Origin of the sequence: Pseudomonas sp. PvP027, assembly GCF_017833005.1 — a bacterium.
Taxonomy (GTDB): domain Bacteria; phylum Pseudomonadota; class Gammaproteobacteria; order Pseudomonadales; family Pseudomonadaceae; genus Aquipseudomonas; species Aquipseudomonas congelans.
Window position 1 is genome coordinate 5,765,036 of sequence record NZ_JAFIBK010000001.1, and the last position, 115,343, is coordinate 5,880,378.

Here is a 115,343-nt window from a genome sequence, read left to right on the forward strand (position 1 = left end):
TGCTAAGCACCGGCACTACCATGAACAGTGATGCCCATGCCGAACGTACCACGGCTTGGGACACTCCGCGGTAACGACTGCCGGTGAGTGTGCTAGTGATGAAGTCCAAGTTAGCGCGTAAACGCGAGGCTTCGATCTGAAAGAAGACGCGGTGTAGCTTGAGCGCTTCGATGAATACCTTCGCCCGAGCCTGACGCCAGCCTTCGACCATCCAGGGTTCGAGTAGCTCGATCTCGCTGCCTCTGCCGATCTGACCTTGTTCGAGCCAGACCTGCAGGTGCTTGGCCTTGCCAGCCTGGGCAATGCTGCGAGCCTTGTCGATCTGCAGGGCGGCGTGGAGCACTGCTGCATTGATCTCCTGTTCGTCCTTGGCCAATTGTTGATTGAGTTCGGTGAGCCGGCCGACTAGTCGCTGCGCTTGGCGTTGGGCACTGTCGAAGGCGTCCTTGGCCAAGGTGCGAGTGCTATCGAGCAGTCGTTGCCGAGTTGCCCACGTGCGATGAGCACCCCAGAGGCTGAATAGGTTGGCGAGAAAACCCGGCTTTTTTGCAAGGTGTGCTTCAAGAGCTTGAAGTGCGCGTTGCAGTTGCTCGCGAGCGGGCGTGAGCTGGAGTGTTTCCAGCGTAGCTTGTTCTTCATCGAGACTGCTGCGTTGGGTCAGACGGACTTGGTGCTCCTTTTCCTTCTGATGTACTCGGGCTTTGGCGCTGATCACTGCCTGAATCCGTTCCAGAACGTCGCTGACTTGAGCGCGTATCGCTTGTTCGGCGTTCTTGGCGTCTTGGTATTGCTTTACGGCGGCGCGCCAGAAATTGGTTTTTTCGGCGGACGAGAGCAACTTCATTTGTGGGACTTGCTCGGACAACCATTCGCGCATGCCCTTGGGAGCTGGCTTGTCTTCCGTGTTGTTCGCTACCGACACGTCGGGCGTTGGTTCGCCGTCTTGGAGATCTTCGTCCAAGGTGCCATTGTCGAGGGTCTCTGGTTGGGAGAATGTGGATTCGTCTTTGGTCTTGGTCGTTTTGGGTGGACGCTTGCCATAGAAGAAGCGATCGACGAACTGGGTACGTTTGGCTTTGCTGCCCAATGCCGCAGAGATCATTGCCCAAGCTGGTTTGCCGCTGGTGAGCTCGCCCAGTTCGCTGAAATATTCGGCATCGGGCAGCCAAGATGGGTCAACCTTATCCTGCTGGGGCAACTCGAGCGTTACGTTCTCCACAGCACCATTGTTGGAGGAGGCTACTACCATCTCGAAGCCAAACAAGCGTGGATTGAGTTGATAGGCAAAGCGCTCGCGTCCGCCATCGTTGGCGGATTCGCGACCGTTCTGGATGAAGGCATCCGAGGCCCTATCCAGCGAGGCCAGCACGTCGGCTCGTTGGGTCACCACCGCCGCAATCAGGTCCCGGAGCAGGGTGGTCTTCCCGGTACCCGGCGGACCGTTGACGCCCATGATGCCGGTGCCGTTGCTAAGAGTCTGGAGCAGGCTGTTGACTGCCAGTTGTTGGGAGTGCACCAACCCCAAATGCCGTTCGGCAGGCCAGCAGCCGGCTGCATAACGCGAGGGAGCAAGGCGGTCGATCAGCGCCAGATCTGCTTCGGGTTTGTCGAGATGCAGGCGCTGGGTTGAGTCGTGATGGCTCAGGTAACGGGCCAAAGGCTCGCTTGTTTCGCCGCGTGCCAGGGCATCGGCCATGTCGGCCAGATCGCTCAGTAGGAAGCTGTTGAGCGGGTCGTCTTCCTGTTCGGGCTTGTTCGGGTTAATCGGCGCTGAACGGAAACGGTGTACGCGCGACTCGTCTGCGAAAAAATCATCGAGCCCCAGGGCCTGACGAATATAGTTTGTCAGGCGCGACAGGTCGGTCGCCAAGACTACGCCACCGAGTAGACTTTTAGTTTGTTCGCGAAGAAACTCCTGGGTCTCCTCGAAGCCGCGTGTCCAATCTTTCTTGTTGATGGCGCGGCCGACGAACCATGCCTCGCTGGATAACACCAGGCTGTCGACCAGCATCATTCCCTGATCGTTGAACTTGAGCGCGTACAAGGCGGAGAGCCTATGTTGTGGCTCCTTGTAGCCTTTGTCGGCTCCGTAAAGTGCTTCCAACTGGCGAGAAACGTCTACGTTGCTGTAGAGGTGAGCGTAGAGCGTGTGGCTCCATACGCGCTTGTTCGGCAGGCGCTGACGGCTCAGAAGGTTGGCTGGCATCCACGGCAGAATTTGAGTCGATGTGGGGATGTCTTGGAAAAACGGCTGGTAGTCGCTATCACGCTTTTTCAGCTTTGGGACTGCCTGAGGTTGCAGCAGTTCGACGGCGTGCCAGTAACGCACGATATTTTGCGAATTCATTTACTACGTCCTTGAAAGCGCTGGGGCTTGGATTCCTGACAGGGAAGGATATCAGGCATGTTGCATCGCTTCCTGACGCCGGGGCCTGGAAGTGATTCTGATCGTGGGCGGGTCACTTACCTGAGGGGTACCAGGTGGCGTAGTTGTGGGTGTAATCCTCTTCCAGATCGATGACTTCTTCGCGGACGCCGGGTACTACATCTGGTTCTCGGTCGAAAGCTGGGCGCAATTCGCGCTCTGCTAGCTCTTGGACCACGTAGGCCATGCCTTGCCATTTGTGGCGCCAGGCCAGCAGCTGTGGCCGAGTCTCAATGATATAGATCGGCGCGTCGAGTCGTTCGCGTAGGTTCGGAACGCGGTAGGAGGCATTCATCAGGCTGGGCACGCGAACTTCTTGGCCACGCTTATCCCAACCGATCCAGTGGCTGTAGAAACGCATACGACGGTCTTTGTGGGCAATGAACTCGAAATAGTCTCGACTCGGCTTGGGCATCGTCCGAGCGCAGGCCAACCGCATCAGTTTAGTATTGATCTTCCCAATGCGGTCATCGCTCAGCTTGGCCAGCGAAAGCAGAAAATGATCAAAGTTGTTGAATCCGATTTCCTTGGCATGAAAATGCAGGCGCTCGGAATAGCCCATTCCATGATCGGGTGAGCGGCGGACGAGGTACTTGAAGTTTTTGACGCAGTCGACTGATGCGGACATGACTTTCTCCACAGGCCTATATCGGATGCACCGATACCCGCATTGCTGCTTGCTTGGCCTTTACTGGCGAAAATCTGAAAGAAGAAAGAGAAGGGTGTTCCCCAACGCAGCAGGGTGCCTCCCGAGGCATGGCCTGATCCTAAGTAGTAGCTAGCCTGTCAACAATCGCTAGCGCCGATCAGCGCTGTATCACCCTGCTGCTTCTTTGCTTGAAGACGTTTATTTTTTTCAACCCTTGAGAGTTGTTCGCGTGGTGGATTGACTGATCGAGGTAGTGAGTAGCGTTTGGCTATCAATCTTTTCAGACTCGATTTGCGTTCTAGGACTTCAAGTTGGTTCTCTTCCTAGGGCCCTACACTTGGCATGCCGCGGGAAATCTCGCGCGCTTCCTTGAGACCTATGTCGGAGTAAGCGCCGATGTAGAAGCGGTTTTCCTTGCCATGCAGCCGATATTTCAATCGCCAAACCTTGGAAGGGGATTTGCCCATCTTGCTTGAGGCTCTTACCTCCAAGTAGAGGCCTGGACATCGCCATCGGCGTGTTTGCCGGGTTCGATCACTGAGCGGATCAAGGCATCGCTGAGTTTTCGTTTGAAAACAACCGCATTATCGGGATGCATCGGTGGGGGCATCCTTTTCAAGGAACCGAAATTTTCCCCAATTATGCCCCCATGAGTCGCGGAATCCATTGGGTTTAGACAGACGGCCGTGGACTTAAATTATCAATAAGGCATTGTTATAAAACGGTTTTATGGAGATTTTTGGAATTCCATTACAAACTATCCGGATCCCCAAAAAACATCTGAATCCGCGACCTCAACCAACGCTCCCCCGGATCATTATCCTGCGCGCCGCGCCAGGCCATGTGCAGTTCGAACGTTCGGGTTTCAATCGGCAGGTCTTCAGAGCGAACGCCACCTGCTGCGGTCAGGACCTGCGCTGCATAGTCCGGCACGGTGGCGATGATGTCGGTGCCGGTGAGCAGTGTGGCCAGGCCGTTGAACTGTGGTACGGCGAGGACGACGTGGCGTTTGCGGTCGAGTTTTTCCAGGTGTTCGTCGATGAAGCCGCTCAGGTCGCCGGCGAAGGAGACCAGTGCGTGGGGGCGGGCGCAGAAGTCGTCGAGGCTCAACGGGCCGGGTATCGAGTCGGCGCGCAACAACTGCGGCTTGCTCCTGCGCAGGACCTTGCGCTTGGCATTGGCGGGCAGGTCCTGGGTGTAGCTGACGCCGACCGAAATCTCTCCGGAGGCGAGCAGGGGTGGCATGAGGATGTAATTGACTCGCCTGACTACCAGCACAATGCCCGGCGCTTCGGAGCGCAAGCGCTTGAGCAGGGTGGGCAACAGTGCGAACTCGACGTCATCGGACAGGCCGATGCGGAAGACCGAGGTGCTGGTCGCCGGGTCGAACTCAGAGGCACGGCTGACCGCTGTCGAGATGGAGTCGAGTGCCGGGGAGAGCAGAGCGAAGATTTCCGTCGCTCGGGCGGTGGGCTCCATGCTGCGCCCGGTGCGCACGAACAGTGGATCATCGAACAGGCCGCGCAGCCGCGACAGTGCAGCGCTGATCGCCGGCTGACCGAGAAACAGCTTTTCCGCCGCACGCGTGACGCTGCGCTCATGCATCAGGGTCTCGAAAACGATGAGCAAATTGAGGTCGACGCGACGCAGGTCGTTGCGATTCATGCGGAATATCTCGGGCCATTTGTCGGTTGAGGACGTGAGCAGGGTGCGATAGTACGAGCAAATGCGGGTCGGGCGCAGCGAAAATTACTGTGGGGGTTACTGAATGTCCACACGGCTTGCAATGTTTCGTCGACATGCGAACAATGGCGGCCATTACGCGCATCGACGCCCAGACGCTGTCTGGCTGCGCCGTGTAGCTCACAGGACACAATCGATGACAGGCATGTCGACTATTAATAGCCACCGATGGTGTTGCCGGCAATGCCCGGATAAAGTTTGTGGCATCAAGGTTCACCAGGCGAGGTTCTAAATGTCCCGCACGATCCGTTTTCACCAGTTTGGCCCGGCCGAGGTGCTCAAAGTCGAAGAGCATCCTGTCGCGTCGCCTGTCACCGGCGAGGTGCAGGTGCGTGTTCAGGCCATCGGTGTCAGCTGGTACGACGTTCTTTGGCGGCAAAATCTCGCGTCTACCCATGCCCGGCTGCCTGCCGGTCTGGGTTATGAGATGGCTGGCGTGGTTACCGCGCTGGGCGACGGTGTGGATGATCTGCAAGTGGGCGACAAGGTCGCCAGTTTTCCTGCGGCCGATGCCAATCAGCACCCGGTCTACGGCGAATCCATCGTCATGCCGCGCCGTGCATTGACCCGCTACCCCGACGTATTGACGCCGGTTGAAGCCAGCGTGCATTACACGCCGTATCTGGTGGCGTACTTCGCCTATGTCGATCTGGCGCGTATCAAGTCAGGGCAGACCGTGCTGGTCACCGATGCCAGCCACTGCTCCGGCCCTGCATTCGTGCAGTTGGGCAAGGCGCTTGGGGCTCGGGTCATTGCCGCGACCAAGACCGAAGACGCCCGTGAGTACCTGCTGTCACTTGGGGCCGACAAGGTGGTGGTCACCGAAGAACAGGACTTGTTGATGGCGATCAACAAGTACACCGACAACCGTGGTGTCGATGCCGTCTTTGATGGCCTTGGCGGTCCGCAGATGTCGATCATGGGCGATGTGCTTGCGCCACGTGGCAGTCTGGTGCTGTATGGCCTGCAAGGCGGTAATCAGACGCCGTTCCCGGCCTGTGCCGCGTTCCAGAAGAACATCCAGTTCTACGTGCATTGCCTGGGCAATTTTACCGGCAAGCCCGAGTTGGGTATTACTCAGGATCAAGAAGCATTGCAGCGGGCCTTGCAGGACATCAACCAGATGACTCGCGACAAGGTACTGATGCCATTGCAGACGCGCAGCTTTCCGTTCGAGCAGGTGGTGCAGGCGCACCGTTACATGGATGTCTGCCCGATTGGCGGGCGTGCGGTGCTGGAAGTCGAGGCGCTCTGATTCATCGCCTCCTGGTCAGCGCTCGTTATTGAAAAGCCTTCCGAACGGAAGGCTTTTTGCATTCCATATTGCAAAAGAGACGTCAGGCATTAAACGACTTCGAATAACGCACCTGCCAGTGTGCCGAGAAGTGCATAACCTTGAATGAAGGGTAAAAATAAAATCGACAACAGGGTCGGCAGGCTTGTTTATTTGAGTGTATGAGTTCTGTCAGTGAAGGCGACATTATAAATATCATTTCCTACGCGTCAGAATGAAATATTAACAGCGGTGGGTGCCCGCCAGTTTTTGGTAATGCCTGAGCGGCCTGGCTGCTGGGGTTGCAGGCTGTGAAGTTCAAAGGGAAGCGCTTGTCGCCTGTGTTCAGTGGCACCATTAAACAGTGTGTTTAATCAGTTGAAAGTTCGCGCCGGACTGCACTGTTTTCCAACGCAAACTGTCTATTGTAATTGTTTCAAAGATACTGATAATGCGTCGGTAATTACCACTCAGGGAATGAGTCATGCGCGACTATAAGTTTGGTTGTCAGCTTGATGTTCAATGTTCTGTCTGCACGGTGTCATGTCTTGAGCGACAGGCAGGTGCCACACAATGAGTTCTATTCACGAACAGGCAATGAATTATGTCTACCAGCAAGTGCTGCAACGCTTGTTGGGGTACTTCTCGCGTGCAGAGCGCACCGCGCTGCAGTTGTTGATCCAGCGCCTGATTGTTGCGGCTGGCGGCATCGAGCGGATTTCCGGCTTCAAGGTGCTGGTGGCTTTCGGCGGTGGCAAGGACAGTGCCTACACGCTGGCCTTTCTGCGCGCTGCCCAATTGAGTATCGCCTGCCGCTCGCCCGCCACGTTCAACCTGCGGGTTGCCAATCGGCGCCACGCGGGCATGACCCCTGCGGTGATGGATAACATCAACCGCACCTATTCAGCGTTGTTTCTGTACGACGACCCGCGTGTCGAGATGCTGGTGATCGACAATCAGTACACCCAGGCCTTCGAGCCGGACCTGCCTTTTTCCAGTGCAGGGCGTGAGCAGAATCGGCTGGACATGCTGCTGGGTGGACACCTGTCCGCAGGCGACGCCCGCACCACGTTTTGCAACACCTGTTACCTCGGGCTGGCGGAGTTTCTGGGGCGCGCCCTGAGCTGGGGCAACGGCGTCGATGCGGTGGTCAGCGGCGACTCGCGCAGAGAGCAGCGTCAGTACGCGACCTGGATCATGCGCCTGGCTCAGCGTACCGGGCAATACTCGGGCAGTTGGGGCAAGCAGACGCTGGCCAGCGTGCTCAAGGTCATCGATACGATTGGCCAGGCCTACTATCAGGAGCTGTACGGGGAGGGCAATGACAGCGCGCCGGCAAGCCGAGCCACGGCGCTGCTTGAAAAAAGCCCCTCGCCCGCGTTCATCACCATTGCCGATCTGGTCAGTTGCAAGGCGGACGAGCACTGGAACCTGCTGACCGAATTCCTCGATTTCCGTTTCGATGATCTATCGTTCGGCTTCAGTGAGTCCGATTGCGCCAACCCTTTGTTGATGGCCCACATGCGTGGCCTCACGGCGCAGTATCTGCAAGCGCGCACTTATGCCGACGGAATAGCCGAATACCTTGAACTGGCAACGACACTGATGCGCAGAAAGCAGATGCCGCCGCAATTGATCGATCAGACGCTCAGCGCCTACGCCGGTCGAGCGCGCATCGAGGCGCGTCGCGAGCTGGCATCAAGCTTCGCCCAGGAAGGCTTCGGCCTGAACGAGACTCAACTGGTCTGCATGCTGTTTTCGCCGTTCGTTGATCATGGCTATGGCCTGGAGTCGTTTCTGCGCAGTTGCCACCCCGGGATGCTGGTGGCGTTGCCGGATCTGCACAAGGCGCTGTCGGGTTCGACGGCGCCGGATCAAGTCATGCAGTGGCTGGTGGATATCAGCGGTTTGAGTCTCAAGTCATTGCACAGTCTCTACGGCAAGCAGCGGGTGAACTTCGACGACCCGCAGTCAATCATCGCCAGAATCCGCGCTACCGATCCCGACAAGCGCCGAATCATGACCGTCGACCCGGTGACGGGGCAGGCAGTGGCCGAGATGCTCTCGGGACGCTGATCCGGTTGTGAGGCATGGCGGCTGCCATGTAGCGATGTTCTGAAGCCTGTTCTGGTTGAGCGGCGGGTACCTGCATGAAAAACAACACGGATTTCGCCTATCAGGCGGTCTACCGCTATCTGGTGCGACTGGTTGACCAGGAGCAGGGCGAGCTGGCGCTGAAAATGCCGTCACTGCGCCAGCTGGCCCGGCGACTGAACGTATCGATATCCACGGTGCAAAGCGCCTATTCGTTGCTGGAAAAGGAAGGGCGCGTCTATTCGCAGCCCAAATCGGGTTATTACTCGGTACCGCGCAGCCTGAGCGAGCAGGGCCAGCTATTGCCGGACGCAAACGGCGATCTTTTGCAGGCCCTGTACGACAACGCCCGTCGCCCCGGCATGGCGTTGCTGGGGTGCGATGAACCGGCGCTTCTGCACGCTCAGGACAGTCCGCTGCCGGCAATGGAGCGCGAGCTGGGCAGGCATTACCCGCAGCAGCGGGACCCGGTTTTTCAGCCGTTCGGCGAGCCGGAGCTTCGCACGGCGCTGGCTGCCCGTTACACCCGCGATGCAGCGCATTGCTGGCACGCGGACAATGTCTATGTCACTGCGGACCTTCAAGGCGCATTCAAGGCGGTGCTCGGCACACTGGCGTTGCGTGGTGGCACGGTACTGGTGGAATCGCCCTGTGCCTGGTCGTTGCTGCGCCTGCTGCAGTCGTTCGACATCCAGGTTATCGAGCTGCCGCTGGACGATACCGGCTGCCTTGATGCGACCCGGCTCGACGGCCTGTTGCGCGGCCATGACATCGGCCTTGCCGTGTTGCCCTCGCTGCTGAACCCGGTGCGAGGCAGCGTGCGTCCGCAGGACAACAGCCAGGCTGTCGCCGAAGTGCTCAATCGTCATCAGGTCTGGGTGCTGGAAAACGACAGTCACGCCGGGCTGCAGTTTGTTGCCGGGCAGGCCCCGTTGCGCGACTGGATCGACCCACAACGGCTGGTAATCGTGGGCGGATTCGAGAAGAGCCTCGGGCCTGAAGCGCCCTACGCTTACCTGCTGTGCAAGAGCCTGGATGCGCGTTGGCAGCAGTATTTCTGTCTGCGAGCATTCGAACTTCCGCCGATTCGTCAAAGGGCCATCGCCAGGTTATGCAGCAGCGGGCGTCTGGACAGGCAACTGATGGCGTTGCGAGAGACGCTGGGCACGCGCATGCAATCGATGACCCAGCAACTGGATGAACAGACCGGCGGGATGCTGCGTTATCAGCTGCCCGAGGGCGGCTGCGGCATGTGGGTCGAGAGTGCATACCCAGTGGACATGCGCCAAGTCTTCGTTGCGTTGCTGGGTCAGTCGATTGTCGTCAGCCCTGGCGAGCTGTTCACATTGCAGAACCGCTACTCGCAACATCTGTGGGTCAGTTATGCCAGTGACTGGACGCGTGAACCCGCCAGGCTGCTGGGCGCGCTGGGAGAGGCGTTGAGCCAGGCGCGTCTGCCATAGGCGTCGACATGCCAGGCCGTCGATCCATTTGTGTTTGCCAGACGTGGTTCAAGGTTGTTAACTGGACGCCTGTCCAGTATTCACAACCAACGGCTCCCCAGCGCAGTGACCCCGAACGCCCCCATAAAAACCGATCCCGAGCCTGTCCTCGCCAGCGAGCTGCCTGCGCGTTATGTCGTTGCCGTGCGAGCGTTATGTGAGTTTACCGCCAAGGTGGGCGACCTCGACCTGCGCTTCACACCGTCGCCCACGGCTCAGGAAGGCATTGCCGGGCATCGCACGGTCGCCACGCGGCGCGGTGCCGACTACCAGGCCGAGCTGTCGTTGAGTGGCGATTATCGCGAGCTGACGGTAAGGGGCAGGGCGGACGGCTATGACGCCAGTCGCAATCAACTGGAAGAAGTGAAGACCTACCGCGGTGAACTCGACGCGATGCCGGCCAACCACCGTCAGTTGCATTGGGCGCAGGTGAAGGTCTATGGCTGGCTGCTTTGCCAGCGCCTGCAGCTTGAGAGCGTGACGCTGGCACTGGTGTATTTCAACATTGTCAGCGAGCAGGAAACCCTGATTCGCGAGCAGTTCAGTGCGGCTACGCTGCAAGCGTTTTTCGAGCGACAGTGCACCATATTCCTCGGCTGGGCGCAGCAGGAACTGGCGCATACGCAAGCGCTGCACACGACGCTTGGCAGCCTGAAATTCCCCCACGCATCCTTTCGTACCGGGCAGCGGGTGCTGGCTGAGTCGGTCTACAAGGCCGTCAGCACCGGCTGTTGCCTGATGGCTCAGGCGCCGACCGGTATCGGCAAGACGGTGGGTACGCTGTTTCCCTTGCTCAAGGCCGCACCCGGCCAGAAGCTCGATAAGATTTTCTTTCTCACCGCCAAGACACCAGGGCGTCGACTGGCACTGGATGCACTGGAAGTCATCAATCACAGCGCGCCGGAGCTGAAACTGCGGGTCCTTGAGCTGGTGGCACGCGACAAGGCCTGCGAGCATCCGGATAAGGCCTGCAACGGTGATTCCTGTCCGCTGGCCAGCGGCTTTTATGATCGCCTGCCAGCAGCACGCTCGGCGGCGCTGACCTCGCCGTGGCTGAATCAGGCGGGCGTACGCGATGTCGCCTTGCAGCATCAGGTCTGCCCGTATTATCTGAGCCAGGAACTGGCGCGTTGGGCTGACGTAGTGATCGCGGACTACAACTATTACTTTGACCTGAGCGCGCTGCTATTCGGCCTCGGTCAGCTCAATCAGTGGCGCGTTGCGGTGCTGGTCGATGAAGCCCACAACATGGTCGAGCGAGCACGCCAGATGTACAGCGCCAGTCTTGACCAGAGCCAGCTGAAAGCCTTGATTCAGACCGCGCCGGAACCTGTGAAAAAAGCCTTGCAGCGCCTGGATCGACAATGGAATGCGCTGCACAAGGTACAGCCCGGTGCCTATCAGGCGTACTCGGTGGCACCAGAAAAATTCATCGGCAGCCTGAACCAGTGCATCTCGACCATCGGCGATCATTTCAATGAGCACCCGCAGGCAGTGGATGGCACGTTGCAGGGGTTCTACCTGGAAGCCATCGGCTTTGCGCGCATCGCCGAGCTGTTCGATGAACATTTCATTTTCGACATCACCCGGCGCGAGGCGGGCGGCAAGCGCATTCTGTCGCGCCTCAGCCTGCGCAACGTCGTTCCCGCGCGTTTCATCCGCCCGCGGCTGACCGCTGCGCGCAGCACTGTACTGTTTTCCGCGACGCTCAACCCGCGCCACTATTACGCGGACCTGCTGGGGTTGCCGGCCAACACGGCATGGATCGATGTGGAATCGCCGTTTCACCACGATCAGCTCGACGTGCGGATCGTCAGTCGCATTTCCACCCGCTTTACCCATCGTCAGGCTTCGCTGGCGCCGATTGTCGAGCTGATGGCCGGGCAGTTCGACACGCGGCCGGGCAATTATCTGGCGTTCTTCAGCAGTTTCGATTACCTGCAACAGGTCGCCGAGCTGATGGCGCGCACTCACCCGCACATCAGCCTCTGGCAACAGGCACGGGGGATGGGCGAGAGTGAGCGCCACGCATTTCTCGACAGGTTCACCCTGAGCAGCCAGGGCATCGGTTTTGCCGTGCTGGGCGGCGCATTCGGTGAGGGCATCGACTTGCCGGGCGCACGCTTGATCGGTGCGTTCATCGCCACCCTGGGGCTGCCTCAGCTCAATCCGGTCAACGAACAGTTCAAGCAGCGCATGGCGGCGCTGTTCGGTGCCGGTTACGACTATACCTATCTGTATCCTGGCGTGCAGAAGGTGGTGCAGGCCGCAGGACGGGTAATCCGCAGCCAGAGCGACAGCGGTGTGGTGATGCTCATCGATGACCGTTTTGCCGAGCACAAGGTGAAGCAGTTGTTTCCTGCGTGGTGGCGGCCCGAAACGTCAATGGCCTGAGGGCGGTTGCCGTTTTGGCAATAGAGCTGAAACAGAGGCAGATGCTGGGGATCAATACTCAAGCGGCGCTGTCGAACTGCCAGTAAACTGCGGCATCGCCAGCTTGGCAGCTGCAGCAAGTCTTTATTTTTTCTCCGTATTTCATTTCTTCGTGGAGGTTGTATGAGTCTCAGTCCTTTCGCCGGCAAGCTGGCACCTGCGCAGTTACTGGTCGATATTCCGAGACTGGTCACGGCTTACTACACCGGCCAGCCCGATGCATCGGTGCCCACGCAACGTGTTGCGTTCGGCACTTCCGGGCACCGTGGCACATCGTTTGAGCTGGGTTTCAACGAATGGCACGTGCTGGCTATCAGTCAGGCGATCTGCCTGTACCGTAAGGCCAACCGCATCGACGGCCCCTTGTTTCTGGGTGCCGATACTCACGCGCTGTCCACCCCGGCCGCTGCCACCGCGCTTGAAGTGCTGGCTGCCAATGGCGTGCAGGTAATGATTTCGCAAGGTGACGAATACACCCCGACGCCTGCGGTTTCCCACGCGATCATCTGCTACAACCGCGGTCGTACTTCGGGGCTGGCGGACGGTATCGTCATTACGCCTTCGCACAACCCGCCGCAAAGCGGTGGCTTCAAATACAACCCGCCCAATGGCGGACCGGCCGACAGCGATGTCACCAAGTGGATCGAGAACAAGGCCAACGAATTGCTGGCCGAGAAAGTCACTGGCGTTTCACGCATCAGCCATGAAAAAGCGCTGCGTGCCGATACCACGCACCGCCATGATTACCTCAATACCTACGTGGCCGATCTGAAGAACGTGATCGACATGGACGCCATTCGCAACTCGGGGCTGCGTCTTGGTGTCGATCCGCTGGGCGGGGCCGGGGTGAGTTACTGGTCGGCGATTGGCGAGCATTACGGCCTGAATCTGGATGTGGTCAATAAATTTGTCGACCCTACGTTCCGTTTCATGACCGTCGACTGGGATGGCCAGATTCGCATGGACCCGTCTTCCAGCCACGCCATGCAAAGCCTGATCGGTCTCAAGGACCGTTATCAGGTCGCCTTTGCCTGCGACCCGGATCACGACCGCCACGGCATTGTGACCCCGACCGGCGGACTGATGACGCCCAACAGCTACCTTGCCGTGTCCATCGACTATCTGTTTCAGAACCGTCCTGAATGGCGTGCCGATGCAGCGGTCGGCAAGACCGTGGTCAGCAGCGGCATGATCGATCGTGTGGCCAAGCGCCTGGGCCGTCGCCTGTATGAAGTGCCAGTCGGCTTCAAATACTTCGCTCAGGGTCTGTTCGAGGGCTCGCTGGGTTTTGGCGGCGAAGAAAGTGCCGGCGCCTCGTTCCTGCGTCGCGACGGTACGGTCTGGACCACTGACAAGGACGGTCTGATTCCGGCCTTGCTGGCTGCGGAAATGACCGCGCGCACCGGTCGCGATCCAAGCCAGATCTACAAGACCATGACTGAAGAACTGGGCGAGCCGTTCTCGACCCGCGTCGACGCCAAGGCCAATCCGCAGCAGAAGGCACTGCTAAGCAAGCTGTCGCCGGAGCAGGTGACTTCCACTGAACTGGCGGGTGAGCCTATTCAGCAGGTTCTTAGCAACGCACCGGGCAACGATCAGGCGTTCGGTGGCGTCAAGGTGATGACCGAGAATGGCTGGTTTGCAGCGCGCCCTTCGGGCACTGAGGACATCTACAAGATCTACGCCGAGAGTTTTGTCAGCGAAGATCACCTCAAGCGCCTGGTGGCAGAAGCCCAAGTGCTGGTAGACGGCGCCATTTCGCCGAACTGATGACCGCGCTGGTCAATGCCCGAAAAACCTCGAACCGCGCTCGGTTCGGGGTTTTTCAGCTTTTGACCTGTGCTTCAGTCGCGATAGAACACCTGCACCAGGTGATAACCGAACTTGCTCTTGATCGGCCCGTGCACGACGCGCAGCGGCTTTTTGAAGATCACCTGGTCGATGGCGCCGACCATTTGCCCAGGCCTGACTTCGCCCAGATCGCCGCCACGTTTGCCGGACGGGCAGCTAGAATGCTTTTTAGCCAGCACGTCAAACGCCTCGCCCTTGGCAATACGCAGCTTGAGCTGTTCGGCCTCTTCGGCGGTCTTCACCAGAATATGGCGGGCTTGGGCTTTCATGTCGCAATATCACCTGCTGCAAAAGGCTGCCATTATGCCTGCTCTTGCTGAGCGACGCCCGCGCGTCACGCGTGCCGTCCTGACGGCCGTGGTCTTTTTACTTCATTTTGTACGGTATTGATTATGGATTTTCCGGCGCTGTTGAAGATTCTGGCCAGTCAGGACGGATCGGACCTGTACCTCTCCACCGGAGCGCCGCCGTGCGCCAAGTTCAACGGTGTACTCAAGCCTCTGGGCAGCGAAACCTTCAAGCCGGGGGAGGTCGCAGTCATTGCCCAGGGTCTGATGGACGAGGAGCAGAAGCTCGAGTTTCAGCGCGAGCTGGAGATGAACCTCGCCGTTTCGATGGCGGGCATCGGCCGGTTCCGGATCAATATCTTCATGCAGCGCAACGAGGTGTCCATCGTCGCGCGGAATATCAAGCTGGACATCCCGCGTTTCGAAGACCTGTTCCTGCCGCCCGTACTGCTCGACGTGATCATGGAAAAGCGCGGTCTGGTGCTGTTTGTCGGGGCCACCGGTTCCGGCAAATCGACCTCGTTGGCGGCATTGATCGACTACCGTAACCGCAATGCCAGCGGCCATATCATCACCATTGAAGACCCGGTGGAGTTCATCCATCGCCACAAGAAATCGATCGTCAACCAGCGCGAAGTCGGGGTCGATACCCGCAGCTTTCACGCAGCACTGAAAAACACCCTGCGTCAGGCACCGGATGTGATTCTGATCGGCGAGATTCGTGATCGCGAGACCATGGAGCATGCGCTGGCGTTTGCCGACACCGGCCATCTGGCAATTTCGACCCTGCATGCCAACAACGCCAATCAGGCGCTGGACCGGATCATCAATTTCTTCCCGGAAGAGCGTCGTGGGCAGTTGCTGCATGACCTGGGCAACAACCTCAAGGCATTTGTTTCCCAGCGACTGGTCAGAACCCCGGATGGCAAGCGTCGCGCAGCGGTGGAAGTGATGATGGGCACGCCGACCATTCGCGACCTGATCCAGCGCAATGAACTGACCGAGCTCAAGGGCATTATGGAGAAGTCCGGCAGCCTCGGTATGCAGACGTTCGACTCGGCGCTGTTCAATCTGGCCGTCGAAGGTGCGATCAGCGAAGAGGAGGCCCTCAAGAATGCCGACTCGCAAAACAACGTGCGCCTGCGCCTCAAACTGCACAGTGAAGGCGGCGCCGGGACTCTGACTACACCGCCGCCGGCCCCGACCGGCAGCAGCACGGCAAGCACCGCCGAGTGGGGGCTGGTCGATGATGACGCGCCGGGTCCGCAGGCTTAACTCGGTGACGCTACGCCCGTCCGCTAACTGTCGGGAAACGCCAGCACAGCCGAGGCACGCGGTACATCAGGTAAAACCGAGGTCGCAGACTTTAGGGCCGCTTCGCAGCCCATCGCGGCCGTCGTAACCTCCTGAAGCTCCTACGCCCTCCGGGCAGAAGCTTCGCTGTGGGCCAGATCATTGCGGATGCGCCGCCGCCAGCAACTCCTGGGTGTAGGGATGTTGCGGCGCATCGAAGACATCATGGCTGGCGCCGCGCTCGACGACTTTGCCATCCTTGACCACGATCACGTCGTGGGCGAGGGCTTTGACCACTGCCAGGTCATGGCTGATGAACAGGTACGTCAGGCCATGTTTTTCCTGAAGTTCGCGCAACAGCGCAACCACCTGTTTCTGCACGGTACGGTCCAGCGCCGATGTCGGCTCATCGAGCAGAATCAGTGCGGGTTTCAGCACCAGCGCCCGGGCAATGGCGATGCGCTGACGCTGGCCACCGGAAAACTCATGGGGGTAGCGATGCCGGCTCTGCGGATCAATGCCGACTTCTTCCAGTGCCCGAATGACCTCCGCATTGCATTTCGCAGGGTTGTACTGGCTGTGTACCTCCAGTCCTTCGCTGATGATCTGCGCCACTGACATACGCGGGCTGAGGCTGCCGTAAGGGTCCTGAAAGACCACCTGCATCTCTTTACGCCACGGGCGCATCTGTTTCTGACTCAGGCCGTCCAGCGCCTGTCCGCGAAAGCGGATACTGCCGCGAGACTCCAGCAGGCGCAGGATCGCCTGGCCCAGTGTCGACTTGCCGGAGCCCGACTCACCGACGATACCGAGGGTCTTGCCGCGCTCGATGCTCAGGCTGATGTCATCCACCGCCTTGAGGTATTCCTTGTGCCGCCGCAGGATGCCGCCGGTCAGGGAAAACCAGACCTTCAGGTTGTCGACTTGCAGCACCGTTTCCCGGGTGTCGCGTGGCAGCGGCTCGCCGGCAGGTTCGGCGTCCAGCAGCAGGCGGCTGTAAGGATGCTGAGGTGATTTGAACAGCGACTTGCAATCGGACTGCTCGACGATTTCGCCGGCGCGCATCACGCAGACGCGCTGCGCGACGCTGTGCACCAAGTTCAAGTCATGGCTGATCAACAGCAGCGACATGTTCAGGCGCTGCTGCAGCTCCTTGAGCAGCAGGAGGATCTTGCGTTGCACCGTGACATCCAGCGCAGTGGTCGGTTCGTCGGCAATCAGCAGCTCCGGTTCGCAGGCCAGTGCCATGGCAATCATCACTCGCTGGCGCTGGCCTCCGGAGAGTTCGTGCGGATAAGCTTTCAGGCGTTTTTCCGGCTGTTGAATGCCCACCAGCTCTAGCAGCTCGACAATGCGCTTCTGCGCTTCACGGCCACTGATGCCGCGATGCAGCAGCAACGTTTCGCCGATCTGTTTGGACACACTGTGCAGCGGATTCAGCGAGGTCATCGGTTCCTGAAAAATCATCGCAATCCGGTTGCCACGCAGCTCGCGAAGGGTGCGGTCGTCGGCTCCTACCAGCTGTCGACCCCGGTAGGTGATGCTGCCCGTGGTCGACGTGCCGCTACGGGGCAGCAATTGCAGGATCGAATGCGCAGTAACGGACTTGCCGGAACCGGATTCGCCCACCAGTGCCAGGCACTCGCCGCGGCGCACATCTAGGCTCAGATTACTGACTACTTTCTGCCCGTTGAAGGCAACGCTCAGGTCGCGGATTTCGATCAGGTTTTCCGACATGTCAGGACCTCGGGTCGAAGGCATCACGCAGCGCCTCGCCTATGAATACCAGCAGCGTCAGGATCAACGCGAGGGCAAAAAACGCCGTCAGCCCCAGCCAGGGCGCTTGCAGGTTCTGCTTGCCCTGGGCGATCAGTTCGCCCAGCGACGCGCTGCCGGCAGGCATGCCGAAGCCCAGAAAGTCCAGCGCGGTGAGGGTCGAGATGGCGCCGGTAAGAATGAACGGCAGGTAGCTCAATGTCGCATTCATCGCGTTGGGCAGGATGTGGCGCATGATCACTTTTCGATCCCCCAGACCGAGCGCCCGAGCGGCCTTGACGTACTCAAGGTTGCGGCCGCGCAGAAACTCGGCGCGCACCACGTCGACCAGGGTCAGCCAGGAAAACAACGCCATGATGCCCAGCAGCCACCAGAAATCGGGTTCGACGAAGCCTGACAGGATGATCAGCAGGTACAGCACCGGCAGGCCCGACCAGACCTCCAGCAAACGCTGCCCGAACAAGTCGACCCAGCCGCCGTAATAGCCCTGCAACGCCCCGGCGCTGATGCCGATCAACGCGCTGATGAAGGTCAGTGCCAGCGCGAACAGGATCGACACCCGGGCGCCGAAGATCACCCGCGCCATGACGTCGCGCGCCTGGTCGTCGGTGCCGAGCCAGTTTTCTGCAGACGGCGGGCTGGGCGCCGGGGTGGTCAGATCATAGTTGGGCGTGTCGTCACTGAACGGGATGGGCGGGAACAGCATCCAGCCGTCCCCTTTGCTGATCAGCGTGCGCACGTAGTCACTGCGGTAATCGGGCTGGAAGGGCAGCTCGCCGCCGAATTGCTGCTCGGTATAACGCTTGAACACCGGAAAATACAGTGAGTGCTGATAGCTGACCAACAGTGGTTTGTCATTGGCGATCAGTTCGCCACCCAGTGTCAGGGCAAACAGTCCGCAGAACAGCCATAGCGACCACCAGCCGCGGCGATTGCTGCGAAAGCGCTCCAGACGACGGCGGGCCAGCGGCGAAAGGCTGCGCATCATGCATTCCTCGCGCTGAAGTCGATTCTGGGGTCGACCAGCGTGTAGCAGATATCGCCGATCAGCTTTATCAGCAGGCCGAACACGGTAAAGATGAACAGCGAACCGAACACCACCGGATAGTCTCGCGACACGGCGGCTTCATAGCTCATGCGGCCCAGGCCATCCAGCGAGAAGATCACCTCGATCAGCAGCGAACCGGCAAAGAACACGCTGATGAACGCCTGCGGAATGCCCGACACCACCAGCAACATGGCATTGCGGAACACATGGCCATACAGCACACGTCGCTCGCTCATGCCCTTGGCGCGTGCCGTGGTCACGTACTGGCGGGTGATTTCGTTGAGAAAGGAGTGTTTGGTCAGCAGGGTCAGCGTGGCAAAACCCCCGATCACCAGCGCCGAAACCGGCAGCGCCAGGTGCCAGAAATAGTCAGCGATCTTGCCGACCGTGGTCAGTTGCTCGAAGTTGTCCGAGACCAGTCCGCGCACCGGAAACCAGTTCAGCGACGTGCCGCCACAGAACACCACCACCAGCAGCATGGCGAACAGAAAGGCTGGCATGGCGTAACCGATGATGATGGCGGTGCTGCTCCAGATATCGAACTGGCTGCCGTGTTTGACTGCTTTGCGAATCCCCAGCGGGATCGACACAAGGTACGTCAGCAATGTCGCCCAGAGCCCCAGCGATATCGACACCGGCATTTTCTGCAAAATGAGGTCGGTCACCGTGGCGCCGCGAAAGAAGCTGCTGCCGAAATCCAGTCGTGCGTAATTCTTCAGCATCAGCCAGAGACGTTCGTGCAGCGGTTTGTCGAAACCGTATTGGTGTTCGATCTGCTTGATCAGTGCCGGGTCCAGCCCCCGGGAGGCCTTGGAGTGACCGGCCCCGGCGGACTCGCTGGCCCCTGCGCCCACAGTCGCACCGCCAATCCCTTGCAGGCGAGCGATGGCCTGCTCCACAGGTCCACCCGGCGCGGCCTGCACGATGAAAAAGTTGACCAGCAGAATGCACAGCAGGGTAGGGATGATCAGCAGCAGGCGACGCAGAATATAACCGAGCATTCACTGCATCTCCGAAACGATGGCTGAAGCGCCGCGTTTTTCAGCGAATTGCTCGTTGGTCAGCGGTGTCGGGCTGATTTCCCACCATGTTTCGATGGCTTCGTTATTACTGGCCTGAATTTTCGGGATGCCGAAACGGTTCCACCAGACGGTTGAAGAGCCTGGCGGATAATAGTTGGGAATCCAGTAGTAGTTCCATTGCAGGACCCGGTCCAGGCAGTGTGCATAGTCGGTCATGGTCTGCTTGTTGTCGGCCTTGAGCAGGCCGGCAATCAGCGTGTCGACGGCGGGGTCTTGAAGCGCCATGTAATTGCTCGAGCCAGGATCCATCGCCACTTTGGAGCCGAAACTGCTGTACAGCTCTGCGCCGGGAGAGGTCGAGACCGGATAGCCGGTGACGATCATGTCGTAATCGCGAGCCATGACGCGGTTGAGGTATTGCGCGGCATCGATGCGGCGTATGTCGAAGTGGATGCCGATCTGCGCCAGCGTGCGCTTGTAGGGCAGCAGCATTCGCTCGAAACCGTTCTGTGCATTGAGAAAGGTAAAGCTGAAGGGTTCGCCCTGGGCATTCACCAGCTCATCGCCCTTTGGCGTCCAGCCTGCTTCCTTCATGAGCGCCAGCGCTTGCAGTTGCTTGTCGCGAATCAAGCCGGTGCCATCGGTTTTAGGTGTCTCGAACACGCTGTCGAACACCTCATCGGGAACCTTGCCGCGCAGTGGCTCGAGGATTTTCAGTTCGGCAGGATTGGGCAGTTCGCTGGCGGCCAGCTCCGAGTTGGAGAAGAAGCTGTTCTGGCGAATGTACATGTTGCGCATCATCTGCCGGTTGGTCCATTCAAAGTCCCAGAGCAGCGACAGCGCCTGGCGCACGCGGCGGTCCTGGAACATGGGGCGGCTCAGGTTGAAGACGAAACCCTGCGAGCTTTGCACCGCGCCTCTGGCCAGTTGGGCTTTCTGCAGGCGCCCGTCGCTGAGTGCCGGGCCGTCATAACGGATTGAATAGCCGGTGGCCGAAAACTCGCGGTTGTAATCATAGGCGCCGCCTTTGAGTACCGTACGTGCGACATCGATGTCGCCGAAGTACTCGATGCTGAACCTGTCGAAGTTATACAGGCCTTTGCTGACCGGCAGGTCCTTGCCCCACCAGTCCGGATCGCGCTCGAAGGTGACGGTGCGGCCCGGGTCTACATGGCTGATCCGGTAGGGCCCGCTACCTGGTGGAATTTCAAAGCCGGCACCGCTGGCAAAGTCACGGGTTTTCCACCAGTGCTCGGGGAATACCGGCAGCGAAGCCAGGTCGAGGGGCAGGGTGCGGTTATCGCTGTGCTTGAAGTCGAAGCGGATCTGCGAAGGGGATTCGACCTCAACGCCCTTGACCGCTTCAAACTGGGTCCGGTATTGCAGGTTGCCCTGCGTCATCAGCAGCTCGTAGGTGTACTTCACGTCACTGGCGGTAATCGGCGTGCCGTCTGCGAAACGTGCTTTCGGGTTCAGGTAAAAGCGCAGGGAGAGGCCATCTGCGCCACGCTCCATTTTCTCGGCGACAAGCCCGTAGACAGTGTAGGGCTCATCCATCGAGCGCGTGGCCAGGGGGGAGTAGAGCATGCCGTTGATCTGCGAAACGCCCATGCCCTTGTCGGTGAAGGGCATCAGGTGGTCGAACTGACCGATCTCGATGGCCGAGCGTCGCATGCTGCCGCCCTTGGGCGCGTCCGGGTTCACGTAATCGAAGTGCTTGAAATCGGCGGGATAGCGTGCAGCTTCGCCGTAAACGGTCAGGGCGTGTTGCGGGGCTGCGGACAGCGATTGGGCAGCGCCAACGAAGGTCAGCGTCAAGGCGAGCAACGATGAAAAAACAAAACGCATGACTCGAATCCTGACTGACGTTCGCAAGCGAATGCCAGGGTTAAAGGCGACTGGCTGTGCAGCGGTGACAAAAATCATCACAGAGCTCATGACTCTGCATGGCGCTATCTTCTACAGACAAATGGCCACTTCGCCAAGCCACTGCGCGCATGCCGGGTCACTATGTCGTTGAAAACAGTACATACAAAAACGGCCCATCCGAAGATGAGCCGTCTGGCACCCGGCGCGGCAGGATCAGTCCTGACGGCTGGTCACTTCCAGCAGGTGATAGCCGAACTGGGTCTTTACCGGACCCTGAACGGTGTTCACCGGAGCGCTGAATACGACAGTGTCGAATTCCTTGACCATCTGGCCTGGACCGAACGAACCCAGGTCACCGCCTTGACGGCTCGATGGGCAGCTGGAATTGGCCTTGGCGATTTCTGCGAAATCAGCGCCGCCTTCGATCTGAGCCTTGAGTTCGTTGCATTTTTCTTCGCTCGAAACAAGGATGTGGCGGGCAGTGGCTTTAGCCATGGGGAATAATCTCCTGTGAAAAAAAAGAAACAGCCTACCGGATTCAGTGCGGTATTTCCCGACAAAGTTCCGTCGCTCTGTTTATCTGTAACGCAGACGGTCAACCGCGCGACGCAGCAGTTGTTCGGTGCCTTCCCAGCCAAGGCAGCCGTCGGTGACCGAAACGCCATACTGCAGCGTTTCCCCCAATGCCTGGCAGCCGTCGAACAGGTGGCTCTCGATCATCATGCCGATCAGCGAGGTATTGCCTGACAAGCGCTGTTCCAGCACATCCTCGAACACACCTGGCTGACGCAGCGGGTCCTTGCCACTGTTGGCGTGGCTGCAATCGACCATGATTCGCGATGCGACATTATTCTTGCTCAGGCTCGCCTGCACCTTGGCCACATTCTGGCAATCGTAATTGGGGCCGCCGTGACCGCCGCGCAGCACGATGTGCGTATCCGGATTGCCTTGTGTCTCGATAATCGCCGGGTGGCCATGACGGTCCATGCCGAAGTGGCGATGCGGATGTGCAGCCGAACGCATCGCGTCGCTGGCCACCGTCACGCCGCCGTCAGTACCGTTCTTGAAACCGACGGCCATGGGCAGGCCGCTGGCCATTTCCCGATGGATCTGCGATTCGGTGGTCCGAGCGCCAATCGCGACCCAGCTAAGCAGATCGTCGAAGTAGCCGGCCGCCATCGGTTGCAGTATCTCGGTGGCGATCGGCAGACCCAGGCCCAGCATGTCCAGCATCAATTGTCGCGACAGCGTCAGGCCCTCGGCCATGTCGTCACTGCCGTCAAGGCGCGGATCGTAAGCCAGACCTTTCCAGCCCACCGTCGTGCGCGGTTTTTCGACGTAGGCGCGCATCACCAGCAGCATTTGATCACTGACTTGCGCGGCGAGGCCGGCCAGTCGTTCAGCATATTCAAGGGCAGATCGAGGGTCGTGGATCGAGCAGGGGCCGACAATGACCAGCAGTCGTGAGTCTTCGCCTTCAAGGATGGCGCGTACGGCGCGGCGATGGGCGGCAACCTGTTCGGCGAGCGCTGCGTCGAGGGGCAGACGCATCTTCAATTCCAGAGTACCTGGCAGGCGTTTCGAGGCGGGGCTGTTGTCTGCCAGCTTGACGGCGTGGCTGGACAGGTCGGACGGGTTTACGGCAACGGACGAATTCATGTGCTGGCTTCCTGGGCTGGCGGGACGCTCCCGCGCAGACCCTACTGGGGTGTTCGACAAAGGGCTTCTAGAACCGCGGGTATGTGGTTGCCACCTGGCAGTGACCGAACGGAGGCGGCAGGCTGTCCCGAACGGAGGTGGCTAAATCGCCAGGCAAAATCGATGTCGTTGCGGTAATAAGTGGCGTAGTTCATGTCGTGATCCTCGATGCGATGCAGGTTGATTGTTTACGGCTGTTCTTGAACAGACCGTTGAAAATGCGTGGCCCTGAAAAAACAAAACCCCCGGTCGGGAAGCCGACCGGGGGTTAGAGAATTCTCTGGTTGGCGTCCCCTTGATGTGGGCGCCGGATGGGTATCAGGCGCGCCAGTGGCTAAACCAATACCCATAATAGGAGTCAACGGATGCGCTCACCGAGGCAGTCTGCACAGCCACGTCACATGCACGGCAAGCAATGCCGGTAGCAGCGTCGAGTAGCGGTGAAGTGGATTGCAGCATGGTGGGTCTCCGTAGATTGAGCGCAAGCTTACTTCAGGAAAGGAGGCGCCTTCAATTGGAAAATTCAATCAGCGGGATTATCGATTTCTGCGGATTCAGGCAGGTGGATTTTCTGTGGCGACAGCGAACCGCTCAACGGTTGATGGCATGCGGTATCCGGGCGGGCTATTTTGCCCGCAACCCTGTATACCTGAAGTCAGGCAACGGCTTTGGCGTTTTGTCCGGGATGCGTTGTCACCATGTATTAAGTCGCCAGGTAATAACCGGCTACTCTTCACGTGCTTCTTCATGCCGGGTGTCCGTGTTCGGGATCGTCCCGATCTTCATGCCCAGCAATACAGCTACCTTATGCGCTTCACCGCGCCTTCCTTTCTTGCGTCCTGCCAGTACCTGGTAAGTGGTCGCTGGATCAATGCTGTTTTCACGAGCGAACTCCTGAACAGATTTGCCCTGTTGATCCAGCCAGGCCTTGGCTTGTGCGGCGGTGCGTATTCCGGGCATAGTTCAAAACCGTTCAAATCTATTCAATTCCGTGGGATTCTAACATTCGTTAGGATGGCTTCAAAAGGATCATAGGTTCAAATGAGTGGAATCGGTTGCCGGCTGAGAAAAGAAAGAGAGCGCCTGAGGATGTCTCAGCGTACCTTCGGTGAAATAGGGGGGGTCGAGGCTAACGCCCAGGGCAAGTACGAAAACGGTGATCGCGCGCCGAAAGCCGACTACCTGGCGGCGGTTGCGGCCAAAGGCGTCGACGTGCTTTATGTGTTGACGGGGACGCGAACGCCGATGCCGATCGACAATCTCAGTCTCATCGAAGAAAAGATCCTGGGCAGTTATCGGGTGCTGGGCAAGGAAGATCAGGACGCTATCAGGCGCCTGACAACTACCATTGCAGAGCTCTCCGCGCCATCATCGGGGACCGCAAAGCTTCCTTCGGGCAACTGATACAAGACCGGGACGCACACAGCTCTGCCGTTCTATCGGGAATTTGACAGCCCTCCCTGATGCGCTTGCCATCATATTGATGTGAGACGGTGCTCGCAGTGCTAGGTCTGCCTCGTTGTTTTTGTTATGGTGATTGGCATTCGTTATGACCGTTGCGCGAGGTGTCTGCTTGATTAAGGTGCTAGTTGTCGATGACCATGATCTTGTCCGGACAGGCATCACACGCATGCTGGCCGACATTGATGGTCTGCAGGTTGTCGGGCAGGCCGATTCCGGCGAGGAATCCCTGAAAAAAGCGCGCGAGCTCAAGCCCGACGTCGTACTGATGGACGTCAAGATGCCGGGCATCGGCGGGCTGGAAGCGACGCGCAAGATGCTGCGCAGCCACCCTGATATCAAGGTCGTCGCTGTCACCGTCTGTGAAGAAGATCCTTTCCCGACCCGTTTGCTGCAGGCTGGCGCTGCCGGCTACATGACCAAAGGTGCCGGGCTTGCTGAAATGGTCCAGGCCATTCGCCTGGTGTTTGCCGGTCAGCGTTACATCAGCCCGCAGATTGCCCAGCAACTGGCATTGAAGTCGTTTCAGCCGCAGGTCAACAATTCGCCGTTCGACCTGCTGTCCGAGCGCGAGATCCAGATTGCCCTGATGATTGTCGGCTGCCAGAAAGTCCAGACCATCTCGGACAAGCTGTGCCTTTCACCGAAAACCGTTAATACCTACCGATACCGTATCTTTGAAAAGCTCTCGATCAGCAGTGATGTTGAACTGGCTTTGCTCGCTGTACGTCACGGCATGGTTGATGCCAGCGCCTGAACATGACCCAGACATTTGATCCAAGTGCATTTCTCGCGACCTGTAGCGGTCGCCCCGGCGTCTACCGTATGTTCGACGCCGAAGCCACACTGCTTTACGTCGGCAAGGCCAAGAACCTCAAGAAGCGTCTGGCCAGCTACTTTCGCAAGACCGGACACGCGCCCAAGACCGGAGCGCTGGTGTCGCGTATCGCCCAGATTGAAACCACCATCACGGGCAACGAAACCGAAGCGCTGTTACTGGAGCAGACCCTCATCAAGGAGTGGCGGCCCCCGTACAACATTCTCTTGCGTGACGATAAGTCCTATCCCTACGTATTTCTGTCCGATAACGCGTTTCCGCGGTTGAGCATTCATCGTGGCACCAAGAAGGCCAAGGGTCGCTATTTCGGGCCTTACCCGAGTGCGGGCGCGATTCGCGAGAGCCTCAGCCTGCTGCAGAAGACTTTCCAGGTGCGGCAGTGCGAGGACAGCTATTTCAAGAACCGCACGCGTCCTTGCCTGCAATATCAGATCAAACGCTGCAAGGGGCCGTGTGTCGGACTGGTCGAGCCTAAGGTGTATGCCGAAGACGTGCGTCACTCGGTGATGTTCCTCGAAGGGCGCAGCAATGCCCTGAGCGACGAGCTGAACGCCTCCATGGAAAAAGCCGCGATGGCGCTCGATTTCGAACGCGCAGCCGAGTTGCGTGACCAGGTCGCCTTGTTGCGTCGCGTCCAGGATCAGCAAAGCATGGACGGCGGCACCGGCGATGTGGATGTGGTCGCCGCGTTCGTCAACCCTGGCGGTGCCTGTGTGCACCTGATCAGCGTGCGCGGCGGGCGGGTGCTGGGCAGCAAGAACTTCTTCCCGCAGGTGGGCATAGAAGAGGAGGTCGGCGAAGTGATGTCGGCATTCCTGGCGCAGTACTTCCTCGGCGGCATCGACCGTGAGCTGCCCGGAGAAGTCATCGTCAATGTCATCAACGACGATTTTCCTGCGTTCGTCGACGCCATCGAAGAGCTGCGCGGCGTCGAGATGGTGATCAGTCATCGCGTGCGCGGCACTCGGGCGCGCTGGCAGCAAATGGCGGTCACCAATGCCGAGCAGGCACTGACCGCGCGGCTGGCCAACCGTCAGCATGTTGCGTCGCGGTTCGAGGCGCTGGCCAAGGTGCTGGGTCTCGAAGACCCGCCGATGCGCCTGGAATGCTATGACATCAGCCACTCCAGTGGTGAGGCGACCGTCGCGTCCTGCGTGGTGTTCGGCCCCGAGGGCCCGATCAAGTCCGATTACCGGCGTTTCAATATTGAAGGTGTGACTGCGGGCGACGACTATGCCGCCATGCACCAGGCGTTGACCCGGCGTTACAGCCGCATCAAGGCCGGGGAGGGCAAGTTGCCGGATGTGCTGCTGGTGGACGGCGGCAAGGGGCAGATGTCCATGGCGCGCGACGTGCTCAATGAATTACAGGTGCCTGACCTCATCCTGCTCGGTGTTGCCAAGGGCACCACGCGCAAGGCTGGTTTCGAGACCTTGTACCTGAACGACTCAGCACATGAATTCACGCTGCCCGGCGACTCGCCGGCCCTGCACCTTATCCAGCAGATTCGCGACGAGGCGCACCGTTTCGCAATCACCGGCCACCGTGCCCGCCGGGGCAAGACCCGGCGCACATCGACCCTTGAGGGCGTGGCGGGTGTCGGGCCGACCCGGCGTCGTGACCTGCTCAAACATTTCGGCGGATTACAGGAATTGTCCCGTGCCAGCATCGATGAAATAGCAAAAGCACCCGGAATCAGTAAAAAGCTGGCAGAGTCGATTTATGCAAACCTGCACAGCGAGTAGAATGCTCGCTCACCTCGTAGCCAGTTGTGCCGATGAATATCCCTAATCTGATCACCGTACTACGCGTTTTACTGATTCCGATCTTCATTTTGTTGTTCTACATGCCTTATCACTGGAGCTACATGGCGGCCAGTGCAGTCTTTGCGTTCGCTGCGGCGACCGACTGGCTCGACGGGTATCTGGCCCGCCGTCTTGAACAAAGCACGCCCTTTGGCGCCTTTCTCGATCCGGTAGCAGACAAACTGATGGTGGCCGTTGCATTGGTGCTGCTGGTTCAGGCGCACGCCAATCTATGGCTGACGCTGCCCGCAGCGGTGATCATCGGCCGTGAAATCGTAATCTCTGCGCTCCGCGAATGGATGGCGGAAATCGGCGCGCGTGCGCAGGTTGCCGTTTCCAACATGGGTAAATGGAAGACGGCGGCGCAGATGCTCGCGCTGGTCATTCTGCTCGGCAACCCGCCGGCCATCACCCTGTGGGTCATTCTCGGCTATGCGCTGCTGCTTATCGCTGCGGGGCTGACCCTGTGGTCCATGGTGCAATACCTGAGGGCCGCATGGCCGCACCTCAGAACCACTGCAGAAAAAAAATAAGTTTTTGAATCAAAGGCTTGACGCCGCTATTTGAACCGCTAGAATAGCGCCCGTCATCAAGACAATGCGGGAATAGCTCAGTTGGTAGAGCACGACCTTGCCAAGGTCGGGGTCGCGAGTTCGAGTCTCGTTTCCCGCTCCAGATATTGATTCACTGAACCCTCAAGGCTCACTGAATCAGCAAAAAAAAGACGCCTAGGCGTCTTTTTTCGTTTTTGCGGTATGCATTCCCTGTTTACTTTTCTGTAGTGGAAGTCCGCTTGTCCGACGCAGGTTTTGCGTCCGGGACCGCACAGCTGTCGCCACTGCAACGGCGGCTGCCGTCAGGGTGGGGGAGCCAGGCAAGGTAAGGCCGCGAGCGGCAAAAAAGCCGGTAGCCCAGGTTGAACACTGGCCTCATGAATCGCCATGACAGCGGCGCGACCCATGCACCCAGGCCGGCCGCTCGCCAACTCCAGAGTGTCGCGTCCAGGCCCTTGACCCATGTGCCATCGCTGAATCTGGCGTGCAGTAGCGACTCCATATCCTCAAGTGTGAATCCAAGAGAAGTGGCGTCAAAGGCGTCGTCACGGATATCCACGAACAAAAGTCGCTCAGGCGTCGCATGCGCGCGCAGGGTTCTGACTTCTCGAGCGCAGAGCGGGCAGTCACCGTCAAAGTAAAGCGTCAGCGGCCATTCAACTTTCTTGTACATCGTTAATAGTCTTGTATAGGTTTTTTACACCTTATGCTCAAAAGGCCGTGCTGACAATGGGCGTCGGTATTCGTCCGGGCTCTGGTTTTCGAGTAATGCTGATCCGTTCCGCGATCACCGCCGCCCAGCACGTGTACTCACGTCCACCCACACTGCCAGCACCAGGATCCCGCCCTTGACGATCATCTGCCAGTAACTGTCGACGTCGAGCATCGACATGCCGTTGTCGAGACTGGTGATGACCAGCGCGCCAAGCAGGGCACCGTAGACAGTCCCCGAACCACCACGCATGGACGTGCCGCCGATGAAGCACGCGGCGATGGCGTCGAGTTCGCCCATGTTGCCTGCCGAGGGTGAGCCAGCGGCCAGGCGTGCGGTGTTGACCAGCCCGGCGAATGCGCACATCACGCCCATGATGCCGAAGATCCATAGCTTCACGGCCTGTACATTGATGCCGGATAGGCGCGTGGCCTCCATGTTGCTGCCGACGGCGTAGACGCGGCGTCCGAATACCGTCTGGCTGGTGACGTAACTGAACACGCCGAGCAGGACCAGCAACAGCAACACCGGAACGGGGATTCCGTCGTAGCTGTTGAGCACATAGACAAAGCCGCCCAGCACTGCACCGATCAACACCACACGCAACCCATCACGAATCAGCGAATGTGCCGCCAGCCCGTGCAGGGCTCGGTTGCGTCGTTGTTTCCAGGTCAGGAACAGCGTCAGCGCCAGCAGCAGAATGCCGAGCCCGGTGCCTACCGCGTGTGGCAGATAGCCCTGGCCGATATAGACCAGCGACGGCGACACCGGAGCGATGGTCGTGCCGCCGGTGATCCCCAGCAGAACGCCGCGAAACGCCAGCATGCCACCCAGCCCGACGATGAACGAGGGGATCCGCAGGTAGGCGGTCATGTAGCCGTTGGCCAGGCCGATCATCAGGCCGCACAGGGCCACCACACTCAGGTTTGCCAGTAGCGGGACGTGGTAAACCACATCCAGAATTGCTGCCAGGCCACCGAGCAGGCCAAGCAATGAGCCTACCGACAGGTCAATCTCGCCGCTGATGATCACCAGCACCATGCCGCAGGCCAGAATCCCGGTAATGGACATCTGTCGCAGCAGGTTGGACAAATTGCGCGGGGTGAGGAAGCCGCCCTCGGTCTGCCAACTAAAGAACAGCCAGATAACGGCGATGGCAATCACCAGCGCGAGCATTTTATAGCGGGTGAAGAACTGTTTGACCTGGTTCATCTACGCGGTCTTCCGGGCATTATTGTTAGGGGCATCGGGTTGGCTGAGTGCAGCGGCGAGCACTTGTTCCTGAGTCAGGTCATGGTTGATGAAGTCGCCGCGCAACTGGCCGTCGCCAATCACCAGTACACGGTCGGACACGCCCAGCACTTCGGCCAGTTCTGAGGACACCATGATGATCGACACGCCCTCGGCTGCCAGCGCGCCCATCAGCTTGTAAATCTCGTACTTGGCGCCGACATCGACGCCGCGGGTGGGCTCGTCGAGAATCAGAACGCGTGGGCGGGTGAGCAGCATCTTCGCCAGCACGGCTTTCTGCTGATTGCCGCCGGACAGGCTGGTGATCGGCAAGAACGGGCTGGCCGTCTTGAGGTGCATGCGCGAGATTTCCCGGTCAATACTGCCCAACTCGGCTTCAGCGTCGATGCGGGTCATGTTCGAGTAGCTGTCGAGAACCGCGAGGGTGATGTTCTGGCCGACGCCCAGGTCCGGAATGATGCCCTGGCGCTTGCGGTCTTCAGGGACCATGCACAAGCCGGCGCGGATCGATTTGAGCGGCGTGCGCGTGTCGATCATCTGGCCATCGAGCCACACTTCACCGGTGTATCGACCGGGGTAGGCGCCGAACAGGGCGGATACCAGCTCGGTACGGCCCGCGCCCACCAGCCCGGCGATGCCGAGGATTTCCCCGCGTCTGAGGACGAACGATACGTCGTCGACCCGCTTGCGCCTGGGGTTATCGACGTCGTAGCAGGTGATATGCCGCGCTTCGAAAAGCACCTCGCCGACGTCATGCGGTTCGGTGGGGTAGAGGTTGCTCATTTCGCGCCCGACCATCTGGGTGATGATCTGCGCAATGTCCATGTCCGCCATTGCGGTGGTTGCGATATGTTTGCCGTCGCGGATGACTGAAATGGTGTCGCACACGGCGGCCACTTCATCGAGCTTGTGCGAGATGTACACGCACGCGACCCCCTTGGCCTTCAGGCCACGAATGATGTCCAGCAGCACCTCGATTTCGGAACGGGTCAGGGCCGAGGAGGGCTCGTCGAGAATCAACAGGCGCGCCTTTTTGTTCAATGCCTTGGCGATTTCCACCAGTTGCTGGTAGCCGCCGCCATACTGGGAAACCGGCAGCGCCACGTTCATGTCAGGCACTTTGAGTTCACGCATCAGCGACTCGGCGCGGTGGATCATGGCCGGATAATTCATGCGCCCGCCGGGGAGCGTCAGCTCGTGGCCCATGAAGATGTTTTCGGCCACCGACAGGTCAGGGACCAGCGTCAGTTCCTGATGGATGATGACGATCCCGGCCGCTTCCGTTTCGCTGATCGATTGTGCCTTGAGCGGTTGGCCGTCCCACAGGATCTCGCCATCCCAGGTGCCGTAGGGATAGACCGCCGACAGGACCTTCATCAATGTGGACTTGCCCGCGCCGTTCTCGCCGCACAGGCCGACGCATTCACCGGGCCTCACCGTGATATCGATGCCGTTGAGCGCTTTCACACCGCCAAAGGATTTGACGATGCCGTTCATTTGCAACAGGTAGTCAGACATGGCGCAGGGCTCTACGAAGGTGTGATGGCTTGGCCTGAGCGGCGACCCTGCTTGACCGCAGGATCGTGCTCTAGCTTTTAGCGACGTATCAACGATCGAGGCTCATTGCCCGTCAATCTGTGTCTTGGTATAGAACCCGTCTTTTTCCAGCAGGTCGATGTTGTCCTTGGTCAACGCTGTAGGCGTCAGCAGGATGGTGTCGACTTTCTTGCTGCCATTGTCGTATTGCGAGCTGAAATCGGGTTTCTGGTTGCGTGCCAGTTGCACAGAGAGCTTGGCGGCTTCCGTGGCAATCAGTTTCAGCGGCTTGTAGACCGTCATGGTCTGAGTGCCATCAATGACCCGCTTGACCGCCGCGAGGTCCGCATCCTGACCCGAGATAGGGACTTTACCGGCCAGCTTCTGTGCGGCAAGGGCCTGAATCGCGCCGCCGGCAGTGGCGTCGTTGGAGGCGACGATGCCATCAATCTTGTTGCTATTACGGGTCAGGGCGTTTTCGACAATGCTCAGGGCTTCGGTAGGGTTCCACTCCTTTACCCACTGTTGGCCGACAATCTTGATATCACCTCTGTCGATAGCCGGTTGCAGCGCCTTCATCTGGCCTTCGCGCAGAATCTTGGCGTTGTTGTCGGTGGGCGCGCCGCCCAGCAGGAAGTAATTGCCCTTGGGCGCTGCTTTCAGCACGCCGTTGGCCTGCATCTCGCCGACTTTTTCGTTATCGAAGGAAATGTACGCATCGATATCGGCATTGAGGATCAGCCTGTCATAAGACACCACCTTGATCCCGGCTTTCTTGGCTTCGGCAACGGCATTGGTCAGCACGGTGGCGTTGAACGGCACGATGACGATCACATCGACGCCGCGCGAGATAAGGTTTTCTATCTGCGAGATCTGTTTCTGCTCATTGGCATCCGCCGATTGCACGAAGACCTTGGCGTCGAGCTTTTCCGCCGCCGCAACGAAGTAGTCGCGGTCGCGTGACCAGCGTTCCAGGCGCAGGTCATCAATGGAAAAACCTATTTTCGGGTGCGCAGAGTCAGCCATCACCGGCAGGGACAGCAAGGCCAGCGCGCTGGCGAGCAGCGTACGTTTCAGGGTGTTCATAGGGTGCGTCCTTTTATTGTTGTTTGAGACACTTCTTGACTGAGCGATAACGGTAGAACTGTAGAGCGTTGCCGGACGTCGCGTATGAAGATTTGTCGCCTGAATGTCACTGCGACGTCCAGCCAAGCCTGTCAGGCGTAGATAAAGCGGTTGACCACGCCTTCGAGCAGCTCCTGGCGACCACTGACAGCCTGCGGGTTCAGCTCGTTGGCGAAGGCGTGTTCGGCAAGCGACGCAAGGCTGAATTCGCCTGCCAGTACCGATTGCCCGAAAGGCTGCTGCCAGCCGGCGTAGCGCTGATCCTTGAAGTGCTGGAGTTTATCGTTCTGCACCATGGCGGCGGCACGCTCCAGCGCCAGGGCGAGGACGTCCATCGCGGCGACGTGGCCGTGGAACAGATCGATATCGTCGAGGCTCTGGCGACGCACTTTCGAGTCGAAATTGAAGCCGCCGTTGGTGAAGCCGCCAGCCTTGAGGATCTCATAGGTGGCGAGCGTCATCTCTTCGACGCTGTTGGGGAACTGGTCCGTGTCCCAGCCATTCTGTGGGTCGCCACGGTTGGCGTCGATGCTGCCGAAAATCCCCAGCGAGACCGCCGTGGCGATTTCGTGGTGGAAGCTGTGCCCGGCCAGTGTGGCGTGGTTGGCCTCGATATTGACCTTGATCTCGTTTTCCAGGCCGTACTGCTGCAGAAAACCGAATACCGTGGCGCTGTCGTAATCGTACTGATGCTTGGTCGGCTCCTGTGGCTTGGGCTCGATCAACAGATCGCCCTTGAAACCGATCTTGTGCTTGTGTTCGACCACCATGCGCATGAAGCGCCCGAGCTGTTCGCGTTCACGCTTGAGGTCCGTATTGAGCAGGGTTTCGTAGCCTTCACGACCGCCCCACAACACGTAGTTGGAGCCTTTGAGACGCTGGGTGGCATTCATCGCGCTGAACACCTGGGTAGCGGCGTAGGCGAAGACTTCCGGGTCCGGGTTGCTGGCAGCGCCTGCGGCGAAGCGTGGGTTGCTGAAGCAGTTGGCCGTACCCCACAGCAGTTTTATGCCGCTCTGTTCCTGATGGCGCTCCAGATGATCGACCATGTGCGCGAAGTTGTGGCGATACTCCTTCAATGAGGCGCCTTCCGGCGCCACATCGGTGTCGTGGAAGCTGTAGTAATCGATGCCGAGCTTGGAGAAGAACTCGAACGCCGCTTCGGCCTTGCCGATCGCCAGTTCCATGGGGTCACCGGAACCTTGCCAGGGGCGCTTGAAGGTGCCGACACCGAACATGTCGGCGCCCGGCCATACGAAGGTGTGCCAATAGCAGGCCGCCATGCGCAAGTGCTCACGCATGGGTTTGCCGAGGACCAGCTTGTCGGCGTCATAGTGGCGAAAGGCGAGGGGCGAGTCGCTGTCAGGGCCTTCATAGCGAACCCTGTCGACGTCGGGGAAGTACAGCATGAGCGTTTTCCTTATTGTTCTTGGCGGTGTCTGGATACTAGCAACGGCCCTGCGTGCGCTGATTATGAAAATCGTCAACGCACAGTGCGATTTTGAGTGTTGAGATTCGCCGGTCAGCGGCCTAGTCTGTGGCCCACGGCGTCGTGCTTATCGAATCGGCATAAAAACAATGAAGACCGTACCTCCCGTTCACCGTATCGCGCTGTTGTTCAACGGCAGCAAGATCTATGACCGCGGCATCATCAGCGGCATCGGCAACTATCTCAGCAGCACCCGGGTGTCCTGGGACCTGTTCCTGGAGGAGGATTTCCTCTGTCGCCTGAAAGGCATCGAGCGCTGGCAGGGGGACGGGATCATTGCCGATTTCGATGACCCGCTGATCGGCGAGGCATTGGCCGGGATCAAACTGCCGGTGGTGGCAGTCGGAGGCTCCTATCAGGATGAGCGTGCCTACCCGAAGGGCATTCCTTATGTGGCGACTGACAATCACGCCTTGATCAAGGCGGCCTACGAGCACCTGATCGAGGCCGGGCTGACGCGCTTTGCCTGCTTCAGCCTGCCTGAAGCACAGGCCAATCGCTGGGCGCAGGAGCGCGAGCAGGCCTTTCGCCGCTTGCTGCAACGCGACGGCCTGCACGCCGAGGTCTATCGTGGCCTGGGCACCAGCGCGCCGCTCTGGGACAGCGCCGTAGAACAGCAGATCGCCTGGCTGCAAAGCCTGCCCAAACCGATCGGCATCATCGCCGTGACCGACGCCCGCGCCCGTCAGCTACTGCAGGCCTGCCTGACCGCCGGAATTGCCGTCCCCGAGCAGGTGGCGCTGATCGGCATCGACAATGATCCGTTGACCAGAACCCTCACGCGCGTGCCGCTCAGCTCGGTCGTTCAAGGCACCGACACAATGGGCCGCACCGCCGCACGGCTGCTGCACCAGATGCTGCACGGCATGCCGTCTTCGGGTACACACATTCTGATACCGCCGGACACTGTCAACGTGCAGGCTTCGAGTCTGCATCAGCCCTTGGGTGACCCTTATGTGATGCAGGCGCTGCTGTTTATCCGGCAGTACGCGTGTCAGGGCATCAAGACTGCACAGGTAGCCGCCTATGTGGGCGTTTCGCGCTCATCACTGGAATCGCATTTTCGCCGCGTAAGGGGCTGCAGCGTGCACGACGAGATCCTGCGCTTCAAACTGGCCGCCGCTGCAAACGGACTGGAAAACACCGGGCTGGCCATTGCCGAGATCGCCCGCGATTGCGGTTTTCGGTCTGCGCAATACCTGCACACCGTGTTTCGTCGCGAGTTCGGCTGCACGCCGCGGGAGTACCAGCAGGATGTCAATGCGGCAGTGCAATACCCAAGTGCCTGACAAGGTCAGGCAGCCACGACCCTTATCGTCCAGAAGTCGTTGGACAGATTTTCATCCAGCAAATAACTGTAGGGCAGGGTGAAGTAGCCTTCCATGCCCCAGCTGGCGCCCCATGAGTTGCGCAAGATGAAATGCTGATGGGCATCGTTGTAGCCCACTGCCAATACGCAGTGCCCTCCCAGCATTTTTTCATGAGGGCCCGGCATCGGGGCATGCCCGGTCTGCGCAACTTTCTTGCTTTCAAAGCTCTCGTAGACGGAAAAACCAATGACAAACGGATAACCTGCCGCCAGGCAGCCTTTCATCTGATTGAGGTTTTGCGCAACTTTCTGGTAAGACACTGCCTTGTATTTTCTTGCGTCCTTGTAGCAGGCAGCCGGAGGTTTGACAGTGAACTTCTCAATATCATAAGGCCACTCTTCTTCAGGGCAATCACCTTGCTTCGCAACACTTTTAATGCCGTGCCGGATCATCGCGCCGCTGTCCGAATCGACGGTATGCTCGATAACCCGTTCGTTGTAATAGATAAACAACCGCGAGGGTTCGAACGCCGGCGTCAACTTTTGCTTCATGCGATCAAACTGAATCGCTCCGGCAATACCGTTTGCGGTACAACTACCCAGTTGGCCCTGATCGTACACAGGCGGGCAATGGGGGCGCAGATCAACCTTGTGTGGAAGCGCCGCCAGTGTGGTGGGCGGGGCAGCATACAGATGATCGCGATGATCAGGCAGATCGCGAATCCATCCATACTGTTTGACGGTATAGGTCATTTCGTTCTCCTTGTGAGGCACTGTCAGAAAATTGATATCGCTCATGTAAGCAGGTTTTTGATAGAAGCAGATTAAACTTCGTTTAGTACATAGTGTGCTATGAGTTGACCGGGCAGGCTCATTTGGCTTGTGGTGCTAGTTGCGTAATAGGCCAGATGAGTCACTTTTTTATATGGCCTTATTGCAATGGACTTACACCTCCTTTTGCGCTTGGCACGGACCAGGGTTTTATCGAAAGTGGCGAAACGATACCGCTTGAGCGAATCCTATCCTGCGCCTCATAAGCGTACCGTCCGGTATATTTAAATTGACAGCATTCGATGTGCGGGCTAAAAAATACTCGTTGGTACAGTTATGGGCGAAGCGCCAGTCGCCGCATGCAAGATGAGGGGTAGGGGGATGGAGACGATGCAGCTGCATGAAATACTGACTGCTCACCTGCGTATCGATAAGCCGCAAACGCTTTGCAACCCTCAGCGGGGGCAGCGCAGCAGCGGTGAGATACTGGGAGGAGAATTTAACGGCGATCGATTGCAGGGGCAGGTTCTTCCGGGAGGCAGCCTTTTTCTCGTGCCCCAGGATGACAGCCTTGCACGATTCAGCCTGTACTACACCTTGCTGACTGATGATGGAATAAAGATAGATGTCGTCGGAGAGGGGCTCGTGGCCTTCGATGAAGCGGACCGCGCACCATTGGCCGAATCGCGCTGTCGGTGCACGTGCAGCAAGCAGTTCAGCGTTCCTTCCGGCGCTCATGATGACCTGCAGAGAAACCTGTACGTCGGCAGAGTAAATATAAAAGCCGGGGATGACAGCATGCGTGTCAGTATTTTCCAGGTTAACGAGGTATAAAAAACCGTCACAGAAGCGGGCAGATGTGAAAGCCAGTGTCAGGTTCGTTATCGAGGTGCAGACCTTGTCGTCGACACCTGTGGGGCCCGGCACAACGAAATTTAAATTATTTTTGCTATTTGTCGAAGTCGCCAGTTCACGCGGATTTGAAGTGCTCGAAATGTTGTCTCCCGACAAGCAGTTCGAGCGTTACTTTCAAGGGCGTGAGGATGGTCTGTCGCCCACGCCGGATATCCATCTGATGCATTTGGTTACGATGTGACCCTTACTAGCTGGTAAAAAAACTCAATCCTTTGCCGACCGCACAGTCATAACTCACCGGACTGCCCACCTGCTGATAACCAGGAACATTCAGCGTGGTCATGCTGAATGTGGCGGTGCCGTTCGAGCGTATCTGATAGCGAATGAATTGCTCGATGGGTTTGTTATCGCGATCAAGGCTGAAGTGGGTGTCCGAAAACGCCAGGGTGCCGTCGGGTGTGATGCGGTAGGCATCGATGCGTTTGCCGCCTTTGGTTTTGGACGGCTCGGCCCCTGCGATCGAGGATTTGCATTGTCCCAGGTCGATCACCACGGCGACCGACTCTCCGGTGTTCAACGCCTGGGTGATGGCGGAGTAGGTGGGTAGCGCGTCGCCTGCGTGAGCGAGGCCAGGCAGTGAAAAAGCAAGCAGTGCAGCGGCGTAGCAAGGTTTCATGGCAGCTCCAGGAAGTCAGTCTGAAGGGGGAAAAGACCCGTCCATCTCGCGATTATCGAGCGTCGCGAAACCTACCATAAGCTACGAATCAGGTGGGCCCACGATAGCAGTGGCACCTCTCTAGAGCATCTTCATACTTTTTCCCGTTCTGCCGATAGGAATGACGGAGATAATTTTATTTACCGGTCACGGGAAGGGGATTGAAGATGCTGAGACAGCTGAAAATAGCCGCGCGGACCTCCGCCTGCTTTGCGTTGATGGTGGTGCTGGTGTTCGGCCTTGGTATTTTCAGCATTCAGCAATTGCACGGTATTCGTGAGCAATCGCTTGAAATCGAAAACGATGCCCTTCCCGGGATTGCGCTGGGTGACGATATTTCCCTGGCGGTCGAGAAAACCCGCACTACCGTGGCCAAAATGCTTGCCACGCATGACCTTGCGCAAGTGGCTATGGCTCACGCCGAGCTCCTTGAAAAGAAGGCCGGGTTCCAAAAGGCCGTAGAGGCCTACGACCCGCTCATCACCGAGGATGAAGAGCGCGCGCTCGTCGAGGGTCTGAAGAGCACTTATAAGGGCTACATCGACCGTGCCGAGAAGGTTTATACGCTGATCAACGAGAATCAGGCGGAGGCCGGAAGGGCGATCGTCTGGGGCGAGATGAAGGCCATGGCGGAAAGTATCGAAGCAGCCCTTGGCAAGCTGGAAAAGATCAATGATGACTCCGAAGCCGAATCCAGCGCTGCAGCGACCTCGGTGTATGAAAACGCCGTGGTCGTCACTCAGGCGGTGATGTTTCTGACGGTGTTGCTGACCGTATTGCTTGCCTGGCGTCTGACGAAAAGTCTGGCAGTACCGATCAGCCAGGCGCTGCACAGCTCGGAAACCATTGCCGCAGGCGACCTGCGTCCCAGTGCAATCAACCGTGAGGGCACTGATGAAGCCGCCCTGTTGCTGCAATCGATGGAGCGTATGCGCGGCAATCTGAGCCAGACCCTGAGTCAGGTGGGCGATGCCGCTCACCAGTTGGCGTCGGCCACGGAAGAAATGAGCGCCTTGATGGTCAACAGCAACGCCGATCTGGTGGTGCAGAACAGCGAAATTGAAATGGCCGCCACCGCAGTCACCGAGATGAGTCAGGCGGTCGATGAAGTAGCGCGTAATGCGGTGACCACTTCGGTGGAATCCAGAGCCTCTTCGGTATCGGCTCGCGAAGGTCAGGAAGAGCTCAATCAAACCGTCAAATCGATCCTTGAGCTGACCCGAAATGTAGGCACGGCGTCGGTCGAGGCGCAGGCGCTGGCCATCCGCACGCTGGATATCACCAAGGTTCTGGATGTTATTCGCGCAGTGTCCGAGCAAACCAACCTGCTGGCGCTCAACGCTGCCATCGAAGCGGCACGCGCTGGCGATGCCGGGCGGGGTTTTGCTGTGGTCGCCGACGAGGTGCGCGCGCTGGCCCACCGCACCAGCGAATCGACTCGCGAGATCGAAACCATGATCGGGCACATCCAGCAGGGCACCAAAAGCACCCTGGTCGCGCTTGAAGTCAGTACCGAACAGGCGCAACGCACCAAACAACAGGCCGAGTCGGCTAACGCTGTACTGGCCAGCATCGCCAGTTCGGTCATGGTTATCGATGAGCGCAACACGGTGATCGCCAGCGCTTCTGAAGAGCAAGCGCTGGTTGCGCGGGAAGTGGACCGCAACCTGGTGCGCATCCGTGACTTGTCGGCACAATCGGCGGTGCGCACCAGCCAGACCGGCAGCGCCAGCCAGTCGCTGGCCGAGCTGGCGAGTGACCTGACGACCACGCTGGGGCAGTTCAAGCTTAGATAACAGGCTCCGGTAGCACACCCGTTCGCGCATCGATTCGCTGTTGTCCGGGCAACAGCGAATCGACAATGTGTCTGGCGTTCATGCTGGCAACGCCAGGCTACTGCGCACCGACGCCAGCCGGCGCAACCGCGTGAAACCGCCTGCCGCCGGGCTTCGCGCTATCGCCAGGCGCAGCACAAGGCTTTGGGCATGACCTGTGCACTGCTGATCAGGATTGTTTTCCTGAGCCAGCGGAGCCACCCGAATGCCTGATGCCGTCCCGACCCCCAAGACAAACCGCCTGCATGCAATAGGGCGCACTCTGGTGCTGACCCTGTTGGCCACCAGCCTCGTCGCAACGGCGCATGCCGAGGACAGCGACGTGCCTTCGCTGGCGGGCAAACGCATTGCGATCAGCATGACCGGTACCAGTCACTACTTCGATATCAAGGCCTTCCAGGCGCAGGTGGATGAGGTCAAGCGCCTGGGCGGCACGCCCATCACGCTCGATGCCGGTCGCAACGACAAGAACCTGGTCAATCAATTGCAGACCGTGGTCACGCAAAAGCCGGATGCGGTGATCCAGACCCTCGGCACCCTCAGCGTTATCGACCCTTGGCTCAAGCGCATCAGCAAAGCGGGGATTCCGCTGTTCACCATCGACGCGCCCTCGCAATACAGCCTCAACAACACCACGTCCGACAACGTTGCTACTGGCAAGGCACTGGCCGGGCAACTGATCAAGGACGCAGGTGGCCAGGGTAACGTGCTGGTGTTCAACGGATTTTATGGCGTACCGGTCTGCGCCATTCGTTACGACCAGCTCAAGTTGGCGCTCAAGGATCATCCAGAGCTGAAAATCATCGAGCCAGAGTTGCGCGATGTCATTCCCAATACGGTCCAGGACGCCTACTCGCAAGTCTCGGCGTTGCTCAACAAGTACCCCAAAGGCAGTGTTTCGGCGATCTGGGCCGCCTGGGACATCCCGCAACTGGGCGCCAGCAAGGCGCTGATCGATGCCGGCAGAACCGAAATCAAGACCTACGGCGTCGACGGTACGCCGGAAGTGCTCGAGTTGATGCGCCGCGAAGATTCGCCGGTGGGGGCTGTGGTTGCCCAGCAGCCTGCGTTGATCGGCAAGACCGCGGTGCAGAACGTCGCCCGCTATCTGGCCGGACAGCACGATCTGCCGAAGGAGACCCAAGTGCCCACCTTACTGACGACGGCCGCCAACCTGCCGGACGTGCAGAAGCTCAGAGGCGATAACTGACGCGGGAGATCGATCATGGGATCAGCGATTGCAGACGTTGCAGCGGTACCGCCGGCCTTGCACTTGAGGGGCATCAGCAAGCGCTTTGGGGCTACCCAGGCGCTGGACGGCGTCAACCTGCGGGTCGAGGCCGGAACGATTCACGGGCTGGTGGGTGAAAACGGGGCGGGCAAGTCGACCCTGATCAAGGTCCTCGCCGGTATTCATCGTGCCGACGCCGGCCGTTTGAGTATTCATGGCCAGCCGTTCGACAGTTTCACGCCGCGCCAGGTCGAAGCCGCAGGCGTGCATTTCATTCATCAGGAGCGACTGCTGCCGGGCAGCTTCAGCGTCGGCGAGGCATTGTTTTTCGGGCAGGAAATCAAGCGCGGCCCTTTCGTCGATCGTCGCGCTCAGGAGCGCGAAGCGGCAAGGCTTCTGAACGATTACTTTGCCATGCGCCTGCCCGCTGGGGCCCTGGTACGCGATCTGGACAGCGCCCAGCGGCAGATCTTGCAGATCACTCGCGCGCTGCTGGCCAGGCCGAAGGTGCTAGTGTTCGACGAGCCGAGTGTGTCACTGGTCAAACAGGAAGTGGACCGCTTGCTGGACATCGTCCGCCGCCTGCGCGATGAAGGGCTGACCATTGTCTACATTTCCCACTACTTGCAGGAAATCGAGTCGCTGTGTGATCAGGTCACCGTGCTGCGTAACGGGCGCGATGTGGCGGTGGTCGATCCGGCGCTCACCAGCACAGCGCAGATCGCCCGGCTGATGGTCAATCGGGAGGTAGGCGAGCAATATTTCCGGGCGCAGACGCAACCCGGCACGCCCGTGCTTCAACTGCGCGGGCTGGGGGCAGGGCGTTTCTACGACGGCGTTGACCTGAGCGTGCGGCGTGGCGAAGTGCTGGGCCTGACCGGGCTGGTCGGCTCGGGTGCCAAGGAGCTGCTCAAGAGTCTGTTCGGGCTGCTCAAGCCGGATCGCGGCGAATTGCTCTTGAACGGTCAGCCGTTGCACCTGAAATCACCGCGTGACGCGGTACGCCATGGCATCGCGCTGGTCCCCGAGGAGCGCCGCACGCATGGCGTGGCACCGGCGCTTTCGGTGCTGGAGAACATCACGCTGGCCAGCCTGGGGCGCTTCAGTCGCTGGGGATTGCTCGACGCTGCGGCGCAGGCCGGGGAAAGCCAATACCTGATCGATGAACTGGCAATCAAGACCTCAGACCATGATGCGCCGGTGCACGCGCTCAGCGGTGGCAACCAGCAGAAGGTTGCGCTGGGCAAATGGCTGAGCCGCCATTCGACGTTATACCTGCTGGACGAACCCAGCGTGGGCGTCGACATCGGCGCCAAGGTGGAGATCTACCGGTTGATTGCCCGGCTTGCCGAGGGCGGCGCGGCGGTGCTGGTGCTGTCGTCGGACTTGCCGGAGCTGATCGGCATCACCCAGCGCATTGTGGTCCTGCACAGAGGACGCATTGCAGGCGAATTCGACTCGCTGAGCACCAACAGCGACCAACTGCTGGCCTGCGCCACGGGCGCCAGTGAAAGCGGCCATGACAGCACATCATTCGCTCCGGAGGCCCATTATGTCAGCGCTTGATCTATCCGTTGCACAGGCTGGCGGCCCTGCGCAACGCTGGCTCGTGCAACTGGCGCAGCGCGGTTCGTTGCTGGTGTTTCTGGCGATTCTGCTCGGCTTTGCCGTCAGTGCGCCGAACTTTCTCAGCATCGGCAACATCAGCAATGTGTTCGCCCAGTCAGCAACGCTCGGCATACTCGCGCTGGGCCTGACCTGCGTGGTCATCGGTGGTGGTTCCAACGTAGTCAGCGGCGGCCTGGACCTGTCGCTGGCGGCCAATCTCGGTCTGTGTGCGGCCGTCTACAGCAGCCTGAACAATGCCGGGCTCGATGCCTGGCAAGCGATTGGCCTGACGTTCGGCTGCGGCCTGCTGGTCGGCGCGTTGAATGGCCTGGCGGTGGTGTTTTTACGCCTGCCGCCGTTACTGGCGACGCTGGCGAGCATGAACCTGATTGCCGGGCTGGAGCTGGTACTGACCCAGAACACTGTGCTGGCGACCGACTCTGCATTGCTGGACAGCCTGGTGTCCGGCGTCTGGCTGGGTGTTCCGGCGCTGGCCTGGGTGCTGCTGGGTGTCGCGGCGGTGTTATGGCTATTGATTCAGCGCAGCGCGTTCGGCCTGCGTCTGTACGCCATCGGCGAATACCCGCAAGCCGCCGAGGCTGCCGGGCTGAATCTGCGGCGCTATGTGTTTGCCAGTTACCTGATTGCCGGAGGCTGCGCTGCGACAGCTGCGTTCTGCTCCGCAGCGTTTTTCAGCGGCAGCACGACCGGTTCCGGCGACATGTTGCTGTCAGTGGTGGCCATCGCCTTTCTCGGCGTGGTGTTCTCGCGGCGTATGACCGCCAACATCCCCGGCACCCTGTTGGCGACACTGCTGCTGGGCTTCCTGATCAACGGCTTTCAATTACTGAACATTTCCAGCTTCTGGGTCAACGGCGTGCAAGGCGTGTTGATTCTGTTGGTGGTGGCGTTTTCCGGGGCATTCGGCCGTCGGGAGGGTGAACAATGAGTACGCTGACCGTGAATACCTCTTCGACGCTGGTAAAGGTTCTGCCGCGCCTTTTGCCAGCGGTCCTGCCACTGTTGGTGCTGATTATCCTGCTGTTTTTCGCGATCAGTGCGCCGGGCTTTCTGAGTTGGGGCAATCTGTCGAGCCTGGTGCTGAACAACTTCGTATTGCTGGCTATCGTGGCAATCGGCATGACCTGGGCTGTTGCTGCTGGTGGTATTGATCTGTCGGTGGGAACGGCACTGGACTTTGCCAGCCTCGGTTTCGTGGTCACGCTGAATGGTGGTCATGGTCTGGGCGCAGCCATTGCGGTGGCCTTGCTGGCAGGCGGCATCGCCGGAGCGTTCAATGCGATGCTGATCGCCGGGCTGCGCATTTCGCCGTTCCTGGCGACGCTGGGTACGCTGTTTATCGGCACCAGCGTGCAACAGTTGTTATCCGACGGCGGCCAGCCGATCTATATCGCTCAGGGCATGTTACCGGGGATCAGCGGCGTGCTGATCCTGGGCGTGCCATTGCCGCTGCTGGTGGTCGGGTTGCTGGCAGGGCTTTACGGGCTGGTCCTGGCACGCGGACGTCTGGGCCGCGAAATCCTTGCGCTGGGCACGCAGCCGCAACTGGCGTATTACTCGGGCCTGCCCACGCGACGCATTGCCGTGCAGGTGTTTTTCGCCAGTGCACTGGCCTGTGCGGTGGCGGGTATCCTGCTCAGTTCGACGGTCAACGCCTACGTGCCGATGTCAGGCAACGCTTACCTGATCAATGCCATCGGTGCCGTGTTCATCGGTACGACGCTCAGCCGTCAAGGGCGCCCGAATATTCCGGGTACGCTGCTGGGTGTGCTGTTCATCAACGTGATCGCCAATGGCCTGTTGCTGATCGGCTGGAACTTCTATTGGCAGCAGGTCGCGACCGGGGCGCTGATCTTTTTGGTGCTGGCGTTCAGTTTCACCAGCCGCCACCTGCTGCGTAACGCGGCGTAAGTGCTCCTCAAGCGTTGCCTTTACCGCTGCCGATCTGCCAGACAAATGGCGGCTCGGTGCCGTTGATGCGCCAGTCACCGACAATGCGCGCCTTGTAGATCAGCGGATTATGCGATGCCGCGGTGCGGGCATTACGCCAGTGGCGGTCCAGCGCCTTGTTGACGCTGACACCTGAAGCGCCCAGTGCGTTGAACAGCTCAGTTGCAGCGCGCAATACCAGTTCCGAGACGATCACCTGGGCCTTGGCCGTCTCGATTTCGGCGGCGATATTGGCGTCTTTTTCCCGCTGTGGGTCATTGCCGAAACGTGCCACGTACGCACGCTGCAACGGCTCGGCGGAGCGCAGCGTTGCGGCCTCTGCGGCGTAGACCTGAGCGGCGATCTGACCGACCACTTGCTGCACTTGTGAGTCCTGGCTGACGCTCCCGGCGTTGCCATGGCTGAAGACGCGTTTGCGATCGCGCACTTCCTGAGCGATGTCGCGTTCGACTGCTCGACCAATACCGGCCAGCACCGCCAGCAGTACCAGTTGATAAAACGCGGTCTGGTATTTGAAGCGTTGCTCGAACGGTATGACGTGTGTGGCCGGCAGCGGCACGTTATCGTAGACCGAGGTGCCGCTGCCGGTGGTGCGCTGGCCGAATCCGTCCCAATTGTCACTGTGACGCACGCCGGCATGCCTGGCTTCGACGACCGCGATCACATCGGCGCCGGTATCGGAGCGCTGGGCATAGACGTCGATCCAGTCGGCAAAAATACTGCCGGTACTGTAGAACTTGGTGCCGTTGAGCACGAAGCCATCGCCTTGCGGGCTGACCTTGGTAATCACGTCGCCGATTTTCACCGCGCCAACTTCGGTCCAGCCATTGCCGACCAGATCCCCGGCCACAAAGCGCGCAAACCATTGGTCACGGTCCGCGCCGGGTGGTGCATTCAGACGGTCCTCGACGAAAGCGAAATGCGCGCGCAGGGCTTGCGGAATATTCGAGTCGGCTTCGGCCAGTTCGATCAGCAGTTGAAACAGCTGGCTGATCGAAGCACCTGCGCCGCCATATTCGATGGGCACCCGCACAGCGCCGAAACCGGCTTTCTTCAGCCAGGCAATCGGTTCGTAGGGCAGGGCGCGGGCTTTTTCGCGTTCGACGCTGCCAGCGCTGATCTCACGGAAGATCGGGCGAAATCGGTTGGCCAGGGTTTCGTAATCGGTCCCCAGCGAGAGCGGGTTTGAGCCGGTTATTTGAGTCATGCAGTACTCCTGAGCGCGAAGAGATCGGCACACGGGCCGGTGGAAGGTTCGCCAGACTCTCTGCATGCTTTGTGCCTGAATGTAACTTGCTGATTTTAATGATTTATTTTTAGGGCGATGGTTTTCTTGTTGATCCGCCAACAGCGGCATGACCGCTGGCTGGCAAATCCACCGCGTTGTCAGCCATGCCGGCAGCTCATGAGCCCTGGAATACCTGTGCCTGCGCGGGATGCGCTGTGAGTGCGCCGCTGTTCGGCCAGCAACAGCGATCGAACATTTTGCTCTGCAGGATGCCGCCAGTCAGGCGTGGCTGTGTGCAACCTACTGCTTTTAAAGGGAAATGTTTTCCGGCACGGGCTGTGCAATGTTCAGGGTCAAGCGTGTTGAGTGTTTTCAACCTGTCGCCAACGAGCAGGAGCCTGTCCATGAGTTTTCCTTCCTCCTTTCCAGCTGCCGCACCTCCCGCACCTCCCGCAGCGCACGTCATTAGCTCGGACGCCGAGGCCATCGAAGTGGCCAGGGCTCTGGCCGGTCGCTTCGCTGAAGATGCTTCCGTGCGTGATCGCGAACGGCGTCTGCCAGTCGCCGAGCTGGATGAATTTTCCGCCAGCGGACTGTGGGCCATTACCGTACCCAAGGCCTACGGGGGTGCGGGCGTTTCCTATGTCACCGTCGCGGAAGTGATCAAGCTCATTTCTGCCGCCGACCCTTCACTCGGGCAAATCCCGCAGAACCATCTGGGCGTGCTCGATATTCTCTTGCAGACCGGCACCGAGGAGCAGAAACGCCACTACTTCGGCAAGGCGCTGGCCGGCTACCGCTTCGGCAATGCGTTCTCCGAGTCGAAAAGCAAGAACGCCGGCGCCTTTCAGACCCGCATTCGCTTCGATGGCGAGCACGCGGTACTGGACGGTGAAAAGTTCTACTGCACGGGTGCGCTGTTCGCGCACATCGTGCCGGTTTCAGGCGTCAACGAGCAGAATCAGGCGTTCATCGCTTTCGTCGAGCGCGACAATCCGGGCCTGACCATCATCGATAACTGGGACGGTTTCGGGCAGCGCACTACTGCCAGCGGCGGGGCCGTGTTGAAGGCGGTCCGCGTCCCCTCGAGTGCGGTGATCCCGGCGCATCGCGCTTTCGACGAACCGACGGCCAATGGGCCGATTTCGCAGATCATTCAGGCGGCGGTGGACACCGGCATTGCTCACGGCGCGTTCGAGGAAACCCTGAAGCACGCTCGACTGGCGCGGCCATGGATCGACAGCAAGCAGGATTTCGGCTGGCAGGACCCGTTCAGCATTGCTGCCATCGGCGACTTGCAATGGCGGCTGCACGGCACCGACGCGATTCTCGCCAAAGCCGGGCAGGCCATCGACCATGCCCTGGCTGAACCCAGTGAAGCCAGCGTCGCGCAGGCCTCGGTGATCGTCGCCCAGGCCAAGGTGTTATCGGCGCAGATTGCCTTGCTCGCCAGCAGCCAGCTGTTCGAACTGGCCGGCACCCGCTCGGTAGTCGGCAAACTCAATCTTGACCGCTACTGGCGCAACGCGCGGACCCACACGCTGCATGATCCGGCGCGCTGGAAATACCACCTGATCGGCAATCAGGTGCTCAACGGTATTGCACCGCCACGTCACGCCTGGAACTGATCACGGAGTACGCCCATGACGCATCCCGCCATTACCGCGCAACTGGCAGTCGCCACCGAAGACCTTGATCAGGCGCGCCAAGGCCTGCAGCACACCCTTGATTATCTGCGTGAGCACGGTCGGCCGTGGTCGCTCAGTGGTTTGCAACGCATCGTCGATGACCCCTATGTGATCAGCAAGGTCGGGGATCTGCAGATTCGTCTGGACGTCGCCGCTGCGCTGCTGGAGCGCGCCCGGCGGCTGGATAGTTCGACCGAGCAGGGTTTGATCGCCAGCAGTGAAGCGGTCATTGCCAGCGCCGATGCTTTGCAGGCAGTGGGCAATATTCAGTACGAATTGACCGGGCAGCGCCCGTCACTGCCAGCCCCGGCCGGCCGTGAGCCGCTGCGCTGGCACTATCAGGTTATCGGCAATCAACGCCTCAATGGCGTGGTTCCGCCGCAGCTTCAGGAGTAAGTGTATGTCCCGCCAAATCCGCCTCAACGCGTTTGACATGAACTGCGTCGGCCATCAATCGCCGGGCCTCTGGGCGCATCCCCGTGACCGCTCCTGGCAGTACAAGGACCTCGAATACTGGACCGATCTGGCGAAAATTCTCGAGCGCGGCAAGTTCGATGGTTTGTTCATTGCCGATGTGCTGGGCATTTACGACGTCTATCGCGGCAACGGTGAGGCGGCGATTCGCCAGGCCACTCAGGTACCGGTCAATGACCCGTTGCAGCTTATCCCGCCCATGGCGCTGGTGACCGAACACCTGGGCTTCGGCCTGACCGCATCGCTGTCGTTCGAGCATCCCTATCCGTTTGCCCGTCGCTTGTCGACGCTGGATCACCTGACCAAGGGGCGCGCAGGCTGGAATATCGTCACCTCGTACCTGGAAAGCGGCGCGAAGAACCTCGGCCAGAAAACACTCACCGAACACGACGCGCGCTACGACTACGCGGAGGAGTATCTGGAGGTTTGTTACAAACTCTGGGAAGGCAGCTGGGAAGACGGCGCGATTCTGCGTGACCGGGAGCGCCGCGTATTCAGTGATCCGACCAAAATCCACGAGATCCGCCATGTCGGCAAACACTTCCAGGTGCCTGGCATACACTTGTGCGAGCCGTCGCCGCAACGCACGCCTGTGCTCTATCAGGCCGGCGCTTCAAGCCGCGGCAAGCAGTTCGCCGCCGAACACGCCGAATGCGTTTTCGTTGCAGCACCCTCGAAAGTCCTGCTGAAAAAGACCGTGGCCGATATCCGCCGACGCACCGCAGAGGCTGGCCGCGATCCGTCAAAGGTGCTGATTTTCAATTTGCAGACGGTGATCCTCGGCGAGACGGATGCCAAGGCCAGGGCCAAATTCGAGGAATACAAAAGCTGGGTCAGTTATGAGGGTGCGATGGCCTTGATTTCCGGCTGGACGGGCATCGACTTCAGCCAGTTCAAGCCTGACGAACCCCTTCGCCACGTTCACACCAATGCCATTCAGTCGGCCGTCGAGACCTTTTCCACGGCCGACCCGAACACGATATGGACGCCGCAGGCACTGGCCGATTGGGTCGGGATCGGTGGCTTTGGCCCGCTGTTTGTCGGCAGTCCGGAAACCGTGGCCGATCTGCTGCAGGAGTGGGTTGAAGAAACCGACGTCGACGGGTTCAACCTGGCTTACGCGCTGACCCATGAAACCTTCATCGATGCGGTCGAGCTGTTGGTGCCGGAGCTTCAGAAGCGCGGCGTCTACAAGACCGAATACGCCAAGGGCACGTTGCGCGAAAAGCTGTTTGGCGACGGGCCGCGCCTGGAAGCAGGGCATCCGGGGGCCGGATTCCGCGACCTGGCTGCGCTGCATCGCAACCGGCAAACGGAAAGTGCCTGAAATGTGATGACTGTCGTTGCGCAGGCGGCGCGGCGCAGATTTGTGACGCGGAGCGTCACGATAGGCATTCCCACGCTGGAGCGTGAGGAACGAGATTCTCCAGACCACTATCGTGCCCATGCTCCGCGTGGGCATGCCTTTCTGGACGCTCCACGTCCGCTTTTGGGGGCGGCGGCGCGGCGCAGATTTGTGACGCGGAGCGTCACGACAGGCATTCCCACGCTGGAGCGTGAGGAACGATAGTCCTGTAACTATCGTGCCCATGCTCCGCGTGGGCATGCCGCTCTGGACGCTCCGCGTCCGATGTTGGGTGCTCGGAACGGTATGGATGCGTGATGTGCGCTCAGCACAGTGCCGGTCACAACTCCAGCTTGTAGCCCACCCCGTACAGCGACTGGATCGGGTCCTGACCGGGGCAGGCCTGTTCCAGTTTGCGGCGCAGGTTGCGGATGTGGCTGTCCACGGTGCGGTCGGTCACTACTCGGTGATCCGAGTAGAGCCTGTCCAGCAGATGGTCGCGGGAGAAGACTCGGCCCGGAGAGCGGGCGAAGGTGGCCAGCAGACGCAGTTCCACCGGGGTCAGGTCCAGGGTGACACCGTTGAACGAGGCCTGGTAGTGCGCTTCGTCCACCAGCAAACCCTTGGGCGTGTGCGGCTCGCTGGAAGAGCTCCGACGCAAGATGGCTTTGACGCGAGCGACCATCTCCCGCGGGCTGAACGGTTTGCAGATGTAGTCGTCGGCACCGAGGTCCAGGCCGAGCAAACGGTCGATTTCCTCGACGCGTGCAGTGATCATGACAATAGGCACGTCGCTGAAGCTGCGCAGTTCCTTGCAGATGTCCATACCGTTGCGGCCAGGCAGCATGATGTCGAGCAGGATCAGTTGGGGCGCGTTCGCTCTGACGGCGGGCACAACGTCCAGCCCGTTACTCAGGCAGTGGGTCGAATACCCGGCCGCGATCAGGTAGTCGCGCATCAGCGACGCCAGCTTGGGCTCGTCTTCGACAATAAGAATCGGCGTTTCGATGCTTGTAGCGGTCATGGGCGCAGGTGTCCGGGCAGGCACAGGGTCAGCCAGAGGCCGCCTGTGGGCGAATGGTCGGCGCTCAGGGTGCCGCCGTGGGCGAGGGCGATGCTGTGACAGATCGCCAGCCCCAGACCCGCACCGCCGCTGGCGCGGTTACGCGAGGCTTCACCACGATAGAAGCGTTCGAACAGTCTGGGCAATTGCTGCGGGTCGACGCCGGGGCCGGAATCCATCACATCGACGCGCACCTCATCGCCCTGCAGGGCGGCACGCACCTGCACAGTGCCGCCAGCATCGGTGTAGCGCACCGAGTTTTCCAGAAGGTTGCTGATCAATTGCTGCAGGCGTCCGGGGTCTGCGTGCACCGGCAGAGAGGCGACAGCAAGCTCCAGTCGCAACTGCAACTGACGGGCAGCACAACGTTCCTCGAACATGTCCGTGATGTTCGTCAGCAGCTCCGCCAGGTCACAGTCGACCTTGCGGTAGGTCAGGGCACCCACGTCCGCCAGGGACAACTCATACAGGTCATCCACCAGCTTGCTGAGCATGCCGACCTCGCCCTGGAGTGACTTCATCGACGCCTGATCCAGTGTGCGCACGCCATCCTCGATGGCTTCCAGTTCGCCCCGCAAGACCGACAGCGGAGTGCGCAGCTCGTGAGACACATCGGCCATGAATTCGCGGCGCATCTTCTCATTGCGTTCCAGGGTATACGCCAGCTGGTTGAAGTCGCGTGCCAGTTGACCGACCTCATCGTTCGAGGAAACCGCCACGCGGCTGGCGTATTCCCCTGCGGCAAGGCGATGGGTTGCTGCGGCCACACGTTTGACCGGATCGAGCAGGGTGCGCGCGATCCACCAGGCAATCAGCACGGCCAGCAGCAGCGACAGCACACCCATCGCCAGGCTGGCGCGCAACTGGTACTGCTGAAAGCGCTCGCCACCGGCCTCGCTGACACTTTGAAAGGGCGTGACCGCCATCCAGCCAACGATTTTGCCGTCGACTTCCACCGGGCGCATGAACTCATCGTCATGGACCCCCGGAAACCCCATCACCAGATTCTTCTGCGCATCCAGCAGCGCGATCCGGAACACTGCGCCGGTCAGGTCGGAGGTGGGCGGTGTGGCCAGCCCGGGGATGGCGAAATCCTGCGCCGGCTCCGGGCGCATCACTTCGAACCAGCGATCCTTGTTGTCACGCATGAATTCCCAACTGCCTTCGCGCGCATAGGCAGCGGCCAGCCGCGGCAGAACCGGCGACATGCGTTGCATGGCCTGTTCGTTGAGGTAGCCCAGAAAGCCACGGGCAAAACTCCAGTTCGCGGTCAGGCCCATGATCAGGATCACTGACAGCACGCTGGCCAGTACCGCGACAAACAGTTTGGTGGAGATGCTCGATTTCATGAAGGCTCGGGTTTTGCCTGAAGACGGCGTCCATTTAGGCCTTCGTGACAGCAAGTTTCAAGTCAACGCGGCAATCTTCAATTTTCCTGCACATTTGCCTCGCAGTCTGACGTCAGGCTTTCGCCACAACGTCCTGAGGCAATCATGTCGAGCAAGATTTTCGCCAAATACCTGATGACTTTGACCTTCGTCATCTACGCAGCCCTTATCGGTCTTCTGAGCGGTTGTTCAGACGGTAATTCGCCGCCTGCTGCGCAGAAACCGACCGTGTCGGTGGTCACTGTCAAACCGCGTAGCCAGTCGCTGACCACCGAACTGGCGGGGCGCACCAAAGCGTTCATGGTTGCCGAGATACGGCCCCAGGTCAGTGGCATCGTGCAGCAGCGACTGTTCGTCGAAGGTGCCGAAATCAAGGCAGGTCAGCCGTTGTACCAGCTCGACAGCGCGACCTATCAGGCGGCACTGGCTGAAGCGCAGGCCACGCTCGCCAAGTCCCGTGCCACGCTCAAGTCCGCACAGGCCACCGCCAAACGCGATGTGCAACTGGCCAGGATCGATGCCATCAGCCAGCAGGATAAAGAAGACGCCGAGGCCAGCCTGCTGACTGCTGCCGCCGAGGTGAAAGTGGCGGAGGCCGATGTGCAGACTGCACGCATCAATCTGGCTTACACACGGATTACCGCACCCATCAGTGGGCGTATCGAGACCTCGACCGTGACCCCCGGTGCATTGGTGGTGGCCCAGCAGGACACCGCACTGACCACGGTTCAGCAACTGGACCCGATTTACGTCGATGTCACCCAGTCCACCACCGAGTTGCTGCGGCTCAAGCGCGACCTGGCCAGTGGCAAGCTGCAAACCAACAGCGACGGGGAAGCTCGAATCACCCTCAAGCTGGATGACGGCAGCACCTACAACCAGGACGGCCGCCTGCAATTCAGCGGCGTCAGCGTCAATGAAGGCACTGGCACCGTGACCCTGCGTGCCAGCTTTGCCAACCCGGAGCGGCTGTTGCTGCCCGGCATGTACGTGGTGGCGGTGTTGGAGCAGGCGCAGGATCAGAACGCGATCCTGATTCCGCAAAAGGCCGTCACCCGCAGTGCCAGTGGCCAGACCACGGTGTTGCTGGTGGTTGACGGCAAGATCGAGCAGCGGGTGATCAGCGTCGACCGCACGGTGGGCAACCAGTGGTGGGTGAGCAGCGGGCTCAAGGCCAATGATCAGGTCGTGGTCGAAGGCGGGCAGAAAACCCCGGTCGGCACCGAGGTTAGCGTGCAGAGCGCCGACAATGCCGATTCGCCAGCGCCGGGTGCTTCGGCCACTGCCGCTACTGTGAAGGAGTGCTGAACATGGCTCGTTTCTTCATTGATCGGCCCATCTTCGCCTGGGTCATTGCCATCTGCATCATGTTCGCCGGTGGGCTATCCATCAGCCAGCTGCCACTTGAGCAATACCCCAATATCGCGCCGCCGACGGTAAAAATCTCCGCCACTTACACTGGCGCATCGGCCAAGACCGTCGAAGACTCCGTCACGCAGGTCATCGAGCAGCAGATGAAGGGGCTGGACCGTCTGACCTATATGTCCGCCTCCAGCAGCTCTGCGGGCAGTGCGAGCATCAGCCTGACCTTCGCCGCAGGCACCGACCCTGATGTGGCGCAGATGCAGGTGCAGAACAAGCTGCAGCAGGCCGAATCGCGTCTGCCGCAAAGCGTGCAGAGTGAAGGTCTGACGGTGACCAAGGGCAGTTCCGACTTTCTCATGCTGGTCGCCCTGGCCTCCGATAACGAAAGCGTCACCGGCACGCAGATCGGTGATTACATTTCCAGCACGCTGCTCGATCAACTCAGCCGTGTGGATGGCGTCGGTGACGTGCAGACCCTGGGTTCGGGGTATGCGATGCGTATCTGGCTGGACCCGGCCATGCTGGAAAAGTACGCATTGATGCCCTCCGACATCAGCTCGGCCCTGGAGGCGCAGAACACTGAGGTCTCGGCAGGCCAGTTGGGAGCTTTGCCTGCGGTTGAAGGTCAGCAACTGAATGCGACCATCAGTGCCCGCAGCAAGCTGCAGACACCCGAGCAGTTCGAGAACGTGGTCGTCAAATCTTCCAGTGACGGTGCCGTTGTGCTCTTGCGCGATGTGGCGCGGGTGGAGCTGGGCAGCGAGAGCTATGACATCAACTCGGCGCTCAATGGCAGGCCTGCGGCGGCAATGGGTATCCAGCTGGCGTCAGGCGCAAACGCGCTGAGCGTTGGCGAAGCGATCAAGGCCAGACTCAAGGAGCTGGAACCGTTCTACCCCGCGCAAATGCAACTGAAGACAGTGATTGCCTATGACACCACGCCATTCGTGAGCCTGTCGATCAAGGAGGTGGTGAAGTCGCTGGGTGAGGCAATCGTGCTGGTGGTGCTGATCATGTTTCTGTTCATGCAGAACCTGCGCGCCACGCTGATTCCGGCGATTACCGTGCCAGTGGTGCTGCTGGGCACGTTCGGCGTGCTGGCGCTGTTCGGCTATTCGATCAACACCCTGACCATGTTCGCGATGGTCCTGGCCATCGGCCTGCTGGTCGACGATGCCATTGTGGTGGTGGAAAACGTCGAGCGGGTGATGGGTGAAGAGCACCTGAGCCCGCTGGAGGCGACCCGTAAATCAATGGATGAAATTACCAGCGCGCTGATCGGTATCGCGCTGGTGCTGAGCGCCGTGTTCATTCCGATGGCCTTTTTCAGCGGTTCCACCGGGATTATCTACCGGCAGTTTTCGGTGACCATTGTTTCGGCCATGCTGCTCTCGGTGCTGGTTGCAATGACCCTGACCCCAGCGTTGTGCGCAACGATGCTCAAAGCGTCGGATGCGCAACTGCACGCACAACGGGGTGGCTTTTTCGGCTGGTTCAACCGCACGTTCGAGCGCAGTGCCGACTGCTATCAGCGAGGCGTGAGCGGAGTCATCGAACATCGCGGACGGGGTCTGCTGGTGTATGCGCTGGTGCTGGTGGTCATGGCGCTGGGTTACGTCAGCCTGCCCACGTCGTTCCTGCCGGATGAAGACCAGGGCGCGCTGATGGCGCAGATCCAGCTGCCGGTGGGTGCTACCGACAGCCGTACACAGGCGGTAATGAGGCAGTTCGAGGCTTACATGCTCAAGCAGCCGGAAGTCGAGGCATTGATCAGCATTTCCGGGCTGGGGATGGGCGGTAACAGTCAGAACACCGCCAGGGCATTCATCAAACTCAAGGACTGGAGCGAGCGTTCCGGCAAGGAGCAGGGCGCAGCGCAGGTGGCACAGCGTGCGACGCTGGCCCTGGCGAGCATCGGCGACGCCAGTGTGTTTGTCATGCAGCCCCCTGCGGTACGTGGCCTGGGGCAGAGTTCAGGGTTCGATGTGCAACTCAAGGACCTCGGTGGTGTGGGGCATGAGGCACTGGTGGCGGCACGCGAGCAGTTTATCGAACTGGCGAGAAAGGACTCGAGCATGCTGGGCGTGCGCAGCGACGGCCTGGACGACACTCCGCAGTTGAAAGTGACCATCGACGACCGCAAGGCCGGTGCATTGAGCCTGTCCACCAGTGACATCAACTCGACCCTGTCCACTGCGCTGGGCGGCAGCTACATCAACGACTTCCTCAATCAGGGGCGAGTGAAAAAAGTCTACGTGCAGGGCGAGGCTGCTTCGCGCATGCAATCAGCTGATCTGGACCATTGGTTCGTGCGCAACAGCAATGACGAAATGGTCCCGTTCTCGTCGTTCGCCAGCAGCCGTTGGAGCTACGGCTCGCCGTTGCTGGAGCGTTACAACGGCAGCTCGTCACTTGAAGTGGTGGGCGATCCTGCGCCGGGCGTCAGCTCGGGTACAGCGATGGATGCCGTTGAAGCCATCATCAAGCAACTTCCCGAGGGCATCGGTTACGAGTGGACGGGGCAGTCCTACCAACTGCGCTTGTCCGGGTCCCAGGCGCCGATGCTCTACGCCATTTCAGTGCTGTTCGTATTCCTCTGCCTGGCAGCCTTGTACGAGAGCTGGTCGGTGCCGTTCTCGGTCATGCTCGTGGTGCCGCTGGGTGTGGTCGGCGCTGTATTGGCGACCCGCATCAGTGGCTTGAGCAATGACGTGTACTTTCAGGTGGGCTTGCTGACCACGGTGGGCCTGGCGGCGAAAAACGCGATCCTGATCGTCGAGTTCGCCAAACATCTTCAGGAACAGGGCAAAAGCCTGCATGAAGCAACCCTTCTTGCCGCCCGGCAACGCCTGCGTCCGATTCTGATGACTTCGCTGGCATTCATGTTCGGTGTGCTGCCGCTGGCCCTCAGCAGCGGTGCAGGCTCGGCCGGGCGCAATGCGATCGGCACGGGCGTTCTGGGCGGCATGTTCAGCGCCACTGTGCTGGGTATTTTCCTGGTGCCGCTGTTCTTCGTCGAAGTGCGTCGCCGCTTCAGTCGTTCGTCAGGCAATGCTCCGGCGGCTCAACCCACATCTACAGGTGAAGCATGATGCGTCTTTTCTGGCCTTCGCTGGCTGTCACGGCGCTGCTTGCGGGCTGCGTCAACCTGGCCCCGGATTACCAGCGCCCTGAAGCGCCGGTTTCAAGCCAATGGCTGCCGGCGACAGCGGGCCAGCCGGTTGCGTCGGCCAGCGTGCCCACGGACATCGAATGGCAGAATTTTTTCATCGATAACCGCCTGGTGCGCCTGCAGACCCTGGCGCTGGTGAATAACCGCGACCTGCGCCTGGCCAGCCTCAACGTCGAGAAAGCGCAGGCGCAATATCGCATCGAACGGGCGGCGAGCCTGCCGACCATTGATGCCAGTGGCAGCGGAACGCATACACGCACGCCGTCATCGACCTCCATGACCGGAGGCTCGTCGATCAGCCATGAGTACAGCGCGCAGCTTGGCTTGAGCAGCTATGAACTGGACGTATTCGGGCGTATCCAGAACCTTCAGGACGAAGCGCTCGAGGATTATCTGGCGTTGACCGAAACCCGGCGCAGCACGCAGATCAGCCTGATCGCCGAAGTGGCGACCGGCTGGCTGACCCTGGCCGCCGACAACCAGCTTCTGAAACTTGCCGAAGACACGCTGGCCAGCCAGCAGAAAAGCTACGACCTGACCCGAAGCAGTCATGCGCTGGGCGGTTCTTCCGGGCTGGAAGTGGCCCAGGCGCAGACAACGGTCGAATCGGCGAGGGGCGATGTGGCGCAATATAAAAGCCAGATTCTTCAGGACCGTAACGCCTTGCGTCTGCTGGTGGGCAGCGATCTGCCGGAGGAGCTGCTGCCCAATGCCGACATGCAGTCGGTGGCGCAATTGGTGCAGGTGCCGGATGGCCTGCCTTCCAGCCTCCTGCAACGTCGCCCGGACGTGCTGAGTGCCGAGCACACGCTGAAAGCCGCGAACATTGATATCGGTGCAGCGCGTGCGGCGTTCTTCCCCAGCATCACCCTGACCGCCAGTGCAGGCTCTTCCAGCTCCAGCCTGTCGGGTCTGTTCAAGTCCGGAACCGGCGCGTGGAGCTTTGCGCCAAGCATCAGCGTGCCGATTTTCGATGGCGGCGCCAATCGGGCCACGCTGGACTCGGCCAAGGTCGAGAACCAGATCCAGATTCAGACCTATCAGCAGACGATCCAGACTGCATTCAAGGAAGTGGCCGATGCTCTGGCGGTGCGCAGCACGCTGGATGAGCGGCTTGCCGCACAGCAGGCCTATACCGATGCCAGCCGCAGAAGCTACGAATTGGCCGACGCTCTGTACCGTGGCGGATCGCAGAGTTACCTGGAGGCGCTCGAGTCGCAACGCTCGCTGTACAGTGCCGAGCAGGACCTGATTTCCCTGCGCCTGACAGAGCAGAGCAACCGGGTCACGCTCTACAAGGTCATGGGCGGCGGATGGAATCGGTGATGTTTTTTTCTACTAGCCTTTGAATAATCGCAGCGCTTAAACGTTTTACCCCTACGCACAGTGCGGCCATTTGCAGGTTCGCACTGTGATTTTGATCCTTCATGAACAGGAGTTCTCATGAAACCCTCCCAGCCGAAGTACGCCCACGCCTTGTTGCTGCTGGTCACTTCACTCAGCCTTCAGACGCCAGCTCAGGCCCGTATGGCATCTTCTGCAACCGTCGACAATACGGCCCGGCTTGCCGTGGTCAAACCGGTCAGCAGCTGTGCTGCACTGAGCAGCGTGGAACTCAGTGATATCGGCGGGCAGGGCAGTCGTGTGCTGGCGGCCAGTGAATCGACGCGTGATGGTGTCGCGGTGTGTGCCGTGGAAGGTCAACTGGCGCCGGAGATCAATTTCAGGCTTGAGCTGCCAACCCGCACCTGGGAGCAGCGCTACCTGCAAGTCGGCTGCGGTGGATTGTGTGGCAACGTCAACTCGACCGTGCGCGCCGCTGATGGCTGCACATCACTGAGTGCTGGCGCATTCGCGGTGGCCTCCACCGACATGGGGCATCGGGCGGCAGACGAGCATTTCGGCGATGACCCGCAAAAGCGCGCCGATTTCGCCCATCGTGGTGTGCACCTCACTGCACTGGCCTCGAAGAAACTGATTGCTGCGTTCTATGGTCGCAAAGCGCAATACGCCTACTTCAGTGGCTGCTCGGACGGCGGTCGCGAGGCGTTGATCGAAGCACAGCGCTACCCGGACGATTTCGACGGCATCATTGCCGGAGCCCCGGCGCTCAACTTTCAAGTGCAGAAAACCCTGTACCACAGCTGGATGGCTCGCTCCAACCGCGGCGCGGACGGCAAGCCGATCCTTCTCGCTTCACGACTGCCGTTGCTGCACAAGGCCGTACTCGACCAATGCGATCTGCTGGACGGGCAGATCGACGGCCTCATAGCGGATCCGCGTATCTGCCACTTCGACCCCGCCGCGTTGCAATGCAAGGCGTCTGCCGACCCCGCCACGTGCCTGAGCGCGGATGAGGTAGCCACGGTCAGACGCTTTTACGATGGCCCGAAAGACGCAGCCAGTGGCGAGCGGCTGACCTTGGGCGGCCCGCAGCCGGGTTCGGAACTGGCATGGGCTGGCGTGTTTGTGCCGGTCAGCGCCGATCAGACTGTGTACAGCGAAAAAGCCGCGCTGGAGGCCATTCGCAATGTCGTGTTCGAGAAGAACCCGTCCGCAGGTTTCGATTTGAATGCGCTGGAGTTAGACAAGAAAACCTTTGACCAACTGCGCCCGCTGCATGCGCTGTACGACGCTACCAACCCTGATCTTTCATCATTCGCCAGCGGTGGCGGCAAGCTGATCCTCTGGCACGGCTGGGCCGACCCGAACATCTCACCGCTCAACACCCTGGCGTATCACGAGGCGCTTGAAGCGCAGATGGGCAAGACCCGCACCGAGGCATTCTCGAGGCTGTACATGTTGCCCGGCGTCTATCACTGCGGCGGCGGGGAAGGGCCAAGCCTGGTCGATCTGCTGACACCGGTCATGGCCTGGGTCGAAAAAAGCCGGGCCCCGGATGCCATCGTTGTCCGACAGGCAGGCCCGGAGAAGGCCGGCAACAGGCAGCGGCCGCTGGCACAGTCGCTGCCGGCGTCGATGGTCAAGGAAAACGTGGGCAATCGCGGACGCACCCGCAAGGTCTTCCCGTACCCGTTCATGGCCGAGTACGACCACAAGGGCTACGCGAAAAACGCAAATAGCTACCAGCGCACCCAGCCGCTGACCACGGAAAAAACACCGCAATGGATGGGCAGCGGGTTCTTCAAACCGTATACGCCCCTTGAACGTCAGGCGCAGTAGCGATTGCACCGGCACAACGCGGGCGAATTATTTTCTCCTCGTTCTTGACATGGCATGCGAACCAGTACAGAATTGCGTCCATTCCTGAGCGAGGAATTGAAAAAAACCCTTTAGATTCAATGGGTTGGAAGCCAAAGAAATAAAGGTTTCCCGCGAAATCAAAACACGTTTGATGTTCAAGTGAAGCATCTTTCGTTTGAGGCCGAGTAGCAAAATGGTTATGCAGCGGATTGCAAATCCGCCTACGCCGGTTCGATTCCGACCTCGGCCTCCACTATTCAAAGCCCCGCAGATTAACGTCTGCGGGGTTTTTTATTGGGCGCTGGAAAGTGAGGAGTTCCGAAACTTTCTCACTTTGAGGGCTGCGCGACGGCCAACCTTGAAGATGTGCTGTTGCGACTGCCTACGCCTCGGGCGAGTGACATTACAGAGCTGCTGCCACACCGCTGAACGCCTGCCCGACAGCAGGCACAGGTTTACAGGCGCCAATAGTGAGAGTTGAGATAATTCCTCCGGACTATAAATCAATGACTATTACCTACCGACTGAACATGATGCGCACCTTGATGACCGCCTTGGGCGGGCCGTAAGGTGATGCGCGCGTAGGTACCAGTGCTTCGATATCCGCTTTCTGAATGCTGAAAATTTTTATCAGCGCGGTGGCTTCACCGCAAGCGCCCAAGCTATTTACAACTGGTCCTCCGGGCTTCAAGGTGACGTCGCTTAACGCTTGCGATGGGATACCCTTCCGAGATGACGAAGGCTGTGGTCTCAGAAGCAACCGAGCTTTTCCAATCGATTTCAAGGCTCAAATGCGCCGCGTAGCGGGGCTCGCGACACCAAAAAACAAGAGAGGCGCACTTGGACTACCTAGCAGCACTGACCGCCTTCGTAGAGTCTGCCAACGGGAACAGCTTCTCCAAAGCCGCAGGGCGTTTGGGGATCAAAGCTTCTACGGTTTCGCGTTACATCAAAGATCTAGAGCACGATCTCGGCATTGCACTTTTCAATCGATCAACACGAAAACTCGCATTGACCGAGGGTGGGCAAACGTTCTTGTACCACGCCCAAAAAGTCCTCTTTGAATTGTCAGAAGCCAGGGCGGCAACGTCCGCCCTCAATCAAAATCCACGAGGGAGGTTGAAGGTTAGTCTGCCTCCTGCTTTTGCACGTCATCACATACTCCCTCTGGTAGGCGAGTTTATCGAGCGTTATCCAGACATCACGCTAGACCTCAGTCTTGAGGAGTCACATGTCGATCTGATCGCCACTGGAATCGATCTTGCGATTCGAATTGGCAGGTTGGCGAACTCCAATCTCAAGGCGAGAAAGCTGGCTGAGGTAAAGACTTTCCTATGTGTGAGTCCAGAGTTTGCCACTCGTTATCCTCAACCGGATTGCCCCGCTCAACTGCCTGTCGACCTGATGATCATCGGTCGTGAGTACCCCGAGGGGTTGATATGGTCCAACGACAGCGAGCAGGTTTCGTTGCCCGTGGGTGCTGTACTTTGGATAAATGACCTTGAGGCTCAGCTAATTGCGGTGAGCAACGGGTTGGGAATGGCATTGCTCCCAGATTGGCTTGCCAGTGCCAGTTTGCGCGATGGTCGACTGGTGCGCTGGCTGCCTGATTGGGAGGTCAAGGGCTCACAGGAATCTGGCGCCATCTGGTTTGTATATCCTCCGAAGCGAATCGTTTCTTCGAAGGTGCGATGCTTTATCGATTTCATTGCTGATCGCGTGGTTGACCCGCCTGTGTGGCAGCGATGATTCCCGGTATGAGCCAGCCATACCGGGATTCCATTTAGCTGAACCGAATATCCAGTGATCGCAGGTATGTCTGTAGACCTGCATCCTGAATCGGGATCAGAAATGCTTCGCGATCCGACTCGTTGAAGTGGGCATGCCAATAGCCAGGTGGCGTGACGAACGCAAGCCCTGGCGTCCAATCTACGCGTTTTGGATTGCGAATCTGGCCATTCTCGTCAAGTTCAGTACCGACAAGCGAATAGCACCCGGTTGGGCAGTCAATGATGAAGTCAAGGGCGATGGATTGGTGCCGGTGGGGTTTTTGGATCGAGCCAGCCGGGAGGATGCCGTACATAGCCCACAGTACATGGGTCACTGTGCGTGTCTGAGGAAAGTTGCTGTTACCCAGCAGAATACTGATGCGGCTGCGATCCTGTGCACGTGGATCATCAGCGGCTTCACGAAGCTTTGCCGATGCGACAGCCGCAGGGTACAGAGTCGGGGTGAAGCGGTCTTTACTTCTGCTCACGCCTAAGTAGCGAAGCAGAGGCTCATCATGTACCCAATAGAATCGTGCGTCCGCCGACGCCTTGAGGATTGTGCTGTTCATCCCTGGCAGGGCGATGAAACAACCTTTTGTCCATTCAAACGCCTCTTCACCGTACGAAAGGCTGCCGCTACCATCGATTACATACAGAACCTGGGAGGTCGCGTTGGGCGCTAAAGTGACGTCATCGCCGGCGTTCAGTCGAATGAAACTGGCACAAAGACCTGGGCCGGTTGCTGGGCCTTCACACTCAAGTTTTTCGCTCAAATCGAGAGCCACTGTTCGAGATGGGCCCGAATCATAGAGCGAAGCAGGGAAGCTCTGGTACGGGATGCGGGTGATCAAGTTTGCGCTGATCGGGTTTGCCGCTTTGCTGTACTCGAAGTATTCGGCATAGATCTCATGTGGAGATACTTCCAGGTTTGAATGCGGTTGAATTGCACTGTTCATAATGAATCCTCGCTCTGTGTCTCATGATCAGCACGCTGCGGGAGCCAGCACGCCACGGTGAATTCAATATACGAGTCTGGTACGGCGCTATGAAGAACCGCACCGGCATATCACTTGTGTGCAAAGGGGTGTTGATTCCCTCCCGATCCTGGCGTTGAAAGGTTGGGGTAGGTGTGAGGCGGAATCTGCTGGAACTGGCTCGATAGGTGATTGAAAGGTGGCGTGAGTTGCCTGGGTGGTCTATTAATTTGGAGTGTGTCTTAACGAGGGCTCAGCCTTGGTCGGTAGAATTTCTGATTCCGAACTTCATGAAATGCGTATTCGCAAGTTGCAGAACGACATCGCCGATTCGGAGCGTCTCGGGATGCCGGTGAAATTCATGCATCTCTCCGCGCTGACGCCAACCAGTCGAGAGCAACATGTCGAGCGACATGGCGAGTTGTTCACGGGACAGCAGATGCTTGATTGGTGGGCAGAAGGGGATAACCGTGTGCGCTGTCGATGCGCATGCACTCCGGTACTGCTGGACAGGCAGGGCAGGCCAATGACGCCTGACCTGATAGCCAGTGCAAAGATTGAGTTGAAGAACTTCAAGCTTTCCTGAGCTTTCGCTTGATGCTTTTTGCGGAATTGAATGGAATGGAGGGTGACTGTGTATATCGGCAGCGATAAGCAGCGGTTTCGGGTCCAGCGTTTTATCTCGCTCGTTCTGTTGGCTGTTTCGGTTTTCCTGCTGATAACAAACGGTTACTCCTATCTGCTGTGCGGTGGCGCTGGCTATCCGGTATTCAAGGCCGTGACATGTCTTTGCGTGGGTTCCGTCATGTTCTATTTCTCGAAGCGTTGGTGATCGCCGTCGCACTGGCAGCACGATTATTGCTTGGCAAGACTACCCAGCCTGTCAGGCTTTAATCGAGGTGAGACCCATGAGCAAACCCCTTGTCCGGTGGCCGATCGATCCGCGCAGAGCGGCGGTTATCGTTGTAGACATGCAAAAGGTCTTTTGCGAGCCCACTGGGGCGTTGTACGTAAAAAGTACGGTGGATATCGTCCAGCCTATCCAGAAGCTGCTGCAAGCTGCGCGGGCTGCTCGTGTGACGGTGGTTTATCTTCGCCACATTGTGCGCGGCGATGGTTCTGATACCGGGCGTATGCGTGATCTTTACCCGAATGTTGACCAGATACTGGCACGGCATGATCCGGGCATTGAGGTCATCGAAGCACTCGCGCCTCAGTCAGGTGATGTGATTGTCGACAAGCTGTTTTACAGCGGCTTTCATAATACTGACCTGGACACCGTGCTGCGTGCGCGGGATGTCGACACGATCATCGTCTGCGGCACGGTCACCAATGTGTGCTGTGAAACCACGATCAGGGACGGCGTGCATCGTGAGTACAAAGTCATCGCCCTGAGCGACGCCAATGCCGCGATGGACTACCCGGACGTCGGCTTCGGCGCGGTCTCTGCAGAAGAAGTTCAGCGAATATCGCTGACGACGATTGCCTATGAGTTCGGTGAAGTAACGACGACCGCCGACGTTATCGAACGTATGGAAAGCGCCTGAAAACAGCGGGTCGAATGTGCGCAGTTCTGGCCCGTTTTTTCATATCTGTGCATTCAAACCATGCGTTCCGTTTCAGACTGTTTGATCCAGCTTTAGAGGTCGAAACAGCTAACTGCTTGTATGAACGATGAATTCTTCCAGTGGCATGCTTTCTGCTCTTGCCTCGCTGATCTTCATCCTTATGGGTGAGCCTTCCCGGTAGCGTGTCAGCGAGAGGAAACAGCCGTATGACTCTGCACTATGTGCCCATTATCAACCTGGCCCCCTATTTTTCCGAAGACCCGGACGGCAAGGCCGCCGTAGCCAGGGCAGTCAATCAGGCGTGCAGGGACATCGGGTTTCTGGTCATCACCGAGCACCAGATTCCCGGAGCGCTTATCGACAGGGTCTCGCGTTTGACCCGGCAATTCTTTGATTTGCCGCTGGCGGAAAAGCGCAAGGTAGACCGGCCCAGTCCGGAGATGGTGCGCGGCTATAGCGCGGTGGCCGAGGAGAGCCTTTCCTATTCCCTGGAAGAAAGTGCGCCGGGGGATCTCAAGGAGTCTTTCTCCATCGGGCCGAGTAATGTTCCGGACGAAGATTATTATCACAATGCCCAGGCGGGCTCGCACTTCGCACCGAATGTCTGGCCTGCGCAAGACCTGCTGCCCGGATTCAAGGAGGCTTACCAGGCCTATTTCGACGCCATGAGCGAATTGGCTCAATCGTTGATGCGCTTGTTTGCCTTGGCATTGGAACTGGATGAGTGTTTTTTCGATGACAAGATCGACCGGCATATCAGCATGTTCCGCAGCCTGAGTTATCCGGACATCAAGACCGAGGTCGAGGCTGGTCAATTACGCGCGAGTGCACATACCGACTACGGCAGCCTGACCATCGTGCGCCCCGATAACGCGCTGGGCGGCTTGCAAGTGCGTAATCGTCAGGGCGAGTGGGTCGATGTGCCGTATGTCGAGAATGGTTTTGTGGTCAACATTGGCGATCTGATGATGCAGTGGACCAACGACCAGTGGATTTCCACGCTGCACCGAGTGGTCAACCCGCCGATGACCAGCGATCAGGACAACCGCCGACAGTCTCTGGTGTTCTTCCACCAGCCCAACTACGACACCTTGATTCAATGCCTGCCAGGTTGCCTGCCGCCTGGCGCTACGCCTCGGCATGCGCCGGTTACATCAGGCGATCATTTGCTGTCCAAGTTCGTCAAACAGACGACCTTTGGCGGCAGCAAGGTGGCCTGATATGAACTCCCTGTCTTACGTCAACGTGTTCGCGCAGGACATTGTCCGTCTGAGCACCTTCTATTCTGACCTGTTCGGTTTTCGCGAAATCGAGTCCATCAGGTCACCGATCTTCCGCGGACTGGACACAGGCAAGTCCTGCATCGGTTTCAACGCGCTTGATGCGTACGAGCTGCTTGGCCTGGAAGCGTTTGCAGGCAGCACCGGGTGCAGGTTCTTGCTCAACATCGACGTGTCCGAACAAGCCGAGGTAGACCGACTGGTGCCGCTGGCGGTGGCGCAGGGCGCAAGACTGATCAAGGAACCGTATTTGACGTATTACAACTGGTATCAGGCCGTGCTGCTGGACCCCGAGCAGAACGTCTTTCGCATTAACGTGATGCTCTGAAACTCCCGGCGAGCGGCGTTTTTTTTGAGGATCATTGGAGGGAGGCCCCGGCAGGGTGAAAAGGCTAAACTGACTCACACTTTTATGTGGAGTTTTAAGTGTGAGCTGGATTTTAGAGCGGTTACTTGCCCTTGTTTTATTTATGCCGCTGATGTTTGCAGGTGCGTGGCTGGGGTTCGAGATACCTGGAATAGATCACGGCACACGGACAGTATTTTTCGTCGGCTGGATGATCGTTGTGGCATGTGTTGTCGGTCGAATCTGCAAAAGAATATTCAGGGAAAAGTAGCCGACCTTGAGCGACGAGAGCTCAAAGTCCGCAAGCCTTGGCTAATCACTGATTCGAGAGTTCTTTCCGGATGATTTCTGCGCCTGCACTTAATGCGCGCAGCTTGCCGCTGGCGACATGACGAGGAAGGGGGGCCATGCCGCAGTTGGTGCACGGATAGAGTTTGTCGGCATCGACGAATTGAAGCGCCTTTCTCAACGTGTTGGCGACTTCCTCAGGCGTTTCAATGGTGTGGCTTGCCACATCAATGGCCCCTACCATCACTTTCTTTCCTCGAATGAGCTCAATCAGATCCATAGGGACGCGAGAGTTGTGACATTCCAACGAGATGATGTCGATACTGGAATTTTGCAGTTTGGGAAAGGCTTCTTCGTACTGTCGCCATTCTGACCCCAGAGTTTTTTTCCAGTCGGTATTCGCTTTGATGCCGTAGCCATAGCAAATATGTACGGCCGTTTCACATTTAAGCCCTTCAACTGCCCTTTCCAGGGTGGCGACGCCCCAGTCATTCACCTCATCAAAAAACACATTAAATGCAGGTTCATCAAACTGAATAATATCAACCCCGGCAGCCTCCAGTTCTTTGGCCTCCTGGTTGAGGATTTTGGCAAACTCCCAAGCCAGTTTTTCACGATTTTTATAATGAGCATCGTAGAGAGTGTCAATCATCGTCATTGGCCCTGGCAGGGCCCACTTGATAGGCTGCCTGGTCTGCTGACGCAGAAATTTTGCGTCTTCAACAAAAACCGGCTTTCGGCGAGCGACAGCACCCACGACGGTTGGCACGCTCGCATCATAGCGGTCACGAATTCTGACAGTCTCGCGCTTTTCAAAATCGACGCCGTCGAGATGCTCAATAAACGTAGTTACAAAATGCTGGCGCGTTTGTTCACCGTCACTGACGATATCAATATTGGCCAGCTGTTGTTCTTGCAGTGACAAACGTAACGCATCCTGCTTGCCTTCAAGCAATTCTTCGCCTTGCAATTTCCACGGTGACCAGAGCGTCTCAGGTTGTGCAAGCCAGGAAGGTTTAGGCAAGCTGCCAGCAGTGGAGGTGGGCAAAAGTTTTTTCATGAAAAATCAGCCTTGGTTTTTAAACGATCAAAGAGTGCAGCTTGCGGACCACTGATCCAGAATGAGCTGGTAGGGTTTGATAAAGTGCTCTTCAACAAATTTCCCTTGCTTTATAGCCAGCTGACTTCGCTCCTCGCGGTCATACACAATGCGAGTCAACGAGTAATCTTTATTTTTCAAGCTAGGCTGATAGATTTTTCCTGCCGTTGAATTTGCGTTATAGATCTCAGGGCGATAAATTTTCTGAAAGGTATCCATCGTGCTGATGGTGCTAATGAGCTCCAGATTGGTGTAGTCACCCAGCAAATCGCCCGAGAAATAAAAAGCCAAAGGCGCAACGCTGTTGGGGGGCATGAAATAGCGAACCTCTAAGCCCATTTTCCTGAAGTACTCATCCGTCAACGAGTATTCGTCCTGCTGGTATTCATATCCTAAAACAGGATGCTGATTCTCGGTCCGGTGGTAGGTCCTGGCGCTCGATACACTCAGGCAGATAACAGGCAGCTTATCGAAATGAGCTTTGTAGCTACCTGAATTAATGAAGCATTTGAATAGCTTTCCGTGCAAATCCCCAAAGTCTTCCGGGGTACTGAGCCCGGACAGACTCTTATTGTGCTCCAGTAATCGCACACTGAAGTCATAGTCTCGCACGTAAGAAGAAAAGTTATTTCCGACAATCCCATTGATACGCGCATCGGTTTTTCGATCAATGATCGTCGTTTTCAAAACCTCAATCAACGGGATGGCCTGGTGATTGCCTTCAGCGTCAATATTCATTTCCGCAGAAACAATGTCCAGCTCGACCGTATAACGATCTCCTTTAGGATTGTCCCAGTGCGTCAAGGCATTGAAGCGGTTGTCAATCATCGTCAAGGTGTTACGCAAATTCTCCTGGCGACTTTCTCCCCTGGCCAGGTTCGCAAAATTAGTTGTGACTCGCGTAGTGTCTGGAGGTGAGTAATCCTCATCAAAGCAAGTGCACTTGATAGAAAATGTGAATTCTTTTTTCATCTTGGCTTGGCGCCCTTATTTGTGAGGCAAAACCTAAGTGGGCTTTACCCCTTATAGCTTTGACCGACGTCCGTTTCTTCAATCAGCCACCGTAATTCTGCGGAGGGTGAAGAGCTGCAAGGATTTTAGGCCGGTTGCCTACATGAACAAAAACGAATTGATTTCAATAAAAGCATTAGTCACGTTCATGATGGGGCCAGGGTTGGAATTACGTCTCTGTATCTGGAGGAGGCACGGCGGCCAGTCTTCGGCTTAGTCGATGCTCGTGATGGATAATTCTCAACTGCTGTATGTGCACACAGTCGTTGAGCCTTCGGATTTGGGCAGTGGTGTTGGTCGGCAGAACCCAAACGATGGGCCTGAGCCGCGTCAAATCTCCCCAGCAACAGGCTGCTCGTCACAGGCTGGCCTTATGGGCACTTGGCGCTCCATGAGTCGCTGTTGCGGGTGGAGTAGGCGTAGGAGCCATCTATCTCGCTAAGTGGCTGAAATGGAGTTATTTGCTATAGCTTCGATGAGAAAGATACGGTGTCTAGAGCATTAGGGAGCCAAGCTGAGTTTGTGGCATCCAGTACGATGAAATTTTATTCACCTTTAGCGCAATGTAGCTGTTGTCACAAAGTAGGTACAGTATTTGTATGGCAGTTTATCTGCCATGCAACATATGAAGCAGAGGCTCTTAGACTGTCGAGCTTTTAACAACCCAGAGGAAATACCATGAACAGCATCACAAAAATATCCGTGCTGAAAGGGTTTGTCGTGACAGCTGTCGCAGTGATTGGCCTGCAAGGCATGGCATTCGCTGCGGCTTCCAAGCCATCCGCTCCTGCAGTCGATGGAAAATATGCGCTTGTTCAGGGCGCAGACAATGCCTCCAAGGATTCGAAAGCAGCCCCTATACAGGTAGCGATGCGTATTCCACAGCACACGAATTTCGATGATCCATGCCGTTATCACCCGAAACATTGCGGCTAACGCTGCCGCAATTAACGCAACTGCCGCAAAATGAGATTTGCGGCAGTACTGCATCTGCATTACGTTCCGTTCTCCAGGCTAAGAACGCGAGATTTCTTCTTGCCTGACCACTTCAAACCGATCCAGGACAGATTGCGGATCTCGCGTTTGCATGACTGCCCGCCAGCAGCCTGGTTATTGTGGGCTCAACAAGCCACTCGCTCACTTCTCGCTTGATCGTCAACGTTCAGAGCCAGGCGGGCGATAGAGCTTGCTGCCACCGGTTCTTTGATTGCGCTCTGATCGAAGAAATACTGCCGCGACCTGCTGAGCAGGCACAGGTATGCATATTCGCCTCCGAGGCGCATGGCGTAGGTGAGACCTCCTTGGACCTCAGCTTACCAAGCTCGTCAAAAACGACATTCGCGCCTATTTTAGCTACGCGGTAGTAGGCCGGGTGCCTTTAAATGATAGTGGCACTTTGATATTTCTCGGGTGTGTGTTAATAAAGCCTTTCCGAGGTTTGGAAGGGAGATTCACATGGAACGCGATTCGCTTAGGATTAAGCATTTACTGAGTCTGCTTCCGGCTTACGCTGCTTCTAGCGGGATTCATCTTGATGATCTTCTTGAAAAGTGGAGATCATCCAGTGGAAACGTCAGGAGACCTCTAGAGGAAGCGGAATTCTTCTGTCTGGCAAACCGCTGTGTCGATTCAGGCCTCCTTTTGGTTTCTAAGGATTGGGTTATCCAGATAACTCGATCCGGTCAGGATTATCTCGATCTCAAGACGCAAAAATCTGGCAGGGTTTAACTGAAATTTTCTCCTTCCAAGGCTCGCCATACTGGCGGGCCTTTTTCATTTCCGGGGTAAAGATGGGCCTGACCGTGCGGGAGGGCCGCCAAGAAATACAGCTCCAGAGACAATTGCCCCGATGGTGTTGCGCATTCGATAATCCTCGTGATTTATAACGCCCTATCCATTCTGCGCATGTCAATCAGTTTGGTGACGTGTCTACGACATCGGTCTACCTCATCGGGCAACAGCCTGTTTTCTTCCGATACCAGGTGCGCGTGTTGCCTGAGCCGGCGCTGAGAGTAGCCGGTGCCGCTCGGCCCCGCACGTAAACGAGGGCTGAATCGCGCCATGCCAGACGACCCTGGGTGCCAGCACGCGTCAGCACTATCTAACGTACCTTCAGCGCACTCGCATACCGTAAAAGTAATTCAGCGCTATCAGCTCAACCACAGCCACGAAAACGCACAATACGACGAAGCCCGGACTGAAGACCCGCTTGCGGCCGAATGATCCTCCGCTCAGCCCGGCCGAGTCGGAGGCGCCGGGAATGACCATGAGTAACGCCAGCCAGGCAATCGCCCCGACCTTGCGCCGGAAACCCTGTTCTCGCCATGCGCTCACCACTTTAGAAAATCAAAGCTAGGGCAATTCATTGAATGATGGCGTCGCATAAGCGCTGGAAATACAGACTCATCGTAAATCGGGAAGCCAGGGCCGGGGTCTGTGCGCTGGGCATGGTGAAGCGCGTCGTCAACAAAGGCTGATCTTGCGAGATCCTGAACTCCCCGACATTGCTCAACTCGCTCGGCTTCCGTCGCTGGCATTGGTAGGGCTTCGATTTCCTTTTCGTATTCAGTCTTTGGCTTATGAACGCAGCCTGAGAAAATTAGCGGAGCGACTATCACTACCGCGACTCTAAAGGCATTCATCTCATATTCCCTTGTGTGCACGAGCACTACCCAGCTTGTGATATCTCGATTTGGCTTGGCGCTATGTCTTTCAGCATGGCACGCATGCCGTTCAGTAAAAACTTCTGCAGTGGAGGAGACCTCAGTGCGTATAGCTTTTTCGAATTTCTTTACCCCGTCAGCCCATACCCGTTGGTAGTTGATTTTTGGAAATCCCAGGTGTCCGGTCTCCGTGACCTTGTTGTGTTGAATCAGAAAGCTACCACGGATGCGCCGGACACCTACAGCGCTTGAGTTTCAGGCAAAAAAAGCCAGCGGCTAGACCGGCTTCTTCAAAACATTGCGAGACAGATTATGCTCATCAGACCTGAGCAAGGCAGCATAGGCAGAAGGATTGGAGTAGCACTGTGAGCGTTCATCAGCCTCGAGCACGTTACGGAAATCTGGGCATAGGCTTTGTTCAAATGTGGCCTACTGATATCCTGTGCTCTACTGACCACGAGGGATCATTTATGCGCAGGACAGCGGTATTGCTTATTTCAGCATTGGCTTTATCCGGTTGCGGACAGCCCAAGCTTGACGGAAGCTCAGATGAGGCCCTTCAAAAGTCGATTATTAAAGTTTCGGATAGTCTTTCAGGAGAAAAAAAAGAGCAATTTAAATACAATGTGCAATTTGTCGCCTTAAGCCAGTTAAACATGACGCGCGTTCTTAAAGGCGAAATTAATGGCACGACAGCAAAAATGAACATGCTTTCCGTGCTGGACGGAAAAACGGCTGATGATGTCGCCGCCGAAGCACAGCGCATACTTGACGAGCAAAAGGCAAGTGAGCGTGAGCAGGCTATTGCAGAAATAAAAGAACTAATAGAGAAGCAGAAAAAGTCGGATGCAGCAAAGGCTCAGCTTTCAAAGTTCACCGTCGTGAAGTCTGTCTTTTACCTGACTAAAGAGAAGTATTCCGAATTTGCCAAGCCGATTATAGAGTTGACTGTTAAAAATGACACCGGCAAGGCTATTTCGAATGCCTATTTCAGAGGTGCGGTTGCCTCGCCCGGTAGGTCGGTCCCTTGGTATGTCGGTGATTTTAACTATGCAATTAGTGGTGGGTTGGAGTCTGGAGAAACTGCGACTTGGGTTATGGCGCCCCCCGTGTATAGCGATTGGGCGAAGATAAGGGCTACTGGCGACGCTTTTTTTAATGTTGAGGTTCTTAGGGTCGACGGCTCAGATAACACTCCTTTGTACGACGCAACGGGATTAACGGAAAGTGAGCGGAAAAGATTGCAAGAGCTCAAAAGCAAATATGCCGGTAGCTGAATCTACTGATTAAGAAAACCCGCTGCGGCGGGTTTTTTTCGTCTGGAGCAAATGAATGAGCAAGTCACTAGGTACGCTTACGTTGGATCTGGTGGCCCGAATCGGATCGTTTACTGGTCCGTTAGACAGGGCGAGCCAAGAGGCAAAGAAACGTAACGCTGAAATCGCGAAGTCCTTTGAAAATCTGGCGAAGGGTTTGGGCAATGCTATCGCATGTGTCCCTGCAGCTCTAACAGGGATCGTAGCCTATACGCCAGTAGCTCCGGAGATATCCAACGTTGCGGCCCTTGCGGGACTCGGTCGACTGAATTTCAGAAGCATGCAGCATGCCATGTTCAGAGCAAAGGGGATTTCCTTTCGCGGTGAACCTCCGATGTCATAGTAGTAATATACGACCCCGCTGCGCTGTTTACGCTCATGCCAAATTCCAGGCATGCGCCGCCTTCCAGTATTGGAAGGTGGTATTTTGGCGGGTTTTGAGTTCTCATATAGGCTGGACGTTCTAACTTCGGAGCAGGGAATGGCAAAGCAACATACGAATCAGCCTATAAAAAATCTTGAGGGGGCAGCGGGAGAAGCTGTCGAAAGGAAATGTTTCATTGTCACTCCGATTGGTTCTGATGCTTCGACAACAAGAAGAGCTGCGGATGGACTAATTAATGCGGTTATGAAGCCTGTTTTAGAAAGGCTAGGTTTCCACACGTTTGTTGCCCACGAGATTGCGAGCCCCGGCTCGATCACTCGGCAGGTAATCGAACACATCATTTACGATGATTTAGTAATTGCTAATCTGAGCGAGCTAAATCCCAATGTTATGTATGAACTAGCAGTCCGACACTGTGTAGGTCTACCTATAGTCGTCCTAGCGGAAAACGGTACGCGGCTTCCATTCGATATATCTGACGAGCGCACAGTTTTTTTTCAAAATGATATGTACGGCGTTGTCGATCTTGCTCCTCGCTTAGAGAGTGCGATAGAGGCGGCTCTGATGATTGGAGAGCCTGATAATCCCGTTTACAGGGTTACGCAAAGTAGAGTCCTGCGAGAGTCGGTAGAGCCTGACGATGCCCAGACGTTTTTAATTAAAAAGCTCGACTACATTGAGTCATTCATTGGGGAGATTAAGTTGCGTGGCGTCCTTCCACCACCACCTCCGCCCCCGCCAGCACGAGCCGCAGATTCGGACTTCAGCTATTTGATCCATGTAATGGATCCGAACGCTGATAAATTGTCGATCTATGACTTCATAGGAATTTTGCCTGGCGTGACAAGCGTCAGGATTGTCGAAAGCGAACCTTCAAAAATCTCTTACATTTTTACCGCCAGCCGCGCATTTCTGGGGACAGATATCGACTTAATCGCGCAACGGTTTAAAGTGGAGGTGGAATTTCTTAAAAGGCGTCCTGGAACAAAGAGTTATTTCGAAGTGGAGAGATCGTAGAGGTTTGAGGTGACGACCAGCTTCCCGGCCTTGCCATGGTCAACGCCCCCAGAGGCTGCTACGGAAAGCTCATGACCGATCTGGCTGGCGAAAGCCCCGCCATTCAGTTCGTTGAGGAATTCATTGGTGTCTGTCGGCTTCGAAATGGTTGTTTCTCCGGGGGCATGATTCCACTGGGTGGGATGTTGAGTTGAAGAGGGGCGAATCTGTATTTGCCGCCCTCCGTGTCCGGTGGTGGCAAGTTGGTTAGGAATGGGGTATTACGGGTGACCGGCATGGAGCCGGGCACTAGGAGCTGTACTTTGAAGAAGTCGATTTTTGCTTTATTTGCCGCCGTAGCCGTGTTGGCTGGCTGTTCAACCGCAGGGCCTTACGTGACCAACATCTCAAGCGATGGCAGAAACGGCCTGAATATTGAAAAGTGCTCTGTGCAGATGAATGCTTTCATGGGCACGGTGACTAACATCAATTGCATCAGCCAGAACGTTCAGCTCAGTCGCAGCAATTGATGGCGAGCGGTGAGATGACCTCGTCTGATTCGTCTTGGTCGGCGCTCCGGATATTCCTGACGCCCGCGTCTTAGATTGCCCGCGCCACGAATTCGCTAACCACGATTTCGTGGCGCGGATAAGTCAGGAAGGCATCAAGCTCTTCATCATCCATCAAATCCATCTTCATGATCGCGATCTGCAAGACCTCGCTGACGATGGGCATCTTGCCGCGCTGGCGAACCCGATTCAGGGCCTGCTCAATGCCAGGCCGAACCCGGTGGCGCAGCTCTTTCTCGGCGACCAGTTTCCGCTTAAGCGCCGTCTTGGCTGATCGCTTTTCTTGATCCATCGCCACTAAACCGCTCTTTTAAGCCGCTGGGCGGCAAGTGAATGTGTTGCTGGCGTCTGCCGTGGCGGACGCGCATTTGCAGGCGCTTCATTTCGCCCGGCTGCTGCTGGGGTAGTCCAGGCTGTACTTCTGAACGATTCGCCTGATGACGGTGCGGTTGATCCCGGTCAGCTTCTCTGCCTTGAAGTGACTAACGCCCAGGTCGCGCATCGCCTCGATACGTTTGAGCAGCGCCAAGTCTTCTTCCTCCTCGACATACTTCCGTTGATCCGCGCCGTTGTAGCGTGGCTTGCGGGGTGGCGGCTCTTTACGTTGAGGGCGGTGCGCGACTTGAAACGACCCCAGGTCGCGCATCGTTCCACCGCTGCGCTGGAACTCGTTTAAGGCCTCGGACAGTTATCTCATCGATGGTGCGGAAGAGGGCGTCGATGGTTTCCGTCTGGCTCAGCGCATGTTGCTTGGCCGCCTCCAGGCGCTCTTCGACTTCGCCGCACCACTTCACTGTTTTCTCTGCGTCAGCGAAGTGCTGGTCGGTCTGCAGGTCAGTGTTGATCGCCGAAAACACGGCCAGCGAATGCGCCTTGAACTGTTCAAGGTCGCTTGAGCATCTGCTCCTCCGTGGGGCAGAACGGCCAGCCTCCGGTGTAGTCGATGTTCATGATGAGTGATTCCCAATTTCTGTATCACATACAGCGGTTGAGTCTTTCAGATTTTGGGAGTGGCGTTCGTCGGCGGAATGCGGGGATGGGTCCGAAAAAGAATTGCGGCAAGAATATAAAATTGCGGCAATTTAAACAAAAAGGGCCTACGCACATAACGTGCGTAAGCCCTTGATATAAAAATGGTGCCCCGAGCCGGGGTCGAACCGGCACGTCCAAAGGACGAGGGATTTTAAGTCCCTTGCGTCTACCAATTTCGCCATCGGGGCGGTAGCGCCAAGAGCAGGGAATATATACACCCGGCCCCCATGAAGCAAGCTTGAAAGCGTCTCGAAGGGCGCAAGACCCTGCTTTTTTATCCGTCAGAAATGCTTGGCAAATCATGAAGCTACGAAATTTTATTGGAGCAAAGGCTGACGTGCCGTGATCAGGCGGCTCAGGCTTTGCTGTCTTTCACCGCAGCATCGTTAACCACGGCCTCGACCTTGTCAGCCAGTATTCGCAGGTAGCTCGCCAGTGCGACTTCTTCCAGGCGCAGGCCTTTGCGTTGTCGGGAGCGGGGGAGTTTGGCCAGGTTGCCGAGCAGGAAGCCTTCCAGAACCGCAGGGTGGATGTAGCATTTTCGGCAGATGGCGGGGGTGTTGCCCAGTTGTTTCGAAACGGCCTTGACCATGTCGACGATGTGCCGTTTGGCGTCGGCCTCTGGCTCCCAGTGCAGTTTTTGCAGCGTTGCCAGCGCCAGTGCGCTGGCTGCCCAGGTCCGGTAGTCCTTGGCGGTGAAGTCCGAGCCGGTGAGGCTTTGCAGGTAGGCATTGATGTCGGATGAGGTTACCGCGTGGCGCACGCCGTCTTCGTCCAGGTACTGGAAGAGGTTTTGTCCTGGCAGCTCCATGCAGCGTTTGATCACGTTGGCCAGACGTCGGTCCTTGACGCTGACCTTGTGCTCGACGCCGCTCTTGCCGCGGAACTCGAAGAGGATCTGGCCGCCTTTGACTTCGACGTGCTTGTTGCGCAGGGTGGTCAGGCCGTACGACCGGTTTTCCTTGGCGTACTGGCTGTTGCCGATGCGGATCAGGGTCGCGTCCAGCAATGAAATAACCGTCGCCATGACCTTTTCCCGGCCCATGCCTGGCTGAGCGAGCTGTGCTTCGATCTGCTTGCGCACTTTGGGCAGTGCATGGCCGAACTCGATCAGTCGCGAGTATTTGTCCTGATCACGTATTTCGCGCCAGCGCGGATGGTAGCGGTACTGCTTGCGCCCGCGAGCGTCGCGGCCGGTGGCCTGCAGGTGACCCAGCGGGTCGGCACAGATCCACACCTCGGTGTAGGCGGGCGGGACTGCCAGTGCGTTGATGCGCTTGATCTCCGACTCGTCCTTGATGCGCTGACCCTTTGTGTCGAAGTACGCGAATTTGCCGCGCAGTACCTTGCGTGTAAGGCCCGGTTGAGTGTCGTCTACGTAATGCAGTTCACTGGCGGGCTGGCTGATGGCAGTCGAGTCAGGCATGGCTAAGTTCCAAAGGCAGTTAAAAACACTGACCTCGGCCTTTTCCGGTGGTGCCGTTTATTTGCCGCGTGGCGGTTTTTTTCCAAACGTCAGGCCAGCACTGCGACTGCCTTGATCTGTGCCCAGAGCGACTGGCCTCTGTGCAGGTTCAACTGGTCGCTGGAATAGCGAGTGATGCGCGCAAGCAGCGGCGTGCCGCCGGCGTCCAGCTTGACCAGGACGTGCGCCGAATTGTCGGCCAGCGCTTCCTCGACCACCATGACCGGCAAGCGGTTGAGGATGCTGCTCTGGTAATCGGGTTGCAGGTTGAGGCTGACATCCCGGGCCTGGACCTTGATGCGCAGAAGGGTGCCGACCTGCATCTGCGCGTGGGCGACGCGCATGCTCAGTTTGCTGTCGGGCAGCGTCACGGTGAGCAACTGGTAATGCTGATCATAGGCGCTGACCGTGCCCTCGATGACCACGCCCGCATCACTGCCCATCGCCAGCGGCAGGTCCAGCCGCGCGAGGGTTTCGTGGATTGGACCGCTGGCCAGTACGTTGCCTTCGTCGAGCAGCACCAGGTGGTCCGCCAGGCGTGCGGCTTCATCCTGAGCGTGACTGACGTACAGCATGGGGATGTCCAGTTCCCGGTGCAGGCGCTCCAGATACGGCAGGATTTCACTTTTGCGCCGGCTATCCAGCGCCGCCAGCGGCTCATCGAGCAGCATCAGCCGCGGGCTGGTCAGCAGGGCGCGTGCGATGCCCACGCGCTGGCGCTCTCCACCGGACAGCTTGTCAGGGCTGCGCTGCAGCAGATGATCGATGCCGAGCAGTTCGGCGGCCTGGGGCAGTTGAATGCGGCGCTGCTGGCGCGGGATACGTTTCATCCCGAACTCCAGATTGTCCTGCACCGACAGGTGCGCGAACAGACTGGCCTCCTGAAACACGTAGCCGATCGCCCGCTTGTGCGGAGCCAGGAAAATACCTTTTTCGGTGTCCTGCCAGACCTCATCGTGAACGCGGATGAAGCCCTGATCGGCTTTTTCAAGACCGGCGATGCAACGCAGGCAGGTCGTCTTGCCCGAGCCGGAGGGCCCGAACAGCGCGGTGATGCCCGAACCCGGCAGTCTCAGGTCGGTACGGACGGTGAAATCAGGGTAGGCCATCTGCAGGCGGACTTCTATCGGCGACGCCATGACTCAGCTCCATGCCGTTTTGGCTTTGCCGCTGGAATACAGCGCCAACAGCACCAGAAAGGAAAAGACCAGCATCGCGCCAGCCAGCCAGTGCGCTTGCAGGTACTCCATGGATTCGACGTGATTGAAGATTTGCACTGACACCACACGGGTTTTCTCGGGAATGTTGCCGCCGATCATCAGCACCACACCGAACTCGCCGACCGTGTGCGCGAACCCCAGGATGGCGGCAGTGATAAACCCCGGCCTGGCCAGTGGCAGAATCACGTGGAAAAAGGTGTCTAAAGGCCCGGCGCGCAAGGTGGCTGCGACCTCTAGAGGGCGGGTGCCGATCGCTGCAAACGCGTTCTGCAGCGGCTGCACGACGAAAGGCATCGAATACAGAACCGAGCCGATCACCAAGCCGGCGAAGCTGAAAGTCAGCGTACCCAGACCCAGGCTTTGCGTGAGCTGGCCCACCGCACCGTTGGGCCCGAGCAGCAGCAACAGGTAAAAACCGATAACGGTTGGTGGCAGCACCAGGGGCAGGGCGACGACTGCGCCAATCGGCCCCTTGAGCCATGAATCAGTACGCGCCAGCCACAGCGCGATGGGCGTGCCGATGATCAGCAGGATGACGGTGGTCAGCGACGCCAGTTTCAGCGTCAGCCAGATCGCCGCGATGTCGGCACTCCCCAGCGGCATTTACAGCTGGTATCCGAAGGACTTGATGATCGCGGCGGCTTTCGGGCCCTTGAGGTACTCGACCAGCGCCTTGGCAGCAGCGCTGTCCTTGCCTTTGTTGAGGATGACCGCGTCCTGCTTGATCGGGTCATGCAGGTCATCCGGTACGATCCACGCCGAGCCGCTGGTCAGCTTGCCATCCTTGTAAACCTGCGACAGGGCTACGAAACCCAGCTCGGCATTGCCGGTGGAGACGAACTGGTAGGCCTGGGTAATGCTCTGACCTTCGACGATCTTGGCTTTGGTGGCGTCGGTAAGGCCCATTTTGCTCAGTACCTGGGTCGCCGCCAGGCCGTAGGGGGCGGTTTTGGGGTTGGCAATGGACAAGTGTTGATACTGATTGGCCTTGAGCACCTGGCCCTTGCTGTCGACATAACCGTCCTTGGCCGACCACAACGCCAGCGTCCCGACTGCATAGGTGAAGCGCGACCCCTTGACGGTGTCGCCTTCCTGCTCGAGTTTTGCGGGTGTGGTGTCGTCAGCCGAGAGGAATACCTCGAACGGCGCGCCATTCTTGATCTGCGTGTAGATCTGACCGGTAGCGCCAAACGCGGCAACGAGCTTGTGGCCGGTGTCCTTCTCGAAGTCAGTGGCTATTGCCTGGATCGGCGCGGTGAAATTGGCCGCGACAGCGACCTGCACTTCATCGGCAGACGCGCTGGCTGCGGCAGAGGCGGCAAAGGCCAGCACTGAAAGCTTGAGAATGGCGCGCAGCGTGGTCGTTCGCATGAAACAGTTCCTTGATGATGAAAACACACGCCATCGGGATAAGGGCGCTTCGCTATATAGATAAATATATAGCGGCAGCCTGTTGTTCTGAAAGCACTGTTTTATCGGGGAGACAGAATTTTCAACGCATTTTCAGCCAGTTGCCGCGTCAGCTCGGTGGCACCCAGCTGATGTTTGATACCGACTGCCTGGCCCGCCCAGAGGTTCACGAAGTCACCGCTGCCCAGTTTTTCCGCCTGCGCGCGCAGCGGCATCAAGGCCCCGCCCGCCAGCGGAAACGCCGGGGCGAGTGGGCTGATGGGGCCGGCCTCACGCATGATCCGGTTGACGATGCCTCGCGCCGGACGCCCGGTGAAGAGGTTGGTCAGCGCGGTCTGGCTGCTCGTGGCATCGTGCAGGGCTTGGCGATGCAGGGCGCTGACGCTGGCTTCCGGGCAGAACAGATACGCGGTTCCGACCTGTACCGCCGAGGCGCCCAGGATAAATGCCGCAGCGACACCGCGACCGTCTGCAATACCGCCTGCGGCGATGACCGGAATGCTTGTCGCGTCAGCGATTTGCGGGACCAGCGCAAAGGTGCCGACCTGGGTGTGCAGTTGATCGCTGAGGAACAGCCCCCGATGACCGCCTGCTTCGTAGCCCATGGCAATCACTGCATCGCAGCCATGTTGCTCCAGCCAGATAGCTTCTTCGACCGTAGTGGCTGAAGAGATGATCTTTGCACCCGTGGCCCGGACCCGATCCAGTAACGATGGCTGAGGAAGGCCGAAATGGAAACTCACCACTTCCGGCCTCAAGCGCTCGATCAATGCGCAGCTGTCGCTGTCGAAAGGTGCGCGGTTGGAGACCGGTGTTGGTGCATCGAAATCGGCACCCAATTCCTCGTAATAGGGCTTGAGCGCCTGCTTCCAGCGTTCGGCGCGCTCGGCATCGTAGGCCGGAGACTGATGGCAGAAGAAATTCAGGTTCAGCGGAGCGTTGCCGGTGTGCTCTCGGAAAGTTGATACCTCCTGGTCGATTTTCTCAGGGGTGAGCATGGCGCAGGGCAGCGCTCCCAAGCCGCCAGCCCTGGCCACAGCAATAGCCATCTGCGATCCGCTGGCGCCGGCCATGGGGGCTTGCAACAGGGGCAGTTCGACGGCGAACAGTTCAGTGATGCGGCTATCTGGCCATTGGTTCATGTGTCTCTCCGGCAGGCATTCGGGAAGTGTTCATTGAGCGCGAGAATGGTGTGAATGGCAAACGCCACGTCGAACGTCGACAAGCCGGCAAGTCCGCTCGGTTGACATAAAAAACGATCGGTCTACTATTCGGGCATGACTCAACCAACCATCCCGCTATCGACTCCCTCACTCGCCAGGCCCCGGCGTCCCGGCCGGCCGCCGAAAGTGGACCGTGATAACCTCGAGACCCGCGAGGCGCTGCTGCGTCGCGGTCTGGAAGTGCTCACCGAGCAGAGTTTTTCGGCCACAGGGCTGGATCACATCCTCAAGGAAGTCGGTATTCCCAAAGGCTCGTTCTATCACTACTTCCCCAGCAAGGAAGCCTTCGGCCGGGCGGTACTGGATGAGTACGCGCGCTATTTTGCGCAGCGACTGGACCACTGGCTGCTGGATGAAGCGCTTGCGCCACTGGAGCGACTGGTCGGCTTTGTGCAGAGCGCCAAGAGCGGTATGGCGCGACACGACTATCGACGCGGTTGCCTGGTCGGCAATCTTGGCCAGGAAATCAGTCTGTTGCCGGACGGATTTCGCGACGTACTGGAACAGACACTGCTGGACTGGCAGTCGAAACTGGCGGGGTGCCTGAGGGCTGCGCAGTCAATGGGCGAATTGGCCGCAGATGCTGACTGCGATGAGCTGGCCGCGTTTTTCTGGATCGGCTGGGAAGGTGCAGTACTGCGTGCCCGGCTGGTCAAAAGTGCTACACCACTGAACACATTCATTGCCGGCTACCTTCGCGGTCTGCCGCAATGATTTCTCTTCAGATCTATTTAAAGACGATCAGTCTAAATTGGAGGCGCATATGTTCAAGGGCATCTTGATCGACAAGGACGAGGCGGGCTACCACGTCAATCTGAGTGATATCGACGAAGCGCGGTTGCCCCCGGGCGACGTGACGATAAACGTGTCGCACAGTACGCTCAACTACAAGGATGCGCTGGCGATCACCGGTCAGAGCCCGATCGTGCGCAGCTTCCCGATGGTGCCGGGCATCGATCTGGCCGGTACGGTCGAAGCCAGCGATACCCCTGAGTTCAAGACCGGGGACAAGGTTCTGCTCAATGGCTGGGGTGTCGGCGAAGGGCATTGGGGCGGCCTGGCGCAAAAGGCCCGGCTCAAGAGCGAATGGCTCATTCCGCTGCCACAGGCCTTCACGCCGGCGCAGGCGATGGCCATCGGCACGGCGGGCTACACCGCGATGCTCAGCGTCCTGGCACTGGAGAAGCACGGTTTGACGCCTGACCACGGCGATGTGCTGGTCACCGGCGCGAATGGCGGGGTCGGCAGCTTTGCCATCGCCATCCTGGCCAGGCTCGGCTATCGGGTCATCGCCTCCACCGGGCGGGCCTCGGAAAGTGACTACCTGAAGCAACTCGGCGCGGCGCAGATCATTGAACGGCAAACCCTTTCGCAGCCGGGGCGGCCTCTGGCCAAGGAGCAATGGGCGGCGGCAGTCGATTCTGTCGGCAGCCACACCCTGGCCAATGTGTGCGCCGGTATTCGTTATCGCGGTGTGGTGGCGGCCTGTGGTCTGGCGCAGGGCATGGAGTTTCCCGGGTCGGTTGCGCCGTTCATTCTGCGCGGTGTCACGCTGGCGGGTATCGACAGCGTGACTCGCCCGCGCGCAGACCGGCTGGAAGCCTGGTCGAGGCTGGCGAGCGACCTGGACATGTCGTTGCTGCCGTTGATCAGCCGTGAAGTCGGCTTGAGCGAGGTGATCGACCTCGCGCCACAATTGATTGCAGGCCAGGTCCGTGGCCGGATCGTGGTGGATACCGCACGCTGAGTGAATCAGAGCGCGTCGGCACTGGCACACACGAGTGCGCCCAGTGCGCGATGCACCTGTGCTGTGCCGAGCCCGGTTTCGCATAATTGCAACGGCGTGCGACCGCCGAGTGAGGTGTTACGGGCAACCAGCCACTGGCCGGCACGTTCGGGCGTTGCAAACACCTGCAGCGCGTGGCTGGCAATCATCGCCACACGGTCCAGGCGTTCGGAGGCCACCAGGTCCAATAACTTTTGCTGGCGCTGACGGCGTTCGAGGGTTGAAATCGATGCGTTGAACAGCGCTTCCATTTGCGTGGGGCCAAGGGCCAGCGCGTCCCGCACTGCGCGGATCCAGCGAGGCGCAAAGCCCGCCTGAATGTTGGTCAGGCGTTCGGCTTCGCTGCGCTGGCTGAGCTGGTGGGTCAGCAACCAGAAACTGGCCGCTGCCTCACGACGGCCACGTGTTTTGCTGGCAGAGGACGGAATCAAGGTGTGTGCCAGCCTTCGATGGCGGAAAGGACGGCAAGGCTATCTCAGGCAACGCGTCGTTCAAGCAGCAGGATGTTACCGGGGGTTGCCTGACGGGAAAGGTGGTCCGCTGCAGCGCAGGTGTAGCGCCAGAGCCCTCGTGCTAAAGTCGGTCGCCTGAATACGAATGAAAAGCGCCGTGGCTGTTGGCACGCGCTTGCACCAGAAAAGGCGTCGCTCCCTATGCCGCACGACCCTCACACCGACCAGGACGCACGCATTGTCAGCCAGCCTTCGCTGCCCGACGTCAACAAGCCGCTGCGCCTCTACCTCGATCGCCTGGCGCCTTCTAGCCGCCTGACCATGACCTACGTTCTGCAGGATGCGGCGGACCGGCTGGGCATGGCTGACGTCGATATTCATGATATTCCCTGGCACACCCTGCAACCCGGCCACGTGACCGCGCTGGTCGCAACGCTGCGCCAGGATGACTACGCGCCCAATACCACCTCGCTGTATGTGAATGCCATTCGCGGCGTGATGAACGAAGCCTGGCGGCACGACCTGATCAGTCACGATCAACTGTTGAAAATCCGCTCGATAAAACCGGTCAGCGGTACGCGACTGGTCAAGGGCCGCAACATCCGTCGCACGCTGATTCGTGAGCTGATGGAAGCCTGTGCTGCCGACCCCAGGCCGCAAGGGCGTCGCGATGCGGCGATCATTGCAATTCTGTATGGCTCGGGGATGCGCAAGTCCGAGTCGGTCAACCTCGACCTTTCGCAGATCGATTTCGCCGAGCGCAGCCTTCGGGTGCTGGGCAAAGGCAACAAGCAACTGATCAAGTACGCCCCCGAATGGGCCTTCAAGGCGCTGAACGACTGGCTGGAACTGCGCCGGTCGTGCCTCCAGCCGGGGCAGGGCGATGACCCGTTCCTGTTCAACCGGATCCGCCGTGGCAGCCATATCACCCGCGACAGAATCACCAAGCACGCCATCTACTTCATCGCCAAGCAGCGCGGGCGCCAAGTGGGCGTGAACATCATGCCCCACGATTTTCGACGTTCGTTCATCACCCGGGTGATCGAAGAGTTCGATCTGTCGATTGCCCAGAAGCTCGCGCATCACACGCACATCTCGACCACCGCCAGTTACGACATGCGCAGTGACAACGAGCGGCGCAACGTTGTGGACGGGTTTGATCTTTGAGCAAAAAAAAGCCACCTCGCGTAAACGGGGTGGCTTAAAAGATCTAACCAAAGGAGTGATGAAGCAGAGCAGAGATTCATCGGCATCGCGACGCGGATTCGCGAGTCCGGGAGAAATGTTCGTTCATCGCCGGCAACGTTAACACCGCCGCTGCCGATTCAGTTATCAGCGTTATCGATAGCCGTCATCGTCAAAAAAAATAGGACGGTGCACCGGTCTGCGGATCGCCATCCAAAAACCGGATAGTTCGACCCTGAGCTATCCGGCAATCGGATAGCCAATAACTGGCAACAATTTCATGCTTTGCCGCACTTGAAACGTACGGGACTGAGCATGGAAAAGTTCGATATACACCGTAAAACCCGATTCGACTCGCTGGTACACGAGTACGGGCTGGATGGCAGCCGCCTGCTGCCGTGGGAAGGCTACCCGATGCCGTTCGCCGGTGGCTGGTGCGTGGTCCGTCCGGGCACCTGCAGCGAAGCACACACCCAGATCGATCAGGAAATCTTCATTGCCATCAAGGGCAGTGCGCGTCTGGTTGTCGGTGACAGGCAGATGGATTTCACCGTTGGCGATATCGCCGCCATTCCGAAACACACCAACCATTACGTCATCAACGATTCCGCCGAGGACTTCCACTTCTATGTGGTCTGGTGGGACATGAACTACGTGAACGCGTTCGTGGCGCAGCACAGCGAGACCACGGGGTGCATGGATGAGTAAGTTCATCGTCACCATTACGCCGCCGACCCCCAACGGCGATTTGCACATAGGCCATATCGCCGGGCCGTTTCTGGCCGCTGATGTCTTTACCCGCGTGCAGCGCCAGCGTGGTCACGAGTGTGTGTTGGTGTCCTACTCCGACGATTACCAGTCCTACATGCTGCGCAAAGGGCTGGAGCAGGGCGTCGACCCGGTCGAGCTGGCCAGGCGCAACTCCGACCGTATCGAAGCCTCGCTGGCGGCTATCAACATACAGCCCGACAACTGGATGCGCCCGCACGACAACCCGTGGTTCGCCGAAGCGGTTGGCGAGGTGTTCGGTGCGCTGCGTGATGCTGGCGCGATCGAATGTCGGGATTCCAGCGAGCCGTATTGCCCTGATTGCGATGTCTGGGGCTACGAAGCCTTTGCCCGGGGCAACTGCAATTATTGCGGTGCCGAGTCCGACGCCAGCCAGTGCGAGAACTGTGCCCAGGCCCCTGATGCCGAGTTGATGACGGACTTGCGCTGCAAGCTCTGCAGCCAGCCCTCGCAATGGAAAAACGCCCATCGCGCGTTTCTGAAACTGGCCGGGTTCAAGCCGCAGTTGCGTGACCGCCTGCTGGGCCAGTCATGGCGCAAGCCGCTCGACAGCTGGTTGCGAGACAGCCTGGAGCACCTGCACGACTGGGGCGTCACGCGTCCGGGCGACGCCGGGCTCGACCTGCAGGCTGACGGCTCGTGCCGGGTGCACACCTGGTTCATGGGGCTGGCGGGCTATATGGCGGCATTTCGCGAGTATGCCGACCGCGTCGGGCGTCCGGAGCTGTTTCGTCAGTACTGGCAGTCGGGGCAGGGCACGCTGGTGCATTTTCTCGGCTTTGACTGTGTGTTCAGCCACGCCATCGTCTATCCGGCGCAACTGTCGGCGCTGCGCGACATCAAGGTCCGCCAGCGCTTTATGCCCAATCAGTTTCTCAAGCTGGACGGCCTGAACCTGTCGACCAGCCGCAACCACGCGATCTGGGTCGGTGACCTGGCCCGCGAAGCCTGCGCCGACAGTGCGCGCCTGTATCTGGCGAGCATGGCACCCGAGGAAAGCGAAGGTGATTTCCGCCTGGCGCAGTTCCTTGCATGGCGGGCAGAGGTGTTCAACGAGTTTTTCCCGGCCTTGCTGAACGCCGGAAGCAACCGCGACGACAGCTGGTGGAGCGGCCTCTGCGGGGCAGACGCCGGACTCCTGGAAGCGTTGCGCGTGCAATGGAGCAAAGCCTCGGAGCCTGCGCAGTTTTCGATGAAACGCATGGCTCAGGTGCTGCTGGATGCGATCGCCATTACTCGCACGCGTCTGGCCGAAGGTCGCCCGGTCAGCCATCTGGCGGCATTCATCGCGGTGGCCGGCAAGGCGCTGATTCCGGACATGTCAGTGCAGATCATCAGCGCGTTCGGACTCCCCGAGGCCCGCGTCAGCGCCACGCTCATGAACGGCGCGGCCGCTGAATACTCCATCTGAACGGATTCACGACAATGCTTATCGATTATGAGATAGCGGTCATTGGCGCTGGGATCACCGGCGCCAGTATCGCGGCGAAGCTGTGCAGCGCCGGTGTGTCGGTCGCGCTGATCGACAAGGGTGCAGCCGGCAGCCTGGGTGCAAGTGGTTATTCCGGCGGACTGGTTCGCCTGTATGACAGCGATCCGCTGCTGATGGAGCTGGCGGCCTATTCCATCAGCCTGATGGACGATGGTGTTTTTGCGACCACTTACGCCACTGCGTTACGGCGTACCGGGGTGATTTACCGGGCTGCCACGGACCAGCTGGATAACCTGCACCGCGCCATCGACCAGTACGGCAGCGAACGCTACCCGATGCGCCTGCTGTCAGGTCATGAGCTTGATGGCAGGCGCTACCCGCATTGCCCGACGCTGGAACGGCTCAACCTGTTCGAACCGCGTGCCTGCGTCGGCAATGTGCGCCAGGCCGTCGCCGCGCTGTGTCAGTCGGTACGCCAGCAGGGCTTGCTGCTTGAGCATCGCGAGATCAAGTCCATCGACTGCCGTGCGCCCGACCTCGTGCACATCGACCTGGGCAGCGCCACGCTGCGTTGCCGGGCCGTGGTGGTCGCTGCCGGTGCCTGGAGCCAGCACCTGGTGCCGCACTCGGGGCTGGAAGCACGCTCGATTCCGCTTGCCCGGGTGCTGACCGAAAGCGACTGGTCAATGCCGGTGATCGATGCGGTGACCCAGAGCTACGGCATACCGCTGACTCGGCATATCGTGCAGACCGGCTGTGGCGCGCGCGACAGCGGCCTGTGGCCCGAGCACCTTGCGCAGCCTGACGCACGGCATGCCGAGGACGCCTGCAAGCGCATCGCCCAGTTGTGCGCCTCGACAGGCAGGCCGCATGTGCTCGATGTGTTGCCCGGTTTCGACAGCTACAGCGCCGACGGTCGACCGATGCTGGGGTTCTGCGCCGAGCGCAGCCCGGTGTATCTGGCTGCAGGCATGTCCGGGCTGGGCTTCAAGTTCGCGCCCGGCTTGGCGCAGATTGCTGCCGAGCAACTGCGCAGGCATCTGGCCGGAACGGATCGCGCTTGTCCTGGCTGGTCGGCATTGTCGCCAGGCAGATCGATGCCGGGCTTTTCGGCACAAGGCGTCGAACCGACGAGCGTGCAGTCGTGATGTCTTCGGTCGATTCGCGCCTGCCGGGCTTGCGGGTCGGGGTCAGCGCTCTGTTCGACCCTGATGAAACGCCGCATGCACGGACCTTCATGAGGGCGCTGGCAGTGGCGCGCAATTGCATAGCGGGACTTGAGCGAGTGCAGTGGCACTTTCTCGACGACGCTGCCAATGCCGTTCGCGGGGCCGATGTGGCCCGGCACATGATCGACTGGAAGGCCGATCTGGTCATCGGGCATTTCTCTTCGGATGCAGCCATGGGTGCTGCGCCGCTGTATCGGCACGCCGGCATTGCCCTGCTGACCCCCGCAGCGACGATTGATTGCCTGACCCTTGAGCACCACAACGTGTTTCGTTTCTGCCCCTCGGACCGGCAACTGGCGGCGGATCTGGTGCGCTGGCTGGCGACTCGTCATTGGCCGCGTGTGCATGTCCAGGCCGACGACAGTGCTCACGGTCAGGCCTTGGGCGTTGCCATCAGCGCGGCGCTGGCTGGTGCCGGGTTGCAGCGTGTCGACGAGCCTAGCCAGGCCGATGTCGAGGTGTTTGCCGGACGCCTCAAACCCAGTCGCGAGCATTGGCAGGCGCGACGACAAGCCGGCAGTACCCGACCGCTGGTGCTGACCGACGACGCTGCCTCGCCGTATCTGGGGCGCGCCGCTGCGCACGACAGCAACACCTTCGTGATCGGCTTCGGAGCCCCTGACAGCGCCGGAAACCGCTGTCAGGCCGAGGTACTTCACCGCTCGCTGTTCGCTGCCGAGCCACAGACCTACTTTCGCGAAAGCCTGCTGATGCTTTACGTGCTGGCCGAGGTGGCCCGCGGCGGTCTTCGCGCCGCGCAACTGCCGGACGCGTTTCGGCACAGCACCTTCAACACACCGCTGGGCGCGGTCAGCTTCGATCAGGGCGAGCTGCGCAGCGCGACGACCTGTGTCTGGACACCAGGCCCCACGGGGCTGAGCCGCATCACCCGATAGCCCCAAAACACCGCTTCACACCAACTCTAAGGACAGGAACTTCATGGGTAACTCGACACCACACACCTTGCATTCGGACGCCGTCTGTATCGGCTTCGGTCCGGCCGGTATCGCGCTGGCCTGCGCGTTCGCCGATGCGCGAGAGGCCAACGACCCGCTGGGCGCGCTGTCCGTTCGCTATCTGGAAGCTGCGCAGGACAGCCAATGGCATCGCGAACTGCTGCTGGCCGGAACCGACATCAACCATCACGTATTTCGCGATCTGGTGACCCCGCGCAACCCGCGCAGCCGCTTCTCGTTCGCCATGTACCTCAAGGAACAGGGGCGAATGTTCGATTTCGGCCTGCTGGGCCGCCCCGCCAGTCGGCATGAATGGTCGGACTATCTGGCCTGGGTCGCGGCACAGGTGGACAGCCAGACCTGCTTCAACACGCCGGTCACCGGGATCGATCCGGTGCTGCGTCATGGGCGCCTGCATGAAGTGCGCGTGTGCACGCCGGATACCTGCTTCACGACGCGCAATGTCGTGCTGTCCAGCGGCAGTGCTCCGCGTATTCCGCACGCTTTCGAGGCGCTGGTCGGTCCGACGCTGTTTCACACGTCGCAGTTTCTGAGCCGCCTGCAAGCCTTTGGCGAGCACCTGCCCAAGCGCTGGCTGGTACTCGGTTCGGGGCAGAGCGCCAGTGAGTCGGTGCTGGAGCTGGTCAGCCGCGACCCCGGCATCGAAGTGCATTCAGTGCATCGCTCGGCCGGTTTCAAACTCACCCAGCTGGGCCAGTTCCCCAACCGGGTATTTGCCCCCGATCACGTCGATTATTTCCATAGCCTGGACCCCGCCGCGCGGCAGCGTTTTCTCGACTGGAGCCGCTCGACCAATTACGCAGGGATCGACCCGGACGAAAGCCAGAAGCTGTTTTCGCTGATCTACGAAGACTCCATCGCCGATCGCAAGCGCCTGCAGACCTACGCCTACAGCGTGATCAGCGCCATCGAGCCCGTCGCCGAGGGCTACCGGGTCGAGCTGACCGACACCTTCAGCCAGCGCACCCAGGTGCTGGAGGTCGACGCCGTGGTGCTTGGCACCGGGTATCAGCAGTACCTGATACCGCCGTTGTTGAGTGGTTTGCAGCCATGGCTGCAGGCCGATGTCGACGGTGGCCTGCTGATCGATAGGGATTATCAAATCGCCACCCAGGGCGAGTGCGACGTGAATATCTGGGTCAACGGTCTTTCCGAACGCAGCCACGGAATCAGTGACAGTCAGTCGTTTTCACTGATGGCGTTGCGTGCCGAGCGTATCGCCACGGCCCTTCAGCAGGCTGTAGCACCGGCAGCCGAACCTTTGCTGGCCCAGTGGAAGTGAAGCCCATGTACAACTCTCTTTGCGAAATCGTTCACGATCAGGCCTTCCTCAAGGTGACTGGCCTGGGGGCCGATTTTTTCCTGAAAATGGAATCACTCAACCCGGCAGGCTCGATCAAGCTCAAGACCGCCGTGGGGCTGATCAATGACCTTCAGGCGCGGGGACTGCTGGGCCCGGATACGATTCTGATCGAGTCCTCGTCGGGCAATCTCGGGGTGGCACTGGCGATGATCTGCGCTGAACGGGGCATCCCGTTTACTTGCGTGGTCGACCCGAACAGCTCCAGCCACAACATCCGCATGATGCGCAGCTACGGCGCCGAGGTGATCCAGGTCGAGGTTCCGGACGCCAACGGCGGGTTCCTCGGGACGCGCATCGAGCTGATTCGCGAAAAAGTGGCCAGCGACCCGCGCTACGTATGGCTCAATCAATACGAGAATGCGGCCAACCCGCGTGCCCATGCGCGAACCACGGCGCGTTCGATCAGCCAGCATTTCGGCCATGTCGATTACGTGTTCGTCGGTGCCGGCACCACTGGCACGCTGATGGGCTGCATTCAGCATTTTCAGCGCCATCATCCAACCACCCGAATCATTGCCGTAGACAGCGTCGGTTCGGTGACCTTCGACACCCCGGCCAGCCGGCGTTTCATCCCCGGATTGGGCACCAGCCAGCGCCCGCCGATCTTCAACGCTGATGGCATTCATGCGCTGGAAATGGTCCCGGAATCACACACCGTCGCCATGTGTCGCATCCTCGCGCGCAGCAAGGGAATGTTGGTCGGCGGGTCCACCGCAACGGTGATTGCCGCGGTGCACGCCTGGCGTGAACGCATCGAGCCCGGTTCGGTGGTCGTGGCGTTGTCGCCGGACTGGGGCGAGCGCTACCTGGACACTCTTTACGATGACCATTGGGTCGAACAGCGTTTTGGCCGTGAAGTGCTGAGCATGACGCTGGCGGACCTTTCCTCGCCAGTGACCGAGACATGCCCGGGCAGCATGAAAACGCCTGCGCTTTCCCCGCATTCAAGCTGGACGGTGTGGCTGGCCGCCGAGCGGCTTAAGCGGGCGGCTTTCCATGTGGTCGACGGTGCGGTGGTTGCGCGCTTGCTGGCGGCAGACCCGCTGGCCTGTATCGATGATGTGCAGGCGGCGTATCTGGCCCATGAGGCTGGTCACACGATCAATCCCGACAGTTACTTTCTGCGCTTTGCGCAGGCGCCGGCCAATCGCATCATTGCCTTGCCCGCCAGCCTGTCGGGCGAGCAGCCGGTCAGTGGCATCAAATGGATTTCCAGCTTTCCGGGCAATATCGACACGGGCCTGCAACGCGCCTCGGCGGTGCTGATCCTCAACGATCCATTCACCGGTTATGCCTTTGCCTGTCTGGAAGCCTCGCGCATCAGCGCCATGCGCACGGCGGCCTCGGCGGTGCTCGGCGCGCGCTGGATGAGTCGCCAACAGCGTCACGTGGGGCGAATGTCGTTCATCGGCGCCGGTTTCATTGCCCGCACCATCCTCGACATGTTTGTCAGCGATGGCTGGACGATGGAGGCGGTCAGCGTCTTTGATCAGCACCAGGACTCGGCGCTGGCGCTGGTCGGGCATGCCGCCAGTCGCCACGGACTGAACAGCGAGCCGAGCGACCTGGCGACGTGCCTGCAAGCCGATGTGGTGGTGTTCGCCACCACCGCGCCAAGCCCTTATGTATTGGAGCCGGTGTTTCAGCCGGGGCAACGGGTGCTGAACATCTCGTTGCGCGATCTGGGGCCGGAGGTCATTGCCCAGGCCAACAACATCCTCGATGACGTCGAACACTGCCTCAAGGCTCAGACCTCGCCTGACCTCGCCGTGCAGCAGTATCAGCATCGTTCGTTCATTACCGGGACGCTGGCACAGCTGATGACCGGGCAAGTGGAGCTGAGTCCGGACAAGGCCTCGATCTTTTCGCCGTTCGGGCTCGGCGTGCTGGACCTTGCCGTGGGGCAGCGGGTGTATCGCCAGGCGGTGGCCGAGGGCAGCGCTTTGCCGGTGCCGCAGTTCTTCTTTGAATCGGCGCGCTGGTGATGGCCATGCAGACGCATACCGTCGCCATTATCGGCATGGGCTCACGCGGATTGAGCATTCTGGAGCAGTTGATCGGCATGAGCCGCCACGCCGTGCGGCGAACGTTGCGTATCGAGGTGTTCGATCCGCAGCCGCCGGGCAGTGGGCTGCACCTTGCGCAGCAGCCGGATTACCTGATGCTTAACACCATGGCCGGTCAGTTGTCAGCGTTTTCCTCGGCATTTCCGGCGTGTGAATGGCCTGGCCCGACCTTTTTGCAATGGTGCAGCCGTGAGGATATACGCCTGGATGCGCGTGGCCATGTCAGCCTGGATGGGCAGGGCAGAGCGGTGGCATTTGGCGACTTCGTGCCGCGTGCATTGCTCGGGCGCTATTTGCAGGACAGTTACCGCTTTCTGCTGCAACGCTGCCCGGCGCACGTGACGGTGCGCCACCACGCCGAGCAGGTTCTGAGCTGCCGTCCCAGGTCGCAAACGCCGGGTTTCCGGCTGCGTACCGGCAGTCTGGCAATGGACGTCGACGGTGTGTTCCTCACCAGTGGACACACACCGTCAACCGCCGCGCAGCAGGACGTCGGCGAATGTGTCGTCATCGAGGGCCTGGGACTCACGGCCATGGACACGCTGGCCCATCTGACTGAGGGGCGCGGCGGACGCTACGTGCGCGATGGCGGCTTCGCCGGCTGGCGTTATCTGCCGTCCGGACGCGAGCCCAAGGTGGTGATGTATTCGCGTAGCGGATTGCCTTTTCATGCCAGGCCGCAGTGGCACCCCTGCCGTCACGCACCGTTGCCGAGGCTGTTTTTCACGGCCGAGGCAACAGCCCGTTTGCGCGAACAAAGGGAAGGCGGGCGGCTCGACTTTCGCGCCGATGTGCTGCCCCTGATCAAGGATGAAATGCGCGCTGTGTTTTATCAGGCCAAGGTGCGGATGGAGGGGCCAGACCGGTTGCCCTCTGTGCAGCGCCTGCTGCGCGAGTCAATCGCCAGGCCGGCAGTGTTTGCCCGCCTGGCGGAGCAATGGGGTGCATTCGATCCCGAGCACTGGCTGGTCACCCAGCCCTGGTCTGGCGCCGAAGGCACGTACGAGCAGTGGTTCGTCGACTGGATCAAACGTGACCTGGCCCTGAGTCGGCTGGGCACCGCGCACAGCCCGATCTGTAAGGCATTTGAGGTCTGGCGCGATTATCGCGACCTGTTGCGTCTGGTCGCCGATCGCAACGGCCTGACCGAGTCCTCGACGCTGGAGTTCTACGGCACTTGGGCAGGACTGAGTAACCGTCTGGTCGGCGGGCCACAGAAGGAACGCCATGAAGACCTGCTGGCGTTGATCGAAGCCGGGGTCGTGACGGTCTTGCCGCCGACGAGTGACGTACAGCAGCCGCACAACTGCCTGCCTGCCCGGGTCGCCCACAGCGGCGTGTCGGGCAGTCGTCAGGGGTTGATCAACGATCTGCGCGAGCACGGGCTGATTCGCGCCGCCCATGCCTGGCCTGCCGATGGCATCGACACCGACGCAGCGGGCCGCGCAATCGGTCGCGACGGTGAGGTGCAGCAGCGGTTCTGGGTTCTCGGGCCCGCCGTGGAAGGCTGCACGTTCTACAACCACTACGTACCGACACCTGATCCCACCTGTCGCGCGCTGATCGAGGCGCGTCGGGCGGTCGAGTCGTGCCTGGAGACGCTGATAAACACAACTTCAAGTGGCATCACAATTCGGTTGAATAAAGTCGCTCAACCTATTAATTAAAAAGGAATTATTGCTATGTACGAAATCACTTTGCTGACCGCCCTCGCGGGTGCGTTCATCGTGCTGATCATCAGCCCCGGTCCAAACTTTCTGGTGATCACCCAACTCTCGTTCAGCCAGTCGCGGCAGCAGGGCATCTGTGCCGGGCTGGGTGTTGCCTCGGGCAGCATTCTCTGGGCCTTGCTGGCCGCCACCGGCTTGGGGCTGGTATTTCAGCAGTTGCCATGGGTGCAACCGACGCTGCAATTGCTGGGCGGTGCCTACCTGACCTGGCTTGGCAGCAAAAGCCTGCGCAGTGCCGGCAGCCAGCCCAAACCGAGGGACATCGCTGCGCTGGGTATTGGCAGCCTGAGCCGCGCCTATCGGTTCGGCCTGCTGACCAACCTGACCAATCCCAAGGCGCTGGCGTTCTATACCAGCGTGTTCACCACCGTGACCACGCCGGGCATGCCGATGTGGGTGCGTACTGCGGGTGTATCGATTATCGCGGTACTGGCGATTTCCTGGTTCGTGCTGCTTGCCACGCTGTTTTCGATACCTGCGGTACAGGCGCGCTATCAGCGCATGAAAAAGGCCATCGACATCGTCACCGGCCTGTTCATGATCGCGTTCGGCCTGCGCCTGCTGATCGGTTTGCTGCCTGCTGGCTTCATTCACTGAAATCATCTGTAAAGGAATACCTGAATGCACCGCAACGACTGGCACTACCCGACTTCCATCCGCGCAGGCGCAGGACGCGTCAACGAGCTGGCCGACGCCTGCAGGGTGACCGGCACAAAACGTCCGCTGCTGATCACCGACAGCTTCCTCGGCAGCACCGACATGATCGCCAGCGCCGTGGAGGACTGCCGCAGTCAGTTGGGCCACTGCGGCCTGTTTGACCGGGTCAAGGGCAACCCGACCGGCACCAACGTCGCCGAGGGGCTGCACGCCTACAGAGCCGGAGGCTACGACGGTGTGATTGCGTTTGGCGGCGGCTCGGCGCTGGACGCTGCCAAGGCGGTAGCGCTGATGTCGGGCCAGACCCGCCCGTTATGGGATTTCGAAGACATCAATGACAACCACCTGCGCGCCGATCCGGATGGCATTGCGCCGGTGATCGCGCTGCCGACGACGGCCGGGACCGGCTCTGAAGTAGGGCGTGCGTCGGTGATTACCGATGAGCAGGCGCAGGTCAAACGTACCATCCTGCACATTCGCATGATGCCGCGCATCGCGATTCTGGATGCCACGCTGACACTCGACCTGCCCAGGCACTTGACCGCCGCCACCGGGGCCGATGCCTTGACGCACTGCATGGAGTCCTGGTGTTCGCCGGCCTGGCACCCGATGGCCGAAGCGGTTTCGGTCAAGGGCATGCAGATGATCAAGGCGTTTTTACCGCGCGTCGTCGCCGACGGGCAGGACCTCGAGGCGCGACAGCAGATGCTGGTGGCCTCCAGCCTTGGCGCCGCTGCATTTCAGCGCGGTCTGGGTGGCGTACACGCGATAGCACAGAGCCTTGGAGCGCTCTACGATCAGCATCATGGCTTGCTGAACGCGATCCTGCTGCCCTATGTGCTGGAGGCCAATCGCTCGGTGCTGCAGACGCAAATGGACGATCTGGCGGTTTACCTGCGGTTGCCGTCGCCCGGTTTCTCCGGGGTGATGGACTGGCTGCTGACGCTGCGCGAGCAGATTGGCATTCCACATACGCTGGGCGAGATCGGTATCGATGATGGCGACGCCGAGCGGGTCGGGCGGATGGCCTTCGCCGATGGCTGCTCGTACACCAACCCGATTCGCCATTCGGCGGAGGTCTACGCGCAGATCTTCAGCCGTGCAGTCAGGGGCGATTGAACCATGGCTGCCCTGAACGAGGCGGGTATAGAGCGTCTTGACCAGGTCTGGCGGAGTTTCGTCGAGCAGGGCCGGATCGTCGGCGGCGTGCTGTTGCTGGCTCGGCAGGGCCGTCTGGAATACGCCAGTGCGCGCGGCTGGGCCGATCGCGAGCAGCAGATTGCGGTTACCCGCAGCACGCGTTTTCGCCTGGCCTCGTTGACCAAACTGTTGACCTCGGTCGCAGTATTGCGGCTTTGCGAACGGGGTGTGCTGGATCTACAGGCTTCGGTGACTCGCTGGCTGCCAGCCTTTCGACCGCGTCTGGCCAGTGGTCGCGAGCCGCTCATCACGCTGCAGCACCTGTTGTCGCACACGTCGGGCTTGAGCTATGGCTTTGAGCAAGCGCCTGATAATGCCTATCAGCGGGCCGGGGTGTCGGACGGGCTGGACCGGGTACCGTTCGGCCTGCAGGAAAACCTGACGCGTTTGGCGAGTGTGCCATTGTTGTTCGAGCCCGGCAGCGCCTGGGGATATTCGCTGGCCACTGATGTGCTGGGTGCCGTGATCGAACAGGCCACTGGGCTGGCGTTGTCAGAAGCCATCGGCCAATGGGTCACCGTGCCGTTGCGCATGCACGCGACCTCATTCAGGCACCTGCCGGAACGTCCGCTGGCCAGCGCCTACAAGGACGGCGTCAACGGACCGCAGCGTATCGGCGACGACGACTGGCTGTCGCTCGACAGCGGCCAGGCGCGGCTGTCCGCAGCTCGCGCCTTTGACAGCGGCGCGTATGAGTCGGGCGGGGCGGGAATGCTGGGCACGGCTGATGACTATCTGCGGCTGCTCGAATGCCTGCGCCTTGGCGGCGCGCCGCTATTGAGTGCAGCCAGTACCGCATGCTTGCTGGGCAATGCGATCGGCCAGACGAACATCGCCAGCCGCGGGCCCGGCTGGAGGTTCGGGCTGGGGCCGATGATCCTCACCGATCCAGTGCTCGCCGGGCAGCGGCAGGGCGCAGGAACATGGTCATGGTGTGGGCTGTATGGCAGCCATTACTGGGTCGATCCGCGTGCTGCGCTGAGCATGGTGGTCCTGACCAACACGGCGGTTGCCGGCGCATGGGGGGAATTTGCCGACGCGATCGTCGATGCGCTTTACCCGGAGCCTGTGGTCAGGCCCGGGCAAATTGCTTGCGGTAACTGCTCGGGCTGATGCCCACCAGATTGCGGAAGTGCCGGCGAAACGACTCTTCGGAGCCGAAGCCGGCGCGGTCCACCACTTCATTCAGGCGCAACTTCGACGATTCCAGCAGTTCCTTGGCGTAGGCAATGCGCTCACCGAGCAGCCAGTCGTAAGGCGTCAGCCCGGTGCTTTCCATGAAGCTGCGGTGCAAGGTGCGGGTACTGAGCGCAGCCCTTGATGCCATCTCCTTGATGGTATGGGGGCGCTGCAAGTCGCTGCGAATCCAGTCCATCAGGTTGGAAATCGGCCCGTCGCTGGCCGAGACCAGTTGCCGGGATGCATATTGCGACTGTCCGCCTTCGCGATGAGGCGGAATGACCATGCGCTGCGCGACCATGTTGGCGACTCGCGAGCCGTGATCGTTGCGCACCAGGTGCAGCATCATGTCCAGCCCGGCGGCCGAGCCTGCTGCGGTGACGATACTGCCCTGATCCACATACAGTTCGTTGGGCTGAATGGTCAGGCCCGGGTACATGGTGGCCAGCAGGTCGGTGTAGCGCCAGTGAGTCGTCACCTTGTGCCCGTCGAGCAGACCGGCCGCCGCCAGCACGAAGGCCCCGGTACAGATCGAGCAGATTCGCGCGCCGCGTGCATGAGCCGCCTGCAGCTGTTCGATGAGCCGTTGCGGAACCTCGGACTCCACCCCGCGCCAGCCCGGCACGATGATGGTGTCGGCGTTTTCCAGCAGCACCTCGCCGGGTGTCGGCACGATGGTGATGCCCCCGGCAGCGGTGATCGGGCCGTCGTCGACCGGGAAGGTCGCGAACTCGTACCAGCTCACGCCAAGCTCGGGTCTTTTCAGCGCAAAGACTTCAACCGTGCAGCCAAATTCGAAGGTGCACAGCTGGTTGTAGATGAGGGCGACAACGAGATGATTTTTCATGGCGCGATGTTACCGGATATTGGCATTTCAGCCAGTAGTTTGGCGTGATGCTACTGAGTAATCTGCTCTGTGTCACCGCTGAAACCTGCTTAACCCTCAATATGATGCAAGTGGTCTGCCCTGCAGGCCCTGGAGCCAACTCGTGCCACTCAATATCGGTATCTACGTTTATGACGACGTCGAGGTTCTCGACTTCGCTGGCCCCTATGAAGTGTTCACCACCGCAACACGCATGCACGCCCGCAACAGCCGTGATGACCGGCAGTTGTTCAACGTGTTCACCATTGGCCGCAGCACTGCGCCGGTGCGTGCCCGCGCCGGGCTCAAGGTCGACCCGGATTTTTCGATCAACGACCATCCGCCCGTCGACTGCCTGATCGTCCCGGGTGGCGTCGTGACCGCCGAGCTGGAAAAACCCGACGTGATTCACTGGATCAGCGATCAGTCGGAGCCTGGCCGCGTGGTCGCTGCCGTGTGCACCGGCGCCTTCCTGCTGGCCAGGACCGGCAAGCTGGCCGGCAAGCAAGTGACCACGCACTGGGAAGACATCGACGACCTCAAGGAAATGTTCCCGTCGGTGGACGTGCTCAGCACGCTGCGCTGGGTCGATGAGGGCTCGTTCGTGACCTCGGCAGGCATTTCTGCTGGCATCGACATGAGCCTGCACCTGGTCGAGCGCCTGCACAGCCGTGAACTGGCTGAACGCACGGCGCTGCAAATGGATTTCGACTGGACCGAGAACGACTGAGTCATCCAGTCGCGCTGCGGATACCCCTGAAGAGGCTATGTGCCCGAAATGTGCATAGCCAGCGCTTCAACGCGATAGCCAGCGTCCGCCTTACCCCCGCTTGAGACATTCATTCGAACAGCCGATAACCCGGCCAGCTCGGTGTTTCGGCGGGGGTTTCCTGTATTCCCGAGCCGTTGGCTCAGCGGCAGGGCCGCACCCACTTTTGCAAAACCAGAGTGCAGGACACATGAAAACCCACTTCTTCAAAGTCGTTCAAACCGTTGCACAGCACGGTTCGTTCTCCGAGGCTGCCGCAATTCTGGGCTGCAGCCAGTCGAACATCAGCTATGCGATCAAGGAAGTCGAAGATTTTTTCGAAAAACGCCTGTTCATTCGCAGCCGCACAGGCTGCACGCTCACCCCTGAAGGCAAGGTCATCAGCCAGACTCTTGGAAATATCATGGCCACGCTCGAACAACTAAAAAAAATGGGGTCAGTGGCAGCGTAACCATTCATTACCACTCGCATATCCGCGAGACCGGCCTGAGCGCCTCGCTGGATTTTCTCGCCCATCACTACCCCGATATCCATCTGAACGTGCTGCACCGCAGCGAACAGCACCCGTCGCTGGACGCATTGATAAAGGGCGTAGCCGATATCCTCGTCCTGCCGGGTATTGTGCTGGACGAGCATTACCTCGAACACCATTGCTGGTCGGATCATTACGTACTGGTGGCAACGCGAAGCAAGCAGGGCAAGGCACAGTGTTTCGCCGAGCTTGCGCAGGTATCGCGTTACGTGGCCTGGCGGCATCCGGGCGTGGAGCGCCTGCATCAGCAACTGGCATCGGCGCAGGTACGGCTCAGCCAACGCGGTGAACTCAGTTGCCTGGACACGCTTCTGGACCTGGTCGCCAAGCGCCATTGCATCACGATTGTGCCCGCCGCGTTGCTGAACGGGCGGTTTCGCGAGCTGGAATCGATCCCGTTGCCGCTGACCGTGATGCGCCGGATCAGTGTTGTGGCGCGGCCTGCTTCATTGTTGTCCAACGCCGCCAATGCCGTGGTTCAGGCCCTGAAAAAACCACCGGCCCAGGCCACTCAATCTGATTGACTGAGGTGTCGCAAAACGCTGTTACGGTACCCTCAACGCGCTTTTGACCGCGATATGAATGCAACGAATCGGGCCGGCAAGGCTCATATCCGTAAGCAATACATTCAGGACGCTCCGCACGCGGGGCGTCTCAGGTCGCCGATTCGAGAGGAAGACTGAACGCTATGACGATACCGGACAAGCAGTACGTGGACTGGCTGGTCGAGCAATCGATGCTTAACGCCGCAAGACAGCGCGCCAAGACCTATTCGGGGCAGGGCAGGCTCTGGCAGCGTCCTTTCGCCCTCGCACGTCCCAGAGACGCCTCCGCTATCGCCTCGGTCTGGTTTACCGCCTACCCGGCCTCCATCGTCACCCGCGAAGGCGGCTCGGTGCTCGAGGCGCTGGGTGACGAAACCCTTTGGCATGCACTGTCGGAAATCGGCATTCAGGGCATTCACAACGGGCCGCTGAAGCTTTCCGGCGGACTGCAGGGGCGCGAGCGCACACCGAGTATCGATGGCAACTTCGACCGTATCAGTTTCGGCATCGACCCGGACCTGGGCACCGAAGCACAGCTGTTGAGCCTGTCGCGCATTGCCGCAGCGCATAACGCGGTGATCATCGACGACATCATCCCGTCACACACCGGCAAGGGCGCAGACTTCCGCCTGGCCGAGATGGCGTACGAGGATTACCCCGGTCTGTTCCACATGGTCGAGATCCGTGAGGAAGACTGGCAGCTGTTGCCTGAAGTACCTGCAGGTCGTGACGCTGTGAACCTGATGCCCGATGTGGTGGATCAGTTGCGCGACAAGCATTACATCGTCGGCCAGTTGCAGCGGGTGATTTTCTTCGAGCCCGGGGTCAAGGAAACCGACTGGAGCGCCACTGACGTGGTGCAGGGCGTCGACGGCAAGGCCCGCCGCTGGGTTTACCTGCATTACTTCAAGGACGGTCAGCCCTCCCTGAACTGGCTGGACCCGAGTTTTGCCGCGCAGCAGATGATCATCGGTGACGCGTTGCATGCCATCGATGTCATGGGCGCCCGCGTATTGCGCCTGGACGCCAACGGCTTCCTTGGCGTCGAACGTCGCGCCGAGGGCACCGCCTGGTCGGAAAGCCATCCACTGTCGATCACCGGCAACCAGCTTCTGGCCGGCGCGATCCGCAAGGCGGGCGGCTTCAGCTTCCAGGAGCTGAACCTGACCATCGATGACATTGCCTCCATGGGGCAGGGTGGCGCGGATCTGTCCTACGACTTCATTACCCGGCCGGCCTATCAGCACGCGCTGCTGACCGGCACCACCGAATTCCTGCGCCTGATGCTGCGTCAGGTGCATGCCTATGGCATCGATCCGGCGTCGTTGATCCATGCCTTGCAGAACCACGATGAGCTGACCCTGGAACTGGTGCATTTCTGGACGCTGCACGCCCACGACACCTTCCATTACCAGGGCCAGACGTTCCCGGGCAATATCCTGCGCGAGCACATCCGTGAGGAGATGTACGAGAAGCTGTCCGGCGAACACGCGCCGTACAACCTCAAGTTCGTCACCAACGGCGTCTCCTGCACCACGGCGAGCATCATCACCGCAGCGCTGGGCATCCGTGACCTGAGCACCATTACCGATGCCGACATTCAGCAGATCCAGCACATTCACCTGCTGCTGGTGATGTACAACGCCATGCAGCCCGGCGTGTTTGCCCTGTCGGGCTGGGACCTTGTCGGTGCCTTGACGCTGCCGGCCGAGCAGGTCGACCACCTGATGCAGGATGGCGACACGCGCTGGGTTCACCGCGGTGCCTACGACCTGGTGGATCTGGACCCTGAAGCCGAATTCTCTGCCGGTGACATGCCGCGTCCCAAGACGCTGTACGGCAGTCTGGTCACTCAGCTCCAGCGTCCTGATTCGTTTGCCTCGCAGCTCAAGAAGATTCTCGCTGTGCGTCGCGCCTATGACATCGCGGCAAGCCGGCAGATTCTGATTCCGGATGTCGAGCATCCGGGGCTGCTGGTCATGGTCCACGAATTGCCGGCCGGCAAGGGCACGCAGATCACTGCGCTCAACTTCAGCGCGGAGACGATCGTCGAAACGCTGCAATTGCCTGGCATTGCGCCGGGTCCGGTGGTCGACATCATCAACGAGCGTGTCGAAGGCGATCTGACCGAGCAGGGCGAGTTCACCATCACCCTGGATGCGTACGAAGGGCTGGCTCTGCGTGTGGTTAGCGCCTTGCCACTCTGAGGTGTCACGCGCAGCCGTACTGGCTGCGCGTTACCGGCTAATCGCGGTGGTCAGGGCTGATGCTTTTTTAGGCGATAGGCAAACTGGGCGCGGCTCAGGCCCAGCAAGCGCGAGGCGGCCGCCAGGTTGCCTTCGCTCCTCTCCAGCGCTTCGTGAATCAGGCGCTGTTCGAGGTCGTCGATGGAGAACGCCTGATCCGACTGATTAAGGGAATCCAGCAGCGTGGCCGCAGGTGCCTGCTGTGCGTTCTCAACCGATGCCTGACGCAGCGCGCCGTGGTGATTCAGCGAGTAGGTATCCGGCGGTAGCGACTCGTTGCGGAAAATATGCACCAGATCGATGGCCTGGCCTTCATCACTGGCAATCAGGCCGCGCTCGATCAGGTTCTGCAATTCACGCACATTCCCGGCAAATTCATAACCCAGCAGGGTTTTCAACGCGCGCATGGTCAATCCGGCCGGCGTCCTGCCGTACTCCAGACAGAACCGCTTGAGAAAGAAATTGATCAGCAGCGGAATATCATCGCGGCGCTCGCGCAATGGCGGCAAGGCGATCGGATAGACATTAAGGCGATAGAACAGGTCTTCACGGAAGTCGCCATCGGCCACCGCCTTGCGCAGGTCGACGTTGGTCGCCGCCACCACTCGAACGTTGACCTTGATGCCGTGCACACCCCCAACGCGCTCGATCTCCCGTTCCTGCAAGGCGCGCAGCAGCTTGCTTTGCCCGGCAAGGCTCAGGGAGGTGATCTCGTCCAGGAACAGCGTGCCGTCGTTGGCGCGCTCGAAACGCCCCGGTCTGGAGTGTGTCGCGCCGGTATAAGCCCCTCGCTCCACACCGAACAGCTCGGCCTCGACAAGGTTGTCGGGGATGGCTGCGCAGTTGAGTGCCACGAACGGGCCTTCGCGGTTGCGGCTGAGCTGGTGCAACTGGCGGGCGAACATTTCCTTGCCGACTCCGGACTCGCCACTGATCAATACGGTTGCCGGGGTCATCGCCACCCGCTGTAACGCCTGAGTGGCAGCATTGAAGGCCGCGCTTGCGCCGACCAGCGGCTGGTCGGTGCCGGCCGCTGGGCTTGCCTCATGGGTCGCCGCTGGCGCCGGCGCTGTTTGCACTGGAACAGGTGAGTTGACCGCTCTCAGGTAGCTCAGGTCGCGCTCGACATCGCCCCATTGTTCCGAGGTCTTGCCGACCACACGGCAGCTCGCATGCCCCATGCCCCGACATTCCACTTCACGAAAGATCACCATCTGCCCGAACAGGCCGCTGACAAAACCGATGGCGTAGCCGATTTCGGTCCAGCACACCGGATCCTGGCCGACACCATAGGCCGCGACATGCTCGTCGGCTTCGCAGGAGTGATGCCAGAGAAACTCCCCCTCATAGAACCCTGACTCGGCGTCGAATTTGAAGTGCAGCGGCTCGACCTTGGTCATGCCTTCCAGAGTATGCAAGTGCGTACCGGCACGAAACGCCGAGGAGGCGTCAGCCTGTGGCCAGCGTTCGCGAATCAATCGGGCGTCACGCGCGCCAGACAGATACCCGGCACGGGTGAACATCCCGCGCGCCTGTTCCTGGCCCAGCCGTTCGATGATTTCGCGGCGCAGGGTGCCGAACGATGAGGTGTGCAGCAGCAACATCCGCTGGTCATTGAGCCAGATGCGCCCGTCGTCAGGCGAGAAGAACAGGCAACCGGTCAATTCCTCGGCGGTTGGCGAATCGCCTGCGTGTGTCTGACTGCTGTCGCCGCGAGGCGAAAAATGCTCGGTGGGGACGCTGTGATCGGGCAACTCGCAGTGAGGGTTATTCATTGTTGGACCTCGGCCGGGCAATGGTCGAAATGATCAAGTCGAAGCTTGATTAATAAACATAACTTCATCAAATGAACAAGCGTGTCCGCGTAGAGTTTCCCCATGAGGGTACCCGACGTTTCAGCGACGTCGTCGCAAACCCTTGTCCCAAAGCGGTTGAGTGATGACATGATGGCCGGATTACAATCCCGGCACAGCCTTTGCTCTGACGTACGTACGGCGCATGCTTCCCATGACAAATGGGACACGCGATTACAACCATAAAAGCCGGAGTCTCAATATGTCAGCGTCTGATGGCACCCCTCTGTTGCAACGCGCGATTGAAGCCGAATGCGTTTTCAATGGCGACTGGATTCCTTCCTCGTCTCCTTCATTGCCCGTCATCGAGCCTGCGACCGGCGAGCTGTTGATGAACACCGCCATGGCCGATGCTGCAGACATCGCCGTTGCCTGCCGTGAAGCCGCGCTGGCTCAACCTGCCTGGGCGGCGCTGGGGCCGCGCGAAAAGGCCGACATATTTCTTCTGGCCGCCGATCATGCGGTCTGTGCGTTCGATGAACTGGCCCTGTACGTCGCCCGCGAGACCGGCGGCAGCCTGCACAAGGGTCAGCACGAAGTAAACGAGACCATCGTGTTGTTGCGTCAGGCTGCGGGCATGCTGTCGCAGGCTCATGGTCATGGCCTGATACTGCCGAGTCAGGCCGGGCGTCTGTCCTATGCGCGGCGTGTCGCGCACGGCGTGGTGGGGGTGATTTCGCCATTCAATTTTCCCTTGGTGCTTTCTCTGCGCTCGGTCGCTCCGGCCCTTGCTGCCGGCAATGCCGTAGTGCTCAAGCCCGATCCACAAACGCCGATCAGCGGCGGTTTCCTGATCGCCCGGCTGTTCGAAGAGGCCGGCCTGCCCAAAGGGCTGTTGCACGTCCTGCCGGGTTCGGCCGATGCCGGCGAAGCGCTGTGCCGCGACACCAACGTGCAGATGATCACCTTCACCGGCTCGACCGGGGCCGGGCGCAAGGTTGCCGAGGCTGCGGGTCGCAACCTGAAGAAAGTGTCGCTGGAGCTGGGCGGCAAGAATCCGCTGGTGATTCTCGAGGACGCCGACCTTGATCTGGCCGCCAGCAACGCGGCGTTTGGTGCCTGGCTGCACCAGGGGCAGATCTGCATGGCCACCGGGCTGATCCTGGTGCACGAATCCATTGCCGCCGAGCTGACCCGCAAGCTGGCGGACAAGGCGCGGGCGCTGACGGTGGGTAACGCGGCACGCGGTGAGGCTGCTCTGGGGCCGCTGATCAACAAACGGCAGTTGCAGCATGTCCATCAGGTGGTCAGTGACAGCCTGCAGGCCGGCGCGCGACTGGAAACCGGTGGCGAGTATGAAGGCCTGTTCTATCGACCGACTGTGCTCAGCGGCGTTAAACCCGGCATGCGTGCATTCGACGAAGAGATTTTTGGCCCGGTGGCCGTGGTGGTCAGTTTTTCCACGGATGAAGAAGCCATCGAACTGGCCAATCGTTCCGAGTATGGCTTGGCGGCTGCAGTGATTTCCCCGGACATCGGCCGCGCAACGGCGCTTGGCGACCGACTCAGGTGCGGCATGTTGCACATCAACGATCAGACGGTGGCCGATGAGTGTGTCAACTCGTTCGGCGGGCGTGGTGCGTCGGGCAACGGTAGCAGCGCTGGCAGCCCGTCGGACTGGGATGAGTACAGCCAATGGCAGTGGGTGACGGTGAAGAACCAGGCGCCGGCCTATCCATTCTGAGTCGGACTGATATTCCACGCTTCATCGCAACAAGTGATTTGATTCAACAGCAAAACGTGATCCAACAACAATAAGAGCGCGTGACTATGAACCTGAATAACAAAACACTGATCGTCACTGGCGTGTCATCCGGCATCGGCGCTGAGCTGGCACGTGTGGCACGCTTCCAGGGTGCCCGAGTGATCGGCATCGATCGTCACGAACCGCAACTGACCGTGGACAGTTTCTTCCAGGTGGACCTTGCCGATCCAGTCAGTATCGATGCGTTGATCGAGCGCTTGCCCAAGCAGATCGACGGCCTGTGCAACATCGCCGGTGTGCCCGGCACAGCGCCCGTTCAGGCGGTCGCCCAGGTCAATTACCTCGGGCTGCGCCACCTGACCCAGCGCCTGCTGCCGCGCATCGCGCCGGGCGGCAGCATCGTCAATGTGGCGTCGATACTCGGCTCGCAGTGGCCGGAAAGGCTGGAGTTGCACAAGGCGCTGGCTGCCACTGAAAGCTACGGCGAAGGGCAGGAGTGGCTGGCGGCCAATCCGGTCGCCCATGAAACCTGCTACCAGTATTTCAAGGAGGCGCTGATCGTCTGGAGCTTCAAGCAGTCGCAGGAATGGTTTCGCGATCATTCGGTACGCGTCAACTGCGTCGCACCGGGACCGGTGTTCACGCCGATTCTGGGAGACTTTGTCAGCATGGTTGGCCAGGAGCGGGTTGCCCGTGATGGCCTGCACATGAAGCGTCCTGCGCTGGCCGATGAGGTTGCCGAGGTGATTGCGTTTCTGTGTTCCGACGCCTCGCGCTGGATCAACGGTGTCAACTTGCCGGTGGATGGAGGGTTGGCCGCTTCCTACGTGTAATGGCTGCACGTGTTGCAACCCCGGCGACGCGTTCGTGGCGTCGGGGCTCTTGAAAACAAAAACAATAAGTACAGGAATCACAAGATGCCCAAGTCAGTCTTGCGTACCGTTGCGACCGTATCATTCATCGCCTTGTCATCGACTGCATACGCCTATGACTTGCCCGGCCTCAATCTGGGCAATACCAGCTTCTACGACGGATCCCCGGCGCCTGCAGGCCCGGGCTGGTATCTGGAGGAGTATCTGAACTATGCCAAGGCCAATCGCTTCAATGATGTGAATGGCGACAAACTGCAACTTCCCAAACAGGATGTGGATGTCCTGGCGGTGACCACGCAGATCATCTATGTCGGTCAGCCGCTGGCCAACGGTGCCATGCCGGGTATTACCGCGATCAACACGTCGCTGGCGCATGTCGACGTGGATGACGGTCTGGACAACACCGCCCTGAGTTCGCGCGCCGGTTTCGGCGATCTGGTCATCGGCCCGTTTCTGCAATTGCCGACAATCACCCGTGCCGATGGCAGCCCGTTGCTGACCCAGCGTATCGAGGCGGACATTGCGATTCCGGTCGGCGCCTATGATCGCAATCGTTCGATCAATCCCGGCAGCAATTTCTGGTCGTTCAACCCGTACTACGCCGCGACTTACTGGTTCTCGCCGAAATGGTCGGCCAGCGGGCGTTTCATGTATTTGTGGAACGGCAAGAATGATGACCCGCAAGCCGGGTTCGGCAATGTTTCCGACACGCAGGCAGGGCAGGCCCTGCACGCCAACCTGACTCTGCAATACGCGGTTAACGAGCAACTTTCGCTGGGGCTCAACGGTTACTGGCTCAAGCAGTTCACGGACACCCAGGTGGACGGTCATGATGTCAGTGGTCGCAAGGAAAAGGTCTGGGCTATCGGCCCGGGCCTGCTGTATGCCTTCAACAAGGAGAACGTGCTGACGGTCAATAGCTACTTCGAACAGGGCGCGGAAAACCGCACCGAAGGTAACAAGCTGGTGCTGAATTTTCTGCACAAGCTGTAAGGCATGAGACTGTTTTGACTATCGTTCCAACGCTCTGCGTTGGAACGCAGTTCGTGACGCTCTGCGTCACACCTCTCAGATGCGGCGCAACAGCATGACTTGCCGTTAGCCGCTGCCATAGAAGCGCTTTTCGATCGCGATGGCACTGACGACGCAAATTGCGACGTAAGTGACGGCTGAGTCCTGGCGCTGATCCGGGGGTAGCCTGGCAGGACGCCAGGCTAGCCGCACCGGGCCATGGATGGCCCGTTGCGGCGACCCCCGGATCAGTGTCAGGGCGAAGGAACCCGACGAAGTCGGGCCGGAAACGGAGCCAGGGGGTTTGGTTACTTTGGCCCCATCAAAGTAACTCGCCGAGGGGCGAAAAGGTGACCTGAGTCGAACCCCAATCCACCTGACAAAGAAAAACCGCTGTGTGACGCGGAGCGTCACAAACTGCATTCCCACGCGCAGCGCTCACTGCGATCCGCATAGCTCACAAAGACGTTAGTCCAAACGCTCTATTTCTGGAGGCTGTACCGACCTCTTCGCGAGCAAGCTCGCTCCCACACGACTGTGCATAACTGTAGGTGCAGAGCGTGGGGACGATGGCATAGCGTCTGATCAGCTCGACTCTGCAGCCTTGAGCTCACGCTTCTCGAGGACGACCGATCTGGACAGCACCGTGATCGCCGCCAGTGCGGCGATCACCAGGCCTGGCGAGGTGGCCAGCAGCACGCCGGCTGTTCCTGCGCCAGCGCCCAGCAGTTGCCCGGCCGCCAGAGGACCTGCGACCGAACCGAGACGGCCGATGGCCACAGCAGCACCCACGCCGGTGGCGCGTACCGAGGTCGGGTAGGAGGGCGGGGCCAGCGCATACAGCACCAACTGTGCAGCGATGACAAACACCCCGGCTGCAAACCCGGCAATGCCCATCGTTACGATACCGACCGACAGACCCACGCCTGCCAGCGCCGCGAGCAAGCCGGCATAGACGAACAGCACAACCTTGATGCCATTGCAGCGATCGAGCAACAGCCCGCCCAGCAGCGAGCCCAGTGCACCGCCGATGTTGAACAGCATCTGCACCATGCCCGCCTGCGGTTTGCTGAAACCCTGACCGATCAGCAGTGAAGGCAGCCAGTTGAGCAGCATGTACATCACGGTCAGGGTGAAGAAATAGCCGAGCCACAAGGCCAGTGTGGTGCGAGCCCGGCCTTCGCCGAACAACGCAGTGGCGCTTGAATGCCGAACGCTGCCGGCGCTGGTCTGCTGTTTGAAGGCGCTTGACTCGGGCAGCAACAGGATCATCAGCGGAGCCACCAGCAGCGGCACCAGACCGCCGATGATGAACGTGGTTTGCCAGTGCTCGCTGGTGAACATGGCCACCGCCGCCGCCAGGGCACCGCCCAACGGAACGCCTGCGTACATGACGCTGATGGCCAGGCCGCGGTGACGTTCGCTTGCGGCTTCGGCGCACAGGGCAATCAGGTTGGGCAGCGCCGCCCCCAGGCCCAGGCCGGTCATGAAGCGCACCAGCAATAGGCCGGAAAAGCTCTCGACATACGCAGTGCTCAGCGAAAAGACCCCGAACAACAGCACTGCGCTCACCAGAATCTTCTTGCGCCCGATGCGATCGGCAACCCACCCGCCAAAGAACGCTCCAGGCAGCAGCCCGATGATTCCGGCGCTGAATACCCAGCCCATCATTTTCGGATCAAGGGCGAAGGTCTGACGCAATCCGGCGGCCGCCGTTCCGGCAGCCTGCAGGTCGAAACCTTCGATGAGCGCAACGATAAAACACAAGACAATGGTCAACGCCGATCGACGTAACGGAGTGTTCATGGGGCAAGCCTCATTGTTGTTTTTGTTGTGACGAAGAGCCTGTTCCCGAGCGCCAGACGAGGCGTTGTGACAGGTGTTCATCAAGGTAACAAAAATAACTAAAAAGTGAATGTGGCCTAAATAATCGTGAAATACCGCACTTAGTCTTTTGAAAACATTGAGTTAGCGGAGGAATATCGAGGGCTTGATAAAGTAGTTAATAATATTAATGTTCGATTATCGATCACTCTGGATTGACGCAGCTGCGGAATCTTTCAATTCTCTGCTCACGGACCTGCAGTCATGCGCCGGGCCGACTCCAAAAACAACAACAATAAGTGGACATCGAACATGCCAAAGCTCGCTCATGATGCAGCAAGCGCTGTGTCAGCTCCCTTTTTTTGTGGAAAACGTTATGGCCTCGCACTGGGCCTGCTGGGTATCAGTGCCATCCCCGATCCTGCACAGGCGCAGGGTTTTCTGGATGACAGCCATGGCAGCCTGACGCTGCGCAACTATTACATGGACCGCGATTACAAGGATGAGGGCGCCAAGACTGCGACTCGGGAGTGGGCGCAGGGCTTCATCATGAATGCGGAGTCCGGCTTTACCCAGGGGCCGGTGGGTTTCGGCCTCGATGCGCGAGCGCTGGTCGGCGTGAAACTGGATTCTTCGCCAGACCGCAGCGGCACCGAGTTGTTACCGGTATCCGCCAGTGATGGCCGTGCGGCTGACGAGTATTCGCGACTGGCCCTGACCGGCAAGCTGAAATTCCACGAAACCACGGTCAAGACCGGCGATGTGTCGATTTTCCTGCCGTTCGCTTTCGCCAGTCCCTCACGACTGCTGCCGCAGACCTTTCGTGGCACCACGCTGACTTCCAAGGACATCGATGACCTGACCCTCAATGCGGGCTATATCGACCGGGTCAACAAGCGTGACTCCAGCAACTACCAGCCCATCAGCATTGCCTCACCGAACCGCCGTTTCAATGGGGCGGTAACGTCGTCGCACATGGCCTATGTCGGTGGCGATTATCAGGTCGACAAGGACCTGAGCCTGCGTGTGTATCACGCCGAAGTGGACGATCTCTACACCCAGAACACCCTGGCCCTGTTGCACAAGCTGGCGCTCGGCGACGGCGTGCTGAGCACCGATCTGCGCAGCTTTTTCAGCCGTGATACCGGCAGCGCGAAAGCCGGTGAAGTAGACAACCAGAACCTGTCCGCGCTGTTCGGCTACAGGTGGGGAGGGCACAGCGTCAGCCTCGGCTACATGCATTCCAGTGGCGACACGGCGACGCCTTATGTCTCGGGAACCGAATTGATGGGGTTGAGCGAGATGACCATGAGCTCGGACTTCCTCAACGCCAAAGAGCACACCTGGCAAGCCATCTACGACTATGACTTCACCGCCGTCGGGCTGGTCGGGTTGCGCACTCGCCTGCGTTATGTGCGTGGCGACAATATCGAACTGGCCGCTTTCAATGCCGATGATCGCAAGGAACGCGAGTTTCAGATGGAGCTGGGCTATGTCGTGCAAAGCGGTCCGCTGAAGAACGTCGGGCTGCTGGCGCGCAAGTCGATCTATCGCAACGACTTCCCGGCAGGTGCAGCCTTTCGTGACGAGAACCAGACACGCTTTATTGTGCAATACAGCTTGCCGCTCTGGTAATCGTCCCCTTATCAACGGCAGGGAAGCCGTCGATGGCCGCTTTTACGATTGATACACCTTTTTCAGCAACCTGAGCAGGTCCTGGCGCTCCTGTTGATCCAGCGCGGAGGTGGAATCGAGGTCACTGTCCACGGCGATCTGTTTCAGTTCGCGCAGCAGTGTTTCGCCGCTTTTGCTGAGAAAGATGCCATACGAGCGTTTGTCCGGCTTGCAACGCACGCGGACCGCCAGCGCGCGTTCTTCGAGCTTGTTCAGCAACGGAACGACCTGAGGCGGCTCAATCGCCAGCGCCCTGGCCAGGTCTGCCTGCATGAGACCCGGGTTCTGCTCGATGATCGCCAGTGCCGAGAACTGCGCCGGGCGCAGGTCGTGTGCGGAAAGACGTCCGATCAGGTTCTGGAACAGCTTGAGCTGTGCGCGGCGCATGGCATAACCGATCAGATCATCCAGCGCAGAATCCGTTGGCAAACGCGCCTCGGCAGCCTGTACGGGAGCCTGGCAAACGTCGGCGATGTCAGATGGCTTGGCCATTGAAAATGCTGTCCTTTTGTTTTGATGGGGCAATCAGCCGATCAGTTTGCCGAGGTTGGCGAACGATAGCTATGGGGTTAAGTCACTGTGACCCGCCTGTTCGGACGGAGTGCCGAGATTTTGATTAATTCAAATAACAGTTAATTGACATAACTATTTTTGCGGTTTAGCTTTGAGTCATCTTCAAGCCAAGAACAAGAGAGCATCGTCATGAGCAAATATGAAGGCCGCTGGTCAACCATCAAGGTCGAGATCGAGCAAGGTATTGCCTGGGTTATCCTCAATCGGCCAGAAAAACGCAACGCCATGAGCCCGACCCTGAACCGCGAAATGATCGATGTGCTGGAAACCCTCGAGCAGGATCCCGATGCCGGCGTGCTGGTGCTGACCGGTGCTGGCGAGGCGTGGACCGCCGGCATGGACCTCAAGGAATACTTCCGCGAGGTGGATGCCGGACCGGAAATTCTTCAGGAAAAAATCCGTCGCGAAGCCTCCCACTGGCAGTGGAAGATGTTGCGCATGTACGCCAAGCCAACCATCGCAATGGTCAACGGCTGGTGCTTCGGCGGTGGCTTCAGCCCGCTGGTGGCGTGTGATCTGGCGATCTGCGCGGATGAAGCGACCTTCGGCCTGTCGGAAATCAACTGGGGCATTCCGCCCGGCAACCTGGTGAGCAAGGCCATGGCCGACACCGTGGGCCACCGCCAGTCGCTGTACTACATCATGACCGGCAAGACCTTCAACGGTCAGAAGGCCGCTGAAATGGGCCTCGTCAATGAAAGCGTACCGCTGGCGCAACTGCGTCAGGTGACCATCGACCTGGCCAACAATCTGCTGGAAAAGAATCCCGTGGTACTGCGCGCCGCCAAGCACGGTTTCAAACGCTGCCGCGAACTGACTTGGGAGCAGAACGAAGATTACCTGTACGCCAAACTCGACCAGTCACGTCTGTTGGACAAGGAAGGCGGCCGCGAGCAGGGCATGAAGCAATTCCTCGATGACAAGAGCATCAAGCCTGGCCTGGAAGCGTACAAGCGTTAGTCTGGCATCCAGCTGTTTTAAAACCGAGTCTGTAGTTCCTGATAAAGATAATAAAGAGGAATCACCATGCTGGACGTGCCCCTGCTGATCGGCGGCCAGTCATGCCCCGCGCGTGACGGACGTACATTTGAACGCTGCAACCCGGTGACCGGCGAGGTGGTTTCGCGGGTGGCGGCGGCGACTCTGGAAGATGCCGATGCGGCGGTCGCAGCCGCTCAGGCTGCATTCCCCGGCTGGGCGGCGATGCTGCCCGGCGAGCGTCGTGCGCGTCTGCTTGAGGCTGCCGCGCAGTTGCAGGCCCGCAGCGGCGAATTCATCGCTGCTGCCGGCGAAACCGGAGCAATGGCCAACTGGTACGGCTTCAACGTACAGCTGGCCGCCAACATGCTGCGCGAAGCGGCATCCATGACGACGCAGATTACCGGCGATGTCATCCCCTCCAATGTTCCCGGCAATTTTGCCATGGCGCTACGCCAGCCCTGTGGTGTGGTCCTGGGTATCGCGCCATGGAATGCGCCGGTCATTCTTGCCACGCGTGCTATCGCCATGCCACTCGCCTGCGGCAATACCGTGGTGCTCAAGGCTTCGGAGCTCAGCCCAGCCGTGCATCGGCTGATCGGCCAGGTGCTGCAGGATGCCGGGCTGGGTGACGGTGTGGTTAACGTGATCAGCAATGCGCCGGCCGATGCGCCGGCGATTGTCGAGCGCCTGATTGCCAACCCGGCAGTGCGACGGGTCAATTTCACTGGCTCCACTCATGTCGGGCGCATCGTCGGTGAGCTGTCGGCGCGGTATCTGAAACCGGCACTGCTGGAATTGGGTGGCAAGGCACCGTTTCTGGTGCTCGACGACGCCGATCTCGACGCGGCAGTAGAGGCTGCAGCCTTTGGCGCGTATTTCAATCAGGGCCAGATATGCATGTCTACCGAACGGCTGATCGTGGATCACAAGGTCGCCGATGCCTTCGTTGCCAAGCTGACGACCAAGATCAAAACCTTGCGCGCCGGCAATCCGGATGACAGTGAATCGGTGCTCGGGTCGCTGGTCGATGTGGGTGCGGGAACGCGCATCAAGGGCTTGATCGACGACGCCGTGGCGCTTGGCGCAAGGCTGGTGACTGGCGGGCAACTGCAGGGCAGCATTCTGCAACCGACGCTGCTCGACGGTGTGACAGATGCCATGCGTCTGTACCGCGAAGAGTCCTTCGGCCCGGTGGCCGTGGTGCTGCGCGGCGACGGTGACGAAGCGCTGTTGCGGCTGGCCAACGATTCGGATTTCGGCCTCTCGTCGGCGATTTTCAGTCGTGACACCAGCCGGGCCCTGGCGCTTGCGCAACGGGTCGAGTCCGGTATCTGCCATATCAACGGAGCCACCGTGCACGACGAGGCGCAAATGCCTTTCGGCGGGGTGAAGTCCAGCGGGTATGGCAGTTTCGGCGGCAAGGCTTCGATCGAGCACTTTACCCAGTTGCGCTGGGTGACGTTGCAAAACGGGCCACGGCACTATCCCATTTGAACCACCCGATCTGAAACCTTCCAACCCAGCGTCAACGCTCTTTTGCACAAGACCGTGTCGCCGGTGAGTCAGGCACAACAATAACAAGGCTGCAGCCTGGTGCTGCAACGCTCGGCCCGAATTGCTGCATGGCGTTTGGTGCCTGCGTACCTTGACGGAGAGAACGCACGTGAGTTCCGATATCAGATCATCAACGCTGCAAAGTGAAGATAATGCACCGCGCTACCGTCAGGTCTCCATCGGCCACCCGCCTATCGAGGTGCGGGAAGAGCAGGGCGTTCTGCACATGCGATCCCTGGAACCTCTGGCACGATTGCCCGACCGTCTGCTCGACCGACTGGTGCACTGGGCGCGGTTGCGTCCGCAACAGACCTTCATTGCCGCACGCGACAGCCGTGGCGGCTGGCGCAAGGTCAGTTATGCCGAGATGCTGACTGACGTGCGCGCTATCGCGCAGAGCCTGCTGGCGTACGGCCTTTCCGCCGATCGGCCGCTGGCGTTGCTGTCAGGTAACGACATCGAGCACTTGCAGCTTGCTCTGGGCGCCATGTACGCCGGCATTCCTTACAGCCCGGTATCACCGGCGTATTCGGTCATGTCCCAGGATTTCGCCAAGTTACGACACGTCTGTGACGTATTGCGGCCAGGGCTGGTATTTGTCAGTGATGCCGCGCCGTTTCAGCGTGCCATTGATGCCGTCATTCCGGCGGACACGCCGGTCATCACTGTACGCGGACAACTCAACGGCAGACATCAACTGAGCTTCTCCAGCCTGCTCGAAGAGCCGGGCGGCAGCGAGGCCGAGGCAGCTTTTCTGGCCAGCGGCCCCAACACCATCGCCAAGTTTCTGTTCACCTCGGGCTCGACCAAACTGCCCAAGGCGGTGGTGACTACCCAACGCATGCTGTGTGCCAATCAACAGATGCTGCTACAGACGTTCCCGGTGTTCGGCGAAGAGCCGCCCGTGCTGGTCGACTGGCTGCCCTGGAACCACACCTTCGGCGGCAGTCACAACATCGGTATCGTGCTGTACAACGGCGGGACTTTCTATCTGGACAATGGCAAGCCAACCGCTCAAGGCTTCGCCGAGACCCTGCGCAACCTAAAGGAAATTTCGCCGACCGCTTACCTGACTGTGCCCAAGGGCTGGGAGGAGTTGGTCAACGCACTGGAGCAGGATGCCGAACTGCGCGAGCGATTCTTCTCGCGCATCAAGCTGTTCTTTTTCGCCGCTGCCGGGTTGTCGCAAAGCATCTGGGATCGCCTTGACCGGGTGGCCGAGCAGCATTGCGGCGAGCGGATTCGCATGATGGCCGGACTGGGCATGACCGAAGCCGCGCCTTCCTGCACCTTCACCACCGGGCCATTATCGATGGCTGGGTATATCGGCCTGCCCGCACCAGGATGCGAAGTGTGTCTGGTGCCGGTGGATGGCAAGCTCGAAGGGCGTTTTCGTGGCCCGCACATCATGCCGGGCTATTGGCGCTCGCCGCAGCAGACGGCCGAAGTGTTCGACGAGAACGGCTTCTACTGCTCCGGCGATGCGATCAAGCTTGCCGATCCTGCGGCGCCGGAGCTGGGCCTGATGTTCGACGGGCGTCTGGCCGAAGACTTCAAGCTGTCGTCGGGTGTGTTCGTCAGTGTCGGGCCGATGCGCAACCGCGCGGTACTGGAAGGCTCGCCGTACGTGCAGGATGTGGTCATCACCGCGCCTGACCGAGAATGCCTGGGGGCGCTGGTGTTTCCCAGAGTGCACGAGTGTCGGCAACTGGCCGGGCTGGATGCACAGGCCACGGATGCGCAGGTATTGGCCAGTGCGCCGGTACGCGAGTGGTTTGCCGGCTGGCTGGCGCGCCTGAACCAGGGCGCGAACGGCAACGCCAGCCGTCTGGAGTGGATCGCGCTGCTCGATCAGCCCGCGTCCATTGATCGCGGCGAAATCACCGACAAGGGGTCGATCAATCAGCGCGCCGTTCTGCAGTGGCGCGCAGACAAGGTCGAAGCGCTGTACCGTGATCAGGACCCGGACAAGCTCAGAGCAGAGCCCAAGGCATGAGCGGCGGCGGGCAGTATTCGGCATTCCGTGACGTCGCCATCGTCGAGGCCGCGCGCACGCCCTGGGTGGACCTGGGTGGCGCTCTGGCGCCTGTCTCGCCCATCGATCTGGGGATCAAGGTCGGCCGCGAGGTGCTGGCGCGTGCCGCTATTGAGCCGGATCAGGTCGACAGCGTACTGGCCGGCTCGATGGCGCAAGCCAGTTTCGATGCGTACCTGCTGCCCCGGCATATCGGTCTGTACAGCGGCGTCGCGCAGAGCGTTCCGGCCTTGGGTGTGCAGCGCATCTGCGCCACCGGCTTCGAGCTGTTGCGCCAGGCCGCCTTGCACGTGGGCGAAGGCGGGCAGATGGCGCTGTGCGTCGCCGCCGAGTCCATGTCGCGCAACCCGATCGCGGCCTATACCCACCGCAATGGCTTCTCGCTCGGTGCCGCCGTGCAGTTCAAGGATTTTCTCTGGGAAGCGCTGTATGACCCGGCACCGGCGATGGACATGATCGCCACGGCAGACAACCTCGCCAGGCGTCATGGGCTGAGCCGTGAGGCGGTGGACAGCTATGCCTTGCTCAGCCATGAGCGTGCGTTGCAATCGCAAATTTCCGGCAAATGGACCGAGGAAATTGTCCCGGTCGGCAGCGAGCGCTTTGAGTTGGACTGCTATCAGCCACGTGGCATCGAGTTGCCGCGGGGGATTGAAGCGGTCACGCAGGACAGCCATCCGCGTACGACC

99 protein-coding genes, 3 tRNA genes and 2 pseudogenes (2 of these 104 running past the window's edge) are annotated in these 115,343 nt (G+C 59.4%); 63 read left to right on the forward strand and 41 right to left on the reverse strand.

The genetic code is table 11. The annotated features are described in order from the left end of the window. From JOE33_RS25145 to JOE33_RS25160, 4 genes and pseudogenes are all read right to left on the reverse strand, one after another. A protein-coding gene (locus JOE33_RS25145) for an ATP-binding protein (RefSeq protein WP_032612780.1) crosses the window boundary here: on the reverse strand, positions 1-2,347 show its 5' portion. The gene continues 893 nt to the left of window position 1, outside the view; only the first 2,347 of its 3,240 coding nucleotides appear in the window; its start codon is at positions 2,345-2,347; the stop codon falls past the left edge of the window. Positions 2,348-2,459: 112 nt separating this feature from the next. After that, a complete protein-coding gene (locus tag JOE33_RS25150) occupies positions 2,460-3,053 on the reverse strand; it encodes a hypothetical protein (protein WP_032612782.1) in 594 nt (197 codons plus the stop codon). A 365-nt stretch (positions 3,054-3,418) separates the two neighbouring features. Next, positions 3,419-3,672 (reverse strand): annotated as a pseudogene (locus tag JOE33_RS25155) (Arm DNA-binding domain-containing protein); the annotation flags it as partial. 152 nt (positions 3,673-3,824) lie between these two features. After that, positions 3,825-4,739 (reverse strand): LysR substrate-binding domain-containing protein, encoded by a 915-nt coding sequence (locus tag JOE33_RS25160; RefSeq protein WP_003347707.1) that lies wholly within the window; start codon positions 4,737-4,739, stop codon positions 3,825-3,827. 310 nt (positions 4,740-5,049) lie between these two features. On the opposite strand from JOE33_RS25160, the gene JOE33_RS25165 reads away from it, so the two are divergent. The 5 genes from JOE33_RS25165 to pgm all read left to right on the forward strand — a co-directional run bounded on the left by JOE33_RS25165 (position 5,050) and on the right by pgm (position 13,889). Continuing rightward, complete coding sequence (locus tag JOE33_RS25165; protein WP_010440539.1) at positions 5,050-6,072, forward strand: zinc-dependent alcohol dehydrogenase family protein; 1,023 nt, start codon at positions 5,050-5,052, stop codon at positions 6,070-6,072. A gap of 591 nt (positions 6,073-6,663) precedes the next feature. After that, a complete protein-coding gene (locus JOE33_RS25170; RefSeq protein WP_187625446.1) occupies positions 6,664-8,166 on the forward strand; it encodes a hypothetical protein in 1,503 nt (500 codons plus the stop codon). A gap of 74 nt (positions 8,167-8,240) precedes the next feature. Next, a complete protein-coding gene (locus JOE33_RS25175; RefSeq protein WP_187625445.1) occupies positions 8,241-9,647 on the forward strand; it encodes a PLP-dependent aminotransferase family protein in 1,407 nt (468 codons plus the stop codon). A gap of 105 nt (positions 9,648-9,752) precedes the next feature. Continuing rightward, positions 9,753-12,080, forward strand: a complete 2,328-nt coding sequence (locus tag JOE33_RS25180) for an ATP-dependent DNA helicase (RefSeq protein WP_187625444.1) — start codon at positions 9,753-9,755, stop codon at positions 12,078-12,080. A 162-nt stretch (positions 12,081-12,242) separates the two neighbouring features. Then, positions 12,243-13,889, forward strand: a complete 1,647-nt coding sequence (pgm, locus tag JOE33_RS25185) for a phosphoglucomutase (alpha-D-glucose-1,6-bisphosphate-dependent) (RefSeq protein WP_122694199.1) — start codon at positions 12,243-12,245, stop codon at positions 13,887-13,889. Between the two features lie 74 nt (positions 13,890-13,963). Here pgm and JOE33_RS25190 read toward each other — a convergent pair whose 3' ends face one another. Beyond that, positions 13,964-14,239 (reverse strand): peptidylprolyl isomerase, encoded by a 276-nt coding sequence (locus JOE33_RS25190; RefSeq protein WP_002553334.1) that lies wholly within the window; start codon positions 14,237-14,239, stop codon positions 13,964-13,966. A gap of 123 nt (positions 14,240-14,362) precedes the next feature. Between JOE33_RS25190 and JOE33_RS25195 the strand changes: the two genes are divergently transcribed. Beyond that, a complete protein-coding gene (locus tag JOE33_RS25195; RefSeq protein WP_010440521.1) occupies positions 14,363-15,532 on the forward strand; it encodes a PilT/PilU family type 4a pilus ATPase in 1,170 nt (389 codons plus the stop codon). A gap of 177 nt (positions 15,533-15,709) precedes the next feature. On the opposite strand, the gene JOE33_RS25200 is transcribed toward JOE33_RS25195, so the two are convergent. From JOE33_RS25200 to JOE33_RS25230, 7 genes are all read right to left on the reverse strand, one after another. Then, on the reverse strand, positions 15,710-17,287 hold the full coding sequence (locus JOE33_RS25200) for an ABC transporter ATP-binding protein (RefSeq protein ID WP_187625493.1): 1,578 nt from the start codon (positions 17,285-17,287) through the stop codon (positions 15,710-15,712). 1 nt (position 17,288) lies between these two features. Continuing rightward, entirely contained in the window at positions 17,289-18,311 is a 1,023-nt protein-coding gene (locus JOE33_RS25205; protein WP_010440516.1) for an ABC transporter permease, read from the reverse strand. After that, positions 18,311-19,375, reverse strand: a complete 1,065-nt coding sequence (locus JOE33_RS25210; RefSeq protein WP_187625443.1) for a microcin C ABC transporter permease YejB — start codon at positions 19,373-19,375, stop codon at positions 18,311-18,313. Before JOE33_RS25210 ends, JOE33_RS25205 begins: the two co-directional genes overlap by 1 nt. Next, positions 19,376-21,244: an extracellular solute-binding protein gene (locus JOE33_RS25215; protein WP_187625442.1), complete on the reverse strand. Its 1,869-nt coding sequence runs from the start codon at positions 21,242-21,244 to the stop codon at positions 19,376-19,378. 234 nt (positions 21,245-21,478) lie between these two features. Further along, positions 21,479-21,760, reverse strand: coding sequence for a peptidylprolyl isomerase (locus tag JOE33_RS25220; RefSeq protein ID WP_002553340.1), 282 nt, complete (start codon positions 21,758-21,760; stop codon positions 21,479-21,481). Positions 21,761-21,841: 81 nt separating this feature from the next. Further along, a complete protein-coding gene (locus tag JOE33_RS25225) occupies positions 21,842-22,924 on the reverse strand; it encodes a 3-deoxy-7-phosphoheptulonate synthase (protein ID WP_209924142.1) in 1,083 nt (360 codons plus the stop codon). A gap of 765 nt (positions 22,925-23,689) precedes the next feature. Beyond that, positions 23,690-23,923 carry a DNA-binding protein gene (locus JOE33_RS25230; RefSeq protein WP_032612796.1) on the reverse strand — a complete coding sequence of 78 codons (234 nt, stop codon included), beginning with the start codon at positions 23,921-23,923 and terminating at the stop codon, positions 23,690-23,692. A gap of 129 nt (positions 23,924-24,052) precedes the next feature. Here JOE33_RS25230 and JOE33_RS25235 point away from each other — a divergent pair, with 129 nt between their 5' ends. The 5 genes from JOE33_RS25235 to JOE33_RS25255 all read left to right on the forward strand — a co-directional run bounded on the left by JOE33_RS25235 (position 24,053) and on the right by JOE33_RS25255 (position 27,742). Further along, positions 24,053-24,367 (forward strand): transcriptional regulator, encoded by a 315-nt coding sequence (locus JOE33_RS25235; protein WP_054993904.1) that lies wholly within the window; start codon positions 24,053-24,055, stop codon positions 24,365-24,367. 169 nt (positions 24,368-24,536) lie between these two features. Then, entirely contained in the window at positions 24,537-25,181 is a 645-nt protein-coding gene (uvrY, locus tag JOE33_RS25240) for a UvrY/SirA/GacA family response regulator transcription factor (protein WP_002553344.1), read from the forward strand. A 2-nt stretch (positions 25,182-25,183) separates the two neighbouring features. Continuing rightward, positions 25,184-27,007: an excinuclease ABC subunit UvrC gene (gene uvrC, locus JOE33_RS25245; protein ID WP_187625440.1), complete on the forward strand. Its 1,824-nt coding sequence runs from the start codon at positions 25,184-25,186 to the stop codon at positions 27,005-27,007. Positions 27,008-27,039: 32 nt separating this feature from the next. Continuing rightward, positions 27,040-27,600, forward strand: coding sequence for a CDP-diacylglycerol--glycerol-3-phosphate 3-phosphatidyltransferase (gene pgsA, locus JOE33_RS25250; protein ID WP_003400851.1), 561 nt, complete (start codon positions 27,040-27,042; stop codon positions 27,598-27,600). Between the two features lie 66 nt (positions 27,601-27,666). Then, positions 27,667-27,742: transfer RNA gene (locus tag JOE33_RS25255), tRNA-Gly, on the forward strand. A gap of 93 nt (positions 27,743-27,835) precedes the next feature. On the opposite strand, the gene JOE33_RS25260 is transcribed toward JOE33_RS25255, so the two are convergent. From JOE33_RS25260 to xylA, 5 genes are all read right to left on the reverse strand, one after another. Next, positions 27,836-28,294 carry a DUF393 domain-containing protein gene (locus JOE33_RS25260; RefSeq protein ID WP_054993905.1) on the reverse strand — a complete coding sequence of 153 codons (459 nt, stop codon included), beginning with the start codon at positions 28,292-28,294 and terminating at the stop codon, positions 27,836-27,838. Between the two features lie 114 nt (positions 28,295-28,408). Beyond that, the gene (locus tag JOE33_RS25265) at positions 28,409-29,545 is read right to left on the reverse strand and encodes a sugar ABC transporter permease (protein WP_010440486.1); all 1,137 of its coding nucleotides are present in this window, start codon (positions 29,543-29,545) and stop codon (positions 28,409-28,411) included. After that, positions 29,546-31,102 carry a D-xylose ABC transporter ATP-binding protein gene (gene xylG, locus JOE33_RS25270; protein WP_187625439.1) on the reverse strand — a complete coding sequence of 519 codons (1,557 nt, stop codon included), beginning with the start codon at positions 31,100-31,102 and terminating at the stop codon, positions 29,546-29,548. Positions 31,103-31,204: 102 nt separating this feature from the next. Beyond that, positions 31,205-32,206, reverse strand: coding sequence for a D-xylose ABC transporter substrate-binding protein (gene xylF, locus JOE33_RS25275; RefSeq protein WP_054993907.1), 1,002 nt, complete (start codon positions 32,204-32,206; stop codon positions 31,205-31,207). A gap of 131 nt (positions 32,207-32,337) precedes the next feature. Continuing rightward, entirely contained in the window at positions 32,338-33,654 is a 1,317-nt protein-coding gene (xylA, locus tag JOE33_RS25280; protein WP_010440477.1) for a xylose isomerase, read from the reverse strand. A gap of 169 nt (positions 33,655-33,823) precedes the next feature. Between xylA and JOE33_RS25285 the strand changes: the two genes are divergently transcribed. Then, the gene (locus JOE33_RS25285) at positions 33,824-35,023 is read left to right on the forward strand and encodes a XylR family transcriptional regulator (protein WP_096102233.1); all 1,200 of its coding nucleotides are present in this window, start codon (positions 33,824-33,826) and stop codon (positions 35,021-35,023) included. 5 nt (positions 35,024-35,028) lie between these two features. Here JOE33_RS25285 and JOE33_RS25290 read toward each other — a convergent pair whose 3' ends face one another. Next, positions 35,029-35,796 (reverse strand): C1 family peptidase, encoded by a 768-nt coding sequence (locus tag JOE33_RS25290; RefSeq protein WP_122694194.1) that lies wholly within the window; start codon positions 35,794-35,796, stop codon positions 35,029-35,031. Positions 35,797-36,195: 399 nt separating this feature from the next. On the opposite strand from JOE33_RS25290, the gene JOE33_RS25295 reads away from it, so the two are divergent. Both JOE33_RS25295 and JOE33_RS25300 read left to right on the forward strand, forming a co-directional pair. Then, positions 36,196-36,648, forward strand: coding sequence for a DUF3237 family protein (locus JOE33_RS25295; protein ID WP_187625438.1), 453 nt, complete (start codon positions 36,196-36,198; stop codon positions 36,646-36,648). A gap of 25 nt (positions 36,649-36,673) precedes the next feature. Continuing rightward, positions 36,674-36,910 carry a hypothetical protein gene (locus tag JOE33_RS25300; RefSeq protein ID WP_187625437.1) on the forward strand — a complete coding sequence of 79 codons (237 nt, stop codon included), beginning with the start codon at positions 36,674-36,676 and terminating at the stop codon, positions 36,908-36,910. A gap of 6 nt (positions 36,911-36,916) precedes the next feature. Here the strand turns inward: JOE33_RS25300 and JOE33_RS25305 are convergent, their stop codons facing one another. Next, positions 36,917-37,345, reverse strand: coding sequence for a VirK family protein (locus JOE33_RS25305; protein ID WP_010440468.1), 429 nt, complete (start codon positions 37,343-37,345; stop codon positions 36,917-36,919). 206 nt (positions 37,346-37,551) lie between these two features. On the opposite strand from JOE33_RS25305, the gene JOE33_RS25310 reads away from it, so the two are divergent. The 5 genes from JOE33_RS25310 to JOE33_RS25330 all read left to right on the forward strand — a co-directional run bounded on the left by JOE33_RS25310 (position 37,552) and on the right by JOE33_RS25330 (position 43,990). Further along, positions 37,552-39,180, forward strand: coding sequence for a methyl-accepting chemotaxis protein (locus JOE33_RS25310; protein WP_187625436.1), 1,629 nt, complete (start codon positions 37,552-37,554; stop codon positions 39,178-39,180). A 244-nt stretch (positions 39,181-39,424) separates the two neighbouring features. Beyond that, positions 39,425-40,429 (forward strand): sugar ABC transporter substrate-binding protein, encoded by a 1,005-nt coding sequence (locus JOE33_RS25315; RefSeq protein WP_010440464.1) that lies wholly within the window; start codon positions 39,425-39,427, stop codon positions 40,427-40,429. Between the two features lie 15 nt (positions 40,430-40,444). Beyond that, entirely contained in the window at positions 40,445-42,016 is a 1,572-nt protein-coding gene (locus JOE33_RS25320) for a sugar ABC transporter ATP-binding protein (RefSeq protein WP_187625435.1), read from the forward strand. After that, entirely contained in the window at positions 42,003-43,007 is a 1,005-nt protein-coding gene (locus tag JOE33_RS25325) for an ABC transporter permease (protein ID WP_187625434.1), read from the forward strand. The genes JOE33_RS25320 and JOE33_RS25325 overlap by 14 nt, the downstream gene beginning before the upstream one ends. Beyond that, positions 43,004-43,990, forward strand: coding sequence for an ABC transporter permease (locus JOE33_RS25330; RefSeq protein ID WP_032612815.1), 987 nt, complete (start codon positions 43,004-43,006; stop codon positions 43,988-43,990). Before JOE33_RS25325 ends, JOE33_RS25330 begins: the two co-directional genes overlap by 4 nt. A 7-nt stretch (positions 43,991-43,997) precedes the next feature. Here JOE33_RS25330 and JOE33_RS25335 read toward each other — a convergent pair whose 3' ends face one another. Further along, a complete protein-coding gene (locus tag JOE33_RS25335; protein ID WP_010440451.1) occupies positions 43,998-45,236 on the reverse strand; it encodes an acyl-CoA dehydrogenase family protein in 1,239 nt (412 codons plus the stop codon). A gap of 196 nt (positions 45,237-45,432) precedes the next feature. Then, positions 45,433-45,663: a hypothetical protein gene (locus tag JOE33_RS25940; RefSeq protein ID WP_010440446.1), complete on the reverse strand. Its 231-nt coding sequence runs from the start codon at positions 45,661-45,663 to the stop codon at positions 45,433-45,435. Here JOE33_RS25940 and JOE33_RS25345 point away from each other — a divergent pair. From JOE33_RS25345 to JOE33_RS25355, 3 genes are read left to right on the forward strand one after another with little or no spacing between them, the layout of a single operon-like run. Next, positions 45,662-46,885 carry an SfnB family sulfur acquisition oxidoreductase gene (locus tag JOE33_RS25345; RefSeq protein WP_187625433.1) on the forward strand — a complete coding sequence of 408 codons (1,224 nt, stop codon included), beginning with the start codon at positions 45,662-45,664 and terminating at the stop codon, positions 46,883-46,885. The genes JOE33_RS25940 and JOE33_RS25345 overlap by 2 nt on opposite strands. A gap of 15 nt (positions 46,886-46,900) precedes the next feature. Further along, complete coding sequence (locus tag JOE33_RS25350; protein ID WP_010440441.1) at positions 46,901-47,341, forward strand: acyl-CoA dehydrogenase; 441 nt, start codon at positions 46,901-46,903, stop codon at positions 47,339-47,341. Between the two features lie 4 nt (positions 47,342-47,345). Continuing rightward, on the forward strand, positions 47,346-48,746 hold the full coding sequence (locus tag JOE33_RS25355; RefSeq protein WP_096125065.1) for an LLM class flavin-dependent oxidoreductase: 1,401 nt from the start codon (positions 47,346-47,348) through the stop codon (positions 48,744-48,746). Positions 48,747-49,104: 358 nt separating this feature from the next. On the opposite strand, the gene JOE33_RS25360 is transcribed toward JOE33_RS25355, so the two are convergent. Together JOE33_RS25360 and baeS are read right to left on the reverse strand one after the other, a co-directional pair. Further along, on the reverse strand, positions 49,105-49,788 hold the full coding sequence (locus JOE33_RS25360; RefSeq protein ID WP_010435907.1) for a response regulator: 684 nt from the start codon (positions 49,786-49,788) through the stop codon (positions 49,105-49,107). After that, the gene (baeS, locus tag JOE33_RS25365) at positions 49,785-51,176 is read right to left on the reverse strand and encodes a sensor histidine kinase efflux regulator BaeS (protein ID WP_096125066.1); all 1,392 of its coding nucleotides are present in this window, start codon (positions 51,174-51,176) and stop codon (positions 49,785-49,787) included. The genes JOE33_RS25360 and baeS overlap by 4 nt, the downstream gene beginning before the upstream one ends. Positions 51,177-51,320: 144 nt before the next feature. Here baeS and JOE33_RS25370 point away from each other — a divergent pair, with 144 nt between their 5' ends. The 6 genes from JOE33_RS25370 to JOE33_RS25395 all read left to right on the forward strand — a co-directional run bounded on the left by JOE33_RS25370 (position 51,321) and on the right by JOE33_RS25395 (position 60,705). Then, on the forward strand, positions 51,321-52,523 hold the full coding sequence (locus tag JOE33_RS25370; RefSeq protein WP_187626181.1) for an efflux RND transporter periplasmic adaptor subunit: 1,203 nt from the start codon (positions 51,321-51,323) through the stop codon (positions 52,521-52,523). Between the two features lie 2 nt (positions 52,524-52,525). Next, the gene (locus JOE33_RS25375) at positions 52,526-55,672 is read left to right on the forward strand and encodes an efflux RND transporter permease subunit (protein ID WP_209924143.1); all 3,147 of its coding nucleotides are present in this window, start codon (positions 52,526-52,528) and stop codon (positions 55,670-55,672) included. Beyond that, positions 55,672-57,078 carry an efflux transporter outer membrane subunit gene (locus JOE33_RS25380; RefSeq protein WP_010435897.1) on the forward strand — a complete coding sequence of 469 codons (1,407 nt, stop codon included), beginning with the start codon at positions 55,672-55,674 and terminating at the stop codon, positions 57,076-57,078. The genes JOE33_RS25375 and JOE33_RS25380 overlap by 1 nt, the downstream gene beginning before the upstream one ends. Positions 57,079-57,195: 117 nt before the next feature. Beyond that, the gene (locus JOE33_RS25385; protein WP_187626182.1) at positions 57,196-58,935 is read left to right on the forward strand and encodes a tannase/feruloyl esterase family alpha/beta hydrolase; all 1,740 of its coding nucleotides are present in this window, start codon (positions 57,196-57,198) and stop codon (positions 58,933-58,935) included. A gap of 200 nt (positions 58,936-59,135) precedes the next feature. After that, positions 59,136-59,209: transfer RNA gene (locus JOE33_RS25390), tRNA-Cys, on the forward strand. A gap of 587 nt (positions 59,210-59,796) precedes the next feature. Continuing rightward, positions 59,797-60,705, forward strand: coding sequence for a LysR family transcriptional regulator (locus tag JOE33_RS25395; RefSeq protein ID WP_187626183.1), 909 nt, complete (start codon positions 59,797-59,799; stop codon positions 60,703-60,705). A gap of 34 nt (positions 60,706-60,739) precedes the next feature. Here the strand turns inward: JOE33_RS25395 and JOE33_RS25400 are convergent, their stop codons facing one another. After that, the gene (locus JOE33_RS25400) at positions 60,740-61,681 is read right to left on the reverse strand and encodes a cupin (RefSeq protein WP_187626184.1); all 942 of its coding nucleotides are present in this window, start codon (positions 61,679-61,681) and stop codon (positions 60,740-60,742) included. A gap of 313 nt (positions 61,682-61,994) precedes the next feature. On the opposite strand from JOE33_RS25400, the gene JOE33_RS25405 reads away from it, so the two are divergent. From JOE33_RS25405 to JOE33_RS26080, 6 genes are all read left to right on the forward strand, one after another. Then, positions 61,995-62,285: a hypothetical protein gene (locus JOE33_RS25405; RefSeq protein WP_032612839.1), complete on the forward strand. Its 291-nt coding sequence runs from the start codon at positions 61,995-61,997 to the stop codon at positions 62,283-62,285. Positions 62,286-62,333: 48 nt separating this feature from the next. Continuing rightward, positions 62,334-62,531, forward strand: coding sequence for a hypothetical protein (locus JOE33_RS25410; protein WP_096103249.1), 198 nt, complete (start codon positions 62,334-62,336; stop codon positions 62,529-62,531). Positions 62,532-62,607: 76 nt separating this feature from the next. Further along, positions 62,608-63,246 (forward strand): isochorismatase family cysteine hydrolase, encoded by a 639-nt coding sequence (locus tag JOE33_RS25415; RefSeq protein WP_032612842.1) that lies wholly within the window; start codon positions 62,608-62,610, stop codon positions 63,244-63,246. 227 nt (positions 63,247-63,473) lie between these two features. Continuing rightward, positions 63,474-64,487, forward strand: coding sequence for a 2-oxoglutarate and iron-dependent oxygenase domain-containing protein (locus JOE33_RS25420; protein ID WP_096103247.1), 1,014 nt, complete (start codon positions 63,474-63,476; stop codon positions 64,485-64,487). A 1-nt stretch (position 64,488) separates the two neighbouring features. Further along, positions 64,489-64,875 carry a VOC family protein gene (locus JOE33_RS25425; RefSeq protein ID WP_187626185.1) on the forward strand — a complete coding sequence of 129 codons (387 nt, stop codon included), beginning with the start codon at positions 64,489-64,491 and terminating at the stop codon, positions 64,873-64,875. A 100-nt stretch (positions 64,876-64,975) separates the two neighbouring features. Beyond that, a complete protein-coding gene (locus JOE33_RS26080; RefSeq protein WP_096125074.1) occupies positions 64,976-65,164 on the forward strand; it encodes a hypothetical protein in 189 nt (62 codons plus the stop codon). 45 nt (positions 65,165-65,209) lie between these two features. Here JOE33_RS26080 and JOE33_RS25430 read toward each other — a convergent pair whose 3' ends face one another. Together JOE33_RS25430 and JOE33_RS25435 are read right to left on the reverse strand one after the other, a co-directional pair. Beyond that, positions 65,210-66,241, reverse strand: a complete 1,032-nt coding sequence (locus JOE33_RS25430; RefSeq protein ID WP_054994202.1) for a methionine synthase — start codon at positions 66,239-66,241, stop codon at positions 65,210-65,212. Positions 66,242-66,268: 27 nt separating this feature from the next. Continuing rightward, on the reverse strand, positions 66,269-67,252 hold the full coding sequence (locus JOE33_RS25435) for a DUF1852 domain-containing protein (RefSeq protein ID WP_187626186.1): 984 nt from the start codon (positions 67,250-67,252) through the stop codon (positions 66,269-66,271). 717 nt (positions 67,253-67,969) lie between these two features. On the opposite strand from JOE33_RS25435, the gene JOE33_RS25440 reads away from it, so the two are divergent. Further along, a complete protein-coding gene (locus tag JOE33_RS25440; RefSeq protein WP_096244457.1) occupies positions 67,970-68,227 on the forward strand; it encodes a hypothetical protein in 258 nt (85 codons plus the stop codon). 1,176 nt (positions 68,228-69,403) lie between these two features. Here the strand turns inward: JOE33_RS25440 and JOE33_RS25445 are convergent. Continuing rightward, entirely contained in the window at positions 69,404-69,625 is a 222-nt protein-coding gene (locus tag JOE33_RS25445; RefSeq protein ID WP_096139114.1) for a hypothetical protein, read from the reverse strand. A 694-nt stretch (positions 69,626-70,319) separates the two neighbouring features. On the opposite strand from JOE33_RS25445, the gene JOE33_RS25450 reads away from it, so the two are divergent. The 3 genes from JOE33_RS25450 to JOE33_RS25460 all read left to right on the forward strand — a co-directional run bounded on the left by JOE33_RS25450 (position 70,320) and on the right by JOE33_RS25460 (position 73,181). Beyond that, positions 70,320-71,231, forward strand: a complete 912-nt coding sequence (locus JOE33_RS25450) for a DUF6694 family lipoprotein (protein ID WP_338125272.1) — start codon at positions 70,320-70,322, stop codon at positions 71,229-71,231. Positions 71,232-71,751: 520 nt separating this feature from the next. After that, positions 71,752-72,672 (forward strand): hypothetical protein, encoded by a 921-nt coding sequence (locus JOE33_RS25455; protein WP_163031748.1) that lies wholly within the window; start codon positions 71,752-71,754, stop codon positions 72,670-72,672. Positions 72,673-72,974: 302 nt separating this feature from the next. Continuing rightward, on the forward strand, positions 72,975-73,181 hold the full coding sequence (locus JOE33_RS25460) for a lipoprotein (RefSeq protein WP_024641805.1): 207 nt from the start codon (positions 72,975-72,977) through the stop codon (positions 73,179-73,181). 70 nt (positions 73,182-73,251) lie between these two features. Here JOE33_RS25460 and JOE33_RS25465 read toward each other — a convergent pair whose 3' ends face one another. From JOE33_RS25465 to JOE33_RS25505, 9 genes and pseudogenes are all read right to left on the reverse strand, one after another. Beyond that, complete coding sequence (locus tag JOE33_RS25465; protein WP_222943784.1) at positions 73,252-73,512, reverse strand: hypothetical protein; 261 nt, start codon at positions 73,510-73,512, stop codon at positions 73,252-73,254. Positions 73,513-73,599: 87 nt separating this feature from the next. Then, positions 73,600-73,866, reverse strand: coding sequence for a hypothetical protein (locus JOE33_RS25470; protein ID WP_240009426.1), 267 nt, complete (start codon positions 73,864-73,866; stop codon positions 73,600-73,602). A gap of 40 nt (positions 73,867-73,906) precedes the next feature. Then, a pseudogene (locus tag JOE33_RS25945) lies at positions 73,907-74,116 on the reverse strand (Heme peroxidase); the annotation flags it as partial. Between the two features lie 238 nt (positions 74,117-74,354). Then, positions 74,355-74,440 (reverse strand) — tRNA-Leu (locus JOE33_RS25480). 167 nt (positions 74,441-74,607) lie between these two features. Next, positions 74,608-75,678, reverse strand: coding sequence for a DNA topoisomerase IB (locus tag JOE33_RS25485; RefSeq protein ID WP_010430024.1), 1,071 nt, complete (start codon positions 75,676-75,678; stop codon positions 74,608-74,610). 89 nt (positions 75,679-75,767) lie between these two features. Further along, on the reverse strand, positions 75,768-76,856 hold the full coding sequence (gene modC / locus JOE33_RS25490; protein ID WP_187626238.1) for a molybdenum ABC transporter ATP-binding protein: 1,089 nt from the start codon (positions 76,854-76,856) through the stop codon (positions 75,768-75,770). A gap of 3 nt (positions 76,857-76,859) precedes the next feature. Beyond that, entirely contained in the window at positions 76,860-77,540 is a 681-nt protein-coding gene (gene modB, locus JOE33_RS25495; protein ID WP_122694167.1) for a molybdate ABC transporter permease subunit, read from the reverse strand. Continuing rightward, entirely contained in the window at positions 77,541-78,308 is a 768-nt protein-coding gene (modA, locus tag JOE33_RS25500) for a molybdate ABC transporter substrate-binding protein (protein ID WP_122694165.1), read from the reverse strand. Positions 78,309-78,409: 101 nt separating this feature from the next. Further along, entirely contained in the window at positions 78,410-79,489 is a 1,080-nt protein-coding gene (locus JOE33_RS25505) for a nitronate monooxygenase (protein ID WP_122694164.1), read from the reverse strand. A gap of 135 nt (positions 79,490-79,624) precedes the next feature. On the opposite strand from JOE33_RS25505, the gene JOE33_RS25510 reads away from it, so the two are divergent. After that, on the forward strand, positions 79,625-80,284 hold the full coding sequence (locus JOE33_RS25510) for a TetR/AcrR family transcriptional regulator (protein WP_187626237.1): 660 nt from the start codon (positions 79,625-79,627) through the stop codon (positions 80,282-80,284). A 49-nt stretch (positions 80,285-80,333) separates the two neighbouring features. Continuing rightward, positions 80,334-81,317 (forward strand): MDR family oxidoreductase, encoded by a 984-nt coding sequence (locus JOE33_RS25515; protein ID WP_122591747.1) that lies wholly within the window; start codon positions 80,334-80,336, stop codon positions 81,315-81,317. A gap of 5 nt (positions 81,318-81,322) precedes the next feature. On the opposite strand, the gene JOE33_RS25520 is transcribed toward JOE33_RS25515, so the two are convergent. Continuing rightward, positions 81,323-81,787, reverse strand: a complete 465-nt coding sequence (locus tag JOE33_RS25520; protein WP_122694161.1) for an antitoxin Xre/MbcA/ParS toxin-binding domain-containing protein — start codon at positions 81,785-81,787, stop codon at positions 81,323-81,325. A gap of 222 nt (positions 81,788-82,009) precedes the next feature. Between JOE33_RS25520 and JOE33_RS25525 the strand changes: the two genes are divergently transcribed. The 11 genes from JOE33_RS25525 to JOE33_RS25575 all read left to right on the forward strand — a co-directional run bounded on the left by JOE33_RS25525 (position 82,010) and on the right by JOE33_RS25575 (position 95,549). Beyond that, the gene (locus tag JOE33_RS25525; RefSeq protein ID WP_010430045.1) at positions 82,010-82,975 is read left to right on the forward strand and encodes a tyrosine-type recombinase/integrase; all 966 of its coding nucleotides are present in this window, start codon (positions 82,010-82,012) and stop codon (positions 82,973-82,975) included. A gap of 333 nt (positions 82,976-83,308) precedes the next feature. Then, positions 83,309-83,701 carry a cupin domain-containing protein gene (locus JOE33_RS25530; RefSeq protein ID WP_010430047.1) on the forward strand — a complete coding sequence of 131 codons (393 nt, stop codon included), beginning with the start codon at positions 83,309-83,311 and terminating at the stop codon, positions 83,699-83,701. Next, positions 83,694-85,193, forward strand: a complete 1,500-nt coding sequence (locus tag JOE33_RS25535; protein WP_032612981.1) for a methionine--tRNA ligase — start codon at positions 83,694-83,696, stop codon at positions 85,191-85,193. The genes JOE33_RS25530 and JOE33_RS25535 overlap by 8 nt, the downstream gene beginning before the upstream one ends. Positions 85,194-85,207: 14 nt before the next feature. Then, positions 85,208-86,362, forward strand: coding sequence for an FAD-dependent oxidoreductase (locus JOE33_RS25540; RefSeq protein ID WP_122694159.1), 1,155 nt, complete (start codon positions 85,208-85,210; stop codon positions 86,360-86,362). Beyond that, a complete protein-coding gene (locus JOE33_RS25545; protein WP_240009430.1) occupies positions 86,362-87,339 on the forward strand; it encodes an ABC transporter substrate-binding protein in 978 nt (325 codons plus the stop codon). Before JOE33_RS25540 ends, JOE33_RS25545 begins: the two co-directional genes overlap by 1 nt. A gap of 43 nt (positions 87,340-87,382) precedes the next feature. Next, entirely contained in the window at positions 87,383-88,702 is a 1,320-nt protein-coding gene (locus JOE33_RS25550; protein ID WP_122694156.1) for a SidA/IucD/PvdA family monooxygenase, read from the forward strand. A 5-nt stretch (positions 88,703-88,707) separates the two neighbouring features. Further along, on the forward strand, positions 88,708-90,768 hold the full coding sequence (gene sbnB / locus JOE33_RS25555; protein WP_209924144.1) for a 2,3-diaminopropionate biosynthesis protein SbnB: 2,061 nt from the start codon (positions 88,708-88,710) through the stop codon (positions 90,766-90,768). Next, on the forward strand, positions 90,768-92,516 hold the full coding sequence (locus JOE33_RS25560) for an FAD/NAD(P)-binding domain-containing protein (RefSeq protein WP_187625794.1): 1,749 nt from the start codon (positions 90,768-90,770) through the stop codon (positions 92,514-92,516). Before sbnB ends, JOE33_RS25560 begins: the two co-directional genes overlap by 1 nt. A 15-nt stretch (positions 92,517-92,531) precedes the next feature. After that, positions 92,532-93,176 (forward strand): LysE family transporter, encoded by a 645-nt coding sequence (locus tag JOE33_RS25565; protein ID WP_187625793.1) that lies wholly within the window; start codon positions 92,532-92,534, stop codon positions 93,174-93,176. 24 nt (positions 93,177-93,200) lie between these two features. Further along, positions 93,201-94,355 (forward strand): iron-containing alcohol dehydrogenase, encoded by a 1,155-nt coding sequence (locus JOE33_RS25570; RefSeq protein WP_187625792.1) that lies wholly within the window; start codon positions 93,201-93,203, stop codon positions 94,353-94,355. Between the two features lie 3 nt (positions 94,356-94,358). Next, a complete protein-coding gene (locus JOE33_RS25575; protein ID WP_187625791.1) occupies positions 94,359-95,549 on the forward strand; it encodes a serine hydrolase domain-containing protein in 1,191 nt (396 codons plus the stop codon). Here the strand turns inward: JOE33_RS25575 and ftrA are convergent. After that, a complete protein-coding gene (gene ftrA / locus JOE33_RS25580; RefSeq protein WP_003314848.1) occupies positions 95,509-96,462 on the reverse strand; it encodes a transcriptional regulator FtrA in 954 nt (317 codons plus the stop codon). The genes JOE33_RS25575 and ftrA overlap by 41 nt on opposite strands. A gap of 142 nt (positions 96,463-96,604) precedes the next feature. On the opposite strand from ftrA, the gene JOE33_RS25585 reads away from it, so the two are divergent. The 4 genes from JOE33_RS25585 (at position 96,605) to treS (ending at position 100,533) form a co-directional block, all read left to right on the forward strand. Beyond that, the gene (locus tag JOE33_RS25585) at positions 96,605-97,210 is read left to right on the forward strand and encodes a DJ-1/PfpI family protein (RefSeq protein ID WP_003314850.1); all 606 of its coding nucleotides are present in this window, start codon (positions 96,605-96,607) and stop codon (positions 97,208-97,210) included. Positions 97,211-97,439: 229 nt separating this feature from the next. Beyond that, positions 97,440-97,700 carry a LysR family transcriptional regulator gene (locus JOE33_RS25590; RefSeq protein WP_010430082.1) on the forward strand — a complete coding sequence of 87 codons (261 nt, stop codon included), beginning with the start codon at positions 97,440-97,442 and terminating at the stop codon, positions 97,698-97,700. A 35-nt stretch (positions 97,701-97,735) separates the two neighbouring features. Further along, the gene (locus JOE33_RS25595; protein WP_236273494.1) at positions 97,736-98,305 is read left to right on the forward strand and encodes a LysR substrate-binding domain-containing protein; all 570 of its coding nucleotides are present in this window, start codon (positions 97,736-97,738) and stop codon (positions 98,303-98,305) included. Between the two features lie 164 nt (positions 98,306-98,469). Continuing rightward, positions 98,470-100,533 (forward strand): maltose alpha-D-glucosyltransferase, encoded by a 2,064-nt coding sequence (treS, locus tag JOE33_RS25600; RefSeq protein ID WP_010430086.1) that lies wholly within the window; start codon positions 98,470-98,472, stop codon positions 100,531-100,533. Between the two features lie 50 nt (positions 100,534-100,583). Here the strand turns inward: treS and JOE33_RS25605 are convergent, their stop codons facing one another. Then, the gene (locus JOE33_RS25605) at positions 100,584-102,347 is read right to left on the reverse strand and encodes a sigma-54-dependent Fis family transcriptional regulator (protein ID WP_032612995.1); all 1,764 of its coding nucleotides are present in this window, start codon (positions 102,345-102,347) and stop codon (positions 100,584-100,586) included. Positions 102,348-102,627: 280 nt separating this feature from the next. Here JOE33_RS25605 and JOE33_RS25610 point away from each other — a divergent pair, with 280 nt between their 5' ends. The 3 genes from JOE33_RS25610 (at position 102,628) to JOE33_RS25620 (ending at position 105,995) form a co-directional block, all read left to right on the forward strand. Then, positions 102,628-104,109 (forward strand): benzaldehyde dehydrogenase, encoded by a 1,482-nt coding sequence (locus JOE33_RS25610; RefSeq protein ID WP_032612997.1) that lies wholly within the window; start codon positions 102,628-102,630, stop codon positions 104,107-104,109. A gap of 86 nt (positions 104,110-104,195) precedes the next feature. Continuing rightward, positions 104,196-104,963, forward strand: a complete 768-nt coding sequence (locus tag JOE33_RS25615; RefSeq protein ID WP_096103214.1) for a coniferyl-alcohol dehydrogenase — start codon at positions 104,196-104,198, stop codon at positions 104,961-104,963. A gap of 84 nt (positions 104,964-105,047) precedes the next feature. Next, positions 105,048-105,995 carry a transporter gene (locus JOE33_RS25620; protein ID WP_010430095.1) on the forward strand — a complete coding sequence of 316 codons (948 nt, stop codon included), beginning with the start codon at positions 105,048-105,050 and terminating at the stop codon, positions 105,993-105,995. A gap of 603 nt (positions 105,996-106,598) precedes the next feature. On the opposite strand, the gene mhpT is transcribed toward JOE33_RS25620, so the two are convergent. Further along, complete coding sequence (mhpT, locus tag JOE33_RS25625) at positions 106,599-107,819, reverse strand: 3-(3-hydroxy-phenyl)propionate transporter MhpT (protein WP_187625790.1); 1,221 nt, start codon at positions 107,817-107,819, stop codon at positions 106,599-106,601. A gap of 330 nt (positions 107,820-108,149) precedes the next feature. On the opposite strand from mhpT, the gene JOE33_RS25630 reads away from it, so the two are divergent. Beyond that, positions 108,150-109,472 (forward strand): OprD family porin, encoded by a 1,323-nt coding sequence (locus JOE33_RS25630; RefSeq protein WP_187625789.1) that lies wholly within the window; start codon positions 108,150-108,152, stop codon positions 109,470-109,472. A 42-nt stretch (positions 109,473-109,514) separates the two neighbouring features. Here the strand turns inward: JOE33_RS25630 and JOE33_RS25635 are convergent, their stop codons facing one another. Next, complete coding sequence (locus JOE33_RS25635; protein WP_010432689.1) at positions 109,515-110,003, reverse strand: MarR family transcriptional regulator; 489 nt, start codon at positions 110,001-110,003, stop codon at positions 109,515-109,517. A 210-nt stretch (positions 110,004-110,213) separates the two neighbouring features. Between JOE33_RS25635 and JOE33_RS25640 the strand changes: the two genes are divergently transcribed. The 4 genes from JOE33_RS25640 to JOE33_RS25655 all read left to right on the forward strand — a co-directional run. Next, a complete protein-coding gene (locus JOE33_RS25640) occupies positions 110,214-111,044 on the forward strand; it encodes a p-hydroxycinnamoyl CoA hydratase/lyase (RefSeq protein ID WP_032614069.1) in 831 nt (276 codons plus the stop codon). A 66-nt stretch (positions 111,045-111,110) separates the two neighbouring features. Further along, positions 111,111-112,559 carry an aldehyde dehydrogenase gene (locus tag JOE33_RS25645; protein ID WP_122694146.1) on the forward strand — a complete coding sequence of 483 codons (1,449 nt, stop codon included), beginning with the start codon at positions 111,111-111,113 and terminating at the stop codon, positions 112,557-112,559. Between the two features lie 169 nt (positions 112,560-112,728). Continuing rightward, positions 112,729-114,615, forward strand: coding sequence for a feruloyl-CoA synthase (locus JOE33_RS25650; protein WP_163031745.1), 1,887 nt, complete (start codon positions 112,729-112,731; stop codon positions 114,613-114,615). After that, a protein-coding gene (locus tag JOE33_RS25655; protein WP_122694145.1) for a thiolase family protein crosses the window boundary here: on the forward strand, positions 114,612-115,343 show its 5' portion. The gene runs 519 nt beyond the window's last position; 732 of the gene's 1,251 nt are visible here — the first part of the coding sequence; the start codon lies at positions 114,612-114,614; its stop codon lies off the right edge, out of view. The genes JOE33_RS25650 and JOE33_RS25655 overlap by 4 nt, the downstream gene beginning before the upstream one ends.

Excerpts from the sequence above, each read along its gene's own strand:
- JOE33_RS25535 (WP_032612981.1), top strand. The coding sequence starts at position 83,694 with ATGAGTAAGTTCATCGTCACCATTACGCCGCCGACCCCCAACGGCGAT.
- JOE33_RS25530 (WP_010430047.1), top strand. The coding sequence starts at position 83,309 with ATGGAAAAGTTCGATATACACCGTAAAACCCGATTCGACTCGCTGGTA.
- JOE33_RS25405 (WP_032612839.1), top strand. The coding sequence starts at position 61,995 with ATGCGTATTCGCAAGTTGCAGAACGACATCGCCGATTCGGAGCGTCTC.
- JOE33_RS25620 (WP_010430095.1), top strand. The coding sequence starts at position 105,048 with ATGCCCAAGTCAGTCTTGCGTACCGTTGCGACCGTATCATTCATCGCC.
- JOE33_RS25290 (WP_122694194.1), bottom strand. The coding sequence starts at position 35,796 with ATGACCTATACCGTCAAACAGTATGGATGGATTCGCGATCTGCCTGAT.
- JOE33_RS25160 (WP_003347707.1), bottom strand. The coding sequence starts at position 4,739 with ATGAATCGCAACGACCTGCGTCGCGTCGACCTCAATTTGCTCATCGTT.
- JOE33_RS25385 (WP_187626182.1), top strand. The coding sequence starts at position 57,196 with ATGAAACCCTCCCAGCCGAAGTACGCCCACGCCTTGTTGCTGCTGGTC.
- JOE33_RS25335 (WP_010440451.1), bottom strand. The coding sequence starts at position 45,236 with ATGACTCAAATAACCGGCTCAAACCCGCTCTCGCTGGGGACCGATTAC.
- JOE33_RS25295 (WP_187625438.1), top strand. The coding sequence starts at position 36,196 with ATGGAGACGATGCAGCTGCATGAAATACTGACTGCTCACCTGCGTATC.
- JOE33_RS25215 (WP_187625442.1), bottom strand. The coding sequence starts at position 21,244 with ATGCGTTTTGTTTTTTCATCGTTGCTCGCCTTGACGCTGACCTTCGTT.
- JOE33_RS25285 (WP_096102233.1), top strand. The coding sequence starts at position 33,824 with ATGAAGACCGTACCTCCCGTTCACCGTATCGCGCTGTTGTTCAACGGC.
- JOE33_RS25320 (WP_187625435.1), top strand. The coding sequence starts at position 40,445 with ATGGGATCAGCGATTGCAGACGTTGCAGCGGTACCGCCGGCCTTGCAC.
- JOE33_RS25235 (WP_054993904.1), top strand. The coding sequence starts at position 24,053 with ATGTCTCAGCGTACCTTCGGTGAAATAGGGGGGGTCGAGGCTAACGCC.
- JOE33_RS25195 (WP_010440521.1), top strand. The coding sequence starts at position 14,363 with ATGGATTTTCCGGCGCTGTTGAAGATTCTGGCCAGTCAGGACGGATCG.
- JOE33_RS25470 (WP_240009426.1), bottom strand. The coding sequence starts at position 73,866 with ATGCGCGACCTGGGGTCGTTTCAAGTCGCGCACCGCCCTCAACGTAAA.
- JOE33_RS25225 (WP_209924142.1), bottom strand. The coding sequence starts at position 22,924 with ATGAATTCGTCCGTTGCCGTAAACCCGTCCGACCTGTCCAGCCACGCC.
- xylF (WP_054993907.1), bottom strand. The coding sequence starts at position 32,206 with ATGAACACCCTGAAACGTACGCTGCTCGCCAGCGCGCTGGCCTTGCTG.
- uvrC (WP_187625440.1), top strand. The coding sequence starts at position 25,184 with ATGACCCAGACATTTGATCCAAGTGCATTTCTCGCGACCTGTAGCGGT.
- JOE33_RS25550 (WP_122694156.1), top strand. The coding sequence starts at position 87,383 with ATGGGTAACTCGACACCACACACCTTGCATTCGGACGCCGTCTGTATC.
- JOE33_RS25355 (WP_096125065.1), top strand. The coding sequence starts at position 47,346 with ATGTCCCGCCAAATCCGCCTCAACGCGTTTGACATGAACTGCGTCGGC.
- JOE33_RS25345 (WP_187625433.1), top strand. The coding sequence starts at position 45,662 with ATGAGTTTTCCTTCCTCCTTTCCAGCTGCCGCACCTCCCGCACCTCCC.
- JOE33_RS25420 (WP_096103247.1), top strand. The coding sequence starts at position 63,474 with ATGACTCTGCACTATGTGCCCATTATCAACCTGGCCCCCTATTTTTCC.
- JOE33_RS25615 (WP_096103214.1), top strand. The coding sequence starts at position 104,196 with ATGAACCTGAATAACAAAACACTGATCGTCACTGGCGTGTCATCCGGC.
- treS (WP_010430086.1), top strand. The coding sequence starts at position 98,470 with ATGACGATACCGGACAAGCAGTACGTGGACTGGCTGGTCGAGCAATCG.
- JOE33_RS25265 (WP_010440486.1), bottom strand. The coding sequence starts at position 29,545 with ATGAACCAGGTCAAACAGTTCTTCACCCGCTATAAAATGCTCGCGCTG.
- JOE33_RS25310 (WP_187625436.1), top strand. The coding sequence starts at position 37,552 with ATGCTGAGACAGCTGAAAATAGCCGCGCGGACCTCCGCCTGCTTTGCG.
- sbnB (WP_209924144.1), top strand. The coding sequence starts at position 88,708 with ATGTACAACTCTCTTTGCGAAATCGTTCACGATCAGGCCTTCCTCAAG.
- mhpT (WP_187625790.1), bottom strand. The coding sequence starts at position 107,819 with ATGAACACTCCGTTACGTCGATCGGCGTTGACCATTGTCTTGTGTTTT.
- JOE33_RS25330 (WP_032612815.1), top strand. The coding sequence starts at position 43,004 with ATGAGTACGCTGACCGTGAATACCTCTTCGACGCTGGTAAAGGTTCTG.
- JOE33_RS25210 (WP_187625443.1), bottom strand. The coding sequence starts at position 19,375 with ATGCTCGGTTATATTCTGCGTCGCCTGCTGCTGATCATCCCTACCCTG.
- xylG (WP_187625439.1), bottom strand. The coding sequence starts at position 31,102 with ATGTCTGACTACCTGTTGCAAATGAACGGCATCGTCAAATCCTTTGGC.
- ftrA (WP_003314848.1), bottom strand. The coding sequence starts at position 96,462 with ATGAAAAATCATCTCGTTGTCGCCCTCATCTACAACCAGCTGTGCACC.
- JOE33_RS25165 (WP_010440539.1), top strand. The coding sequence starts at position 5,050 with ATGTCCCGCACGATCCGTTTTCACCAGTTTGGCCCGGCCGAGGTGCTC.
- JOE33_RS25170 (WP_187625446.1), top strand. The coding sequence starts at position 6,664 with ATGAGTTCTATTCACGAACAGGCAATGAATTATGTCTACCAGCAAGTG.
- JOE33_RS25360 (WP_010435907.1), bottom strand. The coding sequence starts at position 49,788 with ATGACCGCTACAAGCATCGAAACGCCGATTCTTATTGTCGAAGACGAG.
- JOE33_RS25525 (WP_010430045.1), top strand. The coding sequence starts at position 82,010 with ATGCCGCACGACCCTCACACCGACCAGGACGCACGCATTGTCAGCCAG.
- JOE33_RS25430 (WP_054994202.1), bottom strand. The coding sequence starts at position 66,241 with ATGAAAAAACTTTTGCCCACCTCCACTGCTGGCAGCTTGCCTAAACCT.
- JOE33_RS25315 (WP_010440464.1), top strand. The coding sequence starts at position 39,425 with ATGCCTGATGCCGTCCCGACCCCCAAGACAAACCGCCTGCATGCAATA.
- modA (WP_122694165.1), bottom strand. The coding sequence starts at position 78,308 with ATGCGAACGACCACGCTGCGCGCCATTCTCAAGCTTTCAGTGCTGGCC.
- JOE33_RS25590 (WP_010430082.1), top strand. The coding sequence starts at position 97,440 with ATGAAAACCCACTTCTTCAAAGTCGTTCAAACCGTTGCACAGCACGGT.
- JOE33_RS25375 (WP_209924143.1), top strand. The coding sequence starts at position 52,526 with ATGGCTCGTTTCTTCATTGATCGGCCCATCTTCGCCTGGGTCATTGCC.
- JOE33_RS25575 (WP_187625791.1), top strand. The coding sequence starts at position 94,359 with ATGGCTGCCCTGAACGAGGCGGGTATAGAGCGTCTTGACCAGGTCTGG.
- JOE33_RS25175 (WP_187625445.1), top strand. The coding sequence starts at position 8,241 with ATGAAAAACAACACGGATTTCGCCTATCAGGCGGTCTACCGCTATCTG.
- modB (WP_122694167.1), bottom strand. The coding sequence starts at position 77,540 with ATGCCGCTGGGGAGTGCCGACATCGCGGCGATCTGGCTGACGCTGAAA.
- JOE33_RS25605 (WP_032612995.1), bottom strand. The coding sequence starts at position 102,347 with ATGAATAACCCTCACTGCGAGTTGCCCGATCACAGCGTCCCCACCGAG.
- JOE33_RS25350 (WP_010440441.1), top strand. The coding sequence starts at position 46,901 with ATGACGCATCCCGCCATTACCGCGCAACTGGCAGTCGCCACCGAAGAC.
- pgsA (WP_003400851.1), top strand. The coding sequence starts at position 27,040 with ATGAATATCCCTAATCTGATCACCGTACTACGCGTTTTACTGATTCCG.
- JOE33_RS25630 (WP_187625789.1), top strand. The coding sequence starts at position 108,150 with ATGCCAAAGCTCGCTCATGATGCAGCAAGCGCTGTGTCAGCTCCCTTT.
- JOE33_RS25455 (WP_163031748.1), top strand. The coding sequence starts at position 71,752 with ATGGCAAAGCAACATACGAATCAGCCTATAAAAAATCTTGAGGGGGCA.
- pgm (WP_122694199.1), top strand. The coding sequence starts at position 12,243 with ATGAGTCTCAGTCCTTTCGCCGGCAAGCTGGCACCTGCGCAGTTACTG.
- JOE33_RS25510 (WP_187626237.1), top strand. The coding sequence starts at position 79,625 with ATGACTCAACCAACCATCCCGCTATCGACTCCCTCACTCGCCAGGCCC.
- JOE33_RS25485 (WP_010430024.1), bottom strand. The coding sequence starts at position 75,678 with ATGCCTGACTCGACTGCCATCAGCCAGCCCGCCAGTGAACTGCATTAC.
- JOE33_RS25400 (WP_187626184.1), bottom strand. The coding sequence starts at position 61,681 with ATGAACAGTGCAATTCAACCGCATTCAAACCTGGAAGTATCTCCACAT.
- JOE33_RS25305 (WP_010440468.1), bottom strand. The coding sequence starts at position 37,345 with ATGAAACCTTGCTACGCCGCTGCACTGCTTGCTTTTTCACTGCCTGGC.
- JOE33_RS25205 (WP_010440516.1), bottom strand. The coding sequence starts at position 18,311 with ATGCGCAGCCTTTCGCCGCTGGCCCGCCGTCGTCTGGAGCGCTTTCGC.
- baeS (WP_096125066.1), bottom strand. The coding sequence starts at position 51,176 with ATGAAATCGAGCATCTCCACCAAACTGTTTGTCGCGGTACTGGCCAGC.
- modC (WP_187626238.1), bottom strand. The coding sequence starts at position 76,856 with ATGGCGTCGCCGATAGAAGTCCGCCTGCAGATGGCCTACCCTGATTTC.
- JOE33_RS25220 (WP_002553340.1), bottom strand. The coding sequence starts at position 21,760 with ATGGCTAAAGCCACTGCCCGCCACATCCTTGTTTCGAGCGAAGAAAAA.
- JOE33_RS25425 (WP_187626185.1), top strand. The coding sequence starts at position 64,489 with ATGAACTCCCTGTCTTACGTCAACGTGTTCGCGCAGGACATTGTCCGT.
- JOE33_RS25545 (WP_240009430.1), top strand. The coding sequence starts at position 86,362 with ATGTCTTCGGTCGATTCGCGCCTGCCGGGCTTGCGGGTCGGGGTCAGC.
- JOE33_RS25610 (WP_032612997.1), top strand. The coding sequence starts at position 102,628 with ATGTCAGCGTCTGATGGCACCCCTCTGTTGCAACGCGCGATTGAAGCC.
- JOE33_RS25515 (WP_122591747.1), top strand. The coding sequence starts at position 80,334 with ATGTTCAAGGGCATCTTGATCGACAAGGACGAGGCGGGCTACCACGTC.
- JOE33_RS25465 (WP_222943784.1), bottom strand. The coding sequence starts at position 73,512 with ATGGATCAAGAAAAGCGATCAGCCAAGACGGCGCTTAAGCGGAAACTG.
- JOE33_RS25435 (WP_187626186.1), bottom strand. The coding sequence starts at position 67,252 with ATGAAAAAAGAATTCACATTTTCTATCAAGTGCACTTGCTTTGATGAG.
- JOE33_RS25645 (WP_122694146.1), top strand. The coding sequence starts at position 111,111 with ATGCTGGACGTGCCCCTGCTGATCGGCGGCCAGTCATGCCCCGCGCGT.
- JOE33_RS25440 (WP_096244457.1), top strand. The coding sequence starts at position 67,970 with ATGAACAGCATCACAAAAATATCCGTGCTGAAAGGGTTTGTCGTGACA.
- JOE33_RS25370 (WP_187626181.1), top strand. The coding sequence starts at position 51,321 with ATGTCGAGCAAGATTTTCGCCAAATACCTGATGACTTTGACCTTCGTC.
- JOE33_RS25190 (WP_002553334.1), bottom strand. The coding sequence starts at position 14,239 with ATGAAAGCCCAAGCCCGCCATATTCTGGTGAAGACCGCCGAAGAGGCC.
- JOE33_RS25230 (WP_032612796.1), bottom strand. The coding sequence starts at position 23,923 with ATGCCCGGAATACGCACCGCCGCACAAGCCAAGGCCTGGCTGGATCAA.
- JOE33_RS25560 (WP_187625794.1), top strand. The coding sequence starts at position 90,768 with ATGGCCATGCAGACGCATACCGTCGCCATTATCGGCATGGGCTCACGC.
- JOE33_RS25325 (WP_187625434.1), top strand. The coding sequence starts at position 42,003 with ATGTCAGCGCTTGATCTATCCGTTGCACAGGCTGGCGGCCCTGCGCAA.
- JOE33_RS25505 (WP_122694164.1), bottom strand. The coding sequence starts at position 79,489 with ATGAACCAATGGCCAGATAGCCGCATCACTGAACTGTTCGCCGTCGAA.
- JOE33_RS25565 (WP_187625793.1), top strand. The coding sequence starts at position 92,532 with ATGTACGAAATCACTTTGCTGACCGCCCTCGCGGGTGCGTTCATCGTG.
- JOE33_RS25200 (WP_187625493.1), bottom strand. The coding sequence starts at position 17,287 with ATGTCGGAAAACCTGATCGAAATCCGCGACCTGAGCGTTGCCTTCAAC.
- JOE33_RS25150 (WP_032612782.1), bottom strand. The coding sequence starts at position 3,053 with ATGTCCGCATCAGTCGACTGCGTCAAAAACTTCAAGTACCTCGTCCGC.
- xylA (WP_010440477.1), bottom strand. The coding sequence starts at position 33,654 with ATGCTGTACTTCCCCGACGTCGACAGGGTTCGCTATGAAGGCCCTGAC.
- JOE33_RS25260 (WP_054993905.1), bottom strand. The coding sequence starts at position 28,294 with ATGTACAAGAAAGTTGAATGGCCGCTGACGCTTTACTTTGACGGTGAC.
- JOE33_RS25640 (WP_032614069.1), top strand. The coding sequence starts at position 110,214 with ATGAGCAAATATGAAGGCCGCTGGTCAACCATCAAGGTCGAGATCGAG.
- JOE33_RS25540 (WP_122694159.1), top strand. The coding sequence starts at position 85,208 with ATGCTTATCGATTATGAGATAGCGGTCATTGGCGCTGGGATCACCGGC.
- JOE33_RS25415 (WP_032612842.1), top strand. The coding sequence starts at position 62,608 with ATGAGCAAACCCCTTGTCCGGTGGCCGATCGATCCGCGCAGAGCGGCG.
- JOE33_RS25570 (WP_187625792.1), top strand. The coding sequence starts at position 93,201 with ATGCACCGCAACGACTGGCACTACCCGACTTCCATCCGCGCAGGCGCA.
- JOE33_RS25635 (WP_010432689.1), bottom strand. The coding sequence starts at position 110,003 with ATGGCCAAGCCATCTGACATCGCCGACGTTTGCCAGGCTCCCGTACAG.
- JOE33_RS25940 (WP_010440446.1), bottom strand. The coding sequence starts at position 45,663 with ATGGACAGGCTCCTGCTCGTTGGCGACAGGTTGAAAACACTCAACACG.
- JOE33_RS25380 (WP_010435897.1), top strand. The coding sequence starts at position 55,672 with ATGCGTCTTTTCTGGCCTTCGCTGGCTGTCACGGCGCTGCTTGCGGGC.